The sequence below is a fragment of the Onishia niordana genome (assembly GCF_004798965.1).
Taxonomy (GTDB): domain Bacteria; phylum Pseudomonadota; class Gammaproteobacteria; order Pseudomonadales; family Halomonadaceae; genus Onishia; species Onishia niordana.
Map to the genome: position 1 here is coordinate 1 of NZ_SDSD01000011.1, position 111772 is coordinate 111772.

General features: G+C 61.3%; 96 protein-coding genes and 3 pseudogenes. 34 read left to right on the forward strand and 65 right to left on the reverse strand.

Annotation, left to right across the window (positions count from 1 at the left end; genetic code table 11):
- Nucleotides 1-97 precede the first annotated feature (97 nt).
- From ETC27_RS15915 to ETC27_RS15935, 5 genes are all read left to right on the forward strand, one after another.
- On the forward strand, nucleotides 98-916 hold the full coding sequence (locus ETC27_RS15915; RefSeq protein WP_136255955.1) for an abortive infection family protein: 819 nt from the start codon (nucleotides 98-100) through the stop codon (nucleotides 914-916).
- Nucleotides 917-1007: 91 nt separating this feature from the next.
- Nucleotides 1008-1403 (forward strand): hypothetical protein, encoded by a 396-nt coding sequence (locus ETC27_RS15920; RefSeq protein ID WP_136255956.1) that lies wholly within the window; start codon nucleotides 1008-1010, stop codon nucleotides 1401-1403.
- A 105-nt stretch (nucleotides 1404-1508) separates the two neighbouring features.
- Nucleotides 1509-2165: a hypothetical protein gene (locus tag ETC27_RS15925; protein ID WP_205742755.1), complete on the forward strand. Its 657-nt coding sequence runs from the start codon at nucleotides 1509-1511 to the stop codon at nucleotides 2163-2165.
- A gap of 238 nt (nucleotides 2166-2403) precedes the next feature.
- On the forward strand, nucleotides 2404-2886 hold the full coding sequence (locus tag ETC27_RS15930) for a hypothetical protein (RefSeq protein WP_136255957.1): 483 nt from the start codon (nucleotides 2404-2406) through the stop codon (nucleotides 2884-2886).
- Nucleotides 2887-2953: 67 nt separating this feature from the next.
- The gene (locus ETC27_RS15935) at nucleotides 2954-3265 is read left to right on the forward strand and encodes a hypothetical protein (RefSeq protein ID WP_136255958.1); all 312 of its coding nucleotides are present in this window, start codon (nucleotides 2954-2956) and stop codon (nucleotides 3263-3265) included.
- A 225-nt stretch (nucleotides 3266-3490) separates the two neighbouring features.
- Here ETC27_RS15935 and ETC27_RS15940 read toward each other — a convergent pair.
- The 6 genes and pseudogenes from ETC27_RS15940 to ETC27_RS15965 form a co-directional block, all read right to left on the reverse strand.
- Nucleotides 3491-3925 (reverse strand): annotated as a pseudogene (locus ETC27_RS15940) (Y-family DNA polymerase); the annotation flags it as partial.
- An 8-nt stretch (nucleotides 3926-3933) separates the two neighbouring features.
- Complete coding sequence (locus ETC27_RS15945; RefSeq protein WP_136255959.1) at nucleotides 3934-4374, reverse strand: LexA family protein; 441 nt, start codon at nucleotides 4372-4374, stop codon at nucleotides 3934-3936.
- 312 nt (nucleotides 4375-4686) lie between these two features.
- Nucleotides 4687-5538 carry an ABC transporter permease gene (locus ETC27_RS15950; RefSeq protein WP_136255960.1) on the reverse strand — a complete coding sequence of 284 codons (852 nt, stop codon included), beginning with the start codon at nucleotides 5536-5538 and terminating at the stop codon, nucleotides 4687-4689.
- A gap of 4 nt (nucleotides 5539-5542) precedes the next feature.
- On the reverse strand, nucleotides 5543-6796 hold the full coding sequence (locus ETC27_RS15955) for an ABC transporter permease (protein ID WP_136255961.1): 1254 nt from the start codon (nucleotides 6794-6796) through the stop codon (nucleotides 5543-5545).
- 131 nt (nucleotides 6797-6927) lie between these two features.
- Nucleotides 6928-8055: an ABC transporter substrate-binding protein gene (locus ETC27_RS15960; RefSeq protein ID WP_205742756.1), complete on the reverse strand. Its 1128-nt coding sequence runs from the start codon at nucleotides 8053-8055 to the stop codon at nucleotides 6928-6930.
- Between the two features lie 277 nt (nucleotides 8056-8332).
- On the reverse strand, nucleotides 8333-9469 hold the full coding sequence (locus ETC27_RS15965; protein WP_136255962.1) for an ABC transporter ATP-binding protein: 1137 nt from the start codon (nucleotides 9467-9469) through the stop codon (nucleotides 8333-8335).
- A 344-nt stretch (nucleotides 9470-9813) separates the two neighbouring features.
- Here ETC27_RS15965 and ETC27_RS15970 point away from each other — a divergent pair, with 344 nt between their 5' ends.
- Entirely contained in the window at nucleotides 9814-11094 is a 1281-nt protein-coding gene (locus tag ETC27_RS15970) for an MgtC/SapB family protein (RefSeq protein ID WP_136255963.1), read from the forward strand.
- 107 nt (nucleotides 11095-11201) lie between these two features.
- On the opposite strand, the gene ETC27_RS15975 is transcribed toward ETC27_RS15970, so the two are convergent.
- Nucleotides 11202-12062: a PA4780 family RIO1-like protein kinase gene (locus ETC27_RS15975; RefSeq protein WP_136255964.1), complete on the reverse strand. Its 861-nt coding sequence runs from the start codon at nucleotides 12060-12062 to the stop codon at nucleotides 11202-11204.
- Between the two features lie 227 nt (nucleotides 12063-12289).
- Nucleotides 12290-13357: an NAD(P)-dependent alcohol dehydrogenase gene (locus tag ETC27_RS15980; RefSeq protein WP_205742757.1), complete on the reverse strand. Its 1068-nt coding sequence runs from the start codon at nucleotides 13355-13357 to the stop codon at nucleotides 12290-12292.
- Nucleotides 13358-13659: 302 nt separating this feature from the next.
- On the opposite strand from ETC27_RS15980, the gene ETC27_RS15985 reads away from it, so the two are divergent.
- From ETC27_RS15985 to ETC27_RS15995, 3 genes are all read left to right on the forward strand, one after another.
- The gene (locus tag ETC27_RS15985) at nucleotides 13660-14634 is read left to right on the forward strand and encodes an AraC family transcriptional regulator (protein ID WP_136255966.1); all 975 of its coding nucleotides are present in this window, start codon (nucleotides 13660-13662) and stop codon (nucleotides 14632-14634) included.
- A 172-nt stretch (nucleotides 14635-14806) separates the two neighbouring features.
- Nucleotides 14807-15961 carry an AI-2E family transporter gene (locus tag ETC27_RS15990; RefSeq protein WP_136255967.1) on the forward strand — a complete coding sequence of 385 codons (1155 nt, stop codon included), beginning with the start codon at nucleotides 14807-14809 and terminating at the stop codon, nucleotides 15959-15961.
- Nucleotides 15962-16303: 342 nt separating this feature from the next.
- Nucleotides 16304-18976, forward strand: a complete 2673-nt coding sequence (locus ETC27_RS15995) for a bifunctional acetate--CoA ligase family protein/GNAT family N-acetyltransferase (RefSeq protein WP_136255968.1) — start codon at nucleotides 16304-16306, stop codon at nucleotides 18974-18976.
- Between the two features lie 150 nt (nucleotides 18977-19126).
- Here the strand turns inward: ETC27_RS15995 and ETC27_RS16000 are convergent, their stop codons facing one another.
- Both ETC27_RS16000 and dbpA read right to left on the reverse strand, forming a co-directional pair.
- A complete protein-coding gene (locus ETC27_RS16000) occupies nucleotides 19127-19417 on the reverse strand; it encodes a YrhK family protein (protein WP_136255969.1) in 291 nt (96 codons plus the stop codon).
- A gap of 39 nt (nucleotides 19418-19456) precedes the next feature.
- Nucleotides 19457-20848: an ATP-dependent RNA helicase DbpA gene (gene dbpA / locus ETC27_RS16005; RefSeq protein ID WP_136255970.1), complete on the reverse strand. Its 1392-nt coding sequence runs from the start codon at nucleotides 20846-20848 to the stop codon at nucleotides 19457-19459.
- A 167-nt stretch (nucleotides 20849-21015) separates the two neighbouring features.
- On the opposite strand from dbpA, the gene ETC27_RS16010 reads away from it, so the two are divergent.
- Nucleotides 21016-21732: a YebC/PmpR family DNA-binding transcriptional regulator gene (locus ETC27_RS16010; protein ID WP_136255971.1), complete on the forward strand. Its 717-nt coding sequence runs from the start codon at nucleotides 21016-21018 to the stop codon at nucleotides 21730-21732.
- A gap of 116 nt (nucleotides 21733-21848) precedes the next feature.
- Here ETC27_RS16010 and ETC27_RS16015 read toward each other — a convergent pair whose 3' ends face one another.
- From ETC27_RS16015 to ETC27_RS16025, 3 genes are all read right to left on the reverse strand, one after another.
- The gene (locus ETC27_RS16015; protein WP_136255972.1) at nucleotides 21849-23576 is read right to left on the reverse strand and encodes a LuxQ periplasmic sensor domain-containing protein; all 1728 of its coding nucleotides are present in this window, start codon (nucleotides 23574-23576) and stop codon (nucleotides 21849-21851) included.
- Nucleotides 23577-23643: 67 nt separating this feature from the next.
- Nucleotides 23644-24906, reverse strand: coding sequence for a substrate-binding domain-containing protein (locus ETC27_RS16020; protein ID WP_136255973.1), 1263 nt, complete (start codon nucleotides 24904-24906; stop codon nucleotides 23644-23646).
- Between the two features lie 289 nt (nucleotides 24907-25195).
- Complete coding sequence (locus ETC27_RS16025; RefSeq protein WP_136255974.1) at nucleotides 25196-25594, reverse strand: MAPEG family protein; 399 nt, start codon at nucleotides 25592-25594, stop codon at nucleotides 25196-25198.
- A 249-nt stretch (nucleotides 25595-25843) separates the two neighbouring features.
- On the opposite strand from ETC27_RS16025, the gene mltF reads away from it, so the two are divergent.
- On the forward strand, nucleotides 25844-27244 hold the full coding sequence (gene mltF, locus ETC27_RS16030; RefSeq protein ID WP_136255975.1) for a membrane-bound lytic murein transglycosylase MltF: 1401 nt from the start codon (nucleotides 25844-25846) through the stop codon (nucleotides 27242-27244).
- Between the two features lie 20 nt (nucleotides 27245-27264).
- Here the strand turns inward: mltF and ETC27_RS16035 are convergent, their stop codons facing one another.
- Both ETC27_RS16035 and ETC27_RS16040 read right to left on the reverse strand, forming a co-directional pair.
- Complete coding sequence (locus ETC27_RS16035; RefSeq protein WP_136255976.1) at nucleotides 27265-28245, reverse strand: malate dehydrogenase; 981 nt, start codon at nucleotides 28243-28245, stop codon at nucleotides 27265-27267.
- Between the two features lie 217 nt (nucleotides 28246-28462).
- Entirely contained in the window at nucleotides 28463-29467 is a 1005-nt protein-coding gene (locus ETC27_RS16040) for a zinc-binding alcohol dehydrogenase family protein (protein WP_136255977.1), read from the reverse strand.
- Between the two features lie 430 nt (nucleotides 29468-29897).
- Between ETC27_RS16040 and ETC27_RS16045 the strand changes: the two genes are divergently transcribed.
- Nucleotides 29898-30209 (forward strand): hypothetical protein, encoded by a 312-nt coding sequence (locus ETC27_RS16045; RefSeq protein WP_136255978.1) that lies wholly within the window; start codon nucleotides 29898-29900, stop codon nucleotides 30207-30209.
- Between the two features lie 172 nt (nucleotides 30210-30381).
- On the opposite strand, the gene ETC27_RS16050 is transcribed toward ETC27_RS16045, so the two are convergent.
- Nucleotides 30382-30729 (reverse strand): sugar ABC transporter ATPase, encoded by a 348-nt coding sequence (locus ETC27_RS16050; protein ID WP_136255979.1) that lies wholly within the window; start codon nucleotides 30727-30729, stop codon nucleotides 30382-30384.
- Nucleotides 30730-31253: 524 nt separating this feature from the next.
- Between ETC27_RS16050 and ETC27_RS16055 the strand changes: the two genes are divergently transcribed.
- The 3 genes from ETC27_RS16055 to ETC27_RS17350 all read left to right on the forward strand — a co-directional run bounded on the left by ETC27_RS16055 (nucleotide 31254) and on the right by ETC27_RS17350 (nucleotide 32646).
- Nucleotides 31254-31907 carry a hypothetical protein gene (locus tag ETC27_RS16055; RefSeq protein ID WP_136255980.1) on the forward strand — a complete coding sequence of 218 codons (654 nt, stop codon included), beginning with the start codon at nucleotides 31254-31256 and terminating at the stop codon, nucleotides 31905-31907.
- Between the two features lie 148 nt (nucleotides 31908-32055).
- Nucleotides 32056-32271 (forward strand): TIGR02450 family Trp-rich protein, encoded by a 216-nt coding sequence (locus tag ETC27_RS16060; protein WP_136255981.1) that lies wholly within the window; start codon nucleotides 32056-32058, stop codon nucleotides 32269-32271.
- A gap of 231 nt (nucleotides 32272-32502) precedes the next feature.
- The gene (locus ETC27_RS17350) at nucleotides 32503-32646 is read left to right on the forward strand and encodes a hypothetical protein (protein ID WP_168709081.1); all 144 of its coding nucleotides are present in this window, start codon (nucleotides 32503-32505) and stop codon (nucleotides 32644-32646) included.
- Nucleotides 32647-32754: 108 nt separating this feature from the next.
- Here ETC27_RS17350 and ETC27_RS16065 read toward each other — a convergent pair whose 3' ends face one another.
- The 5 genes from ETC27_RS16065 to ETC27_RS16085 all read right to left on the reverse strand — a co-directional run bounded on the left by ETC27_RS16065 (nucleotide 32755) and on the right by ETC27_RS16085 (nucleotide 37613).
- Nucleotides 32755-34008: a dicarboxylate/amino acid:cation symporter gene (locus tag ETC27_RS16065; RefSeq protein ID WP_136255982.1), complete on the reverse strand. Its 1254-nt coding sequence runs from the start codon at nucleotides 34006-34008 to the stop codon at nucleotides 32755-32757.
- 157 nt (nucleotides 34009-34165) lie between these two features.
- Complete coding sequence (yghU, locus tag ETC27_RS16070) at nucleotides 34166-35041, reverse strand: glutathione-dependent disulfide-bond oxidoreductase (RefSeq protein WP_136255983.1); 876 nt, start codon at nucleotides 35039-35041, stop codon at nucleotides 34166-34168.
- A 109-nt stretch (nucleotides 35042-35150) separates the two neighbouring features.
- Nucleotides 35151-36038 (reverse strand): putative RNA methyltransferase, encoded by an 888-nt coding sequence (locus tag ETC27_RS16075; RefSeq protein ID WP_136255984.1) that lies wholly within the window; start codon nucleotides 36036-36038, stop codon nucleotides 35151-35153.
- A 394-nt stretch (nucleotides 36039-36432) separates the two neighbouring features.
- Nucleotides 36433-36876, reverse strand: coding sequence for a DUF6789 family protein (locus ETC27_RS16080; RefSeq protein ID WP_136255985.1), 444 nt, complete (start codon nucleotides 36874-36876; stop codon nucleotides 36433-36435).
- A gap of 383 nt (nucleotides 36877-37259) precedes the next feature.
- Entirely contained in the window at nucleotides 37260-37613 is a 354-nt protein-coding gene (locus ETC27_RS16085) for a DOPA 4,5-dioxygenase family protein (protein ID WP_136255986.1), read from the reverse strand.
- 354 nt (nucleotides 37614-37967) lie between these two features.
- On the opposite strand from ETC27_RS16085, the gene ETC27_RS16090 reads away from it, so the two are divergent.
- Entirely contained in the window at nucleotides 37968-38420 is a 453-nt protein-coding gene (locus ETC27_RS16090; RefSeq protein WP_136255987.1) for a RidA family protein, read from the forward strand.
- Between the two features lie 129 nt (nucleotides 38421-38549).
- Nucleotides 38550-39311, forward strand: coding sequence for a dienelactone hydrolase family protein (locus tag ETC27_RS16095; protein ID WP_136255988.1), 762 nt, complete (start codon nucleotides 38550-38552; stop codon nucleotides 39309-39311).
- A gap of 62 nt (nucleotides 39312-39373) precedes the next feature.
- Here the strand turns inward: ETC27_RS16095 and ETC27_RS16100 are convergent, their stop codons facing one another.
- The 3 genes from ETC27_RS16100 to ETC27_RS16115 all read right to left on the reverse strand — a co-directional run bounded on the left by ETC27_RS16100 (nucleotide 39374) and on the right by ETC27_RS16115 (nucleotide 43131).
- Complete coding sequence (locus ETC27_RS16100) at nucleotides 39374-39847, reverse strand: hypothetical protein (protein ID WP_240724953.1); 474 nt, start codon at nucleotides 39845-39847, stop codon at nucleotides 39374-39376.
- A gap of 479 nt (nucleotides 39848-40326) precedes the next feature.
- On the reverse strand, nucleotides 40327-42087 hold the full coding sequence (locus ETC27_RS16110; protein WP_136255989.1) for a mechanosensitive ion channel family protein: 1761 nt from the start codon (nucleotides 42085-42087) through the stop codon (nucleotides 40327-40329).
- A 177-nt stretch (nucleotides 42088-42264) separates the two neighbouring features.
- Nucleotides 42265-43131, reverse strand: a complete 867-nt coding sequence (locus tag ETC27_RS16115) for a delta-class carbonic anhydrase (RefSeq protein ID WP_136255990.1) — start codon at nucleotides 43129-43131, stop codon at nucleotides 42265-42267.
- Nucleotides 43132-43494: 363 nt separating this feature from the next.
- Here ETC27_RS16115 and ETC27_RS17450 point away from each other — a divergent pair, with 363 nt between their 5' ends.
- Nucleotides 43495-45852: a putative bifunctional diguanylate cyclase/phosphodiesterase gene (locus tag ETC27_RS17450; protein ID WP_205742758.1), complete on the forward strand. Its 2358-nt coding sequence runs from the start codon at nucleotides 43495-43497 to the stop codon at nucleotides 45850-45852.
- A 1-nt stretch (nucleotide 45853) separates the two neighbouring features.
- Here ETC27_RS17450 and ETC27_RS16125 read toward each other — a convergent pair whose 3' ends face one another.
- From ETC27_RS16125 to bla, 3 genes are all read right to left on the reverse strand, one after another.
- Nucleotides 45854-46288 carry a type 2 periplasmic-binding domain-containing protein gene (locus tag ETC27_RS16125; protein WP_240724954.1) on the reverse strand — a complete coding sequence of 145 codons (435 nt, stop codon included), beginning with the start codon at nucleotides 46286-46288 and terminating at the stop codon, nucleotides 45854-45856.
- 10 nt (nucleotides 46289-46298) lie between these two features.
- Nucleotides 46299-47552, reverse strand: a complete 1254-nt coding sequence (locus tag ETC27_RS16130) for a porin (protein WP_136255991.1) — start codon at nucleotides 47550-47552, stop codon at nucleotides 46299-46301.
- Nucleotides 47553-48023: 471 nt separating this feature from the next.
- Nucleotides 48024-48893: a class A beta-lactamase gene (gene bla / locus ETC27_RS16135; RefSeq protein ID WP_205742759.1), complete on the reverse strand. Its 870-nt coding sequence runs from the start codon at nucleotides 48891-48893 to the stop codon at nucleotides 48024-48026.
- Nucleotides 48894-49203: 310 nt separating this feature from the next.
- Between bla and ETC27_RS16140 the strand changes: the two genes are divergently transcribed.
- Both ETC27_RS16140 and ETC27_RS18450 read left to right on the forward strand, forming a co-directional pair.
- Entirely contained in the window at nucleotides 49204-50094 is an 891-nt protein-coding gene (locus tag ETC27_RS16140; RefSeq protein WP_136255992.1) for a pseudouridine synthase, read from the forward strand.
- 202 nt (nucleotides 50095-50296) lie between these two features.
- Nucleotides 50297-50443: pseudogene (locus tag ETC27_RS18450) on the forward strand (IS30 family transposase); the annotation flags it as partial.
- A 30-nt stretch (nucleotides 50444-50473) separates the two neighbouring features.
- Here ETC27_RS18450 and ETC27_RS16150 read toward each other — a convergent pair.
- From ETC27_RS16150 to ETC27_RS16195, 10 genes are all read right to left on the reverse strand, one after another.
- Nucleotides 50474-51361 carry a GIY-YIG nuclease family protein gene (locus ETC27_RS16150; protein WP_136255993.1) on the reverse strand — a complete coding sequence of 296 codons (888 nt, stop codon included), beginning with the start codon at nucleotides 51359-51361 and terminating at the stop codon, nucleotides 50474-50476.
- Nucleotides 51362-51383: 22 nt separating this feature from the next.
- On the reverse strand, nucleotides 51384-54536 hold the full coding sequence (locus ETC27_RS16155) for a type I restriction endonuclease subunit R (protein WP_136255994.1): 3153 nt from the start codon (nucleotides 54534-54536) through the stop codon (nucleotides 51384-51386).
- Nucleotides 54533-55564: an SIR2 family protein gene (locus ETC27_RS16160; protein WP_136255995.1), complete on the reverse strand. Its 1032-nt coding sequence runs from the start codon at nucleotides 55562-55564 to the stop codon at nucleotides 54533-54535. The genes ETC27_RS16155 and ETC27_RS16160 overlap by 4 nt, the downstream gene beginning before the upstream one ends.
- 8 nt (nucleotides 55565-55572) lie before the next feature.
- Complete coding sequence (locus ETC27_RS16165; RefSeq protein WP_136255996.1) at nucleotides 55573-57030, reverse strand: restriction endonuclease subunit S; 1458 nt, start codon at nucleotides 57028-57030, stop codon at nucleotides 55573-55575.
- A complete protein-coding gene (locus ETC27_RS16170) occupies nucleotides 57020-58738 on the reverse strand; it encodes a class I SAM-dependent DNA methyltransferase (protein ID WP_136255997.1) in 1719 nt (572 codons plus the stop codon). The genes ETC27_RS16165 and ETC27_RS16170 overlap by 11 nt, the downstream gene beginning before the upstream one ends.
- 125 nt (nucleotides 58739-58863) lie before the next feature.
- Nucleotides 58864-60441, reverse strand: coding sequence for a glutamine-hydrolyzing GMP synthase (gene guaA, locus ETC27_RS16175; protein WP_136255998.1), 1578 nt, complete (start codon nucleotides 60439-60441; stop codon nucleotides 58864-58866).
- Between the two features lie 103 nt (nucleotides 60442-60544).
- Complete coding sequence (guaB, locus tag ETC27_RS16180; protein ID WP_136255999.1) at nucleotides 60545-62014, reverse strand: IMP dehydrogenase; 1470 nt, start codon at nucleotides 62012-62014, stop codon at nucleotides 60545-60547.
- A 247-nt stretch (nucleotides 62015-62261) separates the two neighbouring features.
- Nucleotides 62262-63320: an ABC transporter substrate-binding protein gene (locus ETC27_RS16185; protein WP_240724955.1), complete on the reverse strand. Its 1059-nt coding sequence runs from the start codon at nucleotides 63318-63320 to the stop codon at nucleotides 62262-62264.
- Nucleotides 63317-64768, reverse strand: coding sequence for a sensor histidine kinase (locus ETC27_RS16190; protein WP_136256000.1), 1452 nt, complete (start codon nucleotides 64766-64768; stop codon nucleotides 63317-63319). The genes ETC27_RS16185 and ETC27_RS16190 overlap by 4 nt, the downstream gene beginning before the upstream one ends.
- Nucleotides 64765-65469 (reverse strand): response regulator, encoded by a 705-nt coding sequence (locus ETC27_RS16195; protein ID WP_136256001.1) that lies wholly within the window; start codon nucleotides 65467-65469, stop codon nucleotides 64765-64767. The genes ETC27_RS16190 and ETC27_RS16195 overlap by 4 nt, the downstream gene beginning before the upstream one ends.
- Before the next feature lie 136 nt (nucleotides 65470-65605).
- On the opposite strand from ETC27_RS16195, the gene ETC27_RS16200 reads away from it, so the two are divergent.
- The 5 genes from ETC27_RS16200 (at nucleotide 65606) to xseA (ending at nucleotide 71200) form a co-directional block, all read left to right on the forward strand.
- Nucleotides 65606-66598 (forward strand): Bug family tripartite tricarboxylate transporter substrate binding protein, encoded by a 993-nt coding sequence (locus ETC27_RS16200; protein ID WP_136256002.1) that lies wholly within the window; start codon nucleotides 65606-65608, stop codon nucleotides 66596-66598.
- On the forward strand, nucleotides 66595-67044 hold the full coding sequence (locus ETC27_RS16205) for a tripartite tricarboxylate transporter TctB family protein (RefSeq protein ID WP_136256003.1): 450 nt from the start codon (nucleotides 66595-66597) through the stop codon (nucleotides 67042-67044). The genes ETC27_RS16200 and ETC27_RS16205 overlap by 4 nt, the downstream gene beginning before the upstream one ends.
- Nucleotides 67045-67056: 12 nt before the next feature.
- Nucleotides 67057-68571 (forward strand): tripartite tricarboxylate transporter permease, encoded by a 1515-nt coding sequence (locus ETC27_RS16210; protein ID WP_136256004.1) that lies wholly within the window; start codon nucleotides 67057-67059, stop codon nucleotides 68569-68571.
- Nucleotides 68572-68670: 99 nt separating this feature from the next.
- Complete coding sequence (locus tag ETC27_RS16215) at nucleotides 68671-69738, forward strand: AbrB family transcriptional regulator (protein ID WP_240724956.1); 1068 nt, start codon at nucleotides 68671-68673, stop codon at nucleotides 69736-69738.
- A gap of 94 nt (nucleotides 69739-69832) precedes the next feature.
- Nucleotides 69833-71200, forward strand: a complete 1368-nt coding sequence (gene xseA / locus ETC27_RS16220) for an exodeoxyribonuclease VII large subunit (RefSeq protein WP_136256006.1) — start codon at nucleotides 69833-69835, stop codon at nucleotides 71198-71200.
- Nucleotides 71201-71204: 4 nt separating this feature from the next.
- Here the strand turns inward: xseA and glrR are convergent, their stop codons facing one another.
- The 6 genes from glrR to ETC27_RS16250 form a co-directional block, all read right to left on the reverse strand.
- Nucleotides 71205-72599, reverse strand: a complete 1395-nt coding sequence (gene glrR / locus ETC27_RS16225) for a two-component system response regulator GlrR (RefSeq protein ID WP_276605709.1) — start codon at nucleotides 72597-72599, stop codon at nucleotides 71205-71207.
- A 56-nt stretch (nucleotides 72600-72655) separates the two neighbouring features.
- Nucleotides 72656-73213, reverse strand: a complete 558-nt coding sequence (locus ETC27_RS16230; protein ID WP_136256007.1) for a hypothetical protein — start codon at nucleotides 73211-73213, stop codon at nucleotides 72656-72658.
- A 3-nt stretch (nucleotides 73214-73216) separates the two neighbouring features.
- On the reverse strand, nucleotides 73217-74746 hold the full coding sequence (locus tag ETC27_RS16235; protein WP_136256008.1) for a sensor histidine kinase: 1530 nt from the start codon (nucleotides 74744-74746) through the stop codon (nucleotides 73217-73219).
- A gap of 884 nt (nucleotides 74747-75630) precedes the next feature.
- Entirely contained in the window at nucleotides 75631-76944 is a 1314-nt protein-coding gene (argA, locus tag ETC27_RS16240) for an amino-acid N-acetyltransferase (RefSeq protein ID WP_136256009.1), read from the reverse strand.
- Nucleotides 76945-77096: 152 nt separating this feature from the next.
- Nucleotides 77097-78362: an inorganic phosphate transporter gene (locus ETC27_RS16245; RefSeq protein ID WP_136256010.1), complete on the reverse strand. Its 1266-nt coding sequence runs from the start codon at nucleotides 78360-78362 to the stop codon at nucleotides 77097-77099.
- A gap of 122 nt (nucleotides 78363-78484) precedes the next feature.
- On the reverse strand, nucleotides 78485-79165 hold the full coding sequence (locus ETC27_RS16250) for a TIGR00153 family protein (protein WP_136256011.1): 681 nt from the start codon (nucleotides 79163-79165) through the stop codon (nucleotides 78485-78487).
- Nucleotides 79166-79268: 103 nt separating this feature from the next.
- On the opposite strand from ETC27_RS16250, the gene ETC27_RS16255 reads away from it, so the two are divergent.
- Nucleotides 79269-80138, forward strand: a complete 870-nt coding sequence (locus ETC27_RS16255) for a CYTH domain-containing protein (protein ID WP_136256012.1) — start codon at nucleotides 79269-79271, stop codon at nucleotides 80136-80138.
- Nucleotides 80139-80246: 108 nt separating this feature from the next.
- Nucleotides 80247-81290: an ion transporter gene (locus tag ETC27_RS16260; protein ID WP_136256013.1), complete on the forward strand. Its 1044-nt coding sequence runs from the start codon at nucleotides 80247-80249 to the stop codon at nucleotides 81288-81290.
- Nucleotides 81291-81324: 34 nt separating this feature from the next.
- Here ETC27_RS16260 and ETC27_RS16265 read toward each other — a convergent pair whose 3' ends face one another.
- Nucleotides 81325-81948, reverse strand: a complete 624-nt coding sequence (locus tag ETC27_RS16265) for an L-threonylcarbamoyladenylate synthase (RefSeq protein ID WP_136256014.1) — start codon at nucleotides 81946-81948, stop codon at nucleotides 81325-81327.
- Nucleotides 81949-81990: 42 nt separating this feature from the next.
- Entirely contained in the window at nucleotides 81991-82830 is an 840-nt protein-coding gene (locus ETC27_RS16270) for a PHP domain-containing protein (RefSeq protein WP_240724958.1), read from the reverse strand.
- Nucleotides 82831-83043: 213 nt separating this feature from the next.
- Here ETC27_RS16270 and ETC27_RS16275 point away from each other — a divergent pair, with 213 nt between their 5' ends.
- Both ETC27_RS16275 and mnmC read left to right on the forward strand, forming a co-directional pair.
- Nucleotides 83044-83343, forward strand: coding sequence for a YciI family protein (locus ETC27_RS16275; RefSeq protein ID WP_136256015.1), 300 nt, complete (start codon nucleotides 83044-83046; stop codon nucleotides 83341-83343).
- 196 nt (nucleotides 83344-83539) lie between these two features.
- Nucleotides 83540-85600 carry a bifunctional tRNA (5-methylaminomethyl-2-thiouridine)(34)-methyltransferase MnmC2/FAD-dependent 5-carboxymethylaminomethyl-2-thiouridine(34) oxidoreductase MnmC1 gene (mnmC, locus tag ETC27_RS16280; protein ID WP_136256016.1) on the forward strand — a complete coding sequence of 687 codons (2061 nt, stop codon included), beginning with the start codon at nucleotides 83540-83542 and terminating at the stop codon, nucleotides 85598-85600.
- On the opposite strand, the gene ETC27_RS16285 is transcribed toward mnmC, so the two are convergent.
- A complete protein-coding gene (locus ETC27_RS16285) occupies nucleotides 85601-86506 on the reverse strand; it encodes a LysR substrate-binding domain-containing protein (RefSeq protein WP_136256017.1) in 906 nt (301 codons plus the stop codon). It abuts the gene before it with no gap.
- A 109-nt stretch (nucleotides 86507-86615) separates the two neighbouring features.
- Between ETC27_RS16285 and ETC27_RS16290 the strand changes: the two genes are divergently transcribed.
- Nucleotides 86616-87758 (forward strand): TauD/TfdA family dioxygenase, encoded by a 1143-nt coding sequence (locus tag ETC27_RS16290; protein WP_136256018.1) that lies wholly within the window; start codon nucleotides 86616-86618, stop codon nucleotides 87756-87758.
- Nucleotides 87755-88342 (forward strand): HD domain-containing protein, encoded by a 588-nt coding sequence (locus ETC27_RS16295; RefSeq protein WP_136256019.1) that lies wholly within the window; start codon nucleotides 87755-87757, stop codon nucleotides 88340-88342. Before ETC27_RS16290 ends, ETC27_RS16295 begins: the two co-directional genes overlap by 4 nt.
- A gap of 103 nt (nucleotides 88343-88445) precedes the next feature.
- Here the strand turns inward: ETC27_RS16295 and ETC27_RS16300 are convergent, their stop codons facing one another.
- From ETC27_RS16300 to ccmA, 13 genes are all read right to left on the reverse strand, one after another.
- Complete coding sequence (locus ETC27_RS16300) at nucleotides 88446-88709, reverse strand: YheU family protein (protein WP_136256020.1); 264 nt, start codon at nucleotides 88707-88709, stop codon at nucleotides 88446-88448.
- Nucleotides 88706-90796, reverse strand: a complete 2091-nt coding sequence (gene ligA, locus ETC27_RS16305; protein ID WP_136256021.1) for an NAD-dependent DNA ligase LigA — start codon at nucleotides 90794-90796, stop codon at nucleotides 88706-88708. Before ligA ends, ETC27_RS16300 begins: the two co-directional genes overlap by 4 nt.
- Before the next feature lie 118 nt (nucleotides 90797-90914).
- Complete coding sequence (gene zipA / locus ETC27_RS16310; protein ID WP_136256022.1) at nucleotides 90915-92621, reverse strand: cell division protein ZipA; 1707 nt, start codon at nucleotides 92619-92621, stop codon at nucleotides 90915-90917.
- Between the two features lie 257 nt (nucleotides 92622-92878).
- A complete protein-coding gene (smc, locus tag ETC27_RS16315) occupies nucleotides 92879-96388 on the reverse strand; it encodes a chromosome segregation protein SMC (RefSeq protein ID WP_136256023.1) in 3510 nt (1169 codons plus the stop codon).
- Nucleotides 96389-96390: 2 nt separating this feature from the next.
- The gene (gene ccmI, locus ETC27_RS16320; RefSeq protein WP_136256024.1) at nucleotides 96391-97695 is read right to left on the reverse strand and encodes a c-type cytochrome biogenesis protein CcmI; all 1305 of its coding nucleotides are present in this window, start codon (nucleotides 97693-97695) and stop codon (nucleotides 96391-96393) included.
- Complete coding sequence (locus ETC27_RS16325) at nucleotides 97696-98274, reverse strand: cytochrome c-type biogenesis protein (RefSeq protein ID WP_136256025.1); 579 nt, start codon at nucleotides 98272-98274, stop codon at nucleotides 97696-97698.
- A complete protein-coding gene (locus tag ETC27_RS16330; RefSeq protein WP_136256026.1) occupies nucleotides 98265-98792 on the reverse strand; it encodes a DsbE family thiol:disulfide interchange protein in 528 nt (175 codons plus the stop codon). The genes ETC27_RS16325 and ETC27_RS16330 overlap by 10 nt, the downstream gene beginning before the upstream one ends.
- Nucleotides 98789-100810, reverse strand: a complete 2022-nt coding sequence (locus ETC27_RS16335) for a heme lyase CcmF/NrfE family subunit (protein ID WP_136256027.1) — start codon at nucleotides 100808-100810, stop codon at nucleotides 98789-98791. Before ETC27_RS16335 ends, ETC27_RS16330 begins: the two co-directional genes overlap by 4 nt.
- Nucleotides 100811-100822: 12 nt before the next feature.
- On the reverse strand, nucleotides 100823-101311 hold the full coding sequence (gene ccmE, locus ETC27_RS16340; protein ID WP_136256028.1) for a cytochrome c maturation protein CcmE: 489 nt from the start codon (nucleotides 101309-101311) through the stop codon (nucleotides 100823-100825).
- A complete protein-coding gene (gene ccmD, locus ETC27_RS16345; protein WP_136256029.1) occupies nucleotides 101301-101501 on the reverse strand; it encodes a heme exporter protein CcmD in 201 nt (66 codons plus the stop codon). The genes ccmE and ccmD overlap by 11 nt, the downstream gene beginning before the upstream one ends.
- Nucleotides 101501-102241 carry a heme ABC transporter permease gene (locus tag ETC27_RS16350; protein WP_136256030.1) on the reverse strand — a complete coding sequence of 247 codons (741 nt, stop codon included), beginning with the start codon at nucleotides 102239-102241 and terminating at the stop codon, nucleotides 101501-101503. The genes ccmD and ETC27_RS16350 overlap by 1 nt, the downstream gene beginning before the upstream one ends.
- Nucleotides 102242-102254: 13 nt before the next feature.
- On the reverse strand, nucleotides 102255-102986 hold the full coding sequence (ccmB, locus tag ETC27_RS16355) for a heme exporter protein CcmB (protein ID WP_136256031.1): 732 nt from the start codon (nucleotides 102984-102986) through the stop codon (nucleotides 102255-102257).
- On the reverse strand, nucleotides 102973-103617 hold the full coding sequence (ccmA, locus tag ETC27_RS16360) for a cytochrome c biogenesis heme-transporting ATPase CcmA (RefSeq protein WP_136256032.1): 645 nt from the start codon (nucleotides 103615-103617) through the stop codon (nucleotides 102973-102975). The genes ccmB and ccmA overlap by 14 nt, the downstream gene beginning before the upstream one ends.
- Nucleotides 103618-103850: 233 nt before the next feature.
- On the opposite strand from ccmA, the gene lexA reads away from it, so the two are divergent.
- Together lexA and ETC27_RS16370 are read left to right on the forward strand one after the other, a co-directional pair.
- The gene (gene lexA, locus ETC27_RS16365; RefSeq protein ID WP_136256033.1) at nucleotides 103851-104321 is read left to right on the forward strand and encodes a transcriptional repressor LexA; all 471 of its coding nucleotides are present in this window, start codon (nucleotides 103851-103853) and stop codon (nucleotides 104319-104321) included.
- Nucleotides 104321-104938 (forward strand): IMPACT family protein, encoded by a 618-nt coding sequence (locus tag ETC27_RS16370; RefSeq protein ID WP_136256034.1) that lies wholly within the window; start codon nucleotides 104321-104323, stop codon nucleotides 104936-104938. Before lexA ends, ETC27_RS16370 begins: the two co-directional genes overlap by 1 nt.
- 102 nt (nucleotides 104939-105040) lie before the next feature.
- Here the strand turns inward: ETC27_RS16370 and ETC27_RS16375 are convergent, their stop codons facing one another.
- The 3 genes from ETC27_RS16375 to ETC27_RS16385 all read right to left on the reverse strand — a co-directional run bounded on the left by ETC27_RS16375 (nucleotide 105041) and on the right by ETC27_RS16385 (nucleotide 108520).
- Nucleotides 105041-106363 carry a sodium ion-translocating decarboxylase subunit beta gene (locus ETC27_RS16375; protein ID WP_136256035.1) on the reverse strand — a complete coding sequence of 441 codons (1323 nt, stop codon included), beginning with the start codon at nucleotides 106361-106363 and terminating at the stop codon, nucleotides 105041-105043.
- 12 nt (nucleotides 106364-106375) lie between these two features.
- Complete coding sequence (gene oadA / locus ETC27_RS16380) at nucleotides 106376-108187, reverse strand: sodium-extruding oxaloacetate decarboxylase subunit alpha (protein ID WP_136256036.1); 1812 nt, start codon at nucleotides 108185-108187, stop codon at nucleotides 106376-106378.
- Between the two features lie 87 nt (nucleotides 108188-108274).
- A complete protein-coding gene (locus tag ETC27_RS16385; protein WP_136256037.1) occupies nucleotides 108275-108520 on the reverse strand; it encodes an OadG family protein in 246 nt (81 codons plus the stop codon).
- Between the two features lie 160 nt (nucleotides 108521-108680).
- Here ETC27_RS16385 and ETC27_RS16390 point away from each other — a divergent pair, with 160 nt between their 5' ends.
- Entirely contained in the window at nucleotides 108681-109670 is a 990-nt protein-coding gene (locus ETC27_RS16390) for a tRNA dihydrouridine synthase (RefSeq protein ID WP_136256048.1), read from the forward strand.
- Nucleotides 109671-109701: 31 nt separating this feature from the next.
- Here the strand turns inward: ETC27_RS16390 and ETC27_RS17740 are convergent, their stop codons facing one another.
- The 3 genes and pseudogenes from ETC27_RS17740 to ETC27_RS16400 form a co-directional block, all read right to left on the reverse strand.
- Entirely contained in the window at nucleotides 109702-109902 is a 201-nt protein-coding gene (locus ETC27_RS17740) for a hypothetical protein (protein WP_340162684.1), read from the reverse strand.
- Between the two features lie 17 nt (nucleotides 109903-109919).
- Nucleotides 109920-110393, reverse strand: a pseudogene (locus tag ETC27_RS16395) (5-oxoprolinase subunit C family protein).
- A gap of 48 nt (nucleotides 110394-110441) precedes the next feature.
- Complete coding sequence (locus tag ETC27_RS16400) at nucleotides 110442-111305, reverse strand: urea carboxylase-associated family protein (RefSeq protein WP_136256038.1); 864 nt, start codon at nucleotides 111303-111305, stop codon at nucleotides 110442-110444.
- Nucleotides 111306-111772: the final 467 nt, after the last annotated feature.

Below are 111772 nucleotides of genomic sequence, written 5' to 3' on the forward strand. Positions count from 1 at the left end.
TAGCAGCCTGATGGGCGGCTTAGTCCAACAGGCATTTATACGCCATGCTCCGCACGGCGAAGAAATGCTGAACAGTTAGGCCCATGGAGATCCGAGTTTGAGCGGTAATATTCCAAATTCTGTAATAGGGGCTGTGGCTTCGGTAATCGCTGGCCATTACTACAGTCACTCGAAGCTAGAAACGCTATTCATGGAAAGTGGTGCTCCCGGTGATGCGCCAGAAGGGAATTGCGAAAGAAAATGTAGTGAGTGGCTAAAGCGTTGCAACAATGCCCCAGAAGTAGATACCCTTGAGGTGCTTGGCAGGATTATTCAGGACTACATGGACCAAGAGTCGCCGGCATCGTTTTTTGACGATTCGCCTTCAAGAATCGCTGAGGGTCAGGAACGGATTAAAGCGGCTTTGGCGCAAAATCAGCTTTCGTATCGACTGAATGGCTACATTACTCAAGCTGGGTCGACCCCAATCTCTAAAACGTTAGAAGACTATCTGAAATCGGGCAATTTCTCGTCTATTGAAAAAGAATTTGAGAGGGCGGTAGAGCATATTCAAACTGACCCACACGCATCAGTCACTGCTGCCTGTTCGATAATTGAGTCGGCCCTGAAGTTTTATATAGAGCGTTTCAATTTGGTGGCACCAAATAAATTGAACGTTATGCCATTGTGGGCTGTGGTTCAGCCTCACCTAAGCTTGAACGCTGATGCCACGCTGGCCGCAGACCAGCACAAAGTGCTGAAAGGCATTTCCTCAATAATTGATGGGGTAGGGGCTTTCAGGTCACATATAGGCTCCGCCCATGGGCGAGGCTCCAGCCCGCCAAGCATCGTGGTTGCTGAGGCTCGGCTTGTGGTTAATGTTGCGCATACACTGGTGGTTTTTATTATGGAGGTGCTGCATGCCAAAAAAGCCTAACAATCGCAGGCACGGCGACGTCTTTTCCATTGCGGCTTCGCCTCCATTCCAAAGCCGCGCATGCTGCGGGCGTTAGTTGTTTGGAGAGTTAATGGATTCATTGGAGCAAAATCACGAAGAATGGGAGCGAATTCGCACCAGGGCTGACTCCCTCGCGAATGCAGTTTTCTTGATAGCCGGTGGTGCCCTATCAGTTTCAATCAGTGTCATGGTTTCCGCCAAGAAATCTGGCGTAGTGCCGGAAGCTGCCTCAAGCATTGCTACAACCGGTTGGTATTGCCTGCTGGCTGCGATCATTCTGTTCGTGACGCTTAAGATCCATATGATTGGTCAGGCCTTTCTTCTTCATGTGAAAACTGAGGCTGCCGACAAGCATAACCCTCTACTCAATGGGCTCGGTTGGTTCTGGGGGATCGGAGGGTTCGCAATGTTTGTATGGGGTTTAGTGCAACTGGTTCGAGCTGCTTCTATTGTCATCAGCAACTAACCAGTGCATTAAATACGTTCCAGGCCGATGGCCTCCACCGGACGCCCGAGTCGGGCGCCGTTTATGCACAAGCGTTAGGCCATCCATGGAAACGAGGTATTAGAGTTGATACAGAAACTATCGGTGAGATTTGACCAGCTTGAAACCGAGTTGCACGAGGTTGAGAAGACCAAGCACACTTCACACGGAGAGTTCGGCTCGTTTGACCATGTCGATCAAGAGCAATTCGATGCGTGGAAGATCAAAGCAAAGTCGCTTATCGGTAATTCATGTGGATCCGAAGGTGAGCATCTAGAAGCTTTCAGAAATGCAGCGCAACCTAAAAGCTTCGATTCCAGCTATAATGTGTTAAAACGTGTTAAACCGGTTTTTCTAGCAGCAAAAGACGACTTTCAAGGCGGTTTTCTGATCTCTGTCAAAAATCTTGTTCAAGCGGAATTGTTTGATTCAGAGCTGGACCAAGCGAGAGAGCTACTGACTTCAGGGTATAAAGGCCCTAGCGCAGTGGTTTCCGGTGTAGTGCTTGAGACCGCGCTCAGGGACTTATGTGTTCAAAACAACTTGTCGATCGGAAAAATCGACAAAATGAATGCTGATTTAGCTAAAGCAGGTTTATATAATCTTCTTCAGCAGAAAAGAATTACCGCAATGGCGGACATAAGGAATAAGGCAGCACATGGCGATTGGCAAGGTTTTACTGATGACGATGTAAGCACAATGATCAGAGACGTAGAGTCGTTCCTCGGGAAATATCTTGTCTAACAAGTCAATGTTGCCGGACATTTTTTCCGCCGCTCCAAAATTGCCGCAAATTTCAGCGTTAATATCAGCGAAGTATCAACGACCGCTTCTGGCCGTAAGCTCCACTTCAGGCTATGCTGATAGAGCTGGTGCAGGAGCTGACGGCACATTGCGGACCTCCCGGAAAATGCTGCCCGCACGCTCATCTTTCTATTTGTGCCGGCTATCTAATCACAGTTAAAAATACCAAGGTGTCTACATGCAGGAAGTATATGAGAGGGTGTTCGTAGCCGATGCGACGTTCTGCTTGACGGGCTCCAATGAAGTAGCGGTTGTCCATGCTTGCAAAAGCCCGTGTCATCAGCGAGCAGTGGGGTACACTGGCAAGCTTCCGAACTCGCATCCAAACTATTTGATCTTGGAGCGAGGTTCAGATCTGTATCTAAACATTATTGATCCACCAGTACCGCTCTTTATGCCAGCACTCTTTTCCAACTTTCTGGATTTTGCAAAGAAGCATTGGGATGATGGGAAAAAGCTGGTTATCCACTGCAACCAAGGTGAATCTCGAGCCCCGTCTCTAGCCTTGCTGTTCCTGGCCCGGGCGCTCACAGTTATCGACGACAGTTCCTATAGCTCTGCGCGTGGCGAGTTTCAAAAACTCTATTCTCGGTACCAGCCAGGCGAGGGGATTCAAACCTATTTCACTCAAAATTGGGCTCAGCTTGGTCAGGATTTTTAACAAGACGCAGCAGTTAGCTGCCGATGGCTGCCGCTGTGCTTCACGTTATAAAAACAAGGAGCGTTCGATGAATGATCAACTTTTGATGGTAGATCGGCTTGACGAACTAACTGGTCTCGCTTCTGAGGTCGACAATGGTTTCGAACGAGCAGCAATTTATGCTGCAACTCAAGCGATCAAAGCTGAATTCGATGCTATTGAGCACGATCCGAATGGTTACACCTTAGAAAAGCTATCTTCTGCATGTTGGAGCATTCGAGCAGCAGTCGGATATGACATCACGAATGACCATAGCGCTGATCAGCACGTTAGTTGGGCTCGCGGTCAACTATCTGTGCTCAGGGACTTAATTCAAGAAGGCAAGTTACAGAAGCAATAAGTGTTTAAGAAGCGGCACCACGGCGACCGTTTTTCCGCCGATTCGCGACTCCAAGCCGGCGTGTGTTCCAAGCGTTATATCAGCACTCACTGAAAGGCTGCTTCTGGCTGAGAGCAGTCCTCCCTGCCACGCTATCGGTAGGCAAAGTGAAATAAACCTCCACTTGCACCTGTAATAACGCTTTTACTTCAACATTTTAAACTACGCTTGACGTACTCTGTATAATGCCAGAGTGCGGGTGGGGGCCACCCCCACGCAGACCGGTATGCCGGTGAACTGGCGGACATTGCGGTAGAGGGTACGCGACAGGGCAAGCGTGGTGGCGGCATCGAAGCCGTCGAAGCGCACGAACATCTCATCGATGGAGTAAGGCTCGACGCCAGCCGAAAACTCCTCGAGTACCTCGCGTACCCGGGCCGACATATCGCCATACAGCTCGTAGTTCGACGAGAGCAGGTGGATGCGCCCCTGGTTGACCGACTGCTGCAACTGGAAGGCTGGCGTGCCCATCTCCACGCCCAGCGTTTTAAGCTCGCTGGAGCGGGCAATCACGCAGCCATCGTTGTTGGACATCACCCCCACGGGCACGCCTTCCAGGCGCGGCTGGAAGACCCGCTCGCAGCTCACGTAGAAGTTGTTGCAGTCGACCAGGCCGATCATCGGGTGGCTCATACCAGATACTCGTGAATCACCGAGCGCACCACGCCCCACACCTGGCAATCCAGATCCGTGACCGGGATCGGCGCATAGCGCTCGTTGCCGGAGCATAGGTAGGGCCGCTTGCCGAGGATCTCGTAGCGTTTGACGATCACCTCGCCATCCACCAGCGCCACCAGAATATGGCCGGGCTTGGCATTCACCGAACGATCGACCACCAGGGTGTCGCCATCCTGGATACCGAAGCCTTCCATGCTGTCGCCGGTCACGGTCATGAAGAAGGTCGCCGAGGGGCGCTTCACCAGCCGCTCATTAAGATCCAGCGTGCGGCCCACGTAGTCCTCCGCCGGTGAGGGGAAGCCAGATATGCCGGCGCGGATGGTGGTCTGCGGGTGGGGCAGGTCCTGCGCGGGCGGTGTCGCGTGTGCCTGGAATATCTCGCAAGCTCGCATGGCGGTGCCTCTTGTCGAATACTGTCTATCTATACAGTATTCGCCATAAGAGCCGTCTTAGGCAAACCCTAATGTGCTGGCCCGCGACTCCCACCCGCCACGCTCACTTACTACGCTCACTTACTACTCTCACTTACTACGCTCACTTACTACGCCCACCTACACGAAGAGGTGTTGAAAGCCCGGTACGGCGCACGCGGGGCGCTTGGCCACAGGCCATGCCGTTGAGAAAGAACGACGCCGAGCACAACCGCGTCGGCGTCCAAGGGAGGGATATATCACGGGCCCTGAATGCGACCCGTGGCGGTGGCATCAACCAGGGCTCATGCCGCGCAGCCGTTCGCTGCGCCGCCGCAGCATTTCAAGCGTTGCCAGCAGCAGCATCGACAGCAGCACCAGCATGGTTGCCACCGCGAGGATGGTCGGGCTGATCTGCTCGCGGATGCCCGACCACATCTGGATCGGCATGGTGCGCTGCTCGGGCCCGGCGATGAACAGCACCACCACCACCTCGTCGAAGGAGGTGATGAAGGCGAACAGCGCCCCCGACACCACCCCCGGCGTGACCAGCGGCAACACCACCTTGAAGAAGGTGCGGGTCGGGCTGGCGCCCAGGCTGTGCGCGGCCCGGATCAGGGTGGTATCGAAGCTGGAGAGCGTCGCCGTCACCGTGATCACCACGAAGGGAATGCCCAGCGCTGTGTGGGCGAGGATCACTCCCAGGTAGGTCTGGGCCAGCTGGATCTTCGAGAAGAAGAAGAACATCGCCGCCGCCGAGATGATCAGCGGCACGATCATCGGCGAGATCAGAAGCGCCATGATCAGCCCGCGGGCCGGCATGTGCCGGCTCGACAGGCCAAGCGCGGCAATGGTGCCGAGCACCGTGGCAAGCACCGTCGAGGAGATGCCGATGATGAAGCTGTTCTTGATCGAGTTCAGCCATTCACTCGAGGTGAAGAAGTCCTCATACCAGCGCAGCGAGTAGCCCGCCGGATCAAAGCTCAGCATCGCCTCCGAGAAGGTGAAGTACGGCTCGGCATTGAACGACAGCGGGATGATGATCAGCAGCGGGCCGACCAGGAACAAAAAGATCAGCGAACACAGCCCGAGAAAGACGTAGTGCCAGATGCGTTCGCCACGGGTGGCATAGGAAGGAATCGCCATCACATTACCCCAGTTTGACTTTGTCGACGCCGATCAGGCGGTTAAAGATCATGTAGAACACGATGACCACAAACAGCAGGATCGAGGCGATCGCCGCGGCCAGGCCCCAGTTCAGCGAGGTCTGCATGTGATAGGCGATGTAGTTGGTGATGAAGCGTCCCGACTGGCCACCCACCAGCGCCGGCGTGATGTAGTAGCCGATCGAGAGGATGAACACCAGGATGCCGCCAGCAGCAATGCCAGGAATGGTCAGCGGGAAATAGACGCGCCGAAACGACAGGAACGGCTTGCCGCCAAGGGACCGCGCGGCCCGCATGTAGCTTGGGGGAATCGTCTTCATCACCGAATACAGCGGCAGGATCATGAACGGCAGCAAGATATGCGTCATCGCCGTGATGGTGCCGGTCTTGTTGTAGATCATCTGCCATCGCATCTCGTCCGCGATCACCCCAAGCGCCACCATCACGTCGTTGAGTACCCCCTGAGACTGCAGGATGGCAATCCAGGTCGTGGTGCGCACCAGCAGCGAGGTCCAGAACGGCAGCAGCACCAGGATCATCAGCAGGTTGGCACGCCGCGCCGGCAGGTTGGCGAGCAGGAAGGCGATCGGATAGCCGAGCACCAGCGTCAGTAACGTGATCAACCCGCTCATCCAGAAGGTACGCCAGAACAGTGCCAGATGAATTTGCAGGTAATCAGGCACCTCGACGATTTCACCCGAGGGCGTGTACTGCATATCGACCGCTGCCAGGTAGTACGACAGGGTATAGGGTGCGGACTCACGCTCGATCAACTGCCAGGTATCGAGCTCGCCCCAGGCGTCGTTGGCGTCGATCAGCGCCGTCTTGTAGGGCGGCTCGATACGCGACAGACGACGGGCGGTGCCCATCACCGCCGAGCGCATGCCCGATTTTTCATAGTTCAGGCGGCTCGACACCAGGCCCAGGTTGCGCGCTTCCTGACCGGTCTTTAAGTCTTGCGCCAGCGCAGCGAAGACCGGCTCATCAGGCAAGCTCTCGCCGTCCCAGTTCTCGAGTGCCTCCACGGTATGTGGCAGGGCATTGGAGACTTCGGGGTTGTCGACGCTGCGCCAGAGCATGTCGAAGATCGGCATGACGAAGGCGATGATCAGGAAGGCCAGCAGCGGCGAGACCAGCAGCAGAGCCTTGATTTTCAGGCGGCGCGAGGCGCGGCGCAGACTGACTTTCAGCGGCACGCCGTCGGCGGTGGTCAGCGGAGCAGAGGGGGAATCAGACACGCGTGCCTCTCCATTCGGGTCACCGGTGAGTGGCTCACCGGCCGTTCGCCACCCCGCCTTGCATCACGGCAACCGCAACGCACAGGCGAGGCACGGGAAAGCAGAGCACCGCCCGAAGGCGGTGCTGAGTCTTACATGGCCAGCCAGGCGTCGAAGCGGCGGCTTAGCTCATCGATGTTGTCGGCCCAGAACTCGTCATTCTTGGGAATGGCGGTGGCAAAGTTGGGCGGGAAGGTCGGCATATGCGGGGTCATCTCGATGCCGGTATCAGCGTGGGTAGAGACCATACCCGAGGATGATTTACGCGCCGGGCCGTAGGAGATATAGCGGGCCTGATCGGCGAGACGCTGGGTATCGGTGGCGAAGTTGAGGTAGTCCTTGACCTTGTCGAGCTTGCCGGTCGGCACGACCCAACCATCGAGTTCGAAGACCTGGGCGTCCCAGATGATCTCGAAGGGCTGGCCTTCACTCATCATGGCGTTGAAGATGCGCCCGTTGTAGGCCGAGCCGAAGGCGACCTCCTGGTCCGCAAGCAGCTGGGGCGGCTGAGCACCTTCCTGCCACCAGATGACCTGATCCTTGATGGTATCGAGCTTGGCGAAGGCACGCTGCACGCCTTCATCGGTGGAGAGCACGTCATAGACATCTTCCGGCGCCACACCGTCGGCCACCAGGGCCCATTCGAGGTTGTTGATCGGCTTACGCATCAGGGTGCGCTTGCCCGGGAAGTTCTCCAGATCGAAGACATCGGCGATGGTGCTCGGCTGATTGTCCTCGGGGAACATCTCGGTGTTGAAGGCGACGATATTGGAATAGACGATCGAGGCAACGAAGCACTCATCCAGCGCGCCGTCGACGAAGTCTTCACTGGGCGGCGTGCCATCCGGCGCATCCGCCAACAGGGCATCGTGATCAAGCGGCTCAATCAGGCCCTCGGCACAGGCGATCAGGGCATCGGCAGGCAGCATGTCGACCAGGTCCCAGGTCACGTTGCCGGCCTGGGACTGGGCGCGTAGCCCGGCCAGCCCATTGGCGCTGCGATCGATGTTGACGATCTCATCGCCGGTCTTTTCCATCCAGGGCTCGTGGTAGGCCTGCTGCTGGCTATTACTGTAGGCCCCACCCCAGGAGACGATATTGAGGGTTTCCGCCTGAGCGCTGACCGCCGCGGCCAGAGCGCTGAGGCCGACCAGAGCCAACGAGGTGCGCTTGATTCGCACTGAACGACGACCGGCTACCTGCTTGATGACGTTGTACATGACAACTCTCCACTTATTGTTGTGCTTGGTTGTGTTGTGCTTGCTAGTACTTTCTTGTGTTGTGCTTTTCTGCGTAGTGCTTTTATGCGTTGTGCTGAGTTATGTCGAACGTGGTGTTACCTGGTTGAGCCATTGAGATACTGAGCGACGTGTCGCGCTACGCCATCTCGGGTGGCCAACCACCTCCCTGCGAGGAGAGAGTACGCCCTGCCCTTCTAGCCCCTATTTCGAATCTTGTTGAGTCCCCCTCTTTAAGTATGCTTTTTAGCACTCCTGCCTAGGCATCCAGCGCACGGCAGTCGGCGCTGCACCAGCCGACCTGAATATCCTGCCCCGGCCGCAGGCTGTGATGGCCGGAAGCATTGGGTGTCTTGAGAATGAATTCATCGCTGCCGCATACCGCCAGACGGGTGCGCAGGTGATCGCCCAGGTAAATCACTTCCTTGACGCGAGCGGTGAAAACGTTGTCGAAGCGCGCGGCGTCATCCTCGCCAAGGATCGAGACCCGCTCCGGACGTAGCGAAAGCGTCGTACGCGACCCCGGCCCATCGACGGCGACCGGCTTGGCCATCACCTTCTCGCCGCTGTCCAGGCGCACCGTGCAGGTCTCGCCCTGCTTCTCGGTGACTTCGCCGACCAGCCGATTGTTCTCGCCGATAAAGTAAGCCACGAAGGCGTTATCCGGCTCCTCGTAGAGGGTCTCGGGGCTTGCCAGCTGTTGCACCACGCCATCGTTGAACACCGCGATGCGATCCGACATGGTCAGCGCTTCGGTCTGATCGTGAGTCACGTAGATCATGGTCACGCCAAGGTCAGCGTGGATGCGCTTGATCTCGTACTGCATTTCCTCGCGAAGGTTCTTGTCCAATGCGCCCAGCGGCTCGTCCATCAGCACCAGGTCGGGCTCGAACACCAACGCCCGGGCCAGCGCCACACGCTGCTGCTGACCGCCGGAGAGCTGGGCGGGACGACGGTCGCCGAAGTCCCCGAGCTGCACCTTCTCGAGTGTCTGTTTGACCTTCTGCTTGATCTCATCCTTGGACAGGCCGCGCACTTCAAGGGGAAAGGCCAGATTCTCGGCAACGGTCATGTGCGGAAAGAGGGCATAGTTCTGGAACACCATGCCGATGCCGCGCTTGTGGGGCGGCAGGCCGTTGATCGGCGTATCCTTGAGCAGGATCTCGCCATGAGTAGGCGTCTCGAACCCTGCCATCATCATCAGACAGGTCGTCTTGCCCGAGCCGGACGGCCCCAGGAGGGTCACGAATTCGCCCCGACGTATATCGAGGTTGAAGCCCTTGACGACCAGTTCCACACCGTCATAGCTCTTCTGTACATCGATGAAACGGGCAAATAGCGATTCATCCTCGGACTCGGCCGGAGCACTGGTCGCTGCTGCGAGAGGTTGGGTCATGCCGGGTTCCTGTGCGTCGCCGTTGTTGTGATTGTCGTTATTTTATTGCAATGGTCATGACACGGCTGTGGAAGGCAACATCCAGAAAGCAGACGTCTCATACTTTTTCCACAGCTTGAATGAACAGTAGAGCGAACAGCTCTGCTAATTCAAGAACGGTCGGGACAACCAGCGTTGAAACGAAGCGATGCCGGTCGACATTATTTCTGTTAGTTACAATAGGTAACCGCACACCGTCCTGTGCCGATGTCAGCATGAGCCTCTCGGCCCCAATAGGCTTGGAAAGGCCATGCTGAAGCCAGAGGAAGGCTCAAGCGGTGGCGGGCAGGCAAGGAGGCGTGCCAATGGACGAGGTCACCCAACAGTTCCTAACCAGCCATCATCTGGCCATCCGTTTAGGGGTGGCTTTGCTGTTGGGGGCGCTGATCGGCCTGGAGCGCGGCTGGGACTCCCGCAATGAGGCCAAGGGCCAGCGCGTCGCCGGTATTCGCACCTTTGCTCTGGTGGGTCTGCTAGGCGGCGTCGCTGCCCTGCTTGCCGAGCGCCTCACCGTCTGGGCCTTTCCGGCGATTTTCATCGGGGTCACGGTCACCAGCCTGATTGCCTATCAGGCCCGGGTTCGCGAGGTGCCCAACTACGGCATCACCGGCCTGGTCGGCATGCTGCTGACCTTCTGCTATGGCGCCCTGGCGATGGCTGTCGATCCGGCCCTTGCCGCTGCGGCGGCCGTGATCACGGCGATGATTCTCGACAACAAGCACGAGATCCATGGCCTGCTGCACAAGCTGCAGCGCCATGAGCTGGATGCCGGCTTCAAGCTCTTGCTGATCACGGTGGTGATCCTGCCGTTGCTGCCCAATCAAGACCTGGGCCCGGGCGGCGTCATCAATCCCACCACCATCTGGTGGCTGGTGATCATGATCGCCACGATCTCTTTCGTCGGCTATTTCGCCATGCGCCTGGGCGGCACCCGTCGCGGCATTCTTATCACCAGCCTGTTTGCCGGGCTGAGCTCGTCCACTGCCCTGACCCTGCACTTCGCTCGTCTGTCGCAACGCTCGCCAGGGCTAGGCCCGTTGCTGGCCGCCGGCATCCTGATGGCCTGCGGCACCATGTTTCCGCGCATTCTGCTCTATTGCCTGGTGCTTTACCCGGCTCTGCTGCCGACGCTGGTCGTACCGGTAGTGGTCATGGCGACCCTACTGCTGCTGCCGGCGCTATGGCTGTGGCACACCCATCATGGCTGCGCCGACCTGGAGGAAAAGATTCCCGCCCAGAACCCGCTGGAACTCAGCGCGGCGTTGCTGTTCGGTGCCATGCTGACGGCGGTGATGCTGCTGGGTGAGTGGTTGAGCGAGTGGCTAGGTGATGCCGGCATCTATCTGCTGTCGGCGATCTCGGGCATTGCCGACGTGGGGGCCGCTACTCTGTCGTTGACGCGCATGGCCGAACAAGGCTTGGCGATCCCCACGGCGGTGATCGGCATCGTGCTGGCGGCCTCGGTCAACAACCTGGTCAAGGCGGGCATGGCAGGGCTCATCGGCACCCACCAGCTGGGCTGGCGGGTGGCAGGACCGATGATCATATCGCTGTTGGCGGGGCTCGCGGTGGCCTGGTTTATCTAGGCCATCCCCGCCAGAGAAGAGTGATGAGAAGAGTGATGAGAAGGGAATGATGAGGGTGAAGAGAAAGACGAGGAAAGCGGCCGTGCTTGTGGAGGCAAGCGTCGGGCTCAGCGGTCCTCATCGTCATCATCGGCGGCACGCTCGCGGCGGTCGCTTTCTTCCTCGATGACGTCATCGATCACCGCCATCAGGTCGTCGACATCGACCTGCTGGGTGTCGTGGACGAAGCGACCGGTCAATTGACTGTCAGGCGTCAGTTCGCCGGCTTCAAAGCGGGCCCATATCTCGTGGCCGTATTCGGTGTCGAGCAATGACGGCGCGAAACGGCCGAAATAGGCGCGCATGCGATCCACATCGCGGCGTAGCATCATCGCCGCGCTGTTGTTGCCGGCAGCGTCCACCGCCTGGGGCAGATCGATGATCACCGGCCCCGCCGCGTCGAGCAGCACGTTGAACTCCGACAGATCGCCGTGCACCAGGCCAGCACACAGCATGCGCACGACTTCACGGATCACCCGAGCGTGATAGGCAAGGGCCTCGTCCTCGCTCAATTCACAATCATCCAGGCGCGGCGCGGCATCCCCGTCGGCGTCGGCCACCAGCTCCATCAGCAACACGCCATCGATGAAGCCATGCGGCTCGGGCACCCGCACGCCAGCCGATGCCAGGCGATAGAGGGCATCAACTTCGGCGTTCAACCAGGCGGATTCCTGTTCCTGCTGGCCATAGCGGGTCTTCTTTGACATCGCACGGGCACGACGGGTGTTACGCACCTTGCGGCCTTCCTGGTACTGCACGGCCTGTTTGAAGCTACGCTGGCTCGCCTCCTTGAAGACCTTGGCACAGCGCAAGGTGTCGCCGCAGCGCACCACATAGACATTGGCTTCCTTGCCGCTCATTAGCTGACCTTCCACGGCATCGATCATGCCGTCCTCGACGAGCGGTTGCAGTCTCTTGGGTATCTTCATAACGCCTGGTCTGGGCCCTGCCTTGCCGGTTGCACGCCCACGAGTCAGGCGCTTTACGTATCATCGCATGATAAACGGGGCTAAGGGTAAACCAGCGCAGGCAAAATTCATCCTGGAAGCGCGCACCGCTCCCGACACCCGCAACGCACCGCCGCTTTCCCGCCCGACATGCAAACGCCCGCCCACGGCGAGGCCGAGGGCGGGCGCGAGGCTTGCAGAGACGCGGTTTAGGCCGCTGTATCATCCTTCAGCGTTGCCATGTCGATAACGAAGCGATACTTCACGTCGCCTTTCTGCATACGCTCAAACCCTTCGTTGATATTCTTGATATCGAGCATCTCGATATCACAGGTGATGTCGTGTTCGGCGCAGAAATCCAGCACTTCCTGGGTTTCTGCCATGCCGCCGATCAAGGAGCCGGCCAGCACACGGCGCTTCATCACCAGATTGCCCCCTACCAGCGCCGGATCCACTTCCTGGATCAGGCCGACCAGGATGTGCGTACCGTCGTACTTGAGCGTCCCGAGGTAAGGGTTGAGATCGTGGGGCACCGGCACGGTATCGAGCAGGAAATCGAAGTGCTCGGCGGCGGCCGCCATCTGCTCCTCGTCGCTTGAGACGATGACATGATCGGCGCCCTGCTTCTTGGCTTCGCCAACCTTGGCCTCTGAACGCGTGAACAGCGTGACTTCACAACCCATCGCCTTGGCGAACTTGAGGCCCATGTGGCCCAGGCCGCCCATGCCGATGACACCGACCTTGTCACCGGCCTTGACGCCGTAGTGGCGCAGCGGTGAATAGGTGGTGATGCCCGCACAGAGGAGCGGGGCTGCCACTGCCGGGTCCAGCTTGTCGGGAATCGAGACCACGAAGTGCTCGCTGACGACGACCGAATCGGAGTAGCCACCCTGGGTCATGGTGCCATCCTGGCGGTCCGGGCTGCCGTAGGTCATGGTCATGCCTTCCAGGCAGTACTGCTCCAGGTCGTCCTTGCAAGCGCTGCAATGGCGGCAGGAGTCGACCATGCAACCCACACCGACCACATCGCCGACCTTGTACTTGGTGACATCGCTGCCGACCGCGGTGACGCGACCCACGATCTCGTGACCCGGCACCAGCGGGTACTGACTCATGCCCCAGTCGTTACGGGCAAAGTGCAGATCCGAGTGGCAGACGCCGCAGTAGTCGATCTCGATGGACACATCGTCCGCGCGCGGCGTGCGACGCTCAAAGCTGAACGGCGCCAGGTCCGTGTCGGCTGAATGGGCGGCATAAGCGTTGGCTTGATGACTCATGGGTGACGCATCCTCCTGAGAGTTAGGCTTATATGCATGATGATATGCAGGCATTGTGCTCCTGTGACAGCGCCCATGCGACCAACGATCCTGCGCCATTTTTGCTCATTTCTACAAACCGCCTTGCCTTGAAGCGGGTTTTCTCGCCAAAAACTGCATGATTCGGTCATCATCTGGTCATCGCCGCAAGCGGTACTGCCGGGCTCGACGCCTCTGGCCGACCCTGCGCGTTCAGACCATGATGACGTAATCGAAAAGACCGACTCGATATCACCGACTCACCCTCACCGACAGGAACCCCCATGCCACTTTCTTCCCGCCTGTTGGCGCTGATCGAGCCGATGATCGACCGCGATGGCTATATGCCAAGCGCGATACCAGCCGTCTCGCTGATGGCCTGCCATCACGAGATACCGCGTACACCATTGATGTACGAACCGAGCCTGGTAATTGTCGTTCAGGGCCGCAAGATCGGCTATCTCGGCGACCGCGAAATCCACTACGATCCGGGACAGTATCTGGTGCAGACACTGCCGCTGCCCTTCGAGTGCGAGACCTTCGCCACCCCAGAAGAACCCTTGCTTGGGCTTTCCGTGCGTATCGACCCTGCGCTACTCAGTGAACTGGTCGCCGAGACAGGGCTTGAAACAGGGCTTGAAACAGGGCTTGAAACAGGGCTTGAGACAGGAACGGAAAGCGGACGTGGAAAAGCCAACGAGCCTCGCTTAAACGCCCGAGCGCCTTCAAATGACCCACTGCCGATGGCCTCAGTGGCAATGACCGCCAGCATGCAGGAAGCCGTGGTGCGACTGCTGCGCGCCCTGAACGATCCCCTGGATGCGAAGGTGATGGGGCAGGCCCGAGTACGCGAAGTGATTTTTGAGGCCCTCAAGGGCGAACAGGGGGCGGCACTGCGCGCACTGGTCAACCATCAAGGGCACTACTCACAGATCATTCAGGCGCTGACCCAGATGCATACCGACGTCGCCCAGACCACCTCGATTGAAGCGCTGGCGCGGGATGCCAACATGAGCGTTTCGTCGTTTCATCAGCACTTCAAGCAAGTGACCCGCGCCACACCGCTGCAATACCTGAAGCGCCTGAGGCTGATCAAGGCGCGACAGCTTTTGAGCCATGATGACCTGAACGTTAACCAGACCGCCGACGCCGTCGGCTATCGCAGCGTTGCCCAGTTCAGCCGCGACTACAAACGCACCTTCGGCCTGAGCCCCCTCAAGGATCGCCGCCACACCCGAAACTTGAACGATACTGGCTGATAGCCAACGGCAAGGCCGATGCAGAAACTCGCCGCAGATCTCCGCCGCTCGGACATTCCTTGCCAGATCGTCTAGCCAAAAAAGAGGCAACTCACTAGGCTAATCTTCCTCAGCGACGCATCTCCAACCATATTTGGCCCAAGCGCGACGCACCACTTTCCCGGGAGGCTCCATGACATCCGACCCCCACGATACTCCGAGTCCCGAGAAACAAGCCTCCACGACATGGCCGAACGCCATCCCCAAGTGGGTCGGGATCGGGCTGTTCATCTACCTGTCCATCTTTGCCCTCGGCTTCGCTCAGCTCTTCCTCGTTCCAGTGGTGCTGGCCTTCCTCCTCTCGATGGTGTTCAGTCCCATCCGACGCTTCATGAACCGGCGTGGCATCTCTCAGGGGTTGTCGGCGACCATCATCATATTCACCTTGCTCGCTGGTCTCGCCTCGATCGCCGGCGCCCTGGCCGTCCCGATCAGTGATTGGATCAACAATGCACCGCAGATCGAACGGAAAATAGAATTCAGAATGAACGAGGTATCGGGCCCCTTCAGCGGTTTTTTTGCCGCCAAGGAACAGCTCGACTCGATGACGAACCCGGACTCATCTGAGGTCCAAAAGGTAGAAGTACAAGACGGCAACCTTTCCAGCAAGGTCATGGCGCTCGTGCCGACCATCGTCACCCAATTCGTGTTCACACTGGTGCTGTTGCTCTTCCTGCTGGCGTCAGGCGACATGTTCTACGAAAAGATCGTGCACGTTATGCCAACGCTCCACGATAAGAGGCGCGCCATAAGCATTACCCGGGATATGGAACGCAAGCTGTCGCACTACCTGTTCACCATCACCATGATCAATGCCGGCCTGGGCGTGGCCATTGCGATAGCCATGTGGAGCTTGGGGATGCCGAGCCCGCTGATCTTCGGCATCTTCGCCTTCATCTTCAACTTTGTCCCCTACCTCGGCGCACTCGCCGGCATCATCATCGCCGCACTGGTGGCGCTGGTTTCATTCGACTGGCTAGGGTGGCCGCTGATCGTTGCGGGCACCTATTTCATCTTGACCACGCTGGAGGGGCAGCTCGTCACCCCTTACTTCGTTGGCAGAAACCTGAGGATCAACACGGTCGTCGTCTTTCTCACCATCTCGTTCTGGGCTTGGCTATGGTCGGTGGTGGGCATGATCGTCGCGGTGCCGTTGCTGGTGGCCATCAAGGCACTAAGCGAGCAAATCGATGGCCTGAAACCCCTCGGGCACTTTCTGTCAGAGCGCTACGCGGAACAGAGCCGCAGCAGTGATAACCAAGATCACAGCGATTCCGAGAGCGACTAACCTGCTCGTCGATATACCGCTCGGCTTCAGGGAAAGGGGGGCTCATCGAGCCCGCCGGGGCCGATCGCCCCTGCTCTCGTCCGGGTAGCCGTGGAAGCATCGATTGTATGGGTAGGGCTGCAACGCCATCCTCCGAAGGGGATGGCTTGGCAGTGACATGAACCTTCAAACCACATGAGGATATCCTGCTCTGGCTCGGCAGCCCGATCGAGGAACCCGCACGGCTCCTTGCCTAACGGCATGGCGCTGCCTTGACGCCGATCAGGTCACTGTCATCCAGCATCGCCTAGCATGAGGGTGCGTCTAGCGAAGGCCCAGCCCTGACCGCCAAAAGGAAATACCGTGTCGATTCGTAACCTTGATGCCCTGTTCACCCCCTCCTCCATCGCCTTGATCGGCGCCAGCAACCGCCCAGGCTCAGTGGGCGCGGTGCTTGCCAAGAATCTGTTCGAGGGGGGCTTCGGCGGGCCGGTGATGACCGTGAACCCCCACGAGACGGCGATCCGTTCGACCCTCAACTATCACTCGGTTGCCGAGCTGCCGATCGCCCCGGATCTTGCCGTGATCTGCACCCCGCCAAATACGGTGCCGGGGCTGGTCAAGGAGCTCGGTGAACGCGGCTGTCGCGCCGCGGTGGTAATCACCGCGGGCTTTGGCGAAGGGGATCATGCCGAGGGCCAGGCGCTCAAGCAGGCGGTGCTGGATGCGGCGCGGCCCTACCTGATGCGCATCGTCGGCCCCAACTGCCTGGGCATCATGTCGCCCCATGCTGGCATCAACGCGAGCTTCGCCCATGTCGCGCCGACGTCGGGCCATCTGGCCTTCGTCACCCAGTCCGGCGCCGTCGCCACCTCGGTACTCGACTGGGCAGAAAGCCGCGGCATCGGCTTTTCCCACATGGCGTCACTGGGTGCGATGAGCGATGTCGACTTCGGCGACATGCTCTATTACCTGGCGCTCGACCCGAATACCCACGCGATTCTTTTGTATGTCGAGGCGGTGAGCGAGGCGCGCAAATTCCTGTCGGCGGCGCGCATGGCCTCCCGCAACAAGCCGGTGGTGGTGGTCAAGGCCGGCCGCAGCGATGCCGGTGCCAAAGCGGCGATGTCGCATACCGGTGCGCTGGCCGGCGCCGATGCGGTCTACGACGCCGCCTTTCGCCGCGCGGGCATGCTAAGGGTCAAGACCCTCGACGAACTGTTCCAGGCCGTAGGGACCCTGGCCTCGGGCGTGAAGATCAAGGGCGACCGGCTGGCGGTACTGACCAACGGCGGTGGTATCGGCGTGCTGGCGGTGGATGAGCTTGCCGAGGGCAACGGCCGGCTGGCCGAGCTCTCCCCCGAGACACTCGCGCGCCTGGACGCTCGCTTGCCGGCCACCTGGTCCCACGGCAACCCGGTGGACATCCTCGGCGATGCCCCCGGCGAGCGTTATGTGGTGGCGCTGGAGGCGCTGATTGAGGCCAATGACGCCGATGCCATTCTGATCATCAACTGCCCGACCGCCGTGGCCGACAGCTACGAGGCCGCCCAGACGGTGATCAACACGCTGCATACCCGCCACCTGCCGGTACTCAGCTGTTGGCTTGGCGAGGCCGCCGGGGCCAAGGCACGCCAGCTCTTCGCCGACCGCCGCCTGCCCTTCTACGACACCCCCGAACAAGCGGTGCAGGCCTTCGCCCACCTGTGGCAGCACCAGCGAAACCATAAACTGCTGATGGAGACACCTCCAGCAGTGACAGACCTGCCCGAGGACGCGCCGGCCAAGGCCAACGCGATCATCGACACGGTACTCGCCGACGGCCGTGAAGTGCTTACCGAGCCCGAAGCCAGCGCCCTGCTGGCGGCCTTCAGCCTGCCGGTGGTACCCGCCCGTCAGGCCCAGAACGGCGACGAAGCCGCCGCCCTTGCTGCCGAGATGGGCTTTCCCGCGGTGGTGAAGATCCTCTCGAAAGACATCAGTCACAAATCGGATGCTGGCGGCGTGAAAACGGATCTGACATCGGCCGAGGCCGTTCGCCAGGCAAGCGACGACATGCTAGCGCGGATTCGCCAGTCGATGCCCGAGGCACGTATTGAAGGCGTCAACGTGCAGCCGATGATCCGCCGTCCCGGCGCGTTCGAGCTGATCCTCGGGGTCGCCGAGGACCCGATCTTTGGCCCGGTGATCCTGTTCGGCCAGGGCGGCACGGCGGTGGAAGTCATCGGCGACCGGGTGATCGGCCTGCCGCCCCTGAATCCCTTGCTGGCCCGGGAGATGATCGAGCGGACCCAGATAGCCCGGCTGCTCAAGGGCTACCGCGACCGCCCCGCCGTCGATATCGAAGCCATCGTGCTGGCGCTGGTCAAGCTGTCGCAGCTGGTCATCCGCCTGCCGCGGGTCGTGTCGCTGGACATCAACCCGTTACTGGCCGATTCAGGTGGGGTGATCGCCCTGGATGCGCGCGTGGTGGTGCGCGAGGCCAGCGAACCACGCGCCCCCATGACCATCCGCCCCTATCCACGGGAGCTTGCGCACGACATCGTCACTCAAGCGGGCCAACATTATCACCTGCGCCCGATTCGCCCCGAGGACGAGAATGCACTGGTGGAGATGCTCAAGCGCTCCGAACACCATGACGTGCGTCTGCGCTTCTTTGCCGCTATCCAGCGCTTCGATCATGCCTTCGCCGCGCGCCTGACCCAGCTCGATTACGACCGCGAGATGGCCTTCATCGCCCAACCGCAGGACGCCGAGAGCATGCTCGGTGCCGTGCACCTGATCGCCGACCCCGACCTGGAGCGGGCCGAATTCGCAGTGATGGTGAGAAGCGACAAGAAACACTCGGGACTTGGCTACTGCCTGATGCAGGCGATACTCGACCATGCACGCCGAATGGGCATCACCTGGGTCGAAGGGGAGGTCATGCTGGAGAACCAGGCCATGCGAGGCATGGCCAGAGAGCTCGGCTTCAAGGAACAGCCACTGGAAGAGGGAGCCGACTCGGTCGCCCTGTCATTGAAGCTCGACCATTAATTTCCCAGGCGCCCCCAGGACAATGTGTCAGGCAGCGACACTGAACCTGCCGGGGCGCCTCACTGACTATTCAAGCGTATTTTTCAATTACGGTTTTCAAGGCCGATTTTCAAGCACGGCCTAGGCCCAGCGTGGAAATGCTGGACACCCTCAGCCATCGCTGTGCATGTCGTCCCAGTGGTTGTCTGGCATGCGCTGCAGATGAAGGTGGCGGGCCAGGCGGATCGCCGGGCGTACCAGAAACTGGAAGCTGCCAATGATGAACATCCAGATCGCCAGGTGCTCCTGGGAGGGGTACAGGAACAGGACACTGCCGGCCAGGAACCACAGCGCGATCAGCACATCGTTGAAGATGCTCAGCGCCTCATAGCGCTGACGGATGATCAGCTCCTCGTGCCCCAGGTGAAGAGTGAGCGAGTTGTCGGGCTGTTGCTCGGCCATGCGGACTCCTGATAGCGGTGAGAATCAAAATTCGGGTGCTTAGTCGTTGACCCGCCGAGCGCGGAACGAGCGTCCCTTCAGCTTGCCGTTGGCAAGCTGCTCAAGGGCCGCCTTGGCCTGTTCGCGGCGAACGGCAACGAAGGTGCTGCGCTCAAGCACCTTGATCTTGCCTACCGCATCGCCCTTAAGGCCCCCTTCGCCGGTCAGGGCACCGAGGATATCGCCAGGACGCACCTTCTGCTTGCGGCCACCGTCGATCTGCAGCGTCACCATCGGTGCCGAGGCAGGCGCCTCGGTGAGCGCCTGACGTGGCGGCAGTTTCTCTGGCTCAAAGGTTTCGCCAAGCCGCTCGCCCAGCTTCTCCAGGCGAAAGGCTTCCCGCGGACCATAGAGCGTACAGGCCATGCCGCTACCCCCGGCCCGGCCAGTACGGCCGATGCGATGCACATGCACTTCGAGCTCACGGGCGATGCCATAGTTGAAGACTGCATCCAGGGCGTCGATATCCAGGCCACGGGCGGCCACATCGGTGGCGACCAGGATGGAGGCGCTCTGGTTGGCAAACAGCACCAGCGTACGATCCCGGTCGCGTTGCTCGAGATCGCCATGCAGCGCCAGGGCGCTGAAGCCGTGGTCGCAGAGCGCCTCGGCGACGTCGCGAGTCTCACGCTTGGTGTTGCAGAACACCACACTGGTGGCGGGGCGGTGAGTCAACAGCAACAACCGTAACGCCTCGAAACGCGCATCCTCGTCATCGACCCGGTAGAAGTGCTGACGAATGCTCGTGCTGTCATGGGTCGATTCCACCTCGACAGTGACCGGCTCGCGCATCAGCGACTCGGCGATCGGGCGAATGGCGTCGGTATAGGTGGCGCTGAACAGCAGCGTCTGGCGATCTTTGGGGGTGTCGCCGATGATCGCTTCCAGCGCGTCCTTGAAGCCCATGTCGAGCATGCGATCCGCTTCATCGAGCACCAGCGTCGAGAGGGCATCGAGCGTGAGCGTGCCCTTGCGCAGATGCTCCTCTACGCGCCCGGGAGTGCCGACGATCAAGTGAGCACCGTGCTCCAGCGAGCCGCGCTGCGGACCGAAGGGAGCCCCACCGCACAGGGTCAGCACCTTGACGTTGGGCAGGCCGCGGGCCAGGCGTCGCAGCTCACCGGCCACCTGATCGGCAAGTTCACGTGTCGGGCACAGCACCAGTCCCTGCACGTCCAGGCGCGCAACCGAGAGCCTGGACAGCAGGCAAAGGCCGAAAGCCGCGGTCTTGCCTGAACCGGTCTTGCCACGCCCGATCACGTCACGCCCTTCAAGCATCGGCGGCAGGCTCTGGGCCTGGATCGGCGTCATGGCGTGGTAGCCCAGCGCGTCGAGATTGGTCAGCAGCGCATCGGCTAACGGCAAGCGCGCAAAGGAGGTGGCATCAGACACGGTGGGCGGTCCTTGAAAGCGGAATAATAGCGAGCGGGCAGGATACCAGACCCTTGCCGTGATCGTCTGGAAACCAAGCCGCTTCTCGCAACAGGAAATACCCCTGTTACCGATTTCGGTTGTTCAGTAAGATTTCCGCTTCGACCACGACGCAACAGGATGACACGATGGGCAGGGCCTTCCAGAACCGCAAGGAATCCATGGCCAAGACGGCCGACGCGAAAACCAAGGTCTACAGCAAGTACGGCCGCGAGATTTACGTGGTCGCCAAGTCGGGTGGTACCGACCCCAGCAGCAACTTGTCGCTGCGCGGCCTGATCGAGCGTGCCAAGAAGGATCAGGTACCCTCGCACGTGATCGACAAGGCGCTGGACAAGGCCGCCGGCGCCGGTGGCGAGGACTTCGCCGCAGCCCGCTACGAAGGCTTCGGCCCGGCCAGCTGCATGATCATCGTCGAGTGCCTCACCGATAACCCCAACCGCACCTTCGGCGATGTTCGCAACGCCTTCAACAAGGGCAAGGGCAAGATCGGCACACCGGGCAGCGTCAGCCACATGTTCGACCACTGCGCGATCCTGCGTTTTGCGGCCGAGGACGAGGAAAGTGTGCTGGAGTCGCTGATGGAGGCCGATGTCGACGTGACCGATATCGAAAACGAAGACGGCCACATCACCGTTTTCGCGCCGCACACCGAGTATGCCAAGGCCAAGCAGGCACTGCTCGACGCTTATGGCGAGATCGAATTCGACGTCGATGACATTCAGTTCCTGCCCCAGACCCATACGCCGGTCGAGGGCGATGACGTGGCGCCGTTCGAGAAGCTGCTCGACATGCTCAACGATCTGGATGACGTGCAAAACATCTACCACAACGCCGAGCTTTAAACCGTTGGCGCCGGGCGTTGCGGCCCGGCGCTTTCTCCCGCTTTTTCGCCACCACTGTCGAGCTACACTCTTGAGCTATACTCTCGAGCTAACAGCGGCTAGCGAGATGGCAGCGGCTAGGTGAGCTCGCGAAACAGGATCACATAGCGCGTCCTGCCGTCGCGACTGACGCCGTGCGCTGTCATATGCACCTTGCACATCTGACCGTCACGTCGCTCAAACGCGCATTCCTTTTCCAGTCGCCGCCCCTGGTCAAGCAGGTCAATCAGGTCGGGCTTCATCATCAGGAACAGCCGCATGGCCGAGCCGGCCTGCTCTCTGGGGAAGCCACTCATCTCCACAAAGGCGCTGTTGGAAATCAATACCTGCTGGTGCTCATCAAGCACGATGGCTGCATCGCGCGTCTCGGCCAGTACTTCCTTGGCCAGGCCTAACTCCTCCACGGTCTGCTCCGTGTCGGTGATATCGGTGGCGATACCGCCGATCAGGTAAGGCTTGCCGTGATCATCGGTGATCGGGAACTTGCTAAAAAGAAAGCTTCTCTCCCCCGAGCGTGTCTTGAGGACCTGTCTGTATTTGACTGGCTCACCGCTGCGCAACACCTGATCATCCATCGTCAGTACATGCTCCATGCCTTCATTATCGAGCACTTCCCACATCGGACGTCCTACCAGCTGCTGCGGTGTCGTGTTCAACACCTTGGCATATTGCTGGTTAACCAGGCAGTAGTGGTGATCCAGGTCCTTGAGAAAGATCAGGTCGGGAGAGTGGTCGATGATCTCCTCCAGGTACCGGTCGCGTTCGTGGATGCGATACAGCATCTGCTCGAAGGCCCGCCCGACGCGGGTAAACTCCTCGAAACGCCCGCCGGTAAAAGGCTTGGGCGTGCCACCCTCCGGCACTTGCTCGGCATAGCGCGTCAGGTTACCCAGCGCACTGGCCGTCAATCGGTTGATCACGACCATCATGATGACGCCAAGCGCCACCACCATCAGCGTGGCGTAGCCCAGGTTGGTGATATAGGCATCACGCAGGGCGTCATAGCTATCGCTCGGCAGCATCGTGTAGACCCGATAGTCATCGCTTCTGCCGACCTTGAGCACATGCTCGCGCAGGATGCCCGCTGAGGTAATACGCACCTCATCGGCGGCCTTTAGCTCCTCGAGCTCCGGCAACGGGCTTTCACCGCGCTGCAGCGCATCAAGCGTTGTGCCCTCGTGTTTCAGTGCGATCACGCGCGCGCCGAACAGCGACTGCAGCTCGTTGAGTATCCAGAAGTTGTCGTTAAGCATGACGAAGGTATGCAGCCGGCCGACCACCTCGCCAAGTGTCGGCTCGACTACCGGCAGCGTCAGGCGCAGCAGACTGTAGTGCCGGCTTTCCGCATCACTACCAGTATCAGCATTCACCGTGACCCAATGCCCCAGCCAAGGCGCTTGCTGGCTGAGCGCCTCGAGCGGCAGTTCCAGGTTCAGCAAGCTGACATTGCGCACGGCATCGAATTCATCTTCGTGCTCGATCACCATGGCATCGATATAGCGGGAATAGCTGTCTCGCATCAGGCCCTGCATGGCCTCTTCCAGCAACCGGCTGTCATCAAGGGTCAGAGCCCGCTGCAGCGGTGCGGACTGACTGACTTCCTCGCTGTACTGACGAATGTTGCGGAAATGACTATCGACGATGCTGTCGAGCATTCGCTGATCGCGCGCAAAGGCTCTCTCTGCTTCCTGCTGCAGCGCGTTTTCCGCCCCCATATAGGCGGTCGTCAGCAGCGTAAGCGATACCCCCACCAGCATCACCAGCACCAATACCAGCAGGAGCCTCGAGAAGCGCCAGGTCCTCATTTGAGGACTCCGGGGTCAATACCTTCCTGATCATCGCGATTGATCACGCGACGGTTCGCATTCTTTTTCATATGCCACCTTCCCCTAGGTCATGATCACCTTCGAGGTCGCCACTACCCTCATCGCCGCTCTTTACATCACCCTCACCGCCACTCTTTTGTGCACTCTCATCGTCACTCTTTTGTGCACTCTCTTCTTCACTATCGGTGTCGAGGTCACTGAGCCGGAACGCCCGGCGCTCTAAATTTTCGAGGACACCCGGTGAAACCGAATGCTCGACCAGCTCGATATGCCCGGAAAAGACGTGCGGCACCTGCGACGGCGCCTGCATCAGATCCAGCTTGATGGCTTCGGCCATGGCAATACCACTGTCATCGTTCATCCGCATCACCGTCAGATCGAGCTCCCCTTGTTGAAGCGCGGCCAGTTCTGCCTTACCGCCTCCCCAACCGTTAATCAGCACATCCAGACGATCGGCTTCGCGAAGGGCACGCAGGGCGCCGAGGGCCGTATCTGTAGCGCTGGCAAAGATCATCTTGAGGTCCGGATGTTGCTTGAGTGCGACCTGCGTGGCTCGATAGGCCCTGCCGGCATCGGCATAAGTGTAGAAGGCCTCGACCTGCTCGATGCCCGGGTGCGCAGCAGCGGCCGCTTCGAAGGTGCCACCACGCATCTCGCTGACATACCCCTGCGCGGCGTAGAGCATCAGATACTTGCCATGGTAGTCGATGATTTCAAACATGCGTTCGGCAAGCAGCTTGGTGCCCTCTACATGATCAAAGCCCACATACAGGAAAGGCGGCGTTTGATGCCAATCCGCCAATGGCGTGGTGATATTCTGCAAGATCAAACGCGTTTGCTGCTTAGCCAGGATGCGCTCGATCATTCGGCGATGAGGCAGCGCGTCCAGTGTGAAAGCCAGGTAGTCCGGTTGCCACGCCAGAGCATCGGCAAGCTGCTGCTCTTGCAGGTCCAGGTCCTCTCCGGGGCGAGAGAAGAATGTCTTGACTTCAAAAGGAATATCCAACCGTTCCAGGCGACGGGCAAGTGCCATGTCATTTCGCCGCCAATACCCCGAGACCTGCTTGCCGGGGTAGACCACCGCAATGCGGAGGGCACGTTCGGGCGGCGTGGCCAATGGCTCAGCGGGCGCCTGAACCTGAGCCGAAAACTGCGTCATCAGTGCACGCTGTTCGGGGTGGCGATCCAGGTATTCGTCGATGAGCAGATACCCCTGCGTCGCCATACTGGGTGACGCCTCGACCGACAGGCAAACAAGGCCCAACATCAGTGCCGCAACCTGAGCGAGCTTTCTGCACCACACCCGCATTTACCCTCTCTCCCTATGCCACGGCTGCGTCTGCGCCTGGTGCATCATGTCCTCGCCTCGATCGCCTTCACCGCAATAGCACCCACTTCGGCAATGAATATTTGGCATGCGAACCTGCAAGATAGCGTCATGATGCCGCCTTATTAGATCAGGCGGCGATAGTACACGACAGAGATGAACGAAGGCAGAGATGGGCTAGGCGTAGAGTACAAAAACTGATGCCAGCGTCCGGCACTGGCATGTAAAAATCTCGCCCAGGCGTAAAAACAAGATCAGAGACCGCGACGGGTCAGCCCGACACCTGCACCGCCAAATAGACGATGTACAGACAACACAGGATACCGGCCACGAATACCCAAGAGCGCGACCAGGCAAAGTTGGCAATATAAAGCACGGCATGCAACAGCCGCAGCGCCAGGAACAGCAGCGCAACGCTACTCAGAGAGGCTAGCGGGACACCGGCAACGAAGGCGGTAAAAGTGACCACCGTAAAGATCAGCAAGGCTTCCCAGGCATTGGCCTGAGCTCCCTGCACCCGAGCCCCCACGCCGGTGAGAGCCGCCTGCTGGAGACGCGGGGTATTATTATCCAGATGACCGAACTGGCGTATCCGCAAGAAGGCCCCCAGCCAGGTCAGCAGAAATGGCAGCAGGGCAAGCGTCAGCAGTACATAGAGAATAACCGGCATCATGGCTCCCAAGCTTGTGTAGCGGATGTTGAATGAGCATACCGCACACGCCGACCTTCGCAGAATTACTGGGCACAGCGCCGGCCAGGAACACCTGATCGTATTCGTAAGCCCGATGGGAGTCGCGAGAAGCGGGCACATGCCGCGTTGATAAACCGTTGCGCTGATGCTGTTAGGGTAGGGCCTACATATCCAGGCACTCGCCGCATCCTGAACGTCGCCGCGAATGTCCTCGACTAAGGAAACCCCATGCACAGATCCTTGCAGGGAGTTCTGCTTGTGGCTGTCCTTTCCATGCTCGCAGGCTGTAGCGAGCCTTCAGCCCCGACTATTGCCGCGCCCGGTGAACGTGGCGTTCTCAAGGTGGCCACCCGTAATGGCGCGACCACCTACTATTTCAATCGGCATGAAGCACCCACCGGGCCCGAGTACGACATGGCGCGCAACTTCGCCGAGGCTCAGGGCTGGGAGATCGAATGGTCGCTCTTTGACTCCACCTCGGAGGTACTGGGTGCCCTGGCATCCGGGGACGTTCACATGGCCGCTGCCGGACTGACCCTGCTGCCCAGTCGGGATGAGCGCTTCATCAAAGGGCCCGCCCATACCGACATCGTCGAACAGCTGGTCTGTCATCGTGACATGCGCCCCCTGCCCCGCCAGATTGAAGATCTCGCCAACGTGGATATTCGCGTCACCGAGGGCTCTAGCTATTCACAGCAGCTCACGTCGCTGGTCAATGACCACACCGGCATCTCCTTCGAGGAGGACCCGCGCACCACCGAGGTGCTGCTGGAGGCAGTGGCCAACCAGACGCTAGATTGCACCGTTGCCGACTCCAACATCGTCAAGGTCGTGCGTCGCCACTTCCCGCATCTGGAAGTCGCCATGAACCTGACCGCCGGCAGCAACCTGGGCTGGTATCTGGCAAACGGCCAGCAAACGCTTGCCGACCAGTCGCAAGACTGGATGGCAAGCGAGGAGGGGGTCGCCACTATCGAGGCGGTGCATGAGCGCTACTACGCCTATATAGGCGAATTCGACTTCGTTGACCTGCGTGCGCTGAATCGTCGTATCGACAAGCGCCTGCCAAACTATCTGGATCTCTTCCTGGAGGCCGAGAATAACACCGGCATGCCGGCCGACCTGCTGGCCGCGCTGGCCTACCAAGAGTCCCATTGGGACCCCGCTGCCGTTTCCCCCACCGGCGTTCGCGGCATCATGATGCTGACCCGCAATACCGCCCATTCGCTTGGCGTGACCAACCGTCTGGACCCCGAGGCCGCCATTGATGGCGGCGCCCGCTATCTGGCCGACCGCCACGCACGATTGCCCGACGACATACCCGAACCAGACCGCACCTACCTGGCTCTCGCCAGTTACAACATCGGCCGCGGCCACGTTCTGGACGCGCGTCAACTGGCCCGCAAGCTGGGCAAGGATCCGGACTCCTGGGAAGACATGAAGGAGGTACTGCCGCTCAAGGCCGATAAGCGCTTCTACCCACAGACACGCTATGGCTACGCGCGCGGCTATGAGCCGGTGCATTACGTGCGGCGCATCCGCAACTACATGGATGTCATCTCGCCCGCTGTCGGGCCATTAAAGACCTCAGAGATTGCTCTGATACCGACAGCGGCAGAGAACGAATAAACTGGCTCGAGGAAACTGGCTCAAGGCAGCAGATGCGCGACCACGCTTCTCTCGTCAAGAAGCTCCTGTTCGGTCGCCGTCATGCGCTGGCGAGACATCTCATCAACCGACAACCCCTGAACGATCTCAAAGCGCCCGTTGGCGCAACGACAGGGAAAGGAGTAGAAGATGCCTTCTGCGATGCCATAACTGCCATCGGAGAAAACTGACATGCTCACCCACTCGTCCGGTGGCGTGCCAAGTACCCAATCGCGCATATGGTCGACAATGGCCTGCGCCGCCGACCCGGCACTGGACTTGCCGCGGGCCTTGATGACAGCGGCGCCACGCTGCTGCACCGCCGGCTCGAACTGTGCCGCGCGCCACTCTGGAGACGCCAGCTCAACTGCCGCCCGGTCGCCGACCAGGGCATGGCTGAGATCGGGATAGAGCGTCGCCGAGTGATTGCCCCAGACCGTCATGCGGCGAATCCGTGCCACAGCCTCGCCGGTGTGGCGAGCCAGCTGCGCCAGCGCCCTGTTGTGGTCCAGCCGGGTCATCGCCGTGACTTGATGCGCCGCTAACCGCGGCGCATTGCCCAAGACAATCAACGCGTTAGTGTTGGCCGGGTTGCCGACCACCACCACCCGCACGTCACGGCTTGCTACTGCCTCAAGGGCCTGCCCGTTAGCGACGAAGATTGCCGCATTATCTTCCAGCAGATCCTTGCGCTCCATACCAGGGCCACGGGGTTTGGCACCCACCAGCAACGCATAGTCCGCGCCAGCGAAGGCCCTCTCGGCGTTGTCATGCAGCGTGACCCCGGCCAATAACGGATAGGCAGCGTCCTCAAGCTCCATCGACACCCCTTCCAGCACCGAAAAGGTCTCGGGAATATCGAGCAGCTGCAAAATGACGGGCTGATCGTCACCCAGCATGTCGCCGGATGCAACGGAGAACAGCAAGCTATAAGCGACTTGGCCTGCCGCTCCCGTAACCGTGACACGAACTGGATCGTTCATGGCGAACCTCCTGAGGTCTCTGGCTCAAGCGCCAAGCCAGCCAAGGATCAGCTCGTCGCCTGGCCCTGTCTTACTTGCAACATAGCAGACCGGCAAAGATTCGCGTCCATCCAGCAACCCGGGCCAGATGCCAGACCATCCAGATTCAGCTCATTGATAACGGAACGGTTCCGGCTTCAGGCGTACTCGCCTCGAGCATGCCTTCGTTCCCGAGACGTCAGAACCCTGTCAGCACCAGCTTGCCCCGGCCCTTGCCGGACTCCAGCAGCGCATGGGCGCGTCGCAGGTTATCGGCATTGATGGGGCCAAATTCCTCGGCAAGGGTCGTTACCAACTCGCCTCGATCGACCATCTCGGCTACCCGTTCAAGCAGGTGGTGCTGTTTGATCATGTCTGTCGTCTGGAAGAGTGAGCGGGTAAACATGAATTCCCAATGCACCGATACGCTCTTGCGCTTGAACGGTTTGATATCGAGCGACACAGGATCATCGATCACCGCGAGCTTTCCCTGCGGGGCGATCAACTCGGCGATCTCGGCCAGGTGATCGTCGGTATGGGTCAGGCTCGCCACATACTCAACCGACTCAAGTCCCGTGGCTTTCATCTCTTCCACCAGTGACTGACGGTGATCGATAACGTGGTCGGCACCCAGCTCCTGCGCCCAGGCACGAGTCTCGGGCCGCGAGGCGGTCGCCACCACCGTCAGGTCGGTGAGCCGCTTGGCGAGCTGAATCATGATCGATCCCACGCCACCCGCGGCGCCGACGATCAGCAGTGAGCCTGCGTTTTCCTTGGGCACCTGCAAGCGATCAAAGAGCATTTCCCAGGCCGTGATCGTGGTCAGTGGTAGCGCCGCCGCCTCGGCAAAACCGAGCGATGTCGGCATTCTGGACACGATGCGCTCATCGACCTGGTGGAACTCGGCATTCGTGCCGCTGCGATCCACCGCACCGGCATACCAGACCTTGTCGCCAGGCTGGAACAGGGTTACCTCGTTGCCAACCGCCTCGACGATGCCGGCAGCATCCCAGCCCAGCACCTTATAATCACCGCCCTCAGGCGAGACGTTCTGGCGGATCTTGGTATCGACCGGGTTGACCGAAACGGCCTCGATTCGCACCAGCAGGTCGTGACCCTGGACCTCGGGGGTGGGCAGTTCGATGTCCTCGAGCGACTGGGCGGCTGTGACCGGCAGTGAGCGCTGATAACCAACGGCTTTCATGGTGCTTTCCTCTATCATCGAATGTCTTGGCGATCGATTATAGAGCTAGCATGGCCACTAACAAGTCGGCACATTCCTGTGAGGTAGTGGGCATTTACATTGCACTCGACAGCCGAGCCCGCCGCGATGCCTGACACCCAGAAGCCAGGCCCCGGACAAGCCGTTTGCGCTGCGCAACGCCGGCCAATAGAACGCTCGCCAGGCCGCCGCTTGCCAGAACACCGCTTGCTAGAACGCATAGCGCGGTAAAGCCTGGAAGAAAGTGCTCGCTCACCATTAAGGGCATGCCACTAACGTCCCGGCATTAAAACGCAGCGCTCATAGCACTGGATCAACCCATAAAACCCTGTATGCTGATCGGGCACTATCGTCAGTCAACGGAGTAGGCATCACGATCGATCATTCTTACCAAGCCAGCACGGAGATTCTCATGAAGGTATATCGACCTGAATGGCAGTGCACGTTTAACGTAAACGAAGGCGCGGAAGAAAAAGCCAGTTGGCGGGAACGCATCGCTTGGAGTATCAGGGCGCTAGCCAACAGGTTGGATGGTGGCGGACGTACGATCCAGATTGACTGCAATATGACCCCTCGTGTGAGCCAGGAAGATATTGATGTTTGCCTGGGCAAAGGCTTCGAAGTGACCCATAGCCTGCTCACCCAGCTTGCACACCAAGCTGCCTGCGAGGATGTCATGCGTGACGCCAAAGCAGAGCTTTACGAAGAAAACGTTCAGCACTAACAGACAAGCGTGGCGATAACGTTGCCTCCCGGCACGTTAAAGGCGCTGAATTCGCCAGAAAATAGACGAATTCACGCACCACAAACGTCTGAAGCCAAGCGTTGGAACGCTAGATGATAGACCGCTGCCGCACCCCATTCAGTCAAACTGGATGGGGTGTTCTCATGTAAGGCTATCGCTCCTCCATGGGGCGTCGTACTCGACCATCGACCAGCAATGTCTTCTGGCCACCGCTGACCCGATAGGTCACCGTCGAGCGCTCATCGACACGCCCATAAGAGACCCCGTTCAGGGTCAACCGCCCATCATCGATCTCGACGTGGTCAGTGTTCACGTCAATCACCGCGTTGGAGCCCGAGACCACCGCCTCAACGCTGCCGCCTGAAGCCGTGCTCATGCTTGAGACAGATACCGCACTATCTCCCTGCATATTGACACTGTTGGCCGCAGAAACCGGCTCACCACTCCCCGCCCAGAGCGCGGGCAGAGCCAACAACATCGCCATACGCCAGAATTTCATCGCATTACCCTCTTTTACCGGCATGACTTTCCCATCACATCGTTTCCGGGTGGGAAAGAGCGAGGCCCCACGAAAGGCCAGTGACTGCCAACACTCACCCTACTGTGACGGCGCACCAGTCTCTGACTAGTCATTCAAGACGAGCATGCGGTCGCGTTCCACCTCCAGAGCGCGATACAGGGCAAGAGGCTGAGGAAAACCAGCGCCACGTACGACTCGCCACCAGCCGCATGCCCCGTCAGCGCATTGGCGCCGGGAGATCAGGGCGGGAGCTATCGGGTGTGGTAAATGAGCGCACCAGGCCCCTGGCAGTTGATCCGCATCAGACGGAAGAGCAACATTCTTCATCAAAGCCCCGCTCATGCCCGCCGTCTGCGATACATTTCTCGAGCGTCGCTCAACTACATGATTGTCGGCTCAAATGACATCAGGCCGACTGTTGAAAGGATCAGTGACGAGAGACAGTAGCAAGAACAGACAGAGCGCACCGCCTTGATGAGCCAACCTAGAAGGAGCCAAGTGACGTGCTGAGTATTCTGATCTTTTTCCTGATTTATGCCGGCGTTTCCATCGCCGTTTATCAGCTCTATGACATCTACCATAGCCAGAACTTCGCCGACGAAGAAAAGCGCGCTCGCGCCGGTAAGCAGGAGCTTGAAGACCTGGCACTAAAGGCAAAGGCGTACCGGGAAACGGGCGCATCTGCTGGTTTCGTGAAAGGGGTTAACGCCTTCTTCGGCAGCGGTTTCGATCCCCGGGTTGCGCTGGCTGCCTTCTCCCAAAGTGACGAGCTTCCCAACGTGGAACCGCTGCTGCGTCGCAAGAGCAACATCATCTGCAACGGCAAGATCCGTATTCGCCATGCCTTTGGCTTAAAGACCCGCCCGCCCACGAAAGACACGCGGGGCATGGCGATCGCCGTCATCATCATCAACTGTCTGCTGGCACTCTTCCTCGGAGGCCTGAGTGTTTATTCCATCGGCTACGACGTTCCGGCCGCCTGGATGAATGATGAAGCGACGCTGATGCTATTGATCTATGCCTTGATCCTCTTCACCCACCTGATTGCCAAGCTCGACAACTACATGAATGACCTCTATCAGATCGGCAAGCTTAATCGGCTTTTTCCTTCCCAACCGCTTGGCCAACCGGCACCGCACGCCGAACATTCGGCATAAGGCCATGTCTCACGAGTGAGTGTTACCCCCTCGCCGTAGGCCGTCACAAGCGGTGACCCCGGAACGCACATCGCCCCCGAGGCTCTGATCTCCGGGGGCGTTTTTCATGCCGCTGCCAAGCGCATTTCAGTAAAGGAGTGAGACACCCATGCACGCCATCAACCCCAACAAGCTGCATCACAGCAAGTGGACGGCCGTTGCGCCTGAGCACAAGGAAAAACACTTCATGGTTACCAAGCTTGTGCGCGACGAGGAGGAAAACGTGGTGCAGGTAGTGCTGGAAGCGGTGCTCACCCATCGAGAATTCACCCTGCCCTGGCAAGCGCTCAAGGATGAAGCGACATGGCGGATGGGCTGGAAGTAAGCAGTGTCGGTTCTTGACAGGGTGCGCCGCTTGGCATCATACAGAGAGGGAGATGGCGCTCTAGTGGCTCACCCCTTAGCCGGGTACAGAGAGCTGCCTGTCGATTCAACGAAGCGTAAAGACCACCAACCTCAGAAGGAGGCAGCGAGCAAGGGGGTACGCATGACCCACGCTCACTGAGCGGCCCCACTCTCTCGCTCAAGGCGATGAGGGAGCTCGCGACAAGCTCAGATGAAAAAGAAGATAGGCATGGCGATCGCCAACTGGCTGCGCAAGCCGGAGAACCGAGAGAAGGTCAAACAGACCGCCAACAAATGGATAGACAAGAACAAGAAGCGCGACAACGACTCAGGCCCGAAGCAGCCTGACCGGTAACACAATGCCGAGAAACCGCGCGTGTTCACTCTGATGTGTCGCATTGCGCCACGTCAGCATCGGGCTGACGTGACGCATCCTAGGAAGACATGCTTAAGCCCTGAGGCATTAAGCGCTTTCTGCTTGCGACACGCCCTGCGGATCAACCCGCTCGTCTTCGCTACGATCGATGATCGAGGTGCCGACCAAATCCCCCGTGACGTTGAGCGCGGTGCAGCCCATGCCGACCAGCGCATCAATTGAGGCCAGCAGCGCCACCGTTTCGATCGGCAGCCCCACCTGGGCAAAGACCGTCGCGATCATCACGATGCCGGCACCGGGCACTCCGGCGGTACCGATCGAGGTCAAGGTGCCGATCAGCACGATCTGGACCATGCTGACCAGATCCAGCGGCGCCCCGATCACATTGGCCGCGAAGACCGCCGAGATGGCGATGCGGATCGCCGCCCCATCCATGTTGATGGTCGCACCCAACGGCAGACTGAAACCATAAAGGCTCTGCGAAATGCCCAGTCGACGAGCGGCATTCAGCGTCAGTGGCAGCGTGCCCGAGCTACTCTGGGTCGCGAAGGCCGTCGCCATCGGTGTGCGTGCCTCGCGGAAGAACGCCCTTAGTCGCACGCCGAACAGCTTCATCAGCACGCCGTAGATCACCACCTGAACCGCCAGCGCGATATACAGCACCGCGACCATGTCACCAAGCGACAGCAGCGTCTCCATGCCCTGCTCGCCTACTGTCTTGGCGACGATCGCGAACACGCCAATCGGCACGTAATGCAGCACCCCCGACATCACCTTGAGGGTCACCTCGTTCAGCGCCTCGATGACGCCATAAAGCCGCTCGCCAAGCGCTGAATGGCTGTCTGAGTTACGCAGCATCAACAGCGCGATGCCGAACACCACCGCCGTGAAGATGATGCCCAGCAGGTTGCCCTCGACGAACGCCGAGACGATGTTGTCTGGCACCACGCTCAACAGGACGTTGGCGATGCCCGGGTTGTCCGGCACGCTGACCTGTGCGCTTTCATCCAGCGTCATGCCGGTACCTGGGGCAAAGATCGTCGCCACAGCGAGGCCGACCACAATCGCCAGCGCCGAGCTCACCACGTAATAGCCAAATAACTTGCGACCCAGGCGCCCGGTGCTGCCGAGTGGCGCCTGATTGATACCGACCATCAGCGTGAACAGCACGATCGGCACGATCAGGAACTTCAAAAGCCGCAGCAGTAGCTCGCCGAACGGGGCCAGCCAGTTCGCCGCCTCCTGACCACCCAGCAACCCGACGGCTACGCCGAGCACAAGCGCGATGCTGACGCGCAGAATCAGCGACGCCTCCATGTAGCGGCGTAATAGTGCTTTCATGACGTTTCTCCCTTCACAACCTTGCTCCCGGCCCATAAGTGGCCATGATGCCCGGCCAACCAAAGGACAGCGCCCACGAGAGAGTCCTCATGGGCGCTGAATGATCAAAAGATGGCCCAACCACCCGCACGAACAGCGTGGCCGGGGTGATTAACCCTTAGTTCTGGTTGTCTAGCTTGTCCTGGGTCTTAAGCTCGAAGTCGCTGGCATCGTGGCGTTCGTGGAGCTGCATCTCTAGCTCGCCAAAGGTGCGATTGACCATGCGACCGCGAGTGACCGCCGGGCGCTCATCGATCTGTTTCGCCCAGCGCAGCACGTGGGTGTATTCCTGCACCTGCAGGAACTCGGCGGCATCATAGAGCCGACCCAGCACCAGTTGACCGTACCAGGCCCAGTTGGCGATATCGGCGATGGTGTATTCATCCCCGGCCAGGTACTTAGACTCCGCTAGGCGGCGGTCGAGCACGTCGAGCTGACGCTTGGTCTCCATCGCGTAGCGGTTGATCGGATACTCGAGTTTCTCCGGCGCATAGGCGTAGAAGTGACCGAAACCGCCGCCCAGGAAGGGCGCGCTGCCCATCTGCCAGAACAGCCAGTTCAGTGCCTCGGTGCGAACCGCCAGGCTATCCGGGAGAAACTCGCCGAAGCGCTCGGCAAGATAAAGCAGGATAGCGCCGGATTCGAAGACCCGCGTCGCAGGCGTGGTGCTGTGATCCAGCAGCGCCGGGATCTTCGAGTTCGGGTTGATCTCCACGAAACCGCTGCCGAACTGATCGCCCTCCCCGATGCGGATCAGCCAGGCGTCGTACTCAGCATCCTTGTAGCCCAGCGCCAGCAGCTCCTCGAACATCACCGTGGCCTTCACACCATTGGGCGTGCCCATGGAGTAGAGCTGGAACGGATGATTACCGACCGGCAGCTCCTTGTCATGGGTGGGGCCGGCGATGGGGCGGTTGGTGCTGGCGAAGGTGCCGCCGCTGGCCTTTTCCCAGGTCCAGACCTTCGGGGGAACGTACTCGTTGCCTTGGCTCATGAAGCTCTCCTGTAGGGGTATATAGCTACCTACCAAGATGGGGGCAGGTTAGCGTGCTATCAACCTGCAAAAGACGATCGCTTGCGATTATATTGTGCACAAACCTACTTTAGTCCCCGTTCTCGCGAACCCAGCGCGTCACCCGCACATCCACCGTCATGGTCAATGATGCCAGCGCCGCGGCTTTCTCGCGGCCCTCGGCGCTGGCGCGATAAAGGTGCGGGGTCATGGCCAGCAGGTCGGCGATGGGCTCGGCGCCCTCCAGCGCGATGGTGTAGCGCAGCGTCTCGCCGGGCCGCCGGGTGAAGCCCTCGGGCACGGCGGCCTCGTCCTCGCGAGGTGGTTTGAGGCTCGGGTAGATGACCTCGCGCAGCTCGCGCAGATGATCCGGCCCCGCCTCGACCATGATCAGCACGCCGCCAGGTTTCAGTACCCGCGCAAATTCCGGGTAGACAGGGAAGCCGAACATGCACAGCACCCGATCGAGCGTGCCCGGCTGCATGGGCAGGTTGGCGTTGCTGCCCACCACCCAGCTCGCCTCGACACCGGCCTGCTTGCCCTGCCTGGCGGCGGCGAGCACCGCCCACTTGGAGATATCCACCCCCAGCAACGAGAGCGCTTGCGCCTCTTGCGCCGTCTCACCCCAGGCCCTGGCCAGCTCGCGCAGGTAATAGCCCTCGCCACAGCCGGCATCCAGGACGCTCAGGGGGGACTCGGCAGGCGCCTCGCCTGGCACTTGCGTGAGCGCCGCCTGGCTGACGGCATCGGCGATCGGCTGATAGTGGCCGGCATTCAGGAAGCGCTGACGCGCCGCTACCATCTCCTTGCTGTCGCCGGGGTCCTGGGAGCGCTTGTTCTGCACCGGCAATAGGTTCACGTACCCCTGTTTGGCGATATCGAAGCTGTGGCCGACACCGCAGCGCCAGCTGTTGCCGCTCCGGTGAAGCACATCGCCGTCCAGTGGGCAGGCCAGCGCCTGAAAGGGGGTGGTGTTCATAGATCGTCTCATCGCCCGTCATGCATCCTCGGCGCGCTCGACTCGCGAGCGCTCGTGGCGCGCAGTATACCCTCTCGAAGCAGGAGAGCCGCCACCTGGGCGGGGTATCGATTGGCCAGCAACGCCTCGACCAGATCGCCAAGGCTCGCCACTCAACGGGCGTGCGTTGACCGCAGCCCATCAGCAGTACGGCTTTGGGGGCTTCCTGGGGCAGGTCGGCGAATTCGAGCTAACAAAGCAATGACCACTGGTGGGCCAGATCGCCGAGGCGCGATCGAGACGCAGCGGCCCGCCTTTCACTTCACGCTGAGCACCGGCGTCACGCCTTAGCCCGACCGATGCGAACGGCCGAGCAGCGATGTCGACGTTGGCCTGCAGTGCCACGCTTCCGTGGCTAGACCACGTCCTTCCCCCAGCCATAGACGGCCCCGATCACCGCACCGAAAACGAGGTGGGCAAACAGCATGGAGAGCGGTGCCACCAGTCCCAGGCCGAGGCCGAAGAAGCCGGAGCCCGCCAGGGGAAAAACCGTGAGCATCACCACCAGCCAGCTGGCAACGCCGAACTCCAGGCCCCGCCGGGTCGGTGTACGGCCGGGCAGGTGGGGCACCAGTAGCGCGAACAGCAGGCCCCAGACCACCGTCCCCACCACGAAATGGATGCTCCAGGCCAGCACCAGGCTATCCGGCGTGCTGAGCAGGTCCTGAGCGGCCAGGTTCATGACTTCGATGGGGTTGTACCAAGGGATGATGCCCGCCGCCAGGCGCAGCACCAGAATCAACGAGATGACGAGAGTGGCCGTGAACCCGGCCATCACCCCGAGTAACGCGCGAGCCATAATGGCATCCTCCCGTCTACCAATGTGACTTTCAGTGTAGCTACGATATGGGATACGGGAAGCGCAGCGCCGTAGCCATGCAGCGTGGCTTAAAAGCTGGCGGCCTCAAAAATACCGCCCTTTGCATCCACGACAGCGGCGGCCGATAGCGACTATCCGCTACCCAGACTTGACCGCGTCGGGTCGGCTTCCAACACCCTCTTCAGCTTCATCGATTTTTGGGTGCCCATAGCGCTTCAATCACATAATAGTTAAAGAAAAAGGACGGCGTTTCTTCGCCATTCTCCACTTTAAAGCGTTTATAGCGCTTTAAAGTAAAATTTAATAAAGAGGTTCGGGCTAGACGCGAAGCGACACAACACCAAGCGTTGTTAAGCCCACTGTCAGGCGCTAAGCCCCTTCAGGTCTATGTCTATGCTGTCCCCCAGCCAATAGGCATATTTCGTATGATCGTCTATATCGTTACCCGTCAGGCCGTGAACGAGCACACTTAGCCCGCCCCTATATTCATCCAACCAAGGAATGAACGCATCGAAGACTTTGTGGCTAAAGGTAATCTGGCAACTCCACTTGGTGTGGGGGCCAACCAGTTTCTGATGAACGCGACCGACTTTTAGCCCGAATGTCTCTCCGGCTTCTTTACAAAGATCAGAAGCAAACGCCACGGTCTCCTGATCAAAATACACATGAGCGTGGTATCCCTTGTGTATATTGACCGGCCTCTTGGGGCTCTCCATAAAGCACTCCTTCGCAATGGATTTGTTTTATAAAGCAGCAGCTTAAAACAGAAGCGCTACGCTATCAGCACCCAAGAGCCAGCGGCCGCGCACTGGCCCGCCGATGGGCGTACCCCGCTTGATCGCCCGCAGCCTGAACGGGTCAGCACAGCGCATGCTCTCCGATTCCGACGCCTAGGCGTGTCACTCGTGTGGTAATAGCAGCAGCATCCTTGGGGGGCAACCTCGGTGTTGAGGCCTCGCTCGTGTACATCGTCGGCCTGCGACGAGAGACGACCGGCGCCATGCCTGGAACATCGCCGGCACCTGACATGTCACAAGGGGTCACGGCCACACGACACGGAGGACGGCCAGATGCCAACGTTTCACAACGATTCAAACCTGCCCAACCCCACCTTCCCCGGCAGCCACGTGGCGCTCGATGAGAACTACGTCCACCTATCGGGCCTCACCGCGGCGGATATCCAGGGCGGCGATGCCATGCTCGGCGATGTCGCCGAGGAGACCCGTTGGGTGATGCGCCGCCTCATGCATATCCTCGAACAGGTGGACTGCCGGATGGAGGACGCGGTGCGCATCGATGTACACCTCACTGACCTGGACCGGGTTGATGAGATGAATGCGGCATACGCGGAATTCTTCACGGCGCCGGACTATCCGGCCCGCACCTGCACAGAGACACCCAGGCTGCTCGACGGCGCCAACGTGGAGATCACCCTAGTGGCGCGCCGCCCGGCCGAGTCCGGGTCAGCGACTGACTCGACTGCGGATTCACTCTCAAGCGATAGCGTGAAGCGCGGCGGCTGACTACCGGGCGGGGAGTCACGTAGTATCATCCGTAGACTGGTGAAGCTGTCGTCGAGGCCGGACAGAAGCCGGCGCGATGGAGAGCCAAACCTCCTGCATCCTCCGTCATCGATACTCCGGAGCCTCTTCATGTCTCGTGCTATCGAAATCCCCGCTGCCGACGGCACCATCGACGCCCATGTGTTCACGCCAGAAAACGCAGAGGGCCCGCTTCCGGCCGTGGTGCTGCTCACCGATATCGGCGGCCTGCGTCCCTGCTATCACGAGAAGGCACAGCGGATCGCCGACAACGGCTATGCCGTGTTGATGCCCAACGTCTATTACCGCGATGCAGTAGGCACCATCGTGCCGGCGGACAAATCCTTTCGCGACCCGGACGTGCGCCCAACCCTGATCGAGTACGCCACCCGCCTGACACCCCAGGCACAGGTGCGCGATTGTGCCGCCCTTCTGAGCGGCATCGATAACGAGGCCGAGTTCGCAAACGGCAAGATAGGCGTGGTCGGCTACTGCATGACCGGTGCCTTCGCGCTGCGCATGGCAGCCGAATACCCCGACCGCGTGGCCGCCGCGGCCGGTTTCCACTCGGCCAAGCTGGCGGAAGAAGGCGACGAGGGCAGCCCCGTTCATCTGGTCAAAAGCATCGAGGCGCGCGTCTATTTCGGCCACGCCGACCAGGACGAGCTACTGCCCCCCGAGCAGATCGCCCACATGGACGAAGCACTGGCCGCCGCCGGCGTGCACTTCACTACCGAGCTCTACAAGGGCGCCGCCCACGGCTTCACCGCCAAGGATGCCCCCTCCTACGACGCGACTGCCGACGCCCTGCATCACAAGCGCCTGGCCACGCTACTGGAAGAAACGCTGCTGGAAGAAACGCTGTCACGGTAAATCTCCTCGTACTATCAGCGGCCCTACTGTATGGGGCCGTTCTTTACGCCCCCTACCCTCATTCAGCGCCAGCCCCGCATTCTGGCGGCCAAGTACGGCGCCAATCCCGTAACAGCCAGCACCACAGGCCAGATATTGCCTCCCTTGAAGGAATAGGGTTCCAGCATTATCGCCCATGACTTGCCCTGCCAGAGCCCGAACGAAAACTCGAACACCAGCGTCAGTACAAGCCAACCGAAGCCCACCACCCAGTATTGGGCCGGGGCCATTGGCTGAAGCCAGGGCAGAGACAGATAAGCCACAGCGAGAATCAACACCGACAACAGCACCCCACTGAACAGCAGTGCAGCGGGAGTACCCAGTAGGGGCATCAGAACCGACTCACGCAGCAGGCCATTTGCAACGGCCAGAACGAGAATGGCACCCCAGAGAACGAGTGCTTTGCGTGCAAGGGTTGTGGTCATGATCTCGGCAACAGTCATCCAGGCTCTTTCAATCCACGTGAATACGATCATTTCGCGTAAGAAATCGCCCATCAACGCTCAGCCCCCAGGCAAGCCAGCCCGCCGCCGGGAACCGTGCCAGCCAAACCAGCAGCAACACAGGCAGAAAGACTTGGGTAAGCATCACGACCCAGGACATCCCATTACCTCCCATGTGAGTCGTCATCATTGAAGGGATAACGCTTGAGAGAATAGTCGAGGGGTTGGATTACCGGGCTGTTAGTTTCTCGCATGACGTCGCGAAGCCGACACGGGAAAGGCCACTGTCCGCTGCGGGCCCTGATGCGGTGTCGGGCCCGACAACAGGTTGATGTCACGGCGCCCTCCTTCACTGCACGATAGCCTGTACAGCTCAGCAGGGCGTCACTTCAAGGCTGCTATATAGCACCAAAAACCGCACACATTACCTTTGCCAGTAGGCCCGCGGATGTCTTTATCTAAGTTTGGCAAGCCACAGAATTAACGGCTCTCTGTTGCTCAGGTTGCGACCCATTTAATGATGGTTGGAGCCATCAGCGAGGCTGGCTGCGGTGGTTGTCGTTGTCATTGCCGTTATTGTTGCCGTCGCCGTTGCCGTTGTCGGGAACAGGCTCGGGCTTGTCGTCGCCCTCGATATCGTGACGGCTGATGACCATCGCCGATCTCGGCCACCACTCCGGGTGGTTATCCCGAATGAAGGCCATCATCTTCTCCCTCAGGTTCATCTCCGCGGTCCAACCGTGGAAGGGGTCCGAGGTCATGAGGTAGCAGGCAAACGTCTGAACCATCTCGGTTTGCCCCGTCACATAACACGACAGTTTGTGGTGCTCGATGACGTTGTCTTCTTCTTTCGCGTACTCCATGAATTTTTCTCTCAGACACTCGATATCAGCGCTGAGGTGCAGGGGGATTTCCAGGCTTCTGTACTCTTTCGTGCTCTTGACCGACAGGTTTTCGAAGGGCCTGGAAATGAAGTAAGTCACCGGCACGATCAAACGTCGCTCGTTCCAGGCACGCAGGCGGATGAAGGTATAAAAGATCCCCTCCACATAGCACCATTCATTCTCGAACATCACCAGATCGCCGATGCGAATGGACTTGGCAAGCGACAACTGAAACGAGGAGATGATATTGCCAAGCACGGCTTGGCCCGCGATACCCACCAGCACCGTCAACACACTGGCTGATGCCAGCAGGGACAGCCCGAGCGTCTCGAAGAGCTGGATCTGGCTGAGGACATAGATGGTGACCGCAGAAACCGTGACCAGGATGATAATTCGACGCAAGGCATAGAGCGTCGTCAGGAATCTACGCTCATCCTTGGGTTTGGTGTCATCGATTTGTCCGGTCAGACGTCGAATCATCTTCAGCATTAGAGTATCGACGAGGCGAATCGCCACCGTACCGGCTCCCCAGGCCAGTATGGCGATCAGCAGCACCCGGAAGGAGGTGGTGGCCACGGCCGAGAACGAGACCACATAGTTGAGCAGCACCTGGGTGATCAGCGACATGGCAATGAGCGCCAGGGGTACCCTGATGCGGCTGACGAAGATGCTGGGCGTTCCTTTCGGTAACAGGCGAGTCGCCACCCCGGCCAGGACGAAGATGCCGTACCCCACCAACCCCACGGTCATGAGGAACACCGGAATGGCGATCCACTCCCAAATCTTGAGCACCCCGAACGAGGCCTTGAAGCGCTTCGGGATATAGGCTTCGACCCAGGAGGGGCCGTATCGCTCATAGAGCACAGGGACTGATGACACGCTCTCCGGCATGACCAGCCACACCGCTTCCTTGTCGCCGACCCGATACCGGCCCAGGCGAATGTCATAGGTTTCGCCATGAGTCTTCAGCGATGCCAGCTTAAGGTTGCGACGCGGCTTGCCGGCCTGGGAGTTCTGCCCCGATACGTCCTCAATGGCAGCATCCTGCCGCCCGGAGAGATCTGACACCTGAAGCAACTCGCCACGCTTGAGGATCTCGGCCAACCGTCGGGCCAACTGGGCCCCCTGCTGCTGCTGCTCCGCGGGTTCCAGCTGGGAAAGGTTGAGAACATGGGCCGCTGCCGCGAACTCCCCTTTGTCGGTTAACGCCTGAAAACTTCTGATCGCTTGACGTGGTGTTATGCGCTGGACCGCCTCAGGGGGGTCACCCAGTCCCGCATTTAGCGAATCGACGACGAACCAGCGCGTCTCCTCGCTCCCTTCGCTTGAGGATTGTGCTAGCGCCACGCTTGATAACGTGAACACCGCCGCCGCCACCAGACACAGCTGCCAAAAGCTCTTTTTCTTCATGCGCGCTATTACCTGTTCAATAGGAGGCTCAACCATGCCAGCGGACCGCCAAGCGCTCACTCTCAGCTAACACCGTTCTAACGCTTGGCTCACCGTCGATGTAAAAACTCTCTTGGATGGAAGAGCTGTCTCAACATGCCCGGCAAAGCGGTGCACCGGCAATGATCGTTCGTGCAGCTATCGTGAAAGCTCCGACAGCAGGTCCGGGTTAACCACCAGGTTCCTCACCCCGTGCGCATGATCTTCATCGAACACATTGCCGGTACACCACTGCCCCACAGAACGAATATTCACCTTGGCGACCTCAGGACGAACGCGCCAGGTGACCTGAAAGGGCGACCCGCTTTGATTATAAGCAGGCCCCGTCGTTGAGCCCGCATATTGCACAGGCTCGCCGGTATTGGTGGGGATATTCAGCGCTTGATGACGGCCGTCTTTCACTCCGTGCTCGGTCAACTCGCCGAAATCCAGCGCGTCGTTGTCGTTGACCAACGCATACACCTGCGTCTCTACGCGCAACTGAGGGTTCTTACTGGCTTCATTCAGGCAGGCCCCCAGCGTCGGCCCCGGCTCGACCCGAGCCGTTGAGTACACATAATGCACTTCAATCGTGTCACCAGGCCTGAGGTTGCCATGCTCGCTTGGACATACCTCATTGGTGACAGGCCTCAACTCTGCCTCACTCACGTGGCCAGAATACCGATAGCCACTATGATAGCCCTGCCCATCACCATTGCCCGCGTATTCGGTAAATTCCCCACCCTTGTGCTCGGCATTCTTGTGAAAGTGTATGTTGCAAAGATTCATCGCCGAGGCGGGAGGAGCGGCGCTGAAGACCACTGGGTTATTGCCGGCGCTTGAATCAATGTCACGAGGTGACTGTGGGCCAACCCCTTCTCCATCGGTGTTCTTCTCCAGCATGTCACGCTGGTGCGCGATGACGCGATCAGCCACATCGGCAGCAATGACCGGCGTGTCCTCGGCGCTCACGCAGACAGGCAAAAGGGGTAGCGTCACGAACACCGCGAGTATATTGCGCTTCATTGCATCTCTTTCAGGTTATTGAGTGATCGCGAATATTACCTTGGTTGCCGGGCTTCATGTCGACTCTGTGGGGAATCCCCCACCTTGCCAGGACCGCTCCCGAGTTAGCCTGAGCCGGCGAGCGTCTGGCAAAAAAAAAGCCTGCCATTAGGAGCAGGCTTTCTTTCAAAACGAATGAACGGTGGCGCCAAGGCCAAGCGCTGTAGTCTAAACGTCACCGCTCGAGCGATCGGGGTGAATCCGGATGCCAGCCCTACAGCAAAGGTAACCCCTGCCGATATACAGGTGGTGCCACGTCGAAGTTCATGGACAAGCCACACTGCGCAGCCGTCGCGTATGCTACAAAATACCGTGGAAAGGGGAATGCCCCAAAAGATGTCAACTATCACCGGGGAAACCACCGGCACTCCATCGCGACATGGCATTCATCGCGTCAGCGAACCGCACCTCTTGTTTCCGTTATTGGCCATCGTCATGTCCAGCATCATTTGGCTGACGACGTACAATCTCATCAATATCGAACGTCAATCTGCCGAGAAGGCCACCATCACCACTGTCAAGGAGCTGACCGAAACCTATGAGGCCCAGGTGGTCAGGGTGCTGCGGGAGATCGACCAAGAGCTGAAACTGATTCGATTTACCTATGGGCAACTCGATGGCCCCAATGTGCTCAAGACACTGGAGCGCCATGATTTGCTGCCGCCTGCCTTTCTGTTTACGGTCAGCATCCTCGATTCCCAAGGTAGCGTGCTCGCCGACACAGGGGCTCTGACAGACGAGATCGACCCGCTGGCACTGACGGATAAACACCGTCAGGGAGATGACTTGAGAATTACCCCGCCAGTACAAGACCCTGACTCGGGTGAGCGGACACTGGTATTCAGTCGCGCGCTCAAAGATGCCGAAGGGAGTTTTGACGGCGTAGTCGCCATTGAAGTGGGGGCTGCTTTTTTTGTCAGTGGCTATGAGCCATCAAAGCTCGGGGACGCTGGGTTACTCGGAATGATAGGGACCGACGGCATTGTCAGAGCCTGGCGCAGCGGGAGTTCTCTTTCCGCCGGAAATCCGCTGGATTACTCAAGCCTGGTGACCGATGCTGGAGCCACCGACACCTCCGTCAGCCTTACCCGTTTGCCGTTGGATGATATCACCCGCTATATCGGCGCCCGGAAACTGTTTGGGTTCCCTCTCGCGGTCGTGGTGGGACTGTCCAGGGATGAGCAAATGATGGCGGCCAACCATCGCGCCAGGGCCTACGCACTGCGAGCCCTTGCCGGTAATGTCGTCCTGTTGTTGGTTCTGGCCGTACTATGGCGGATGAGCCACAAGCTTTTGCAGAGCCATCGCCGGGAAGTCGATGCACGAATCGCACATGCCAGACAGGTTGAATACCTCGCCTTCCATGACAGCTTGACCGGACTTCCAAACCGAAGCCTGTTCACGCAGCTATTACAGCAGAGCATCAGCCAAGCGCAACGCTATCATCACAAACTGGCCGTGCTATTTCTGGATCTTGACCGTTTCAAGGCAATTAACGACACCCTCGGACATGAGGCCGGTGACACCTTGCTAAAGGACGTGGCCGATCGGCTCAGAAACTGCGTCAGGGAAAGCGACACCGTGTCACGCCTGGGTGGCGACGAGTTTGTGGTGCTCTTGCCGGAGCTGACGGATGAGAGCCATTGCGCCAACGTCGCACAAAAAATGGTCAACGCAGTCGCCCTGCCCTTTCACCTCTGTGACCAGGAGTTCCGGGTTACGGTCAGTATTGGTATCAGTTGCTACCCCGAAGACGGCGAAGATCAGGAAACTTTGACCAAACACGCCGACGTCGCCATGTATCACGCCAAGGAAAATGGCAAGAATAATTATCAGGTTTACTCCGAACAACTGCATGCCGAATCCCTCCAGCGCCAAACCCTGGAGTCGAGTATGGAACACGCCCTGGGCCGAGGGGAGTTTCAGTTGCACTACCAGGCGAAACGCGACGTGCAGACTAACCGGGTGACCGGCATGGAGACGCTGTTGCGGTGGCACCACCCGGACCTGGGCGTGATAGCGCCCATGCAGTTTCTCCCCCTGGCCGAGGAGACCGGCTTCATTAACGCCATCGGCAAATGGGTGATTAAAACCGCGTGCGCGCAAAATGTCGCCTGGCAGAATCAAGGCTTCCCGCCACTAAGCATCGCCATCAACCTGACGGAAAGTCAGTTTCTCGACCCCAATCTACCGATGGATATCCAGGTAGCATTGAATGAAACCGGTATGGCCGCCCACCTGCTCGAAGTGGAAATTACTGAAAGCCTCCTGATGCAGGGCGTTCCCAAGGCCCTCGAGATCATGAACAACCTGAAGGATATCGGCGTCCATATTGCGATTGACGATTTCGGGGTCGGTTATTCGTCACTGGCAATGCTCCGGCAATTCCCTCTGGATACCATCAAAATCGACCGGGCTTTTATTCGAAACCTGACTGACGTACCCGCCAACCGAACATTGGCGGAGGCCATCGTCACCGTCGGGCAAAACCTTGGATTAACCGTAGTGGCGCAAGGGGTAGAAACCAGTGAACAGGCCGATTTCCTGCGTGGCCGCGCCTATGATGAGTTCCAGGGTTTCTATTTTAATGAGCCAGTCACTGCTGAAGCATTCACTGAAATCCTAAAACGACAGATGCAGAGTATAAACGGCGAAACGACCGGCACGTCTCCTTCCGACTAGGCTATTCGACGCTCACAATCTTGACGCGATCGTCTACCAAACTATTGTCCAGATAACCGATGGCATTGGGGTTCTGCGCTAACCATTGCTTGACCGCATTGCCATCATCCACCGCTTTCGGCGGCTGGCCACGACCGGTAAAAATCATCTTTGACCAGTAAGCCTTGAGTTGGGCGGGTGACTTGCCGGCAAATTCCGAATAAAACATGACACGGCTCTGAGCACCTTCACGCAGATCAACAGGTTGGGCCGGCGCTCCCCCGGGGAAAGAGCCAGACTTACCGAGAAAAATATTCGTCAGCTCAATACGGCTAATTGAGTCAATCGGGTTATCGGCCGACACCACCGCAACCACTTCTGCCTCCGTGGCCTCGGCATTCAGTTGTAAAGCCAGTGCCGCGATTGCCATCAGTGGGATTGTTACGAAACGACGCATGTTTCCCACCTTAGAAGACAAAGTTGATTGATGCGCTGAAGAGATCAACGTCACCGCCGGGTTCAAAGTCCGGCTGGAGGTTGCCGAAGGTGCCAGGAGAACCATCGTCGCGGTCGATGAACTCATACTGCGCTTTGAAAGCGACATTGGGCATGAAATCCCAGCGCAAGCCGAGGGTGATCGTTCTCTGCTCGGGTCCGTTGCCCAGGATATCGTTGAGGGCGGCATTGAGACCGGCGCCTGCTCCCGCCTGTGATGGCGGTAGCGAGGACAACGTCAGGCCGGGATCGGAGGTCGCGCCATGATGATTCATTCTGGCATACGTTACATAGGGTGTGAGCGCCCCAAACCGATAACCGCTACTGAGGTACCAGGCATCGTTCTTCCCGAACACACTATTATAATCGATAGAGCCCCACTCACCGGTGATGAACCACTGGCCAGGATCGTAACTGGCGCCGATGCTGACCACTTCCGCATGACCACCGTCGGGGTCGTAACGGTTCGCGATGGCATCCCCCTCCGGGCCAAATTGTCGAAAGCCGTCAAACAGCGGGTTAACCGCTCCGATAGTCAAATGCGGCCGAAGGTAGCTGATACGCAAGGTTGTTGCGCCATATTCCGTGGTACTCGTCGCCGAAAAGATATCCTCAGCTTTGGTTTCACTTCCACCAAGTCGATCCGGCAAACCCTGTTCCACACTTCCGTACGCCACAGACAGTTTCTGCACGATGCCGCCAAACTGCATGCGATATTGGGCGTCAACACCGTCGTTATGGGTCACCGGTACCAGGCTGTACAGTTCCGTTGGCGGCCTTACCCAAGGGTAGGTGAAAGCAACGTTGCGCGTGTCGGCATATAGAAAGGTCGCTTGTACGATGCGGCCGACCCGCACGCTGAAATCCGGCGTAAACTGGTACTTGAGATTGGCCCATTCGGCGGAAACATCATGACTGTTGTCGTAACGCTGCTTGGCGAGCAATTGCACGACTCCAGACAGTTTCGGCGTAAAATCAGCAGACACCTGGAGGCCGGCTAGACTGTCGACATCGGCGCTCCAGGAGCGCGAATATCCAGGACCATCGGGCTGGAAAGGATCCACGACATAATCGGCCTCATCTTCGCTGGAGTGAGCGACACCCAGCGTGCCGAAACCGTTGATTCGCAAGGATGGAGTGTCACCCTCGGTCGCAGCCACCACACCACCACTGCATACGCCGGTAAGCAAGGAAAGCACAAGGCGGGCATACAACCGTCTCGTCATCAGGGCACTCCTGGTATTTTTTGTCGAATAGGGCGGAGTGTAGATGGGCAACTCTGTTATATCAATCGTCTATAATACAGTATTTATGTCGCGCGCAGAAAAATGACCGACATCATGTGCCGCCCAAAAACCCACAAGGCCTCCTGCCATTAATATTCTTCATTACCCTTTCTAGCCTTATTTCTCATCTCGGTTATTCAACAACATTCATAACTTTCTTCCACCGCCATTTATTCGAAAAAGACGACAAACAGCCACGAAGGACTACATAAAACCTGGCATAGAAATTCAAAGGGAAACCGGAATAGCCGTGTCTAAAAGACGTATTTTTATTCCCACTCAATCGCCGCGGTCGCTTCTTCTACGCCGCCAGCAAGTTCACGTAGCCCTGTCTGGCGATATGGAAACCATATCTGGCATCACAGGGCCAAATGTTGCCGCGATGGTTTAGAACATCGCCGGGGGGCGACATTATACGCGGGCGGCCAATCGTCCGACGGTGGCGATGGCTTCGTCGCGCTGCTGCCCGGTCGCACCGGGCATCTTGGTATAGGCGACGGCGATCACCGCGCCGCGGTCGCCCGGCCAGCCGATGCCGATATCGCTGGCGTTGCCCACGCCGTTAGTGCCGGTCTTCTCGCCGACCAGCCACGACGACGGCATGCCCGCACGCAGCCGGGCGTCGCCGACCTTGCCCTCGATCATCCACGCCGCGAGCTGGTGCCGGGAGGACGGCGTCAGGGCATCGCCCAGCAGCAGGGTACGCAGGGTCGCCATCATGGCCAGCGGAGTCGTGGTGTCGCGCTCGTCGCCCTCATGGTCGTGGGTATTCAGATCGGGCTCGACGCGGTCCAGCCGAGTGGTGTCGTCACCGATGGCGCGCAGAAAGGCAGTGACCGCCTTGGGACCGCCGACGCTGTCGATCAGCGCGTTCGCCGCCGCGTTGTCGCTCCAGGCCACCGCCGCTTGGCACAGTTCGGCAACGGTCAGGCCGGGCTCGCCCAGCCGCTTCTCGGTGATCGGCGTCCAGCCGACGAGATCGCCCTTCTCGACCACGATGCGGCGATCCAGCGTCTCGCTGCCTTCGTCCACGCGGGCCAGCACCGCCGCGGCGATGAAGAACTTGCCGGTGCTGTTGAACAGGAAGCGCTCGTCGCCGCGATGGCTCGCCACCGCGCCGGTGGTCACGTTCATCAGCGCCACTCCCACGCGGTCGTCAGTCGCGCGCTCCAGTTCCGCCAACCGCTGGTCGAGGTCGGAGGTGGCAGCGGAAGTGGTCGAGGCCGAGGTGGCGGCGAACGCCGGCTGGCCCGCGGCGAGCATGGCACCGGCGGCGGTCATGGTCCCGAGGACCTGGCGGCGTGAGAGGGTCGGCATGGAGGGAGGCACGTCAGGGCTCCTGAGCAAGATAAGCGGAATCGGATAGAGAAGAATAGCCGTACGCGCAGGCGCGAGGCAAAAAAGAACCCGCCGGTGGGCGGGTTCTGGGAGGATTCATCATAGGGCGGCAAGGGCGTTCCGCTCGAGCCCCGCTGCCAGCAGATTGGCCGCATCACTCAGCCCTATCATGCCTCTAGCCCGACATGGATTCTTCTCTCGGTTACACTAGCGCGACCGCCTCCCAGCCCCTTCCCGATCTGTGATGCATTCCATGTCCATTTCCGCACGCCCTTCGAAGCTGAGCCTGCCTCAGGTCAATCCCGGTGTGTCGACGGTGCTGGAGTATCTGCTGCTCAAGTTTCCGGCCATCGGTGAGGCGACATGGCGTGAGCGCATGGCCGCCGGCAAGGTGCATCGCGATGACGGCTCCTGGATTACGCCGGCGTCGCCCTTCAAGCCACATCTACGCGTGTTCTATTACCGCGAAGTGGCAAGCGAGCCGAGCATTCCCTTCGCAGAGCAGACTGTCTATCGAGATGAGCACATTCTGGTGGCCTACAAACCGCACTTTCTGCCCGTCACGCCCGGCGGGCGCTACGTGAACGAGTGTCTGCAACAGCGCCTGCGCAAAAGCACGGGAATCGAGGCGCTGCAGGCGGTGCACCGCCTGGATAGGGTCACGGCGGGACTGGTGCTTTGCTCCATCAATCCCGAGACCCGCTCGCTGTATCACCAGCTGTTCAAGTCACGACATATCCACAAGACCTATCAGGCCATCGCCGAGATAGATCGCGATAAGTCATTGGTGGGTCAGCAGTGGGACGTGAAGAACCGCATCGAGCAAAGCGAGCAGCGCTTTCGCATGCGGGTCAGCGAGGGCGACGCCAACAGCCATTCGGTGATTCGCTGCGTGCAGCAGGCCGAAACGCAGGCGCTGTTCGAATTACACCCCGTCAGCGGGCGCCGCCACCAGCTGCGCCTGCACATGCAGTCACTCGGCTGGCCGATCCTGAATGACCGCTACTACCCGGTGCTGCAACCGCTCTCGCCGGATGACTACACGCGCCCCTTGCAGCTGCTCTCCAAGAGCTTCGAATTCATTGATCCCGTGACCAATGAGCCCAGGCGCATTGAATACGATGGCGACCTGGAGCTTAAGTAGCGCGGCGCCCACACTCCCCTTTCCTTTGCTCCCCGCAGCGCGTCTCGAGCCGGACTACCATGCTCATCTCGGCTATTGCATGTTGCGCTGAACGACGCCGGACTGTTCGCACTAGGGGAGCTTCCCGCCGGTAGCTCACACTCACACGAAAAAGCCCTTCCGGGCTGATGGCCAGAAGGGCTTTTTTGCACACGCGGCGCTCATTTCATTCTACAACCAGGAAGAACTCGACGCGATTGCGGACTCACTCAACACGCGACCGCGCAAGACACTGGATTGACGCACGCCACTAGAAGTGTATGCCGAGGTACTCAAGAAATCGGTCGCCGGTACCGGCACCCTTCAATAGCGTTGCACTTGGAACGTGAGACTGCCGTTTCTATAGCTTTTCTAACCGCTCTTCCTGAATCGCCTTCAATGTTTTGCCGCTGGCATCCCTCCAGGCAATTCGCCCGTTTGAGGCGCCGCCCACCAGAACACCGGCGGCGGTCGAAGGAGAGGAAAAACGGAAATCCTGGGTAAAGACCAGCTTATCCTTTTGCGGCGACAGCACGCCGCGATCTTTCAGCAGCTGGCGCTGCTCGCGCATGTACTCATGGATAGAAACCGTCTCTTCGGTACGCGCCAATGAGCCCTTGAGTACCACAAAGCCTCCCATAACTTCTCTACCACTCCCGTTCGCGCCTCGCTCGTTAAGGTAAAGCGTCAACGGCGGCTCTACCGGTTCAGCCGATGAAACATCGGTTTGGCTACTCGCCGACTCGAACGCATCGATCCCGAGTAGCGGAAAGATCACCAGCATCTCGGCCAGAAACCACTCGGCATCCGCACGATCCGCTTCATTCAACGGAGGTGGCGCGGGATAAGCCGTATTCTCTACCGCCCACTGATTGGCCTCCTTCGCCAAGCCTAGCAAGCGAGCTTCCAGATAGCGCACGTTGGCCTTGTTCAAGCCCTCGTTGGTGCTGGTAAAGGCGATGGCCCGCGTCCAGAACTCCTTGCCCGCCACGTGCTGCTTGATCCGCTCGCCGAGCGCATCGGCCTCGCCGATATAGAGTTTGGCCGCGCCGTCGTCCGTTTGCCCCGTGAGCACATAGACGCCCGGCTGAGCCATCTCGCTTCGTTTAAGCGCCCCTTCGAGCTGGGTGCGGTTGGCCACCACCGCCCGGCCTGTCCAATTGGACTTCTCCACAATGCGCAGGCCCTCGGGCGTGCCGTCGGCGAGGAAGATGCGAATGGAGGTCGGGCGGCCCTGCGGCGATGTCATACAAACTCCAAAACGGTGATGATCAGGATGACCATTGATTCGACAGAAGCTCCGCCTGCCTGAGAATCAGCTCAATGACTTCCGGCGACTTGTCAGGCGGGTACTTGTAGCGCTGCAGCGTTCGGCGAACCAGAATGCGCAGCTTGGCGCGCACGCTTTCGCGCACCTGCCAATCGACGGTAGTCGAGCCGCGCAGCTTGTTGGTGACTTCAACCGCCAGTGCCCGCAACTTATCGTCACCCAGCTCTCGTACCGCGCTTTCGTTGGTGATCAAGGCGTCGTAAAAAGCGATCTCGTCGGGGCTCAAGCCCAGCGCCTCGTCGCGTTCCATATCGGCCTTGAACTGCTTGGCCATGGCGATCAGCTCTTCGATCACCTGCGCCGTTTCGATGCCGCGGTTGTTGTACTTGCGCAACGTCTCCTGCAAGCGATCAGAGTACTTTTTCTCCTGCACGGCGTTAGTGCGCGTTTTGGCCTTGATGTCGTCCTTGAGCAGTTTCTCCAGCAGCTCGACGGCCAGGTTGCGATGCGGCATCTGGCGTACGTCTTCGAGAAACTCATCGGAGAGCATGCCAATGTTGGGCTTGTCGAGCCCGCAGAGCGCGAACACATCCGTCACATCGTCGGCCACCACGGCGTTATCGAGGATCTGCTTGAGCGCGGAGTTTTTCTGCTCTTCGCTCAATGAGCGGTTCGTGCTGGTGTGTTTGACCAGTGCCGCCTTGATCGCCGAGAGAAACGCGATCTCCTTGTGCAGCGCTTTTGCTTCATCCAGCGTACTGCACAGCGAATACGCCTTGTTGAGTTGCAGCACGGTATCGAGAAAGCGCTGCTTGCCCTTGTCCAGGCTCAGAATATAGTTGGCCGCTGGCGGCAGCAGTTTGTGCGGCGCCTCTTCAAAACCGCTGTAGTCGAAGCCATCGCGGTTGGGGCCGCTGGCAAACATGCCATGGATAACATCGAGCTTTTCTTCCAGCACCGCGAAGGCTTCCTCGGCGCTGTAGGTAGGCTGGCCCTTGCCGCGGGAGTCGGTGTAGGTCTTGAGGGCGTTTTTCAGCTCGTTGGCGATGCCGATGTAGTCCACCACCAGTCCGCCGGGCTTGTCCTTGAACACCCGGTTCACCCGGGCGATGGCCTGCATCAGGTTGTGCCCTTTCATGGGCTTATCGACGTACATGGTGTGGCAGCACGGCGCGTCGAAGCCGGTCAGCCACATATCGCGGACGATCACCAGCTTGAGCGGGTCCGCCGGGTTCTTGAAGCGCGTCTCTAGCCGCTTCTTGGTCTTCTTGTTGTAGATGTGGGGCGTCAGCAACGCACTGTCGGCGGCCGAGCCGGTCATGATGACCTTGATTGCGCCTTTTTCCGGGTCGTCGTCGTGCCACTCGGGGCGCAGGTTGATGATCTCATTGTAGAGCTGCGCGCAGATGCTGCGGCTCATGGCGACGATCATCGCCTTGCCCTCAATCGCCTGATTGCGTGTCTCGAAGTGCTCGACAAGGTCCGACGCGATGCGTTTGAGCCGCGGCTCAGTGCCCATCAACTTTTCCAGACGGCTCCACTCGCCCTTGGTGCGCTCCCGCGCGCCGGTATCTTCCTCGTCCTCGATGACCTCGTCGACCTGCTCGGAGAGCTGGTGGATTTCCTCGCGGTTGATGTCGAGCCGGGCCAGGCGCGATTCGTAGAAGATCGGCACGGTGGCACCATCGTCGACGGCGTCCTGAATGTCGTAGATGGAAACGTAATCGCCAAAAACAGCGCGGGTGTCCTTGTCTTCATTGGCAATCGGTGTGCCAGTAAAGCCGATAAAGGACGCGTTGGGCAGGGCGTCGCGCATGTGCTTAGCAAAACCGAACTGGTAGGAGCCATCCTGCTTGAGGGTGGCTTTCAAGCCGTACTGGCTGCGGTGAGCCTCATCCGAGATCACTACGATGTTGTGGCGGTCATTAAGAACTGGGTGGCCGCTCTCGCCGTCCAGCAAAGCAAATCTCTGAACAGTGGTGAAGAGGATGCCGCCGGATTCGCGCTCGGCGAGCTTTTGGCGCAGGCTCTCGCGGCCCTCGGCCTGTACCGGGTCCTGCTTGAGCAGATCGCGAGCGCTGCTGAAGGTGCCGAATAGTTGACCATCGAGATCAATACGATCGGTCACCACGACCAGCGTCGGGTTGTGCATCGCCGGTTGCTGCAACAGCTTGCCCGCGTAGCAGACCATTGAAATACTCTTGCCCGAGCCCTGGGTATGCCATATAACCCCAGCTTTCTTACTGCCGGGTTTGACCTCGTCGCCATAAGTCGCGCGTTTCTCGCCCAAGCCCGCCGCAGGTTCCTCGGCAGCAATCACTGTCGCCTTCACCGCCTCGCGTACGGCGTGGAACTGGTGATACCCGGCGATCTTCTTGATCACCCGCTCGGCGTCGGTCTCGAACAGCACGAAGTAGCGCAGATAATCCAAAAACAGTTCGCGGTCGAAAAAGCCTCGCACCAGGGTTTCGAGCTGCCACTCCAGCAGCGGTTTGTCGTCTTCATTCTTGATGGTGCGCCACGGCATGAAGCGCTCTTGATCTGCAGTTAATGAACCGACCCGTGCGGTGTAGCCATCGCTGATCACCAGCGCTTCGTTGGTGACGAACAGATCGGAAATTTCCTTCTTGTAGGTCTGTAGCTGGTTGAAGGCGCCGGTGATATCCGCAGTTTCGCTGCCAGGGCTTTTCAGCTCGATCACCGCCAACGGTAAGCCGTTGACAAAACAGACGATATCCGGCCGACGGGGCTGCTTGCTGCCCTGAATCGTGAACTGATTGATGGCACGGAAGCGGTTGGCTTTGAGGCGCTCGAAATCGATCAGAAAGGCGTGGTCGTAAATGACCTCGTCATCGCGTTTGTACTGCACCGGTACGCCGTCGAGCAGCCACTGGTGGAAGGCGCGGTTACTGAGCACGAGGTCAGGGCTTTGCGGTTTACTGACCTGTCCCACGGCCTGCTGAACGGCGTCATCCGGTAGCTGCGGGTTAAGCCGGGTGATGGCCTTCTCGAGATCGGCGCGGAGCAGCACCTGCTGATAATCGTCGCGCTCGGGCGCGGCGCCATCGTGGGCGATATCCGGCCCGTGGCAGGTCTCCCAACCAGTGTCATCAAACCACTCGAGACACAGCTGCTCCAGTTGATCTTCAGTCATGCTTCGCTCCCATCAGCAAGCTTTTCTAGCAAAGCATCCAGGCATTCATCATGGTCATCGATATACCAGATTACATGGATGTTGCATGCAGCCAATTCCTTACTGCGCTTAACCCTATTTTCCGGGTTTTCGAGTGGCAAAAATGCATAATGCCTAGGAGAATTCTCTTGGCCTTTTCGCTCGACTATATTTTTCAGGCAATCCAGCGTCCTATCCACTGTCAAACTACACCCTAAAAAAAGAAGTGTCCTGGTGGACAAGGCCTCAATAACCTTCTCAAGCTCCCCTTCGTCCCTGTAACAATCATCGTACTCAGACTTAGTAAGCACACGAGACTTAAGCTTGTTAGCCTTACCATGCAGCTTAACCAATACTTTTTCACCTTCGCCTAACAGCTTAGGCAACTCTTGCCCTTCGCTAGCCAAAAGCTTTTCATCAAAAGGACCCGAGGGACTTTTCTTATAAACCCTGTCTAACACATTATCGAAATTTGTTGTTATGACAGCAGAGTTAAACACATAAGGCAACTTTCTGACACAGCCTTCCACATCTCTCAAAACACCAAAAGAACTTTCTACCCTTTCTGAAAAACCAGCCGGGGATAGATCATCATTTAGCAGCTCCGCAACTTCCTCAAACTCCCCCCCTTCAATCAGGCTATCGAACAGATCTTTTTCAAGCTCGGTATCTTTATACACTTCTTTCAAGAAGTCGGTCCATCCAGGATAACCCGAAGGCATTGACATTCCGGCCCCTACAAAAGGTGTTACCGCCCCCCTATCATAAATCTCCTTAAGCCTTTTAAAACGATCTCTATTACTAAAAAGATCTAATATTTCATCAGCTTTTGAAATATTTTCCTCACTTTTTTGTCCGCACCACCCTGCAAAAGCGTCCTCATAAGCAGTAGGATCATAGTTTTTCAAAATATAGCTCGGAAAAAAGACTATACCTGCAATAATTATTTCACCCGCCTCACCTTTCTCATAAGTCAGCTCTGAATCAAAAAGGGCTCTCAAATAATCCATACCCCCCCCTAAAGAACAGAGCAGGCTAATTTGCCTGAAAAGAGTTTAGGGAGAAGAACATCTCTTGTTTCTGCTAGCGCTTTGTTTTGATCACCATGGTTTTTGGCAAGTCTCAAATATGAACTAGCTGTGAAATCAAACTTCTCAACTATTGATGAGGGATAAATCAACCATTTCATGCTTGACAAAGACTTGGTATCGGCTCTTTGTCTACCGCTCGTTCCTGTCATGGACTGTATGGCAGCTGAACGGAAGTTCCCATCGCGCGCTATAAAGTAACCTAGTGATTTTGGATAACATCCTGTAGGCCGCAAAACGATGTACTCGGTTGACCCCCAGCCCGTTTCACCTTCTTCAAGAAAATCAACAAATGCAGTTTTACCATTTTCGAGGCAAGGTGTAATTCGAGCAAGCAGGGTGTCTCCGTTTATAAATTTTGTGCCACTCCCCATTTCACGCTGCACGATTTCTTCTGCAAGATGCCCTGAAGTTGGTACATTTTTCATATCCAGATAAGGCGCGAGTGCTCCTTTCCGAAGAGTTCGACGAGGGTTAAAATCTATAAGGTCGGATAAGCTACCTGTTTCCCACCCCTCCGGAATCTCCCCCAACTCACTCGACTGCATCGCCGAGGGAAACAGCGCGGCGGTTTCATACAGCTCCTGATAGCGCTCGGGATCTACCGCGCGCAGGGCATCGAGCTGCCCCGTCGTCTTGCCGGCAATCGCCTGCATTGCGGCACGGTTCATGGTCGTTTCCAGATCGCCTACCGCGGGCGGCTCGTCCAGCTCAGTGGCGTAGCAGACGGGGGATGCCGGCTCGTTCTCCGGCTGGAGCGCCTGCCAGCGCTCACGCGCTGCGATCTTGGCCTTGACCGGCTCGAAATCGACAAACCAGCTTTTGAAGAGGGCCTGGGCCATCTGCTCGAGGGTTTGGTTGATTTGGTGGTTGAGAGTGACCTTTTCCTCGACTGCTTCAAGCACTGCCACCAAATTTTCCCTAGCCGGAGTTAACTTAGGAACAGGGTATGAAAGAAAGTCCTCCCTACTTAAAGAGAGATTGGTTGTCCCCATAGCTCTAGCACGACAGTAGGCTTTGTATTGAGGAGAACGAAGAACCCAGTAGAGGTAGTTTTTTGGCGCGTCATTTTCTTTGAAAACCAGCTTTACCGTATCTTGAGTCATGCGCCCTAAGGAGATTCTGTCGGGAACGCGTGCGACAGAGCCTAGGAGGTCTCCAGACTGGGTAACGTCCTTTAGAGACACATAAATGTCGCCTGGATAAACAAGAAGCTTTTCCGAAGTATGGCCGCCGTAAGTTCTTAATTTATCATCACGAAAACCTCCCTCCCGTGCGATAGACGCAAGCCCCAAAAGATACGGCCCAGGCTGATCAAGAAGGGCACTTTTGTATGTATTTCCACGCTGAAGAGTCACAAAGTCATCAATACATTGATCAGATGTCATAACCCAGCCCCCCAAGATTACGCTTAATCTCCCTTTCCAGCCGATCGCTTTCCTCGAACTGATCTTTCAATTGCGCTGTCAGCCGCGCCATCTTGTCGGCAAAGGGTTCTTCGTCCTCTTTCTGTGCAGCACTCCCCACGTAGCGCCCCGGGGTGAGCACGAAGTCGTGCTTTTCAATCGCGGCGAGATCTTTTGAGGCACAGACGCCGGGCACGTCTTCAAAGGCGTCGGTGCGCTGCCAGGTATGGAAGGTGTCGCTGATTTTGGCGATGTCCTCACTCGTGAAATCGCGCAGCACCCGGTCGCGCATATAGCCCTGCTGGCGGGCATCGATAAACAGCACCTCACCTCGACGCTTACGCTTTTCGACCCCGTTGGGCGAGAGGCCACCGGATTTATCCTTGGTTAAAAACCAGATACAGGCGGGAATCTGGGTGTTGGTGAAGAGCTGGCCCGGCAGGGCGACGATGCATTCGACCAGATCTTCTTCAACCAGACGGCGGCGAATTTCGCCCTCGCCGCCGCTGTTGGAGCTCATCGAGCCGTTGGCTAGCAGCAGCGCCATGCTGCCCGCGGGGGCGAGGTGGTGAAGCATATGCTGCAGCCAAGCGAAGTTGGCGTTGCCTTTGGGCGGGGTGCCGTGCTGCCAGCGCACGTCCTCGGCCAGCGATTCGTGCCACCAGTCCTTGACGTTGAACGGCGGGTTGGCCATCACGAAGTCGGCACGCAGGTCCGGGTGCTGGTCATCAAGGAAGCTGTCGGCGTTTTTCTTGCCGAAGTTGAAGTCGATGCCACGAATGGCCATGTTCATCGCCGCCAGCCGCCAGGTGGTGGGGTTGGACTCCTGCCCGTAGATGGAAACGTGCTTTTTCTGTTCGGCGGGGTCGTAGTGGTGCTCGCGGGCGTGCTCTTCGATGAACTTGTCCGACGAGACAAAAAAGCCGCCCGAGCCCATCGCCGGGTCGTACACCCGGCCCTTGTAGGGTTCCAGCATCTCGACGATCAGCGATACGATGCACTTGGGCGTGTAGTACTGCCCGCCCTGCTTGCCTTCTGCCAGGGCAAACTGACCGAGGAAGTACTCGTAAACGTGGCCGAGAATATCCTTGCTGCGCAGATTGAGCGGCTCGCCGTCGAGGGTCGGCTGGGTAAAGGAGGTGTCCGAGAAGGAGTTGATCAGCCCGATCAGCTTGTCGTTATCGACCTGAAAGCGGCTGATGCCTTCCAGCACGCCCTTGAGCTTGTCGTTGCTCTTTTCGATGGCTTCCAAGGCATTGTCAATCAGCCAGCCGACCGAGCGCAGGCGCACGTCTTCGCCCTTGCTGTTCTGCCAAAGCACCGAGCCGGTGGGCAGTGCCGCGCTCTCTTTCAGCGTGTTCCAGCGCGCCTCTTTGGGTACCCAGAACACGTTGGCCTCGCGGTAGTAGTCGAGGATCTCCAGCTCATCATTGAGTGCCTGCTCATACTCGGCGTCGCTGTCGTAGTCCTCGCGCGGTAGGTAGTAGATGTTGTCGTCGGCCTCATTCTTGAAAAGCTCAAGCAGCTCGCGCTGGCGCTCCTCGAACGCGTCGGAGACGTATTTCAAAAAGATCAGCCCCAGCACCACGTGCTTATAGTTGGCGGCATCGAGGTTGTTGCGTAACTTGTCGGCGGCTTGCCAGAGCTTGTCTTCAAGCGCTTTCAAAAATTGCTGTTCGGTACTTTGCATTCATGACTCACTTGAATTAAATCATTGGATTATGCTAATTCAGCCACGCGCTGGGTGTCATTGTTACCACTCAGAAAAAACCCGCCTTCCGGCGGGTTTCTGAGTCTCTGGAAGCAGGAGGCTGATCACTCCCACTCAATCGTCGCGGGGGGCTTGCTGCTCACGTCGTAGGTCACGCGGGAGACGCCTTCCAGCTCGTTGATGATGCGGTTGGAGACTTTCTCCAGCAACTCATACGGCAGGTGCGCCCAGCGGGCGGTCATGAAGTCGATGGTCTCGACGGCGCGCAGGGCGATCACCCACTCGTAGCGGCGACCGTCGCCGACCACGCCGACGGACTTCACCGGCAGGAAGACGGCAAACGCCTGGCTGGTCTTTTGATACCAGCCGGCGTTGTGCAGCTCCTGGATGAAGATGGCATCGGCCTCGCGCAGGATGTCGGCGTATTCCTTCTTCACTTCGCCGAGAATGCGCACGCCAAGGCCCGGCCCCGGGAAGGGGTGACGGTAGACCATGTCGTAGGGCAGGCCGAGCTCGACGCCTAGCTTGCGCACTTCATCCTTGAACAGCTCACGCAGCGGCTCGACGAGCTTGAGCTTCATGGTCTCGGGCAGGCCACCGACGTTGTGGTGCGACTTGATCACATGCGCCTTGCCGGTCTTGCTGGCGGCGGATTCGATCACGTCCGGGTAGATGGTGCCCTGGGCCAGGTAATCGACGCCTTCGATCTTGCCGGCCTCGCTGTCGAAGACATCGATGAAGGTGTTGCCGATGATCTTACGCTTGGCTTCCGGATCGTTGACGCCCTCGAGCTTGCTGAGGAACTGATCTTCGGCATCGACGCGGATCACCTTAACGCCCATGTGCTGGCCGAAGGTTTCCATTACCTGGTCGCCTTCCGCCTTGCGCAGCAGGCCATTGTCGACGAACACACAGGTCAGCTGGTCACCGATGGCCTTGTGCAGCAAGGCGGCGACCACGGAGGAGTCGACGCCGCCGGAGAGGCCGAGCAGCACGTGGCTGTCGCCGACCTGCTCGCGCACACGGGCGACCTGGTCTTCGATGATCTGCGCCGGGGTCCAGAGGCGCTCGGACTGGCAGATATCCAGCACGAAGTGCTCGAGGATGCGCTGGCCCTGCAGGGTGTGCGTCACCTCGGGGTGGAACTGCACACCGAAGAAGCGCTTCTCTTCCCAGCTCATGGCGGCGATCGGGCAGCTTGGGGTGGAGGCGGTCACGGTGAAGGTGTCCGGCACTTCGGCGACCTTGTCGCCGTGGCTCATCCACACGTCGAGCAGGCGCTTGCCGCTGTCGTGGTCGATGTGATCCGAGATGTTCTTGAACAGCGCGGTCTCGGCATCGAGGCGAATCTGGGCGTAGCCGAATTCGCGCTGATTGGAGCCGGCGACCTTGCCGCCGAGCTGCTCGGCCATGGTCTGCATGCCATAGCAGATGCCGAGCACCGGCAGGCCCATCTCGAACACGCACTGGGGCGCGCGCGGCGAGCCAAGCTCGGTAACGGACTCCGGGCCACCGGCGAGGATGATGCCGTTGGGGTTGTACTCGCGGATCTCATCTTCGGTAATGTCGAAGGCGCGCACTTCCGAGTACACCCCGATCTCGCGCACGCGGCGGGCGATCAGCTGGGTGTACTGGGAGCCGAAGTCGAGGATCAGGATCTTGTGGGCGTGAATATCGGTCATGAAGAAAACATCTCTGTGAGGCCGCAAGCCGGTCCAAAAGCTAGCCAGTCCAAAAACACAAGCGGCGGGGATAAGCCCCGCCGCCGTCTAGCGCATGCTGTGATCAGCCAGCCCGGTAGTTCGGGGCTTCCTTGGTGATCTGCACATCGTGCACGTGAGATTCGGTGATCCCCGCGCCGGTGATCTTCACGAACTCCGGCTTGGTACGCATCTCTTCGATGGTGTGGCAGCCGGTGTAGCCCATGGAGGCGCGCAGACCGCCCATCATCTGGTGAACGATGGCGCTCATCTGGCCCTTGTAGGGCACGCGGCCTTCAATGCCTTCCGGCACCAGCTTCTCGACACCTTCATCCTTGCTCTGGAAGTAGCGATCCGAGGAGCCCTGGGTCTGGGACATGGCGCCCATGGAGCCCATGCCGCGGTAGGCCTTGTAGGTACGGCCCTGGAAAAGCTCGACTTCACCCGGCGATTCTTCGGTACCGGCCAGCATGCTGCCGATCATCACGGTGCTGGCACCGGCGACGATGGCCTTGGCGATATCGCCAGAGAAGCGCACGCCGCCATCGGCGATCAGCGGGATGTTGTAGGGCTCGAGCGCTTCAGACACGTTGGCCACTGCGGTGATCTGCAGCACGCCGACGCCTGTGACAACGCGGGTGGTGCAGATGGAGCCGGGGCCGATACCGACCTTGACGGCGTCCGCGCCGGCTTCGGCCAGGGCGACCGCGGCATCGGCGGTGGCGATGTTACCGCCGATCACCTGTACCTCGGGGAAGTGTTCCTTGACCCAGCGCACGCGCTCGATGACGCCCTTGGAGTGGCCGTGAGCGGTATCGACGACCAGTACGTCGACGCCAGCCTCGACCAGCGCGGCGATGCGATCCGGGGTCTCCGGGCCGGTACCGACGGCGGCACCCACCAGCAGGCGACCGTCGCTGTCTTTGGCGGCACTCGGGTAGGTGCGCGCCTTCTCGATATCGCGCACGGTGACCAGGCCCTGCAGGTGGAACTCGTCATCGACGATCAGGATCTTCTCGATGCGGTTTTCCTGCAGCTTGGTCTTGATCTCGCTCAACGGGGTGCCGACCGGGACCGTTACCAGCTTCTCGCGAGGCGTCATGATCGCCTCGACGCTGTCGCTGTGGTCCGGCTGGAAGCGCATGTCACGGCCCGTGACGATACCCACCAGTGCTTCACCCTCGACCACTGGGAAGCCGGAATAGCCATGCTCTTGGGCCATCGCCAGCAGATCGGTAAGCTTGGCCTTGGGGCCAACGGTCACCGGGTCTTTGACGATCACACTTTCGTGCTTCTTGACCTTGCGCACTTCGGCGGCCTGGCCAGCGATGGTCATGCTCTTGTGGATGATGCCGATACCGCCTTCCTGCGCCATGGCGATTGCCAGGCGAGCCTCGGTCACGGTATCCATGGCGGAAGAACAAAGTGGGATGTTCAGTTCGAGATTGCGGGTCAGGCGTGACTTGAGGCTGACGTCCTTGGGGAGGACATCCGAGTAGCCGGGAACGAGTAATACGTCATCGAACGTAAGAGCTTCTTGCGCCATACGTAACATATCGGCAACACCCAATGTTGAGCAGATGGAGGATGTGGTGAGGGGAAATTAATCAGCCATTATAACGCCGAGCCCTACCCTCCATCAATCCAAGTGATGCCGGAAAGCCTGCTCCCCGGCTGAAATCACGCCAGGCTAATACACTGCTTTCTTACCTCATCTGCTTACGGCGTCTTGCCTCACCGCGCTGATGACATCGGCGAATTCGCCAACACCTTGCCTGGCACGCCGGATTTCAGGGCGTTGCTCATGGCTCACTGGACACCTTCCGTGAGCGCTCGAACTCGCGACGCCAGCGCGCCAGGAAGGCCTTACGCCGCTGAGGGTCTACGAAGGCCAGCAGGGAGGCATTGAGGGGAATCGGGTAGAGCTGCTCACCCACCTGGTCACGCAGCCGGGCCGCCGTGTAGGGACCGACAACGTCCGGACGCACGCTGAATAGCGGGGTCTGCCCGGCCAGCACGCGCTGGCCTTCCCGCCCAAGCAGGAAATCAACAAAGGTTGCGGCGGCACCTGGATGAGGAGCGTCGCGGTGGATGAAGGCCATGCGCATCATCACCAGCGAATAATCCTGCGGCACCTGCACGATCACCTCGGGGTGCTCCTGTGCCCACACCATCGCGTAGGACCCCAGCAGGTTGTAGCCGAGCCAGTAACGCCCGTCGCTCAGTCCCTCGAGCATGGACCGGGTATTGGCTTCCAGACTGGCATTCACCCGTCCCATGCCGGCGACCAGATCCCAGAAGCGCGGCGTATAGCGAGCATCCTGCTGGAACAGCGTGTAGCCGACGCCGCTCTTCAGCGGCGAGTAGGTGGTGACCTTTCCTCTTAGCTGCGTCTGCTCGGTGGTCAGTAGGGTATGCAGGTCGGCATGGGTCTGGGGCGGCATCATGTGCTTCGACAGATCAAGCCGGTAGGCCATGACGATCGGCTCGAAGGTGAAGCCGAAGACTTCATCACGCCACTTGGCCCAAGCCGGCCAGCTCCGCGCCGCCGGAGAATCCAGCCGCTGCGCGTAGCCCTCGTTGACGCGGGCCATTTGCCAGGGCATCGCCGAGCTAATGACCACGTCCGGCGCGGGATCGGCCTCGCTGACCAGCGCATCGACGGTGAGCGTCGAGCGGTCATGGAATTCCAGATCGATCTCGGGATGCGCGCGGCGAAAGGCCTCGAGCAGGGGCGCGACGACGTCATGATCAAGCGCCGCCTCCACCACCAGCGGCGTCACCTGGGCGCGAGCGGATATGGTCAGCGCGCAGAGCGGCAGTAGCAGCATCCAAGCGAAACGACGGCGGAGCGGGATCATGGCGGGGCCTCTCTCGTGGCGTCCGGGTCATCAAGGCGGGTAGCGTTCTGGTCACACTGGTGGTCAACAAGAGGCAAGTGCAGCGTCACGATCAGGCCGTGGGGACTGCGCTCGCTCAACGACAGCCGCCCGCCCAGCCGGCGGGCGATGGAATCGACGATGGCAAGCCCCAGTCCGGAGCCATCGGTATCCTGCCGGCCGCCGCGCTCGAAGGGCTGCAACAGCCGCTCGCGGGCCTCAAAGGGCACGCCGGGGCCATCATCCTCGACGTATAGGCTCACTGTCTCGCGCTGCTGGCAAAGCCCCAGGGTGATCTCGCTGCCTGCCTTGGTGTAGCGCAGGGCATTATCGATCAGGTTGCCCAAAAGCTCACGAATCGCCCAGCCCTCGGCGCGCACCCATAGCGGCCCGACGGGTAGCTCGGCGAGACCCAGGTCATGGTCACGTGCCACCTCACGGCCGGCCCAGTCGAGTACGCTCTCTCGCAGCACGGCGACGATATCCAGTGGGGCGACCTTCCCCTCTTCACCGATATGACGCAGCCGGGCCAGGCTCAATAGCTGGCTCGCCAGGCGGCTGGTACGGTCGGCCCCGTCGTGTACCGCCAGCAGCGCGGCCTGCCAGTCGGCGGGGTCTTGGCTCTTGAGCGCCAGCTCACTGGTGCTCTTGAGACCAGCCAATGGCGTCTTGAGCTGGTGGCTGGCATCGGCGGTGAAGCGCAGCAGTGCCTCGCGGCTGTGGCGCTGGCGGGCGAAAAGGTGATCCAGCGTCTGCGCCAGTTCGCGCATTTCCTCCGGCACCCGGGCGTCCAGCGGGCCCATGTCGTCGGCATTCCGGTGACGCAGCTGGCGGCGCAGCCGACGCATGGGGCCCAGCGCCACCCGAAGCGCCATCGCCATCAGGATGCCCGCCAGCAGCACCATGGCCAGGAAGCGGGAAAGGGTGCGCTCGAAGAGCTCATCGCCGAGCGCCTGGCGTCCGACTCGGGTATGCCCCACCCAGACCTGCACCGGCTCCTGGGACACCCAGCCCGCCGAGTCATACTCGCGGCCGTAGAGCCTCCAGGAGGTGCCATCGAAATCGGTCGTCAGGGCCGAGGGGGCGTCGGCCACCCGCGCGCGCCATTCAGGCTGGAGGGTGAACGGCATGTTGGTGGAGACCGCCTCGCCGTAGGCATCAAGCACCGCGTAGAAGACCCGCTCCTGGTGACGAGTCGCCAGGATCTGCAGCGCTGCCGCCGGCACCTCCACCAGCGGTTCGCCAGCCTGCCACTGCACCGCCTCGGCGATGGTCAGCGCGGCGGCCTCGAGCTGGCTGTCGAAGGCGCGCTCGGCGGCCCGATGAGTGCTCACCCAGGCCTCGAGCATCAACAGCGCCCCGAGCCCTGTCACGGTCGACAGTAGCCACACCGCCAGGCGCCGCTTGAGCGAGCCGGTTACCTCGATCACGCCGTCTCGTCCTCCGGCCCCTCCGCCCGCCCTGGTTCTCGATCCTCTTCCAGGCGATAGCCGAGGCCACGAAAGGTGCGGATCTTCAGGCCGCTGTTTTGCAGCCGCTTGCGCAGCCGGCTGACATAGACCTCGAGGGCATTGGAGCCGACATCATCGAAACCGAACAGGCGTCGTTCGAGGGTCTCCCGCGGGGCAATGCTGCCGGCATGCAGCAAGAGCCCCTCCAGCAGAAGCAGCTCACGGCGTGGCAGCGCCAGGGGCGTGTCGTCCAGGGTGGCGGTGCCGCTCGTCGGATCAAAGGAAAGCGTCGAGAAACGCAGCCGGTTATCACTGCGTTGCTGGCTGCGACGCAGCAGGGCGCGCACCCGGGCCTCGAGCTCGGCGAGCGAGAACGGCTTGGCCAGGTAATCATCGGCGCCGAGATCAAGCCCGCTGACTCGATCATCGACACCATCGCGAGCGGTGAGAATCAGCACCGGCGTGGTGTCGCCCCGGTCACGCAAGGACGCCAATAAATCCAGGCCCTCGCCATCGGGCAGGCCAAGGTCGAGCAAGATCAAATCGAAGCGATCATGGGCCAGCGCGGCCTGAGCTTCAGCGTAGGTGCAGAACATATCGACCGTATTACCCAGTGGCTGAAGAGCGTGTTCCAGAGAGCGGGCAATCAACGGATCGTCTTCGATGACCAGCAAGCGCATACGACCAATGTCTCAGGGAATAAGAGCGAAGGTGACAGGTTGATGAAAGGTGGTAGGCCTAGCATCGCTCTGGCCATCACCGATGGATGGCCGGCGGGAATTCCCGCTGCTTATAACAAGAGAACAGGAGTTCGTCATGAAGATCAACCCAACCCTTCGCCGCGCCTCTGGCCTTGCCGTGATCGGCAGTGCATTGCTTATTGGCCAGGCTCACGCTCAGACGATCCCGGAATCCACCGAGTGCATCGCGCCAGCCAAGCCCGGCGGTGGCTACGACCTGACATGCCGCCTCGCTGCCAATGGCCTGCAGGATACCAACCTGATCAGCAAGCCGATGATGGTCAGCTACATGCCCGGCGGCATTGGCGCGGTGGCTTATAACCATGTCAACGGCGTTCGCACCGATGACCCTGGCCTGATCGTTGCCGCCAGCACCGGTGCCGCCGTCAACCTGGCGCTTGGCAAGTTTGGCCAATACGACGCTGATGAGGTTCGCTGGCTTGGCGCGCTCGGCGTCGACTATGGCGCTATCGTCGTCAGTGCCGATGCACCTTGGGAAAACCTCGAGGAGCTGATGGCCGACCTCAAGGACAACCCGGGTGAGATCGCCTTCGGCGCTGGCGGAACGGTGGGTAGCCAGGACTGGATGAAGGCGGCATTGATCGCCAAGTCCGGTGACATGTCGCCGAAGGATCTTCGCTACGTGGCCTTCGAAGGGGGCGGCGAGGCTTTGGCGGCATTGCTCGGTGATCACATTCAGGTGTTCACCGGCGACCTCTCGGAACTCAAGTCTCAGCTAGAAGGCGGCAAGATCCGCGTGCTGGCGTCACTTTCCGAGGAGCGGATGGGTGGTCCCTACGCCGACATCCCCACCGCAGCCGAGCAGGGCTACGACGTGGAATGGCCGATCTGGCGTGGCTATTACATGGGCCCGGACGTCAGTGATGAAGCGTACCAGGCCTGGATCGAGCGCATGCAGGAACTGGCAGAAGACCCTGTCTTTGCCGAACTGCGTGAGGCGCGCGGTCTGTTCCCGATGTCACGCTTCGGTGACGACTTCGACACCTACGTCAAAGAACAGGTCACCGAATTCAAAGGACTGGCCGAAGAAGTGGGTCTAACGCAATGAGAATCGCCGCCGACCGAGTACTGGGTGTCGCCCTGATCGGTCTGGCGGCGTTTATCGCCGTCCAGGCCCTTCAGCTGGAAATACCTTTTAGCTATGAGCCCGTCGGCCCCAAGGCATTCCCTTTGGGGCTGTCGATTCTACTGACCTTACTCTCGCTGGTCATGATCTTCAGGCCCGGCGACAACGGCAGCTGGCCGCACAAGGCGCTGGGGCTCCGGCTGTTACTGGTGCTGGCGTTGCTGCTGGTCTATGCCGTCTTGTTCAGACAGTTGGGGTTCATCGTCTCATCACTGCTGGTGGTAACCGTCTTGGCGCGACTGTTTGATGCGACCTGGGGAAAGGCACTGATCACCGGCGTTGTCATGTCGATTGTCGGCTACTTTCTGTTCACCGCCGCCCTCGGCATCAGTCTGCCTTCTGGCTACTTGTTCGCCAGCTTCATCTAAAGGATCGCTGAGATGTTCGATTTCCTGATCGACGGCTTCGGAGTTGCGCTAACTCCTCTCAACCTGGGCTTGGCCTTTTTTGGCGCCCTGCTGGGCACCCTGTTTGGGGCCTTGCCGGGTATTGGCCCGATCAACGGCATCGCCATTCTAATGCCGTTGGCCTACACCCTCGGCTTGCCGGCGGAGTCATCACTGATCCTGCTGGCCGCTGTCTACACCGGTGCCGAATACGGCGGGCGCATGTCGAGTATCCTGCTCAATGTACCCGGTGATGCCGGTGCGGTCATGACCACCCTGGATGGCTACCCACTGGCACAGAAAGGGCTCGCTGGCCCCGCTCTGGGCCTTTCGGCCATCAGCTCATTCATTGGCGCGACCATTGCCATTATTGGCCTGACACTCTTTGCGCCGCTGCTGGCAGAAATCGCGGTGATGTTCGGCCCGGCAGAATTTTTTGCGCTCATGATTTTCGCTTTCTCCTCCATGTCGGTGATGATGGGCAAAGATCCCATCAAGACCGCCATTGGCGCGGTACTCGGCGTGCTGATTGCCACCGTGGGCATCGATTCCGGCAGCGGCGTGTTGCGCTATACCTTCGGTTTGCCCGAGCTCTACGACGGCATCGACTTCGTGGTGATGATCATTGGGCTGTTTGCCATCAGCGAAATTCTGCTGATGCTTGAGCATGCCCACCGCTCGGAGGACGACGGCAAGCTACCGCCACTGGGTCGTGTATTTGTCTCCCTCAAGGAAGTTATCGCGTGTAAAGGTGCTATTGGCCGTTCGGGATTGCTCGGCTTTATCATTGGCGTTCTCCCCGGCACCGGCGCGTCGGTAGCGGGCGCCGTCTCCTATACGACCGAGAAGCGCCTTTCCGACAAGGACAACACCTTTGGCAAGGGCGACATGCGCGGTTTGGCAGCGCCAGAATCGGCCAATAACGCGGCTGCAGTTGGCTCCTTCGTGCCCATGCTGACGCTTGGCATTCCCGGCTCTGGCACCACGGCCGTCTTACTCGGCGCGCTGATGCTCTACAACATCACGCCGGGACCGATGATGTTCACCGAACGTCCCGAGGTGGCCGGTGGCCTGATCGCCTCGCTTTACATCGGTAACGTGGTACTGCTGATGCTCAACCTGCCGCTGGCTGGCGTCTTTGCTCGCGTGCTGACCATTCCGCGCTGGGTACTGGTGCCCGCCATTGCTATCCTGGCGTTCGTCGGCGTCTACCAATTGCACTCCGATCTGTTTGCCATCTACCTGATGCTGATCATCGGCGTGTTTGGTTACCTGCTGCGCAAGCTGGGGTTCTCCCTGGCGCCCGTTATTCTTGGCTACGTGCTGGGTGGCTTGATGGAGCAGAACCTTCGCCGCGCGCTGTCTATTAGCGGGGGCGATGTCGGCATCCTATGGCAGTCCGGTATTTCACTGGGGCTGTGGATAGCCGCTGCCTTACTGCTGGTGCTGCCTTGGCTAGTGCCCAAGCTGTTGTCCAAAAAATCGCGCGAGGAAGCCCAGCAGGACTGAGTCATTACGGATCGTCATCATCCTGGGCCATCGCTCGCGTTTCATCGGGCCTCGCTTATCCCGGCGGGGCCCGACACCATGACAGGAGGTCATCGACGCTTGAACACCCCCCTCTCCTCCCGTTTCACCGCCCTTGCCCGCTTTCTGCCCACCCTTTTCCTGGGGCTTGCCGGCGGCGCTATCGCCTTCCGATTAAACCTGCCACTGCCCTGGCTGCTGGGTGCCATGATCGCCACCACCATCACAAGCCTCGGCGGGGCACGGCTGCGCTCACCCGGGCGCGGGCGCAAGGGCGTGCTGGTGGTGATCGGGGTCATGCTGGGCTCGGCCTTTCATCAGGGGCTCAAGATCGATGTCGCCGCCTGGAGCGCGAGCCTCGCCATCATGCTGCTGGCAACGGCCGTCATGATGGCATTCTCGGTGTGGTTCTCGCGGCGCGTCGCCGGCTATTCGCTGGAAACGTCTCTCTATGCGGGGGTGCCTGGCGGCGTATCGACGGTAACCCTGATGGCGCTGGAATCCGGTGCCGATCTGCGGGTGGTCGGCATGACGCATGCGGTGCGCATCCTGATCCTGCTGCTGGCCATCCCGCTGGCGCTGCCGCTATTTGGCCATGTCAGCATGCCGGAGAATCGCACCGATATCGCTCACTGGCTGTGGCTGCCGGATGCGATGGATGCCGCCTGGCTCGTCGCCGCGGGGCTGGCCGGCGCCTGGCTGGGCAAGCGGCTGCGGCTGCCCAGCGCCCTGCTGTTCGGCCCGGCGCTGGCCTCAGCCGCGCTGCACCTTTCCGGGATAAGCGATGCCTCGGTGCCCCCTACGCTGATCGCGCTGGCCCAGGTGCTGATCGGCGTCTCGGTGGGGGTGCGCTTTACCGGCACCTCGCTGACCTCGGTCGGCTACAGCCTGGCGATGGGGATTATTCAGGCGCTGGGACTGGTGGTGATCGCAAGCCTCGCCGCCTGGGGCGCACAGCTTTTGACCGGCACCTCGATTGCCGCGGCACTGCTCGCCTACATGCCCGGCGGCGCCCCGGAGCTGAGCCTAGTGGCGCTGTCGCTGGGCATCGACCCGGCCTTCGTCACCGCCCACCACCTGCTGCGCATCAGCCTGCTGGTGCTCTGCCTGCCGCTGCTACTGAGTATCGGGCGCCGGCTGAGCGCCTGATGCTGAATTTCAGCTGATTAGCTCGTGACGAGTCAGGGCCAAGGGCCGGCAGCATGTTAGGCTGAACGGCGTTTCGATCAAGGATGCCGCCGCCATGAATCAGGCCGATACCCCGACCTTTTCAGTCAGCGAACTCAACCGCCGCGCCCGGCTTATGCTGGAGCGCGACTTCGGAGACTGCTGGGTCGAGGGCGAGCTTTCCGGTGTGTCGCGGCCAGCCTCGGGGCACGTCTACTTCACGCTGAAGGACGACCGGGCCCAGTTGAAGTGCGCGCTCTTTCGCAACCGCGCTCGCTTCGTGGCCACCCCGCTCAAGGACGGTGATCGCGTACGCCTGCGCGGCAAGGTGTCGATCTTCGAGCCCCGCGGGGATTACCAGATGATCGTCGAGGCGGTGCAGCCCGCCGGCCAGGGCGAACTGCTGGCCGCCTTCGAGCGTTTGAAGCACCAGCTCGATGCACAAGGGGTGTTTGCCAATGCACGGCCGCTGCCGAGCCCGCCGCGTCATCTGCTGGTGCTGACCTCACCGACCGGCGCGGCGATTCGCGATGTGTTGGCGGTGCTCGCCGCACGCTGGCCACTTTCGCGCGTCACCGTGCTGCCGGTGCCGGTGCAGGGCAAGGAGGCCGCGCCGGCGATGATCCGTGCCCTGGCGCTTGCCAACCGCGACAGGCGCTTCGAGGCGAATCGTGACGCCATCCTGGTGACCCGCGGCGGCGGCAGCCTCGAGGATCTCTGGGCCTTCAACGACGAGCACCTGGCCCGGGCGATCTTCCATTCCCGGCTGCCGGTGCTGTCGGCAGTGGGCCACGAGACCGATGTCACGCTTGCCGACTTCGCCGCCGATGGCCGGGCCCCGACCCCCTCGGCAGCCGCGGAGCGGCTGGTACCCGACCAGGCGGCGCTGCGTCAGCGGCTCGACAACGCCCTTTCTCGCCTCGCTCGCGCCCAGCGCAGCCGCTTGGATGCCGACACCCAGCGCCTTGATCATCTCCGCGCTCGGCTGCGGCATCCCGGTGAGCGGCTCGCTCAGCAGCGGGCGCATCTTGGCCAGCTAGAGACTCGCCTTGAGCGCGCCATGCAGACACGGCTTGTCGTGGCCCGCACCCGCGAGCGCCACGCCACCGCCCGCCTTACTGCCTTTGACCCTCGCCAGCAGCTGCACAATGCCCGCCAGCGACTCGTTCAGGCCGACAGCCGCTTGCAGGCAAGCCTACCCCGAAGGCTCGCGGAACAGCGCCAGCGACTCGCGTCGCTTGCCCGGGAACTGCAGGCGGTCAGCCCACTTTCGGTACTCGGGCGCGGCTATGCGATTCTTTCTGATGATGAAGGCCGGGTGATTCGGCGCAGTCAGGATACCCAGCCGGGTCAGCAACTCACCGCCAGGCTGGGGGAAGGCCGGCTCAAGGTAGAGGTGAAGCGGCGCTTCAAGGCAGCCCCCAAAACGCCCGGAGAGGCATAGCCCCTCAGTCTTCTTGCTTGGCCACGGCCTTGAAACTGCTCGGCTCGAGGTCATGACGCCCCAGCAGCTTGTAGAAGTCGGTGCGGTTGCGTCCGGCGATGCGCGCGGCCTGGGTGACGTTGCCATCGGTGATCTTCAGCACCTTGATCAGATACCCCCGTTCAAAGTCCGCCCGGGCATCATTGAATGACGGCAGCGCATTCTCCTCGGCGACCAACGCCTGGGAGACCATGGCCTCGGGAATGATCGGCGAACTCGTCAGCGCCACGCACTGCTCGACCACATTGACCAGTTGGCGGACATTGCCCGGCCAGGCCGACGCCGCCAGCAGGTTGAGCGCCTCGGCGGAGAAGCCTTTGACGAAAGGCTTGTGGCGCGCCGCAGCCTGAGTGACCAAATGCTTGGCCAACAGCGGCACGTCTTCAGCGCGTTCCTTGAGCGGCGGCAAACGCAGGTTGACCACATTGAGGCGGTAGTAGAGATCCTCGCGGAAATCGCCTTCCTGCATGGCCTGATCCAGGTCGCGGTGAGTCGCCGAGATGATGCGCACATCGACGGGAATGGAAGCCGTCGAGCCCAGCGGTCGAACCTGGCGCTCCTGTAATACCCGCAGCAGTTTCACCTGCAGCGCCAGGGGCATGTCGCCGATTTCATCGAGGAACAGGCTGCCCCCCTCGGCGGCCTGGAAGAGACCTTCGTACTGGGTGATCGCGCCGGTGAAGGCGCCCTTGGCGTGGCCGAAAAGCTCGCTCTCCAACAACTGCTCGGGCAGCGCTCCACAGTTGATGGCGATGAACGGTTTACCGGATCGGGGGCTGGCGTTATGCAGCGCGCGCGCCAGCAGCTCCTTGCCCGAGCCCGAGGGGCCACTGACCAGCACGCTGACATCGGCACCGGCGACCATTCGCGCTTGATCGAGGATGCGCTCCATCTGCGGGCTGCGAGTGATGATCGCCGACCGCCAGGCGTCATCGCTGTCACCGGCGGCAGGTGCCTGAAGCAGAGCCTCGTCGATCGCCGTGAACAGCTCGTCGCGGTCGACGGGCTTGGTCAAGAAGCTGAACACCCCCTGGCGGGTGGCATTGACCGCCTCGGGGATCGAGCCATGGGCGGTGAGGATGATCACCGGCAGCCCCGGCGCCTGACGCTGGATCTCCTGAAACAGCGCCAGGCCGTCCATCTCGTCCATGCGCAGGTCCGAAAGCACCAGATCCGGGCGTTCAATGGCCAGACGGTCCAGGGCCATACGGCCACTATCCGCCGTGGTGACACGAAAGCCGCGGCTTTCCAGGCGCATGCCCAATAGCCTCAGCAGGCTGGCATCGTCATCGACCAGCAGGATATGCGCGATGGATTTTCCGCCCTTCAGGGCGCCGGTCAGTTGCGCAGCATCTTTCACGATGATGTCCTTTCTTTATCAGACGAAGCCTGGACAGGCACCCTGTTCAGCGCGTTTCAGGGAGACTGTTGTCTCAGGTTCATGCTTTTCTCAATATCGCTCAGGGCGTCGAGTTTGTTCGTCAGCTCCTCGAGCTTGTCGGCCTGGTCGGCGTTCTCGGCGGCCAGCGCCTGACTTTTCTGGCGTTGCTCTGCCAGCCGCCCGGCCAGGGAGCGGCGGCCCTCGAGTTCGTTAAGCCAGTAGCGCAGCAGCGGCTCCAGCTCTTCCGGGGCCTTGGAAATATCGGCCTTATAAAGTTCTGAGGCCTGGTTCCACTCGTTCTCATTCCCCCAGGCAAGCACCACGGCACGGACCAACCGCTCGTGGGTGTCGTTGCCGTCGAGGAGGGCCAGCTGGCGGTCGCGCCACTCGCGGTCGCCACGCTGCGACTCGAGGCCGAAGGCCACCCAGGCCTCGACCTGACAGCTGCTGACGGTGAGGCTCGGCCACTTGCTCTGGCAATCGGCCGGCAGCTCCGACACCGTCGGCTCAAGGGAAAAGGGCTTATCCGGCAGCCACTGGCAACCTGCCAGCAGAGAGATGGCGACCAGCCCCATCAGGGTGCGATACAGCATCGTTCATGAATTCCTTGCGTCTGCGTCTGCGTCTGCCGCGAGACGTGGCGGCGACGCTATTCTCGTCGTGTCTTGCTGTTGGCTATCCAGGGCATCCTGCTTGGTCAGCGACTGCCAGGGCAGCGTCAGGCGGAAACACACCGCCAGGCGCGGGTCGTCGATCAACTCGAGATGCCCCTGTTGGGCCTTGGCACAGTCGGCAGCCACCGACAGGCCTATTCCGGAGCCCTTGAGCGGCCCCTTGCGGCGAGCGTGGCCTTGATAAAAGGGGTCGAAGAGCTGCTCGCGATCCTCGGCACTGATCGCATCGCCGCTGTTGGCGACCTCCAGCAGCAGTACGTCGCCACGTTGCTGGACACGTAGCTCAAGCAGTCCGCCATCTTCACCGTAGGCGATGGCATTGGACAGCAGATTATCGACAACGCGCCCGGTGGCGGTGCGATCGGCCTGCCAGTCGAGCGGCCGGTCGCGCCACTTGAGCTGCATGCCCTTGGCATCCAGAGCCAGCTGGTGCTTCGCCAGTAACTCTTTGATCAGCGTCGCGACATCGAAATGCTCAACGCTAATCTCGGCATGGTGCTGAAGCAAATTATAGTCGAGCAGCTGTTCGATGAGGCGCTGAAGCTCCTCTCCACTGCCCTCGATAAGATCCAGAATCTCGTGCTGTCGCGCCGTCAGCTCGCCTGCCACGCCATCGGAAAGCAGGGCGGTGCCTTCCCGAACGCTTGCCAGTGGCGTCTTGAGCTCATGAGACATATGTCGAAGGAACTGGCGCTTCTGGGCCTCGAGCTCACCAAGACGCGTCGACAGCCAGTCTAGCCGCTCATCAAGACGCACCAGCTCCGCGGGCCCCTGTACGCCCTTCGACGGCTCGGGGTGACCGTTGCTGCCAAGGCTCAATATATGCCGCTCTAGCTGGCGGATCGGGCGAATGATCAGCCAGGTAAATAACAGCATCAACACCAGACTGGCCGAGACCAGTGCGGCGGTCTGCAACCACAGGCGGGTCTGCACGCCACCCGCCTGTCCGCGAATGCGTTCAATCCGCGCATCGATATGCTGGTTGGTGGCCTTGCGCACGGCCTCGGTGCGCTCGGCAAAAGGCACAAAGTCATCTAGCCGGGAGGTGATCTCGGGCACCGGGGCTTCAAGCAGGCTCTTGAGACTATCGATACGCTCGGCCAATGCCTTGACGTCGGGGTTGTCGGGCAACAGCAACCGCTGGCGCGCCAGCATCGTTTCGAACTCGTTGGCTCGCTGGGTATAAATCTCACGCAGGCCAGGCTCTTCGAGCACCGCGAACTGGCGAGCGCTACGCTCCATCTCTACGGCAAGCGATGACAACGCCCGGGCGCGACGTGTTTCCTCAACTGCCTGACGGGCGCTGTCGTCGGCGAGCCGGGTCAATTCGGAAAGGGCCTGACCTGCATGAAACATCAATACGCCCAGCGGCAGCATCACCACTAGAAAAGCCAGCAGCACCAGTTGTAGCAGGGAACGTGGGCGCCAACGGCGCGAGACCTGAGTGGTCATGACAAGTGTTCTTTGCAGAAGGAGTTGAGACGCTGTCATGGAGCTTACCACTGCAGGATACCAGAATTGCCGGAAACGGCCGTGACCTTTCACGGGTCAAGGGCGTGATCGGGTGCATGGGTCTGGCTTAGTACATGATCTTGGCTTCGATATACCGCGCCATGCTAATCAACAGGCAAAAAAAAGAGGCCGGCAGAGCCGGCCCAATACGCAGGGAACTTAAGGGTGAAACAATGTCGGGGGCAGGCGCGTCTGGCCGGACTGTTCAACATTATTTCTGGGCCGAAGCCCCGAAGTCACACGGCAGCATCGTCACTCGCCAGAAGCTGGCTGCCGTGCGTAGGGACGCATCCCCACTTCGTTTTGGTGGCAGCGCCGCTTGAGCGTCGCCGCCGAATTCAGCCCCGAAGGGCGAGGCATCCTTGCCGAGAGCATCCTTGCCCGTAGCGGTACCTTTCCATGCCTGTCGGCGGTACCCGTCTCATCGCTACATCAGTCACACATCGCGTGGAGCAGACGCGGACCGACCCGATCGGGTGACATACACAGGGTAGTAAATGTGCCCTGTCAGGCCGGTCAGGAAACGGTTCGAGCCGTAATGAACCGAGTCCCTTGCTTGCTCACTGAATACATAGCGAGGAGCGTGCCAAAAACTTTAATACTCCTTGATTATCAATACGTTAAAAATATCAACATGTGCCAACTTAGCGAATGAGCGTCACAATATGCCAATAAAGCCACGACAGCCGGCGCTTTCTGTCTGCAATCGGAGACGCCTTACCGGCCATCCATCAAAAGCTATTAAAAATCAAGTGATTATCATGTATCGGTTTGGCGACATGACAAGCGTTTCTGCTACATCAGGCAACGCATGGCACTGGCCATCAGCCCAGATGCTTGAGGAGGATCTTTGACTTACGGGCATGGTTGTAGGCATCCCGCTTGAGGATCGGCAGAGCATCGATCTCGGCAAGCCCGAAACCCTGCTCGATAAACCAGTGCGCCGTATGGGTCGTCAGTGCGAACATCGCGGTAAGTCCCCGGCGCCGGGCACGGCGCTCGACGTCGGCCAGCAGCCGTTCGCCGCGATTGCCGCCGCGATAATCGCCATGCACCGCCACGCAGGCCAGTTCGCCCATCTGGGCGTCGGGGAACTCATGCAGGGCGGCGCAGCCGATGATCATGCCGTCACGCTCGATTACCAGGTAGTCATCGATCTCGTGTTCCAGACGCTCTCGGGAGCGCGGCACCAACATGCCTCGCCGCTCGAGGGGTTCGAGCAGCTCGAGCAGGCCGCCGACGTCGCCCAGTTCAGCATCGCGTAGCTGTTCGTAGCGATGCTGGGTGATCATGGTGCCAACACCATCGCGGGTAAACAGCTCGCCAAGCAGCGCATCGTCGTCATGCCAGGACAGCAAGTGCGTACGGGCCACCCCATGGCGGGCGGCCGCACAGGCCGCCGCCAGGTGGCGCGACAGTTCGCTGCCGGGTTCCGCCGCTTGCATCAACGGCTCCGCCTGGGCCGGCGTCAGCTGGCGCTGCAAGGCGCCGCTTTCGTCATGCAGCCCCTCGGCCTCGCCCAGCAGCACCAGCTTGTCGGCGCCAAGCGCCACGGCGGCCTGCTGAGCGACTTCGGCGGCGTCCAGGTCGAAGACTTCGCCGGTACTCGAGAACCCAAGCGGCGGCAGCACCACCAACGAGCCCTGATCGAGCAGCGCATCGATCGCCTCCGCACGCACCCGACGCACCTCGCCGCTGCGGGCGAAGTCGAGGCCGTTGCGTACCCCTAATGGCTTGGCCATCACCAGGTTGCCGGAGACCGCGGTCAGTTCGATTCCGTGCAGTGGCGTATTGGGCAGCCCAAGCGACAGCCGGGCTTCGAACCATAACCGCTGCTCGGCAGCAATGCGCTCGACCCTCGCCATGATGGCGTCTTCGGCTACCCAGCGGCCTTCCTCGCGACGCGGGGTAATGCCCTCCTCCGCAAGCACCGCACTGACCTGGGGGCGAATGCCGAACACCAGCACCAGCCTGACACCCAGGGTATGCAGCAGCGCCAGGTCCTGAATCAGCGACTCGCTATGACCCGCCGCCATCGCCTCGCCTTCGATCAGCACCACGAAGGTTCGCCCACGGTGGGCGTTGATGTAAGGCGATGACTGACGAAACCAATCGACGAAGGGAAAGCGCGTATTCAAGGGCCGCACTCCGGCAGCAGGAAAGTGGAATCGGGCAGCGTGCCCACGATGCTCTGACTATACCAGAGGGCGAAAAAAGGCGGCACCGCCTGCGCGATGCCGCCTTACTACGACTGCCAAGCGCTCTAAGCGCGTGGAATGTACTGCCTTGCTTAGCCGAACATACCCTTGAACATGAAAAAGAACATGATCGCCAGGAAGGCGCCGGCCGGCAGAGTGATCAGCCAGGACATGACGATGGTGCCGATCACGCGCAGGTTGAGCGCCGCCATGCCGCGGGCCAGGCCCACGCCGAGTACCGCACCGACCAGGGTCTGCGTGGTCGAGATCGGCAGGCCGGTACCCGAGGCCAGCACCACAGTGGTCGCAGCGGCCAGGGTAGCGGCGAAGCCGCGGCTCGGCGTCAACTCGGTAATGCCGGTGCCGACGGTGGCGATGACCTTGTGGCCGTAGGTCACCAGGCCGACCACGATACCGCCACCGCCCAGTACCAGCACCCACCAGGGCACCATCGAAGCACCGTCGACGTCGCCGTGGCTGTACACCACGCTGATCACCGCGGCCAGCGGGCCGACGGCGTTGGCGACGTCGTTGGAGCCATGGGCGAAGGCCATGGCACAGGCGGTGAACAGCATCAACACCGCGAAGACGCGCTCCACACCGCCGAAACCAAAGGCGTCATCCTCACTGCGGTTGCGGCTGACGCGACGCTCGAGGAGGCCCCCCAGCGCCATCACGGCCAGGCCGACAATGACCGCGTAGAACAGGCTCACGCCGAAGCTCAGATCGAGACCGATGTGCTTGAGCCCCTTGGTCAGGGTCACCATGGCGACAATGAAGCCGACCAGGAAGATGTACATCGGCACATAGCGCTTGGCGGCCGCGAAGGGATCACGGTTCTCAAATATCAGGTGCTGAACCGATTTGAACAGCATGAAGGCGATCGAGCCCGACATCAGCGGTGACACCACCCAGCTGGCGGCGATCTGACCGACCTTGCCCCAGCCGATGGCTTCGAGACCGAGGCCGGCCATGGCGAAGCCGACGATGGCACCGACGATGGAATGGGTGGTCGAGACCGGCCAGCCACGCATTGACGCGATCAACAGCCAGGTACCGGCGGCCAGCAAGGATGCCAGCATGCCGTAGACCAGCAGCTGGGGGTCATCCTGCAGCAGGGTGGGGTCGATGATGCCCTTGCGGATGGTTTCGGTGACCTGACCGCCGGCGAGCCAGGCCCCCAGAAACTCGAAGATCACGGCGATGAAGATCGCCTGCTTGATGGTGATGGCTCGCGAGCCAACCGAGGTGCCCATGGCGTTGGCGACATCATTGGCACCCACGCCCCAGGCCATGAAGAAGCCGAAGACACAGGCCAGAATAATGAAAATGTCGCCGTACTGCGCAATGATCGACATAAAAACTACATCCTTAGGGATGACTGTAATTCCGCCTAGACACGCCTCGATGCGCCTATCCTTGGCGAGTGCATCACGTGGCACTCACGGTGGTCTTGGGGCGGAGAGTTCGAGGTAGTGAATTAGCGAGCGGTCAGCACCTGCAGACGGCTACCCACGCGTTCGGCACCGTCGGAAAGCTCGCCGACCCAGTCGATGATCTTGTAGAGGAACATCACATCGACCGGCGGCAGCTCGCTCTCGAGCTGGAACAGTTGGCGACGAACAGCGACCTGCTGGTCGTCGGCCTTGTGCTCAAGCACATGCAGCTCACGGATCAGGTTCTGCATGACATCGGCGACGTTGCTGCCAAAGCCGGATTCGAGCAGATCCTTGAGTTCTTCGAGCGCCTTGCGAGCTTGAGACACGGCGGCCACCGAGGTCCGCAGGTAATCGCGCATCATCGGCGCCAGTGGTTCGGGCACCTGCATCTGGCGGCCGAGCATGATGCCGGTGATATCGCGAGCCTTGTTGGCAATCTTGTCCTGCACGCTGATCAGGTCCAGCAGGTCGGAGCGCGAGACCGGCAGGAACATGGTATTGGGCAGGTTGAGGCGCAGCTCGGTCTTGAGGGCATCGGCCTCGTGTTCAAGGTTGGTGATGGCGCCGCGATGACGCTCTGCCGCCTTCCAGTCACCGCTCAGGGTGGCCTCGAAGAACGCAAGCAGCTCATCGGCACACTCACTGACCTTGACGATATGCGCCAGCAGCGGCTGGAAGGGCGAGCGACCGAAGATCGCTGAGAACGGATTAGATGTCACCATAATAGGTAAGCGATTCGCGTTGGAAATGGCGGGGACATTATAGTGATGGCACCGACTGACGTCATAAAGAATTCATCAATTTGTCATTAAGGAAGCTTCGGTCATGAGCCAGGAAATCGAATTAAAGCTCGCCCTGCCCCCACTAGGCCCCGAGCAGCTTCGCCGCCATCCTCTTCTGGCAGCGCTTCCGGCCGAAGACCGCACGCTCGCCAACACCTACTACGACACGCCTGATGGCGCTCTGGAGACGGCCCGGGTGGCACTGCGTATCCGCGATACCGGCAATGGCCGGGTACAGACCCTGAAGACAACCGGCAGCGGCCAGGGCGGGCTCTCGGTGCGTGGCGAATGGGAATGGCCCATCGATGATGACCGCCTGGATCTTGAGGGACTCACGTCATTGGCCCCAATGCAGGCACTCGGCGACGAGGTGCTCGCCGCCCTGGCGCCACGCTTCACCACCGACTTCGCCCGCCGCACCTGGGTCGTTGAGCTCGAGAATGGCCGCATCGAGGTGGCGCTGGATGATGGCGAGGTGCGCGCGGGCGGACGCCGAGCGACGATTCGTGAGCTGGAACTGGAACTCAAGGATGGCGACCCCGCGGCCCTGTGGACGCTGGCCGACACCTTCGCCACCTCGGTACCGTTGCGCCCCGCCACCGCCAGCAAGGCCGCCCGCGGCGCAGCCCTCGGCGACGCCTGCTGGCCGCTCCCCGCCGCCGTCGACGACCCGGTCGCGCTTTACGAACGCGCCATCCTTGCACTGGACGCCCTGGCCGATAGCCAGGAGGAGCATTTCATGGACGAGGCGCGTCAGTCGCTGGACCGACTGATCGCACTAGGCGATGATCGCCTGGCGGCCCCGGCGAGAACGCTGCGCGAGGCACTGGGCCGTCAATCGGCGAATGGCGATTGGCTCGACGCCGAGTTCGGGCAAGCGTCGCTGGCGATAGCTCGCGCGCTCTACGCCTGAGCATTGGTTCGCACGACCCTCACATCCACACGAACACGACGCCCGTATTGGCCGTAGATTGCCCGGACAGTGGATGCCCGCACTCACACCCAAGGATCGGGAGGTCCCGTGTTCCCTACGCTTAAACCGGCCGGTGAAGGCCTGCGCACTCGAATTTTCGAGGTCGTATTCGAGTCGGATACCCGGCTGGCCAAGGGCTTCGATATTGCCCTGATCGTGCTGATCCTGGCTAGCGTCGGGGTGGTACTGCTCGACAGCGTCCCAGCTTATCAAGCTGACTATGGCAGGCTATTCAATCTAATGGAGTGGGGTTTCACCGGGCTCTTCACGCTGGAACTCGCGGTACGCCTTTATTGCCTGGATCGCCCGACCCGCTACCTGAAAAGCTTCTACGGCATCATCGATGTGTTGGCGATTTTGCCTACCTGGCTGGTGCTGTTGCTGCCCGGGGCGCATTCGCTGGTGGTGATCAGGCTGCTGCGAGTCCTGCGTATCTTCAGGGTACTCAGGCTGATGCAGTTCGTCGGTGAGGGCCGGCTACTGATCGAAGCACTTAAACGCAGCTCGCATCAGATTCTGCTGTTCCTGTTCACGGTGTTCATGCTGGTGACCATCTTCGGCTCGCTGGTCTACATGATCGAGCCGCCAGAGGCGGGCTTCACCAGCATTCCCGTCTCCATCTACTGGGGCATCGTCACCCTGACCACGGTCGGCTATGGCGATATCACCCCGACCACCCCACTGGGTCAGTTCATCTCGATGACGGTGATGCTGATGGGCTATTCGATCATCGCCATCCCCACCGGGGTATTTTCTGCCGAGGTGATACGCTCGATCCGCGCCGATCGCTATTCAGACGAGGCCTGCCCCGGCTGTGGCTACGACCGCCACGAAGCGAGGGCAAAATATTGCCTGAAGTGCGGCACCTGGCTGGACGAGCAGACCGAGGACCCGCGAAAGGCGGAGCAACGTGAAGAAGCACAGCGGCAAGAATCCAGCCGCCAGGCGCAGCAGGCGGAAGACGCGAGGGAAAAAGCGGAACAGTCACGAAACGCGCGCGACGCGCAACGGGAGCAACAGAGAAAAGGCGGGAACGACAACTCGAATAACGGCTCAGACGATGAGTCAGGTAATGAGCAGGACGACGCCTGAGCCCCACTGGCCAAGGCGCCGTCGCAGGGTAGGCTCAGCCCCTGAATGGCGCCAGATTGCCACGTCCTTCGCGCAGGATGACCGGTGGCAGATCGCGTAGATCAATCACACTGGTCGGCTCTAGGTGGCAGGCGCCACCATCGATGACCAGATCGAGGTGAGCGCCGAAACGCTCGCGGATTTCCTCGGCATCGGTCATCGGCAGTTCCTCACCCACCGGGATCAGCGTCACGCTCATCAGCGGCTCACCGAGCGCCTTGAGCAGCGCATGGGTGATGCGGTGATCCGGCACTCGCACCCCGATCGAGCGGCGCTTGGGATGCAAAAGCAAGCGTGGCACTTCGTTCGTGGCATTGAGGATAAAGGTGTAGGCACCCGGCGTATGTGTCTTGAGCAGCCTGAATTCCGCATTATCGACCTTGGCATAGGTGCCGATCTCGGACAGATCGGAACACACCAGGGTGAAGTTGTGCTTGTCATTCAGCGAGCGTAGCCACTTGATCTTCTCGATGGCTTTCTTGTCGCCCAGATGACAGCCCAGCGCATAGCCGGAATCGGTGGGATAGGCCACTACGCCGCCTTTGCGGATGATCTCGGTCGCCTGATCGATCAGGCGCTTCTGGGGGTTCTCGGGATGCAGCTGGAAGAATTGCGTCATGCTCGCTCCTGCGTTGCTTGATCCATCATGGAAAATCGCGGGTCAGGCCGCCCGATCGAGGATCGCCGCCAAACGGGGATGCTGCCAGATGGGCCTGAGTGCCGTGCGCGGCACCGCGCTCATGCTACCCGGCGCTACCGGCCCACCGGGAAAGTGAAAGTCACTGCCAAGCGAGCCGAAGAGACCCCGCTCGTCTAGCTGGCGAGCAAGGTCTCGCGTCACATCCGCGTTCTGGAAGCCGCTGACCAACTCGCAGGCCTCGCCGCCGGCAGCGGTGAAGGCATCCAGTAACAGGCCACGCTTGCGCCGGGTCAGGCCGTAGCGCAGCGGATGCGCCAGCACCGCCACACCACCGGCATCCACGATCCACTCGACCACTTCGGATAGATACGGCCAGCCGGCTTTGACGTCTCCCCGCTTGCCGCTGCCCAGGTACTTCTTGAAGGCTGTGCCCATGTCCTTGACCAGGCCATCGGCGACCATCGCCCGGGCGAAATCCGGGCGCCCCAGCGGGCGCTCGCTGCCGGCCTGAGCGCGCGCCTTGGCCAGGGCGTCATCAAGCCCCAGTTTTTCCATGCGCCGGGCGATCTCTTCACCGCGGGCAATCCGCGCGCGCGCCTGAGACGCGAGACCCGCCACCAGGCTTCCCTGAGCGCCCTCTGGCAGCAAACCCACCACATGAATGTTCAGCCCCTGCCATTGAGACGACAGTTCGAGCCCAGGCAGTAGCGTGATGCCCAGCGTCGCCGCGGCGTCTTGCGCCTCGGCGACACCATCCAGGGTGTCATGATCGGTGAGCGATACCCGCGAGAGGCCACGCTCACGGCACAACTTCATCAGCGCGGCGGGCGAGAGGGCGCCATCCGACGCGGTGGAGTGCATATGCAGATCGATGCCCGGCGCCTCGTCGAAGGCACTATCGGCCTGAGGGGTAGATGCATCAGCGGTAGCGGGGGGCACGTGAGTCTCGTTCATCAGCATGACGCCGGCAGGCGTCTTTGTCAGAATAGGCTTCATATGGTGCGCGCCGCGCCGGTTGCGGTCAATTTCAGGTGCGACGGCGCCTTCCTGTCTCACTCAGCGAAGGAAACTGCGATGCTCTACGCCATCATCAGTGAAGATGTGAATAACAGCCTCGAATGGCGCATGGCCGCCCGCCCGGACCACCTGGCCCGCCTCGAGAAGCTACGCGACGAAGGTCGCCTGGTGCTCGCTGGCCCGCACCCGGCCGTCGATGCCGAGAACCCGGGCGACGCCGGCTTCAGCGGCAGCCTGGTGGTTGCCGAGTTCGATGATCTGGAGAGCGCTCAGGCCTGGGCCGACGCCGACCCCTACGTGATCGCCGGCGTCTACGCCAAGGTGACCGTGAAGCCATTCAAGAAGGTGCTGCCCTGAGCCGCACGTGAGCAGCGCCTGATCCTGCCCGCCGGAAGACGTTTTCCCCAGACAGGTTTTCCACAGCCAGTTTTACACCGTGGCTGTGGAAAAGCTTGTTGAAAGTCCGCGGATGCCTTGCCATAAGCCAGCCAAGACGCCCATTCGGTGAAACTGGTTATTTTTTGATCAATCTTGATGCTTTTCGGAGCCCGCCTTGAGTGCCGCCGACGACCGCCCTGCGCCCCTGCCTCCCCTGGCTGCCCTCGAGGTTGCTCGCCTCGATTGGCCACGCGACGACACCGACAGCGAGGCGCCCCACTCCAGCGCCTTCGATGATGTCTACTTCTCGCGCCACGACGGTCGCGCCGAGACCGAGCACGTCTTCATCAATGCCAACCGCCTGCCCGAACGGTTGGCGGCCTGGCAGGAGCCGCGGCCCTTCGTGATCGGCGAGACAGGCTTTGGCACCGGGCTCAATATGCTGTGTGCCTGGGCCGCCTTCGAGCGTCATGCTCCACCCAAGGCGCGGCTGCACCTGGTGTCCACCGAGCGCTTCCCGATGACCCGAGACGATCTGGCCAGGGCCCTGGCCGGCTGGCCCGATTTTCACGACAAGGCCGCCAGCCTCATCGGCCAATGGCCGGCGCCGGTCTCAGGCGTCCACCGGCTGCGTCTCGATGAGCGTGTGACCCTGGACCTGCACTTCGGCGACAGCGCCGAGCGACTGGGCCAGCTCGATGGCAAGGTCGATGCCTGGTTTCTGGATGGCTTCGCGCCGTCCAAGAACCCAGAGATGTGGCAACCTGAGCTTTTCACCGCCATGGCCCGCGCCAGCCGCCCGGGCGCCACCTTCGCGACCTTCACCTGCGCCGGTGTGGTCAAGCGCGGCCTCAAGGCCGCCGGCTTTGCCTGGCGCAAGGTGCAGGGCCACGGTCGCAAGCGCGAGATGCTCGCCGGCGAGATTGCCACAGCGCCCCAGCATGACCCGCGCCCGACGACCCCGTGGTTCACGCCGCCCACCGCGGCACCCGCCCGGCATGTGGCGGTGATTGGCGCCGGCCTTGCCGGCACCACGGTCGCCGAGGCCCTGGCGAGGCGCGGCGTGGCCGTGACCCTGATCGAGCGCGAGGCGCCGGGGGCCGGCGGCTCGGGTAATCGTCAGGGCGCGCTCTATGTGAAGCTTGCCGCCGAGACCAACTCGCAGAGCCGCGTCTATCTCTCGGGGCTCATGTACAGCCGGCGCTGGCTTTCGCTGCTGGACCCCGACCACTCGCTGTGGGACGACTGCGGCGTGCTGCAACTGGCGACCGGCGAGCGTGAGGCCAGGCGCCAGGCGCGCTTCCTGGCCAACCATCCTCTGCCCAATGACGTGGTAGAGGGGGTGGGTGCCGAAACGGCCTCGACGCGTGCAGGGCTGGCCATCGACTCACCGGGCCTCGACTACTCAGGCGCCGGCTGGGTGCGCCCCGATCTCCTGTGCGCCCGCCTCGCCGCGACACCCGGCATTCGCCTGCAGCATGGCGACGTCACCGAGCTCACGCAGCTGGGCCCGGATCAAGACGGCTGGACGCTGACGCTGGCCGATGGCGAGACAATCGATGCCGATCAGGTGGTGGTGGCCACGGCGGCGCTCGCCAACCGCTTCACCCAGACCGAGGCGCTGCCGCTGCAGCCGATTCGTGGCCAGGTCAGCGCCCTGCGTCTGCCCGAGGGAATTGATGTGCCGACGCTCTCGCGGGTGGTCTGCGCCGGTGGCTATGTGCCCCCGGCAACAGACGGTGTACTGAGTTTTGGCGCCACCTTCGCGCCCCATGACACCGACACGGCACCGCGTGACGCCGACCATGCGGCCAATATCGCCGAACTGGAGGCGAGCCTGCCGAGCCTGGTCCAGGCGCTGCGCGATGCCCTGCAGAAGGCCGGCGCCGACCTGACGCCTGAGTACCTCACGGGGCGGGTAGCGGTGCGCGCCGCGAGCCCCGACAAGACGCCTTACGCGGGCCCGGTGCCGGACGCCGCAAAGTGGCGCGAGCGCTATGCGGTGCTTGCCAAGGATGCCAAGCGCGTCCCGGACGTCTCCGGCCCCCATCATGCGGGGCTGTGGATCAGCGCCGCCCACGGTTCCCGGGGGCTCGCCAGCGCGCCGCTCTGCGCCGAGGTGATCGCCTCACGGATCTGCGACGAACCACTGCCGGTGGAGCGGGCGCTGGCCGATCACCTGCATCCGGGACGGCGACTGATCAGCGACCTGATCAAGAGCCAGACACACAGCTGATCAGGGCTCGCGGCGCTCGATCTCCAAGGTCACCCAGCGAATGATCTCGCCGATCAGGGCGCTGTGGGCATAGCGGGTGCGCAGGACATAGCCATGGCTCTCGCGGCGAATCGGCGGGGCCAGCGGTATCAGGCTACCGTCCTCGATCGCCTCCTCGACCAGCAGATCCCAGCCCAGGGCGATGCCCTTGCCGGCCTGGGCCGCATTGATCAGCAGCGGATAGTTGTTGTAGCGGAACACGACCCCCTGCTCCTCATAGGACACACCGGCCAGGGCACTCCACTCCCGCCAGTCGAGCCAGCGCGAATTACGCTCGTCCATGTGCAAAAGCGGCAGCGCTGACCAGCGGGCAGGGGCATCCCCTACCGCGAGCCCATGCGCGGCGGCGAAGGCGGGGCTACAGACCGGAAACACCTCCTCCGGCGTGAAGCGATCGCCCGGCTCGCTCTCGCGATCACAATGGATGGCGATGTCGGCCAGATGATCCTGATCGTCCCGATCGACGGCGAGCACCTCGATATCCACCTGGGGGAAAGCCGCCTCGAGCCGCGAGAGCCTGGGCAGCAGCCACAGGTGGGCGAAACCGAAGTTGGCGGCGATCAGCACCCGCGGGCGCGTGGCGCGCGCCCGGGCCTTGAGCGAGCGGGTGGCGCTGTCGATGCGGCCGAGCGCGGGCGCGACCTCGTCGTAGTAGCGCAATGCCTCTCGGGTGGGGACGAGGCCCCCGCCGCCGCGCTCGAAGAGCACCAGCCCCACCTGCCCCTCGAGGCCACGGATGCGCTGGGAAATCGCCGGCTGGGTGGCGCCGAGTGCCTTGGCCGCGGCGGTCAGCGAGCCCAGACGAATGGCGGTCTCAAAGGCGATGAGTGCCTTGAGGCTGGGCAGTGCGTCGTCGGTGTCGGCCATAAGGTAACTCTATGGGAGGCATAAGGTGGGCGCGCCTTCCTGGCGTCAGGCCGATGCGTAGAATCCCGGCCAATACATTCCGTCAGGACCCAAGAGGATGTCAGACCCCATGTTTCACGTCCAAGAATCCCCCGCCAAGGTCGTCGCCACGGATTCCGCTGGCACCCACACCGAGCTGCCGGCCCTGTGGCTGCGCGAGCGCTGCCAGGAGCCGGAGAGCCTGGACGGCCCCACCCAGCAGCGCCTGTTCAACCCGCATCAGCTCGACGATGACCTGACACTCATCGGTGCCGAGCGGATCGGCGACCACCAGGCCCGCCTGACCTTCAGCGACGGCCACACCGGCCACTATGACCTGCGCCACTTCGCCGACGACTTCGATGATGGCGATGGCCTGCCTACCCCGCGGCCCTGGACCAGCGACATCGATTTCGCCTGCATCACAAGGGACTGGCAGACGCTCGCCGAGCCCGACGCCTTCCGCGAGGCCCTCGAGACCTACCTGCGCCACGGGGTGATCATTCTCCAGAACGTGCCGACCGACGGCGGCCACCTGGTCGAGGTGGGCGAGACCTTCGGCCATGTGCGCTCGACCAACTTCGGCACGTACTTCGAGGTCTGCTCACGCCCCGACTCCAACGACCTAGCCTATCGCAGCGTGCCCCTGGCCCCGCACACCGACAATCCCTATCGCGATCCGGTGCCCGGCATCCAGCTGTTGCATTGTCTGACCAACGAGACCACCGGCGGCCTCTCGACGCTGGTCGACAGCCTGGCCGTCGCCGAGCAGCTGCGCGCCGAGGACCCAGAGGGCTATCACCTGCTGGCCAGCGTGCCGGTGCGCTTTCGCTTCATCGACGACGGGGTCGAGCTGATCGAACGCCGGCCGATGATCCACCTCGACGCCATGGGCCGGATGGACGGCGTGCACTACAGCCCGCGCCTGGACTATCTGCCACTGATGGACGAGGCCAGCACCCGTGCCTTCCAGCGGGCCCGACGCCGCCTCGGCGAGCTGTTCTCTCATCCGGACTACGAGATCCAGTTCCCGCTGGGCGATGGCGAGCTGATGATGTTCGACAACAACCGGGTCCTGCATGGCCGCACCGCCTACGATCAAAACGAAGGCTTCCGCCACCTGCAGGGCTGCTACATCGACCGGGACGGCCCCACCGGCCATTATCGGGCACTCGCCAAGCAGGCACAGACCGATCGCGCCACCGCCACAACCGAGAGCGAGACTGCCGCATGAATACCGTAGCGTTCACCCAGATGAAGGATGGCACCCGAGAGGAGTACCAGCTGCTCGGCGAGCTCGAGGAGCGCTTCGTCGAGGCGCTGCCCGAACGCATCCTCGAGGCACTGAAGGCCCTGGAGAACACCCTCTCGGGCTACCGAGTCTCGCGCCTCGAGCACGTGCTGCAGTCCGCCACCCGCGCCGAGGACGACGGCGAAGACGAGGAAATGATCGTGGCGGCGCTGATCCACGACCTCGGCGACGACCTGGCGCCCCACAACCATTCCCAGTATGCCGCCTCGATCATCCGCCCCTACGTGCGGGCCGAGGTGACCTGGATCATCGAGCACCACGGGCTCTTCCAGAACTACTACTACATCCACCACTTCGGAGGCGACCCGCTGGAGCGCGACCGCTACCAGGATCACCCCTGGTACCAGCGCTGCGTCGACTTCTGCGAGCGCTGGGATCAGGCCTCCTTCGATCCAGACTACCCGACCCGGCCGCTTGAGCACTTCGCGCCCATGGTGCACCGCATCTTCAGCCGCCAGGCCTTCGACCCGGCCTATGTCGGCGACGAAAGCGCCCGTCACCTCTGAGGGACTGACAGGCGCCCGGATCGATGCTGGTCATCGTCTCGTGAAAACGGCCCCGCTCAGCGGGGCCGTTGGCGTTTGCCTTGTCGTGGCGTGACCCGGCCCATCAATCCTCTTCGTCGTCGGCAAGCTCTCGGCCAAAGGCGCGCCACTGGGCAAGCGTCATCACCTCGGTCAGCTCGGTCTGCAGGTCATGGGCGATCAGCAGCTCGCCTTGCTCGAGCTGGCGCTTGAGCTCGCCGGTCCAGCCGGCCATGCCGTCTCCGGTATCGGTGGTGTCATAGCCCTGGCGGGTGACAAAGGCCTCGAGCAGGGCGTCGAGGGTCTCGCCGGGCAGCATGCGATAGGGGACTTCCACGAAACGGCTCATTGCGTCTCCTCTTGATGGTCAGCGTCGCTTTCAGCGCCCATGGATTCGCCGCGCTCCCAGGCCTCCAGGCGGCTCAGGAACTCGGCCTCGTCGATCACCGGCACACCGAGATCCGTCGCCTTGGCAAGCTTGCTGCCGGCGGCCTCACCGGCCACCAGGCAGGCCGTCTTCTTCGACACGCTGCCGGCGACCTTGGCGCCCAGCGCCTGCAGGCGCGCCTTGCCCTGGTCGCGGGTCAGCTGCTCGAGGGTGCCGGTCAGCACCCAGGTCTCGCCGGCCAGCGGCTGCGGCCGCTCGACCACGGCTTCCTCCTGCCAGGTGAGCCCCTGAGCGATCAGCGCGTCGATGGTCTCCCGATTGTGGAGCTGGCGAAAGAAGGTATGCAGATGGGCGGCGACGATAGGCCCCACGTCATCCACGGCTTCAAGATCCGCCTGATCGGCGGCCATCAAGGCGTCGAGGGTGCCGAAGTGGCGCGCCAGGTTGTTGGCGGTGGCCTCGCCGACCTCGCGAATGCCGAGCGCATAGATGAAGCGCGGTAGCGTCGTCTGCTTGGCCTTCTCCAGCGCCGCGACCAGGTTGGCCGCCGACTTCTCGCCCATCCGCGGCAGGCCGGCCAGATCAGCGGCGATCAGGGTAAAGAGATCCGCCGGGGTCTTCACCCAGTCGCGCTCGACCAGAGCATCGATCAGCTTCACGCCTAGCCCTTCGATATCCAGGGCACGGCGGCTGGCGAAGTGCTTCAGGGCCTCCTTGCGCTGGGCCGGGCAGTAGAGCCCACCGGAGCAGCGCGCCACGGCCTCGCCTTCCAGCCGCTCGATCTGCGAGTCACATACCGGGCAGCAGCCGGGGAAGACGATCTCGCGGGCATCTGCGGGCCGATCTTCCTCGATCACCCTCACCACCTGCGGAATAACGTCACCGGCGCGGCGAATGCTGACCCGATCACCGATCTTCACGCCCAAACGCGCGATCTCATCCTGGTTATGCAACGTGGCATTGGACACGGTGACGCCGGCCACCGAGACCGGCGCCAGCCGTGCGACAGGCGTGATGGCGCCGGTCCGCCCGACCTGGAACTCGACATCCTCGAGGGTGGTGAGCTGCTCCTGGGCGGGAAACTTGAAGGCGATCGCCCAGCGCGGTGCCCGGGCCACGAAGCCCAGCTCGCGCTGTGCTCGCAGGTCATCGACCTTGATCACCACGCCGTCGATATCATAACCAAGCCCGTCGCGCTTCTCGCCGAGACGTCGGCAGTAGTCGATGATGCCTTTAGCCCCCTCGACGACTTCAAGCTCGGCGCTGACGCGAAACCCCCAATCACGCAGCAAGGCCATCTGCTGACTATGGGTGGGCGTAGCGATATCGGCCAAGCTGACCGTTCCCTGGACGAGTTGATAGGCGCTGAATTCCAGGGGCCTTTTGTCGGTGATGCGCGGATCGAGCTGGCGCAGGCTGCCGGCGGCGGCGTTGCGGGGGTTGGCGAACACCTTGGTGCCTTCCTCCCGAGCCTTGTCATTCATGGCCTCGAAGTCGGCGTGACGCATGGTGACCTCGCCACGTACCTCGAGGCGGTCCGGCCATTCCTTGCCCCGCAGCCTGAGCGGGATCGATTTCAGTGTCTTGAGATTGGAGGTGATGCCCTCGCCGGTGCGGCCGTCGCCCCGCGTCACACCACGGGTCAGTTCACCATTCTCAAAGACCAGCGACACGGCGGCGCCATCGAGCTTGGGCTCACAGCAGAAAGACAGAGACTCGGGAGTGACCTCCAGCCGACCGGCGACCCGGCGCACGAAATCGGCTAGTTCATCCTCGTCGAAGGCGTTGTTGAGCGACAGCATGGGGACATCATGCGTCACCTCGGGAAAGCCATCGGCCGGGGCGGCGCCTACGCGCTGGGTCGGCGAATCCGGGGTCACTAACGCCGGGTACTCGGCCTCGATCTCCTGCAGGCGGCGCAGCTTGAGATCGTAGTCCGCGTCGGTCAGCTGCGGCTCGTCGAGCACGTAGTAGCGGTAGTTGGCATCATCGAGGGCGGCGCGCAGCTGGGCCACCTCATCGCGGATCTTGGTATCAGGCTGGCTCATGAAGGGGCGGCATCACGTCTGGTAAGCAAACAGACATTGTAGCGGCGGCGGGTCCCAAACAACACATGGGCTCCCGAGGGAGCCCATGTGGAGGGTCGTACTAGCAAAGGATAGCGATTCAGTTGGCCTGGGTACGGTGCAGCCGGTGACGGCGGTCAAATTCTTGCACCCGCTCGCGGGCGAAGCCGACGGTCTGCGCGGTCATCACGCTGTGGTTCTCGTCCTTCAGCTCACCGCCCAGATGGCGCACGACGACCATGGCCGTTTCCACCATGGCCTCAAAGGCCGCCGAGCCATCGTGCGCGCCCGGCAGCGGCATCAGAAAGCTGATACCCGGCGTGGTGAAGTCATCACCGTCAGCGATCGGGAAGGTTCCCGGCTTGATCACGTTGACCATCGAGAACTGGAGTTCACTGTGCGGATCCTGCGTCTCAAAGCGATGGAAAATCTGCATATCGCGGCAATAGCGCAGGCCACAGACCAACATCAGGTCCAATAGGGCAGTACCGGAGAAACCGTCCTCATCACGAGACATCACACTGATGACAACGATTTCCTCGGCATTCCCCAGGGTCTCACGGGGGTGATCGACCTTAACGCTGGTGCGCAGCGCCTGCTCGATCGTCGGATCCATGGGGTCGCCATTGTCCATCGAGGCCGTCGTCTCTTCCGCATACTCAGGCGCATAAGTTTCTTCATAACGCGCGTACTCTTGCGCGTCACCGGGGCGGGCCTCTGACGAGTGCGCGCCGTGACGAGTTTGCGGGGCGCTAGGCGATGAGAACAACGGATCACCGGCATCACTCTGCGCATCCGACGCGCGGCGGGCCTCGGCCTCCCGCTCGGCTTTTTCCTGCTGCTGGCGGCTGGCCTCGCGGGCCTTGCGCTCGGCCTTCTGCCGCTCGCGCTCCAGCTTGTCCTTCTTGCGCTGCTCCTTACGGCTGGCCATCTTCTGCTGGAGAGAAGACCCCAAGCGTTGCACCGAGCCGCCGACCTTGGCTGATCGTTCACGCAACGAGTCAGAGACGCCATCGAAGTCGACTATCCGATAGCGCTCATCATCGTGATAGCCCTCATGGTCCGCCGGATCGGCGGCCAGCCCGGAGAGGGCATCGTCGTAAGAGAGTGTGTCGTCATGACGTGCGTCTTGCGACTCTGCCTCGAGATTGGCATGAGCGCTCTCTTTATCAGCCAAAGCTTTATCGGCTCGCGCGGAGGTCACCGCTTCATCTTCCGCCTGCTCGTCAACCTGCGCGGGCCGAGTCATCGGTGGGCGCTCATCGGATGGCGCCTGGCGCGTTTCGGCGTGGGGGGCACCGTGAGGTTCCTGGCCATGTTCAAAAGAACGTTCAAAAGAATGCTCAAAAGAACGTTCAGAGGAACGCTCAGCCCCGGCGGGCGACTCGAAGGCGGGCGCTGACGCCGCCCTGGTGGTACTCGGCGCAGCTGTGTCGAGGTCGGCTTGCCGCGAAGGAGTCTCGGCCCGAGAGCGCGCTTCGTCGGACTGGTTCTCCTCACGCCATTTGGCCAGCACGCGGGAGGGTCCCGGGTGCTCCTGGCGCTGGAGCTTGGGTTTCGAGCGCACCTCATAGGCGGCGGGTTTGACCACCCGCGCGCCCCCATTGGGCAGCTCACTGCGCACTTCGGCGTCCCGAGCTTCCTGCTCAGGGTCGGTGTCTGACCCCGACGCTGCATCGGTCGATGAAGCATCGACCTGATCCAGGCGGGGGACGCGACGCTGACGCTGCAAGCGACGTACACCATCGATCACGATGATGGTCACCAGCGCCAATCCCAGGATGATCAGCCACTCTCTAAGTTCCATGAGTCGTCTTGCCTGTCTGCTAGGGGCACCATGCCGGAAAGATTAATAGCCATTAGCATAGCGCGATTACCAAAAAAAGGGCCATGTCTTTTTTGATTGTCAAGCAGCATTCATTGCATGACAGCATGTCGAATGGCCTGCGTAATCACCCTACGTATGCGCTCACCGACACCGTTCTTATCAGCCATCTTGTTACCCGCTTTGGCGATCAGGTGCAAGCGTCGCATTTCACCGACTCTCGCCAGGCGCTGCCTGCTTCAGGCTTCGGCAAGCACCGCCGCTTCCTCGACACCCACCGATACCAGACGCGAAACCCCGGGCTCCTGCATGGTCACCCCCATTAAACGTTCACCGGCTTCCATGGCGATTTTGTTGTGGGTGATATAGATGAACTGAACGGTCGCGGACATTTCCTTAACCAGGTTGGCATAGCGCCCCACGTTGGCATCATCCAGAGGGGCATCGACCTCATCCAGCATACAGAATGGGGCGGGGTTGAGCTGGAAGATGGCAAATACCAGCGATAGCGCAGTCAGGGCCTTTTCGCCCCCCGAGAGCAGATGAATGGTGCTGTTCTTCTTGCCCGGAGGTCTTGCCATGATGGCGACACCGGTCTCCAGCAAATCCTCGCCCGTGAGGGTCAACCATGCGGTTCCACCACCGAAGACTTTGGGAAAAAGCGTCTGTAGACCGGCATCGACCCGATCGAAGGTATCCTTGAAACGGGTACGGGTCTCCTGATCGATCTTGCGAATGGCCCGATCCAGGGTCTCCAGCGCCTCGGTCAGTTCGGCGTGCTGGGCCTCGAGATAGTCGCGCCGTTCGGCCTGCTGGTCGTATTCCTCGATGGCGGCGAGGTTGATGGCGCCGAGTCGGCGAATCTTGTCGCCTAGACCGTCGAGGCGCTCACGCCAGGCGGATTCGGTGGCATTGGGGTCGAGGTGTTCGGCCAATGCATCGGCGTCATGATTGAGCTCGGCAAGCTGCTCGTCCTGTGCGTCGGCCTTCAAGGCCAGTGCCTGAACCTGCATGCGCGCTTCCTGCAGGCGCTCGCGAATGCCCTCCAGGTTCCTCTCATGCTGCTGGCGAGCCAGTTCGTCCTCACGTAGCTGCTCGGTGAACTCGGCCGTCTTGTCGCGACAGGCCGTCAGGGCCCGCTCATCGCGATCGCGCTGGTGCAACAGCTCCTCAAGGCGCTCACGATTCTCCTCGTCGGGCTCGCGCAGCATCTCGAGATTTTCCTCGAGTTCGGCGCACTTCTCTTCGAGCCTCGCCCGGGACTCCTCGGCCCGCCCCTGCTGCTGACCAAGACCGGCGCGTTCGGTGGTCAGGCGCTGATGATCCAGTGCCAGCTGCTGGGCACGCTGGGCAAGCGGCCGCTGGCGGGTGCGCAGGGAGGCGAGTCGTTCCTGCGCCTCGCGGCGGGCACGTTCCAGTTGCTCGCGCTCGGCGCTATCGTCTGCCAGTTGCGCCATTGCCGCCTGCCATGCTTCCCGCGCTTCCTCCAGTGCCAAAGCCCGCTCTTCGCGCTGCTCCTCGAGACGCCCAAGCTCCTCATCGATCTCACGGGCGCGCGCTTCCTGATGCTCGAGTCGTGTGGCGAGATTGGATTCGGCGAGGGTCCACTGCTGGTGGCGCTCCTGCTGCTCCGCCTCGTCGCGCCGACATTGCTCGAGGTTCGCTTCGATCTCCTGATCACGGGCCTCGAGGGTGGCCAGCTGCTCATCAAGGGTGGAGAGCGTGGTTTCGACCTCGTCCAGTTCCGCGGCCACCTCGTCCCGGCGACGGCGGCTGGTCAGCAGACTGTCGCTGCCCTGGGCCTCGCCGCGTCGACGCACAAAGCCCGGACCAACCCAAAGGCCAGCCGGGGTCACCAGGCTTTCACCCGGCAAAAGACTTTCAACGCGCGCCCAGGCCTCTTGTTCGTCAGCGGCGCAGTGGATCCCCGTGAGCAACAGCGCCGCGGCGCCAGCGCCCTCTACCTTGGCGGCCAGCCCTTCTGCGGCGCTTCTGAGCTCGAGCGAGCCATCCAGCAGCGCCAGATCACCGAGCGCCTCGGTATTGGCGTCAGCATCCACTGCCTGCCGGGCGTGCGCCAGATCGACGAGGCGCGTATTGAGCCAGGGGGCGAGAATCCAGCCCACGACCGCTTCCCAATCGGCGTCGACCGACAGCCGCTCGCCGAGACGGGGGGCGGCGTTGAGCCCGTGCCTGGCCAGATGCGCTTCCAGTGCCTCGTCGTGGTCGGCAAGCGCCGCCTCAATCAAGGCATCCAGCGAGGCCAGCTCGCCCTGCAAGCGGTTACGCCGCTGGCGTTCAGCTTCCCGTTTCGCCTCGGCGTCGCGGCGCTCGTCACGGTTCTGCTGACGGTGGTCCAGGGTCTGCTGGCGCTTGTCTTCCAGGGCCTCGCGCTCAAGCTCCGCCTCGGCCAGGCGCTCGGCATATTCGGCGCGCTGCTCACGAAGTGCCGAGGCATCGGGAAGCTCCGCTTGCTGCTGGCGACGGCGCTGCACATCGGCGGCCAGCGACTCCACGCCCTGCTCGAGGTTACGCACCCGGTCCTGGGCACGCTCGGCCTCGTGGCTTGACTGCTGATGGCGCTCGTTGAAGGCATCGAAGCGCTCGCTATGCTCGGTGTTGGCGGCCTCGGCTTCCTCGAGGGCCTCCTCGAGCTGCGCCAGTTCCTCGGCGACCTCTTCCTGTTCGGGGCCCAGGGTCTCGAGACGCTCATCCAGGGCCGCAAGGCGCTCCCCGTCGCTTTCGTTCACACGGTCCAGGTCGGCAAGTTCGGCGCGGGCGCTGTCGAGGTCCCGCGTCAGTTGCTGCTCGCGAGTGCGCGCATGCTCGAGGCTCTGCTCGAGGCGGGCGATGGCGGTGGTGGTCTCGTAGAAGCGGGCCTGATGGCCCTCGAGCTCCTCGGCGAGGCGGTCATGCTCGCTTCTCGCCTGCTCGAGGCGCGTCTCGCACTGGCGGGCACCCAACACCTCACGCTCGACCCCGGTCTCGAGTTCACGGACCCGCCCCTCTTGCTCGGTCTGCTCGGCACGCAGCGCGCGACCGCGCAGCAGCGCCAACTCACCCTTGAGGCGATATTCCTCCTGCTTGAGGGTCTGGTAGCGCTTGGCGGCATCGGCCTGGCGCTTCAGGCGCTCGAGCTGCTTGTCGAGTTCCTCGCGGATGTCGTCGAGGCGCTCCAGATTCTCCTGGGTGCGCCGCATGCGGTTCTCGGTCTCGCGACGACGCTCCTTGTACTTGGAGATGCCGGCAGCTTCCTCGAGGGTCGAACGCAGCTCCTCGGGGCGCGCCTCGACCAGCCGCGAGATCATGCCCTGGCCGATGATGGCGTAGGAGCGCGGGCCCAGGCCGGTGCCCATGAACAGATCAGAGATATCGCGGCGCCGGCACTTCTGGCCGTTGAAGAAGTAACTGGACTGGCTATCGCGGGTGACCACACGTTTGACGGCGATCTCGGCGTACTGGGCATAGGCGCCGCCCATGCTGCCATCGCGGTTATCGAACAACAGCTCGATGGAGGCCTGGCCGACCGGCTTGCGCCCGGTCGAGCCATTGAAGATGACATCGGTCATCGACTCGCCGCGCAGGGTCTTGGCCGAGGACTCGCCCATGACCCAGCGCACGGCATCGATGACGTTGGACTTGCCGCAGCCATTGGGACCGACGATGGCGGTCATGTTGCTGTCGAAGGGCACGGTGACCGGGTCGACGAACGACTTGAAGCCGACCAGCTTGATGGACTTGAGCTGCATGATTATTCGCCGGTCTCGCTGCTGCCCGCCTCGATCACTCGGTCAATGATCACCGCGACCGGGGCGTTCTCGCCGTCAACCGGCACGGCCTGATGCTCGCCGACCAGGTCGCCGGGCTGGGGCTTAGCCTGGCCGCTCGTCGAGACCCGTACCACCAGGCGCGCCTCGTCTACCTGCGAGAGCCTGGCCATGGGACTCATGGCATCATTGTCATCGAGGCGCACGGTGAAGGGCAGGTCGCCGACAGTGGCACGCACGATCGCCAGCGGCGGACGCTCGCCGGCCACATCACGGGCCACCACGAAGACGCTGGCATCGGGGCCGACACGCTCGGCGAGCCCCTCATCCAGGCTCACCTTCACGCGGATGCCGGGACCGGCACCGGCGATCTGGCTATCGCTTGCCTGACTATCGCTTGCCTGACTATCACTGGCCTCGCTATCGGCTGCCTGACCCAGCCGTGACTGCGCCACGGCGATCCCCTGACGCAGCGACTCGGCGGCGGCAGGATTGTTGAAGCCGGCCACGGCACGACGCCAGTAATCGATGGCCTCTTCATAGCGGCCATGATCGAAGGCATCGATGCCCAGCATGCCGAGAATGGTCGGCTCGCGCGGGTCCTTGTCGAGGGTCTCGTCGACCAGCGACTGCACCTTGTCGGTCAGGGTACGGTTGGCGGCGAAGAACTGGATCTGTGCCAGCTGCGCAAGCAGCGATGGCTGACGGCCTTCCAACGCGATAAGCCGCTCAAGTGCGTCGATGGCCTTCACCGACTGGCCGCGGTCCCGATAAAGCGGGAAAAGTGCGGCCCATACATTGGGATTCTCGGGCTGACGGGCGGCCTCCTCTTCCAGACGATCGATCATCATCGCAGGCGAACCCTGGGGGCTCTGTCGCACGTCCTGCTGCGCGCCATAGAGCGCCAGGTCGCCGGTTGCGCCCTGCTGGCCATACCAGACGAAGGCCACCACGGTCACCAGCACCATGGTGATCGGCACCATCAGTCGGCCGGCGCCCGCCGCCTTGAGCGGGCGCTTGGCCTGGGCCTCGGTATCCTCGAGCAGGCTGCGCTCAAGCTCCAGGCGGTCCTCGTCGAAGCGGGCATCACTGAGTTCACCGCGCTCGCGAGCGGCCTCCAGTGACTCAAGGCGACGATGATAGATCGCCAGGTTCTGCTCGACGTTGCGATCAGCCTCCTCGTAGACGCGCTGGTCCTTGGCGAGGGCGCTGGCACGGCGCAAGGGAAGCGCCAGCAGCCATAGCGCCGGCAGCAGCAGCACGGCCAGGGCGAGCCAGAGTAGGGTCATTCAGTGATCTCCCGATGCATCAGAGTGTCGATTGATCAGGGCGTCCAGTCGCGCGCGCTCCTCCGCCGAGAGGGCGCGTGCCGAGGCACGCCGACGCCGTCGCACGATCAATGCCACCAGCACGCCGCCGAGCAGCACCAGCGCGGCGGGCAGCCCCCACAGCAGCAGGGTGCGATCCTCGAGGCGCGGATTGTAGAGCACATAGTCGCCGAAGCGTGCGACCATGAAATCCTGGATCTCGCGATCGCTGCGGCCTTCGCGCAGCAGCGTTGCGACCCGTTCGCGCATGTCCTTGGCGACCGGCGAGTCGGAATCGCCGATCGCCTGGTTCTCACACTTCGGGCAGCGCAGGCCATCGGTCAATGAGCGATAGCGCTCGGCGGTCACCGGCGAGTCGAAATCGCGCACCTCGACCGCGGCCTGGGCCTGGTTAGCGGCAAGCCCTGCCAGCAGCGAAAGCGTTAGTGACAACAGTACTGAGAAAAGTACTGAGAAAAGCACTGAAAACAGCAGCGACACTCGCAGCGTGGCGGTGCCATGTCGGCTGAAAGCCGGCAATCCGAGCCGTCTTATTGCCATTTTCGCACCTCCGGCATGATGGTCTCGGTGACATCTTCTGGCGTGATGTAGCCGGTGTGGTGATAACGGATCACCCCATTCGCATCGACCAGGAAGGTCTCCGGTGCGCCATAGACGCCGAGTTCGAAGCCAAGCTCGCCTTCGGGGTCGAAGAGATTGACCTCGAAGGGATTGCCAAACTCTTCGAGAAAGGCGCGTCCCTTCTCGCGGCTGTCCTTGTAATCGACGCCGACCAGCCGCACGCCACGATCCGCAAGATCAAGAAGCTGTGGCATCTCCTGCTTGCAAGTGGGACACCATTCGCCCCAGACGTTGACCAGCGTGACCTCGCCTTTGAACAGCGAGGCGTCATAACTCGCCTCGGGGTTCTCGAGGCTAGAGAGCGAGAAGGCCGGAAAATCCCGGGCCAGCAACGCCGAATCCCGCGCCGAGGGGTCCAGAGACAGGCCACGATACAGAAGCCCTGCCAAGCCAATGAAGACCAGCAGCGGAATGACCAGCAATAGACGACGCTTCATGCGCTTGCCTCCCGTGGCGCACTCAAGTGTGCGGCACCTTGATCCCCAGAAGACTGACCGCTGCGCGCCTTGACCCGCCGGCGATAGCGACGGTCGACAACCGCCACCAGTCCGCCGGCGGCCATCAGCAGCGCCCCCAGCCACAGCCAGCGTACGAAGGGCTTGTACTGAATGCGCAGTGCCCAGGACCCATCGCCCAGTTCCTCACCCATCGCCACATAAAGGTCTCGCAACAGCCCGGGACGCAGGGCCACCTGGGTCATCGGCATGCCACGGGCGATATACAGGCGCTTCTCGGGGTGCATGGTGAAGAGACGCTCCTCACCGCCACGGCTCACCGCAATGGTCGCGGTATCGGCCATGTAGTTGGGGCCACGCTGCTGACCCAGTTCGGTCAGGGTGAAGTCATAGCCTGCCACCGAGGCGCTTTCGCCCACAGCAAGGCGCACGTTGCGCTCGACGTTGTAGTTCGAGACCACGGTGACACCGACGATGGTCACCGCAAGTCCCAGATGGCCGAGCACCATGCCCCAGTAGGCCGGTGACAGGCGCTTTAAGGCCGCGACAGGCGAGCCGGAGCGACGCGATTTGTCGATGAGATCACGTACCAGCGGCAGCACCACCCACAGCGCCGCGACCAGGCCAAGCGACACCCAGAGGTTCCACTCACCGCCATAGACGAGTGGCGCCAGCAGGCCGATCGTGAGCGCCAGCGCGCCGGAAAGCGCCAGGCGGCGTGCCATTTCGCGGCCCGGCATGGCCTTCCAGCGCGACAGCGGCCCAAGGCCCATGAACACGCACAGGATCACGGTCAGTGGCACGAAGAGCGCATTGAAGTACGGCGGGCCGACGCTGATCTTGCCCAGGTCCATGGCATCCAGCACCAGCGGGTAGAGGGTGCCGAGCAGCACGGTGACGGTCATGATCACCAGCAAGATGTTGTTGACCAGAAGCAAAGCATCCCGCGACAACCAGCTGAAGCTCACCGCATGGCTGACGCGAGGCGCGCGCAGGGCGAACACGAACAGCGACGCCCCCACGGTGATGCCTAGCAGGGCGAGGATGAACATGCCTCGCGAGGGGTCGTTGGCGAAGGCATGCACCGAGGTCAGGACGCCGGAGCGGACCAGGAAGGTACCGAGCAGTGACAGCGAGAAGGTGGTGATGGCCAGCAGCACCGTCCAGCTCTTGAAGGAGCCGCGCTTTTCGGTGACCGCAAGCGAGTGGATCAGTGCGGTGCCGGCAAGCCACGGCAGCAGGGAGGCGTTCTCGACCGGGTCCCAGAACCACCAGCCGCCCCAGCCAAGCTCGTAATAAGCCCACCAGCTGCCCAGCGCGATGCCGACGGTCAGGAAGGCCCAGGCTACGTTAGTCCAGGGGCGTGCCCACCGCGTCCAGGCGGCATCGAGCCGACCGCCCAGCAAGGCGGCGATGGCAAAGGCAAAAACCACCGAGAAGCCCACGTAGCCCATGTAGAGCATCGGCGGATGGATGATCAGGCCAAAGTCCTGCAATAGCGGGTTCAGGTCGGCGCCATCCTGGGGCGGCGTCGGCAGCAGCCGCGTGAAGGGGTTCGACGTTACCAACACGAAGGTCAGAAAACCGGCGCTAACGAGGCCCATGACACCCAGCACGCGTGCCAGCATGTCGCTTGGCAGGTCACGGGAGAAACAGCTGGCCGCAAACCCCCAGGCGCCGAGCATGAGGCTCCAAAGCAGTACCGACCCCTCGTGATTGCCCCAGACGGCACTGGCCTTGTAGTACCACGGCAGCAGTGAATTGGAATTGTTGGCGACATTGGCGACGCTGAAGTCATCCAGCAGGTAGCTTGCGGTCAGGCAGGCGTAGGCGACCAGCAGGAAGAACAGCTGCCCCGCCGCCATGGGCCGAGCGAAGGCCATCCAAAGCGGGCGACGCGTCGCCGCCCCGGCCAGCGGCACCACCGCCTGTACCAAGGCCATCAGCAGGGCCAGGACCAACGCGAAGTGGCCGAGTTCGGGAATCATCTCAATCAGCATGGCAACTCCGGATCAGTAGGTAGCGCCGCCCGCGCTCTCGGTGTTCTTGGCGGCGTCACCGTAGTCGGCGGGGGAATAGCCGGCGGCTTCCAGGGCATCGGCAACCTCGCTGGGCATGTAGTTCTCATCGTGCTTGGCGAGCACCTCGCTTGCCATCAGGTGGCCCTTGCCATCGAGTTGCCCGACCACCACCACGCCCTGCCCCTCGCGGAAGAGGTCAGGCAGGATGCCGCTGTAGCGCACCTCGAGATCCTCGACGTAATCGGTGATCACGAAACCGACGTCCAGGCTCTCGGGGTCGCGGGCCACGCTGCCTTCCTTGACCATGCCGCCGGCACGCAGGGTGCGCTGCACCGGCGCCTCGCCGGCGGCGATCTGTACCGGGCTGAAGAACAGATTGATGTTGCTGCGCAGGGCATACAGGGTCAGGCCGATCGCCATGGCGGAAAGCGTCACCAGCCCGAGAATGATAAAGAGCTTCTGCTTGCGTTTAGGATGCATTGTGGTCGGCCCTCGGGGTGGTGGTGTCGCGGCGTACTCGGCGCTGGATATCACGCAGCAGGCGATGATGCTCCGCCCGGGCATGAACCACGCTGCCCACCATCGCGAGGGCGGCAACCGCCCAGGCGGACCATACATAGGCGCCATGGCCGCCCATGGCGAAGAAGGCGTCGAGGGAGTCGAAGGCCATCAGGCATCTCCAGCAGCGAGTTCACGCACCCAGTGCTTGCCGGCCTCGCGGCGCAAGATCTCATTGCGGGTACGCATCAGGGTGATGGCGATGAAGAAGGCATAGAAGCCCAGCACCATCAGCAGCAGTGGCCACCACATTTCGACCGGCATCGAGGGCCGCGAGGCGATCGAGAAGGTCGCCGGCTGGTGCAGGGTGTACCACCAGTCGACGGAATACTTGATCACCGGGATATTGATCACACCGACCATGGACAGCACCGAGGCGGCCCGGGCCCCGCTGTCACGGCTGGTAAAGGCGCCGCGCAGGGCGATCACCCCCACATACAGGAACAATAGGATCAGCATCGAGGTCAGGCGGGCGTCCCAGATCCACCAGGTCCCCCAGGTCGGCATGCCCCACACCGAGCCGGTGAACAACGCCACGAAGGTCATGGCCGCGCCCAGTGGCGCCATCACCGCGGCGGCCATATCGGCCACCTTGATCTTCCAGACCATGAACACCAGTGCCGCCACCGCCATGGAAACGAAGATCGACTGGGCGAGAAAGGCCGCCGGCACATGCACATAGATGATGCGAAAGCTGTCGCCCTGCTGGTAGTCCGCGGGGGCAAATGCCAGCCCCCAGATACTGCCGACAAGGATCAGCGCCACCGCCAGGAACCAGCACCAGGGCAAGAGCCTGGCGCTGATGCCGTAGAACCACTTGGGAGATCCGAACTTATGAATGAACGCCCACATACCCTGAGATTCCTTAACCGTTGATACTGATGCGCAGCGAGGCGGCGATGGCAAAGGGTGCCATCATCAGCGCCGCGCAGCACAGGGCGCCAAGAATCGCCAGATGCGGCCCCACCGGGTCGCCGATAATCGCCGCCTGGACGGCACCGGTGCCGAAGATCAGCACCGGAATGTTCAGCGGCAGCACCAGCAACGAGAGCAGCACGCCGCCCCGAGACAGCCCCACTGTCAGGGCCGCACCGATGGCGCCAATCAGGCTCAAACTGACACTGCCCAGCGCCAATGACAAAGACAGCACCAGATAGCTCTCCGCCGGCAGCGCCAGCAACAGCCCAAGCAGCGGCGCCATCAGCGCCAGTGGCAAGCCGGTCATCAGCCAGTGCACGCAGACCTTGCCCAGCACCAGCGCCGGCAGCGGCTGAGGCGCCAGCAGTAGCTGTTCCAGGCAGCCATCCTCGTAGTCGGCGCGAAACAGCGCCTCAAGTGACAGCAGCGTCGCCAGCAAGGCGGCTACCCACAAAAGACCCGGCGCAATGGTCGCCAGCAGCGCTGGCTGCGGCGAGATCCCCAGCGGGAACAGGGTAATCACCAGCGCGAAGAAGGCCAGCGGGTTCATGATATCGCTGCGTCGGCGTGCGGCGAGCGTCAGGTCGCGTTTGAGGGTGGCTGCCATTGCGACCCCCAGGCCACCCGAGGGTTCCACCGGCTCAACGCCGCGCAGGCTTTCCGTGTCAGAGCTGGGCATGCTCACCTCCTCCCCCGAGCCTGATGCGCCGCAAGGTCCCCTGAGCCGCCAGATCATGATGGGTGGTCAGCAGCACACTGCCGCCCCGCGCAACATGGTCATGCAGGCGCTGCTCCAGCGCCATGACACCGGCCTTGTCGATGGCGGTGAAGGGCTCGTCGAGCACCCATAGCGGGCGCGGCGTTAGCTCCAGGCGTGCCAGTGCCACCCGGCGCTGCTGCCCCGCCGACAGCTGGGCGACCGGCAGATCCTCGAAGCCGGCCAAGCCGACCTCGCGAAGCGCCGCCAGGCGCGCCGCCTCACTCCCCGTCTCGCCAGCCAGTGCCTGATACCAGGCGAGGTTCTCAAGCGCCGTCAATGCGGTCTTGATGCCGGTGGCGTGCCCCAGATAAACAAGATTGGACAGGAAGGCGTCGCGCACGCGGGAAAGCGGTGCATCACCCCAGTAAAGGTCGCCCTCATAATCGCCGAGCTGCCCCGAGAGAATCTTCAACAGCGTGGTCTTGCCACTGCCGTTGGGCCCCTCGATGCGTACCAGCTCGCCGGGGCCGATTGCCAGGTCAAGGTCACGAAACAGCATGCGTCCGTCGCGTTCACAGCTCAGGTTTCGCGCTTGCAGGCGAGCAGTCACGAGGGGTCTCCAAGGGTCAACAATCCGCTCGGCACTGTACACGGTACGGCCTTTTCTCGCCAGCAAAGGCCTTGCGGCAGCGGGTCGCACCGGCCAGTCTCGACGCGGTTTTACAGGGATTCCCTTGTCAGTTTCGCTGCCCTTGCTATGATGCAGAAGCATCGACGAAAACACTGTAAATAATAACAGCTTCTGAGCCCACAGCTCGCCCCGCCGCGCAAGGGAGAAAGATCATGCCGCACACCGCACCGCATTATCTGCACCGCCTGCCCAACCTGCCCTTAAGCAATGCCTGGGAAGAGATCACCGCCAGCGACATGATCGAGGTAGAACTGCTCGGCAAGGTTGCCGCCGGCCTGCCCATCGAGGCCTGCCCCGAGCAATCCAGCGTTCTTATTCCCTCTCGTATGGTGCGGCGCAATACCTACGCGCTCAAGGTATGTGGCGATTCGATGATCGACTGTAATATCTTCGACGGCGATGTGATCATCATCGAGCGCCAGGAGAGTGCCGAAAACGGCGAGACGGCCGTGGTGATGATCAATGATCAGGAGGTGACCCTGAAGAAGCTCTATATCGAGAAGTCGGGTGTACGCCTCCAGCCGGCCAATGAAACCATGGCGCCGATCTTTCTCAAGAACGATGATATCCAGGTGCTGGGCCTGGTGATGGGTGTCGTGCGACAGTCGGCTCAGGCGGCCTGATGCGATACCCGATTCCCGATCTGGCGAGTGGCGACTGGCGTGAAACCGAATTCGAGGTCGAAAAGAGCCGCTTTTTGACCTGGACCAGCCATGCCCCCGATGCCGCAAGCTTCGAAGCGCTACTGACCGAGGCGCGCGTTCGTCACCCCAACGCCAGCCATCATTGCAGCGCTTTCATTGCCGGCCCGCCCGGCGAGCAGCAGGCCATCGGCTTCTCGGATGACGGTGAGCCTGGTGGCACCGCCGGACGCCCCATGTTTCAGGTGCTCGAGGGGGCGGGCATGGGCCAGGTGGGCTGCGTGGTCATTCGCTACTTCGGCGGCACCAAACTTGGCACCGGCGGCCTGGCCAGGGCCTACGCCAAGGCTGTGGCGCAGGCCATCGAGACGCTGCCGACTCGCGACTTCACCGAGCGCACCCCTCTGCGCATGAAGCTCGGCTTCGCCGGCGAAGCCGAGGCCCGGGCCTGGCTCACCGACCAGGGCATCCCCGTCGAGCAGGCTGATTACGGCGCCGATGGCGTGGTGCTGACCGTCGGCTGGCCCGCGGATCGAAAAGCGGATTTAAGCGCTCTGGACAGTCGCCTCAAGGGACAGCTCGAACACCTCACCGACTGACGCGATACAGGCGCATCACTCCTGCCTTTCAGCCCCCAGACAACAAAACGGCGCCCCGTGGGGCGCCGTTCTTGTTACTGGCCACAGTGCAGCCTGTAGGTCTCACCCCAGGTACTTGATCATCACGCCGGCGGCGACCGCCGAACCGATCACACCGGCCACGTTCGGGCCCATGGCATGCATGAGCAGGAAGTTGTGGGGGTTGTACTCCAGGCCGACCTTGTTCGACACCCGCGCGGCCATCGGCACGGCCGAGACGCCGGCCGAACCAATCAACGGGTTGATCTCCATCTTGCTGACCGTGTTCATCAGCTTGGCCATCAGCACACCACAGGCGGTACCGATCGCGAAGGCGACGATACCCAGGCTCAGAATGCCCAGGGTCTCGACGGTCAAGAAGCGATCGGCGACCAGCTTGGAGCCTACCGACAGGCCGAGGAAGATGGTCACAATGTTGATCAAGGCATTCTGAGCGGTATCCGAGAGGCGCTCGACGACGCCGCACTCGCGCATCAGGTTGCCGAAGCAGAACATGCCCAGCAGCGGCGCGGCATCCGGCAGGAACAGCACCACCAGAATCAGCAGCACCAGCGGGAAGCAGATCTTCTCGAGCTTCGACACCGGACGCAGCTGCGTCATGACGATCTTACGTTCCTTCTCGCTGGTCAGCAGGCGCATGATCGGCGGCTGGATCAGCGGCACCAGTGCCATGTAGGAATAGGAGGCCACGGCGATCGCCCCGAGCAACTCGGGCGCCAGAATGCTCGACACATAGATCGAGGTCGGCCCGTCGGCGCCACCGATGATGCCGATAGCGGCCGCCTGCTGGAGCGAGAAGTCCATCCAGCCAAGCGAGGTCATGCCCACGGCCCCGATCAGGGTCGCGAAGATGCCGAATTGCGCCGCTGCGCCCAGGAATAGCGTGCGCGGGTTGGCGAGCAGCGGACCGAAATCGGTCATTGCCCCCACGCCCATGAAGATCACCAGCGGCGCGATGCCCGAGGCAATGGCCACGCTGTAGAAGTTGTAGAGCATGCCGTTGGCGAAGCCTTCGTCGCCCGCCACGTCCTCGGCGGCCCGTATCAGGTTGGGCGCGGTATCACCGTGCACCACCTCGGCGATGGCATGGCGCGAGGCCTCCACCGTCATGCCGGGATCGAGGCTCATGCCCAGGGCCTCAGCCATGCGCGCCAGCACCTCGGGGCTCGCCAGATGTGCCGCCTGCTCGGCGGCGGACAAGGCAAGCCCGGCCTCGGGAATATTGGCGAGAATGCCCCCGAAGCCGATCGGCACCAGCAACAGCGGCTCGAACTTCTTGTGGATCGCCAGGTAGAGCAGCAGCAGGCCGATGACGATCATCGCCGCTTGCCCCAGGCCCAGGTTGTAGAGACCCGAGCCGTACCAGAGAGTCAGCAGTTTATCCATGAATCCGAGCCCTTACAGGACGACCAGCGTATCACCCACGGATACGCTGTCGCCTTCTTTGACATTGACTGCAGAGACGCTACCGGCGCTCGCCGCGCGGATTTCGGTCTCCATCTTCATGGCCTCCAGAATGATCACTATCTCACCCTCGGCGACCTGGTCGCCCGGCTTGACGTTGACCTTGAAGATGTTGCCCGCAAGCGGTGCGCTGATGGTCTCGCCGCTGGACTGGGCCGGTGCGGCTGGCGCGGCGGCCTGTTCGGCATCCCCCTTGGCCTGCACCTGGCCGATCTCGCCACCCTCGGAGACCTCGACCACATACTGCTTACCGTTGACGGTAATGGTGTAGGTCTCGGGGCCGGCAGCGGGCACCGAGGTGCCTCCCGCTTTTGCCGGCACGCCGGCAGACTGAGCCTCTGGCGCTTCGGGCGCGGGCTCGAAGGCCTCGGGGTTATCGCGGTTCTTGAGAAACTTGAGCCCGATCTGCGGGAAGAGTGCATAGGTCAGCACGTCGTCGATGCGCCGCTCGCCCTCTTCAAGGCGAATTCCCTCTTCCTTGGCCTTGGACTCGAGCTCCTTGGTCAAGCGATCGATCTCGGGCTCCAGGCGATCGGCAGGCCGACAGGTAATCGGCTCCTTGCCTTCCAGCACTCGCGCCTGCAGTTCCTTGTTAAAGGCCGAGGGCGCAGCGCCATACTCTCCCCTGAGCAGCGCCTGGACCTCCTTGGAGATCGACTTGTAGCGCTCGCCCATCATCACGTTCATCACCGCCTGGGTGCCAACGATCTGCGAGGTGGGGGTGACCAACGGAATGAAGCCCAGGTCCTCGCGCACCTTGGGGATCTCGCCGAGCACGTCATCCAGCTTGTCGCCGGCGCCCTGCTCCTTGAGCTGGCCTTCCATGTTAGTGAGCATGCCACCGGGCACCTGGGCGATCAGGATCCGCGAATCGATGCCCTTCAGCGAGCCCTCGAAGGCGGCATATTTCTTGCGCACCTCGCGGAAGTAGGCCGCGATGTCCTCGAGCAACTCGAGATCCAGGCCCGTGTCGCGGTCGGTGTCCTTGAGCATCGCCACCACGGATTCGGTGGGGCTGTGGCCGTAGGTCATCGACATCGAAGAGATGGCGGTGTCGATATTGTCGATGCCGGCTTCGACGGCCTTGAGTGCCGTTGCCGTGGACATGCCGGTGGTGGCATGACACTGCATGTGAATGGGGATCGACAGTTCCTTCTTGAGCTTGGAGACCAGCTCATAGGCGGTATAGGGGGCCAGCAGCCCCGCCATGTCCTTGATCGCCAGAGAGTCGGCGCCCATGTCAGCGATCTGCTTGGCGAGTTCGACCCAACCATCGACGGTATGCACTGGGCTGACCGTGTAGGAGATGGTGCCTTGCGCATGACCGTCGTTGGCGCGAACGGCCTTGATCGCCCGCTCGAGGTTACGCGGATCGTTCATGGCATCGAAGACACGGAAGACATCGACGCCGTTAGTGCGAGCGCGCTCGACGAACTTGTCGACCACATCGTCGGCGTAGTGGCGGTAGCCCAGCAGGTTCTGGCCACGCAACAGCATCTGCTGCGGCGTGTTGGGCATCGCTTCCTTCAGGGCACGAATGCGTGCCCAGGGGTCCTCACCCAGATAACGGATACAGGAATCGAAGGTGGCTCCCCCCCAGGATTCCAAGGACCAGAAACCGACCCGATCGAGTTTCTCGGCGATCGGCAGCATGTCATCAAGGCGCATGCGCGTAGCGAACAGTGACTGGTGCGCGTCACGCAGCACCACATCGGTGATGCCCAGTGGGCGTCGAGTCTCACTCATTAGGGTTTATCCTTATTCGATAATTCTGGCTGGCTGACAGACGGCGGTGTTCACGCCCGAAAGCAATGTCGCGTGGCAGCGGTCCAACTAGCGGTGATGACGCTGACGGTACCGGTGCACGGCGGTGCTGATGACCACCATCAGGTCATCGTCCTGGGCGGCAGGCGCTGGCGCCCGAGGTGCGGCCTCAGGCTTGGCCGGCACCGGCGCCCAGCGAGAGACCAGTTTCGACATCCCGGTGGTAGCGATGACCAGCACCGTCAGGAAGACGAAGACAAAGCCCATGCCGAATACCATCAGCATCAAGCCTTCGTTCATTAGCGAATCTTGCATCTTGAGCTCCCCTTGCTCGGTCGCGCCCAACCACGACTGGCCTGGGCATACTATTCAACTGGTACAATAACCTGCCTGAACCTACCAATAATGCAATGACACCATGGTTGAGCAGAACGTAGTTAATTTACTACATGAAGGCCGTATCGGCCTAGCGCCCATGGAGGGCGTCATCGATGTCCATACCCGCGCGCTACTCACCGAGCACCCAGGCTTCGACTGGACGGTGACCGAGTTCGTGCGCGTGGTTGACGCGCGCTTGCCGCCGCGCGTCTTCTACAAGCACTGTCCGGAGCTCGCCGGGGACCGCGTCGTCACCCCCCACGGCATCCCGGTGCACCTGCAGCTACTCGGTTCGGACCCTGAGGCCCTTGCCGCCAATGCGCGTCAGGCCTTACGTCTTGGCGCCGTGAGCATCGATCTCAACTTTGGCTGCCCCGCCAAGACGGTCAATCGTCACGACGGCGGCGCCTCACTGCTGCGCGACCCTCACCGACTCGAGCGAGCCGTGTCCGCCGTCCATCAAGCCGTCGACGGCGCCGTACCGGTGACCGCCAAGATACGCCTGGGTTTCTCGGACCGCTTGAAGGCGCTGGATTGCTCGCTGGCCGCCGAACGCGCCGGTGCCACCTCCCTGGTAGTACATGCCCGTACCCGCGATGAGGGCTATCGCCCACCGGCGCACTGGGAGTGGATCGGCCGCATCCGCCATGCCCTGCGCATCCCGGTAATCGCCAATGGCGACATCTGGACGCTGGAAGACTACTGGAAAGCGCGCACGCTTTCCGGTTGCCCCGATGTCATGCTTGGCCGTGGCGCACTAGCGGACCCCTATCTGGCCCCGCGTATCCGCCACTGGCAAGGGACCAACGAGCGGCTGCCGGCCACCGAATGGGCGGCACGCGCCGAGATCCTCTGCACTTACGCTGCATTGCAGCGTAGCACACTCCCAGAGCGCGTCGTGGTCTCGCTGCTAAAACAATGGCTCAACCATATGCGTAGCCGGGATTCTGAGGCCGCACGCCGCTTTCAGGCACTGCGCCGCGAGACACGCCTGGATCCCTTCCTGGCAGGGCTTGCCGCCGGCACTCCACGGGAAGCATCGAGCCTCGCTTCAGTCAGACAGCCAACAGCGGCACTGGCGACCTGACGCCACTCGACAAGCGTCAGGGCTTCACACTTCACTCAACAAAGGCGGCAAGGAAGCGCCGGTAGGCATCCTGCGCGGCCCCCATGGCGACCGGCGCGAGATGCACAGTCTGGCCAGGCTGACACTGGGCAAGCCGCGCGCAGGCCAGCGGCATGAGGGTGCCAAGCCTTGGGTAGCCGTCAACGGTCTGACGATCGTTGAGTAGCGCGATGGGCTGGCCATCCGACTGCACCTGTAAAGCCCCCAGCTCTATACCCTCCGAGATCTGCCACCTAGCCGGCACTCGAGCCTGGGACCGGTGAGTCGCACGCCCATGCGATCGGCGCGGGCATCGACCCGCCACTCGTCGTGAAAGGCACGGAAGAGGCTGGCGCCAGTGAAATCGGCAATCTGCGCGCCGGGAATCAACTCGAGTGTCGCCGGCGCCATATAATCAAGGCACTACCGCTCGGGCACTGTTCTCCCCTCGCCGGTGGCGATGGCATCAACGACATCGGTATCGACACGCAGCGTCTCGCCCTCGGCCATCGGCTTGCCCTCGCCGGTGTGGCCGCCCAATCCCTCGCGAGTCACGCACGCAAGACTGCCAAGGACCGGCTCATCACGAAAGCCGCCGGCAACGGCCAGATAGGCGCGCACCCCCGCCTTGGGCGAATCGAAGGCCAGCCGCGCCCCCTTGTGCAGCGTGAACGCCTGCCAGGGGGCAAGAGAGATCGCATTCAGATCAGCGCCTGCCGGTCGAGATCAGCAGCCGCCATCAGACGCTCGAGCTCAGGACCCACGCTTAATGTCGGTCCAATCGACGGATGGCGCCTTTCGTCCGTGTTGTCCGCGGTAGGGGGCGGGGCGAGGCGATGTCCAGTCAGCGAGCAGTCTCTCCGCGACCGCATACACCTCAACACCCAGGGGGTGACAGGTCGTCAGTGGATCACGAGCATCTGGGCCCCACAGATCGACCGACAAGTCACCGCCGGGACAACAGGAAAGAGCGCACAGCAGGTCAATCTCGGCAAAGAATTCAAGATAATCCCCCTGCCGTGCCGGGCTTGCCTTCATGAAGTACTGGTCATCCTCGTTAAGGCCGGTGCACTGGAAGACGTTGAGCACGTCGTGCACATCAAACTCTGTCAGCCCCCAGGGCTCGATGGCCCTGACCAGGTTCGAATGACAGTGAAAGTCGAAGTCCTCGCCGGTCAGCAGTCGATTGACGTAGGGGTCGCAGCGCGTACCGAGCAAGTCGTGGACGCGGCCACCCTGCGCATCGACGCCATAGTCTGCGAGCGTGTCATCAATGATGGTGGCCATAGGCCGAAGGTAAGGCAAGGTCGACCACAGCCGGTCGTAGGTACTGATATGGGCGCGCTGTAGCTGACGGGTACGAGAGGCCCACATTCGCTCGCGGGGATTATGCAGGTGCCACATGTTGAAATCGCCTACCTGAGCGCCTTCGGTCACCTTGATGCGAAAGATATGACCGGCCGGCACCTCCCACGCCAGGCCATCACGCATCGGCACGGTATGAGTCGCCACCAGTCGGCGTTCAGATTGAGCGGCACTCAGCCCACTATAGAAGGCCTTGTCTACATCAAGTAGTGACCCTTCGCTTGCCTGATAGGCTGCAGGCACCTTGGACATGAAACTCTCCTCGCGCCGAGAGGCGCCTTGGATCTGAGGGACGGCGCGACATGAGGCTCACGCCTTCTGTCAGCGGCGCGCGCTCAATACTCTCCGACGCATCACACATGCCGCTAATAACAGGATGCACTCTTTGCACAGACGATGGACACCACCGAATCCGCGCGACCAGAGACGCTATATCCTGAAGCGTAACGTATGGCGCACTCGCCGACAGCTGAGTGCTTAAGATTGAAGACGCTTGATGTCTTTTGAGGCCTTAAAGCAGGTGGGTAAGACGAGAAGCGACATACATTGAGGAAGGGCTGGGGAATGTCAGGGGGCAAGGTCAGCCAAAAGCGTACTTTTCTACCGACATAAAAAAACCCCGGCCTGTGAGGGCCGGGGTTTTTTCAGTGTAAGTGCCTGACGATGACCTACTCTCGCATGGAGAGACTCCACACTACCATCGGCGCTAAGCGGTTTCA

Coding starts and splice junctions, on each gene's coding strand:
- ETC27_RS15920 (WP_136255956.1), top strand. CDS start 1,008: ATGGATTCATTGGAGCAAAATCACGAAGAATGGGAGCGAATTCGCACC.
- ETC27_RS15930 (WP_136255957.1), top strand. CDS start 2,404: ATGCAGGAAGTATATGAGAGGGTGTTCGTAGCCGATGCGACGTTCTGC.
- ETC27_RS15935 (WP_136255958.1), top strand. CDS start 2,954: ATGAATGATCAACTTTTGATGGTAGATCGGCTTGACGAACTAACTGGT.
- ETC27_RS15945 (WP_136255959.1), bottom strand. CDS start 4,374: ATGCGAGCTTGCGAGATATTCCAGGCACACGCGACACCGCCCGCGCAG.
- ETC27_RS15950 (WP_136255960.1), bottom strand. CDS start 5,538: ATGGCGATTCCTTCCTATGCCACCCGTGGCGAACGCATCTGGCACTAC.
- ETC27_RS15960 (WP_205742756.1), bottom strand. CDS start 8,055: ATGTACAACGTCATCAAGCAGGTAGCCGGTCGTCGTTCAGTGCGAATC.
- ETC27_RS15965 (WP_136255962.1), bottom strand. CDS start 9,469: ATGACCCAACCTCTCGCAGCAGCGACCAGTGCTCCGGCCGAGTCCGAG.
- ETC27_RS15970 (WP_136255963.1), top strand. CDS start 9,814: ATGGACGAGGTCACCCAACAGTTCCTAACCAGCCATCATCTGGCCATC.
- ETC27_RS15975 (WP_136255964.1), bottom strand. CDS start 12,062: ATGAAGATACCCAAGAGACTGCAACCGCTCGTCGAGGACGGCATGATC.
- ETC27_RS15980 (WP_205742757.1), bottom strand. CDS start 13,357: ATGAGTCATCAAGCCAACGCTTATGCCGCCCATTCAGCCGACACGGAC.
- ETC27_RS15985 (WP_136255966.1), top strand. CDS start 13,660: ATGCCACTTTCTTCCCGCCTGTTGGCGCTGATCGAGCCGATGATCGAC.
- ETC27_RS15990 (WP_136255967.1), top strand. CDS start 14,807: ATGACATCCGACCCCCACGATACTCCGAGTCCCGAGAAACAAGCCTCC.
- ETC27_RS16000 (WP_136255969.1), bottom strand. CDS start 19,417: ATGGCCGAGCAACAGCCCGACAACTCGCTCACTCTTCACCTGGGGCAC.
- ETC27_RS16010 (WP_136255971.1), top strand. CDS start 21,016: ATGGGCAGGGCCTTCCAGAACCGCAAGGAATCCATGGCCAAGACGGCC.
- ETC27_RS16015 (WP_136255972.1), bottom strand. CDS start 23,576: ATGAGGACCTGGCGCTTCTCGAGGCTCCTGCTGGTATTGGTGCTGGTG.
- ETC27_RS16020 (WP_136255973.1), bottom strand. CDS start 24,906: ATGCGGGTGTGGTGCAGAAAGCTCGCTCAGGTTGCGGCACTGATGTTG.
- ETC27_RS16025 (WP_136255974.1), bottom strand. CDS start 25,594: ATGCCGGTTATTCTCTATGTACTGCTGACGCTTGCCCTGCTGCCATTT.
- mltF (WP_136255975.1), top strand. CDS start 25,844: ATGCACAGATCCTTGCAGGGAGTTCTGCTTGTGGCTGTCCTTTCCATG.
- ETC27_RS16035 (WP_136255976.1), bottom strand. CDS start 28,245: ATGAACGATCCAGTTCGTGTCACGGTTACGGGAGCGGCAGGCCAAGTC.
- ETC27_RS16040 (WP_136255977.1), bottom strand. CDS start 29,467: ATGAAAGCCGTTGGTTATCAGCGCTCACTGCCGGTCACAGCCGCCCAG.
- ETC27_RS16045 (WP_136255978.1), top strand. CDS start 29,898: ATGAAGGTATATCGACCTGAATGGCAGTGCACGTTTAACGTAAACGAA.
- ETC27_RS16050 (WP_136255979.1), bottom strand. CDS start 30,729: ATGAAATTCTGGCGTATGGCGATGTTGTTGGCTCTGCCCGCGCTCTGG.
- ETC27_RS16060 (WP_136255981.1), top strand. CDS start 32,056: ATGCACGCCATCAACCCCAACAAGCTGCATCACAGCAAGTGGACGGCC.
- ETC27_RS17350 (WP_168709081.1), top strand. CDS start 32,503: ATGAAAAAGAAGATAGGCATGGCGATCGCCAACTGGCTGCGCAAGCCG.
- ETC27_RS16065 (WP_136255982.1), bottom strand. CDS start 34,008: ATGAAAGCACTATTACGCCGCTACATGGAGGCGTCGCTGATTCTGCGC.
- yghU (WP_136255983.1), bottom strand. CDS start 35,041: ATGAGCCAAGGCAACGAGTACGTTCCCCCGAAGGTCTGGACCTGGGAA.
- ETC27_RS16075 (WP_136255984.1), bottom strand. CDS start 36,038: ATGAACACCACCCCCTTTCAGGCGCTGGCCTGCCCACTGGACGGCGAT.
- ETC27_RS16080 (WP_136255985.1), bottom strand. CDS start 36,876: ATGGCTCGCGCGTTACTCGGGGTGATGGCCGGGTTCACGGCCACTCTC.
- ETC27_RS16085 (WP_136255986.1), bottom strand. CDS start 37,613: ATGGAGAGCCCCAAGAGGCCGGTCAATATACACAAGGGATACCACGCT.
- ETC27_RS16090 (WP_136255987.1), top strand. CDS start 37,968: ATGCCAACGTTTCACAACGATTCAAACCTGCCCAACCCCACCTTCCCC.
- ETC27_RS16095 (WP_136255988.1), top strand. CDS start 38,550: ATGTCTCGTGCTATCGAAATCCCCGCTGCCGACGGCACCATCGACGCC.
- ETC27_RS16100 (WP_240724953.1), bottom strand. CDS start 39,847: ATGGGCGATTTCTTACGCGAAATGATCGTATTCACGTGGATTGAAAGA.
- ETC27_RS16110 (WP_136255989.1), bottom strand. CDS start 42,087: ATGAAGAAAAAGAGCTTTTGGCAGCTGTGTCTGGTGGCGGCGGCGGTG.
- ETC27_RS16115 (WP_136255990.1), bottom strand. CDS start 43,131: ATGAAGCGCAATATACTCGCGGTGTTCGTGACGCTACCCCTTTTGCCT.
- ETC27_RS17450 (WP_205742758.1), top strand. CDS start 43,495: ATGCCCCAAAAGATGTCAACTATCACCGGGGAAACCACCGGCACTCCA.
- ETC27_RS16125 (WP_240724954.1), bottom strand. CDS start 46,288: ATGCGTCGTTTCGTAACAATCCCACTGATGGCAATCGCGGCACTGGCT.
- ETC27_RS16130 (WP_136255991.1), bottom strand. CDS start 47,552: ATGACGAGACGGTTGTATGCCCGCCTTGTGCTTTCCTTGCTTACCGGC.
- bla (WP_205742759.1), bottom strand. CDS start 48,893: ATGACCGCCGCCGGTGCCATGCTCGCCGCGGGCCAGCCGGCGTTCGCC.
- ETC27_RS16140 (WP_136255992.1), top strand. CDS start 49,204: ATGTCCATTTCCGCACGCCCTTCGAAGCTGAGCCTGCCTCAGGTCAAT.
- ETC27_RS16150 (WP_136255993.1), bottom strand. CDS start 51,361: ATGACATCGCCGCAGGGCCGCCCGACCTCCATTCGCATCTTCCTCGCC.
- ETC27_RS16155 (WP_136255994.1), bottom strand. CDS start 54,536: ATGACTGAAGATCAACTGGAGCAGCTGTGTCTCGAGTGGTTTGATGAC.
- ETC27_RS16160 (WP_136255995.1), bottom strand. CDS start 55,564: ATGGATTATTTGAGAGCCCTTTTTGATTCAGAGCTGACTTATGAGAAA.
- ETC27_RS16165 (WP_136255996.1), bottom strand. CDS start 57,030: ATGACATCTGATCAATGTATTGATGACTTTGTGACTCTTCAGCGTGGA.
- ETC27_RS16170 (WP_136255997.1), bottom strand. CDS start 58,738: ATGCAAAGTACCGAACAGCAATTTTTGAAAGCGCTTGAAGACAAGCTC.
- guaA (WP_136255998.1), bottom strand. CDS start 60,441: ATGACCGATATTCACGCCCACAAGATCCTGATCCTCGACTTCGGCTCC.
- guaB (WP_136255999.1), bottom strand. CDS start 62,014: ATGTTACGTATGGCGCAAGAAGCTCTTACGTTCGATGACGTATTACTC.
- ETC27_RS16185 (WP_240724955.1), bottom strand. CDS start 63,320: ATGATCCCGCTCCGCCGTCGTTTCGCTTGGATGCTGCTACTGCCGCTC.
- ETC27_RS16195 (WP_136256001.1), bottom strand. CDS start 65,469: ATGCGCTTGCTGGTCATCGAAGACGATCCGTTGATTGCCCGCTCTCTG.
- ETC27_RS16200 (WP_136256002.1), top strand. CDS start 65,606: ATGAAGATCAACCCAACCCTTCGCCGCGCCTCTGGCCTTGCCGTGATC.
- ETC27_RS16205 (WP_136256003.1), top strand. CDS start 66,595: ATGAGAATCGCCGCCGACCGAGTACTGGGTGTCGCCCTGATCGGTCTG.
- ETC27_RS16210 (WP_136256004.1), top strand. CDS start 67,057: ATGTTCGATTTCCTGATCGACGGCTTCGGAGTTGCGCTAACTCCTCTC.
- xseA (WP_136256006.1), top strand. CDS start 69,833: ATGAATCAGGCCGATACCCCGACCTTTTCAGTCAGCGAACTCAACCGC.
- ETC27_RS16230 (WP_136256007.1), bottom strand. CDS start 73,213: ATGCTGTATCGCACCCTGATGGGGCTGGTCGCCATCTCTCTGCTGGCA.
- ETC27_RS16235 (WP_136256008.1), bottom strand. CDS start 74,746: ATGACCACTCAGGTCTCGCGCCGTTGGCGCCCACGTTCCCTGCTACAA.
- ETC27_RS16245 (WP_136256010.1), bottom strand. CDS start 78,362: ATGTCGATCATTGCGCAGTACGGCGACATTTTCATTATTCTGGCCTGT.
- ETC27_RS16250 (WP_136256011.1), bottom strand. CDS start 79,165: ATGGTGACATCTAATCCGTTCTCAGCGATCTTCGGTCGCTCGCCCTTC.
- ETC27_RS16255 (WP_136256012.1), top strand. CDS start 79,269: ATGAGCCAGGAAATCGAATTAAAGCTCGCCCTGCCCCCACTAGGCCCC.
- ETC27_RS16265 (WP_136256014.1), bottom strand. CDS start 81,948: ATGACGCAATTCTTCCAGCTGCATCCCGAGAACCCCCAGAAGCGCCTG.
- ETC27_RS16270 (WP_240724958.1), bottom strand. CDS start 82,830: ATGCACTCCACCGCGTCGGATGGCGCCCTCTCGCCCGCCGCGCTGATG.
- ETC27_RS16275 (WP_136256015.1), top strand. CDS start 83,044: ATGCTCTACGCCATCATCAGTGAAGATGTGAATAACAGCCTCGAATGG.
- ETC27_RS16285 (WP_136256017.1), bottom strand. CDS start 86,506: ATGGCCGACACCGACGACGCACTGCCCAGCCTCAAGGCACTCATCGCC.
- ETC27_RS16290 (WP_136256018.1), top strand. CDS start 86,616: ATGTTTCACGTCCAAGAATCCCCCGCCAAGGTCGTCGCCACGGATTCC.
- ETC27_RS16295 (WP_136256019.1), top strand. CDS start 87,755: ATGAATACCGTAGCGTTCACCCAGATGAAGGATGGCACCCGAGAGGAG.
- ETC27_RS16300 (WP_136256020.1), bottom strand. CDS start 88,709: ATGAGCCGTTTCGTGGAAGTCCCCTATCGCATGCTGCCCGGCGAGACC.
- ligA (WP_136256021.1), bottom strand. CDS start 90,796: ATGAGCCAGCCTGATACCAAGATCCGCGATGAGGTGGCCCAGCTGCGC.
- zipA (WP_136256022.1), bottom strand. CDS start 92,621: ATGGAACTTAGAGAGTGGCTGATCATCCTGGGATTGGCGCTGGTGACC.
- smc (WP_136256023.1), bottom strand. CDS start 96,388: ATGCAGCTCAAGTCCATCAAGCTGGTCGGCTTCAAGTCGTTCGTCGAC.
- ccmI (WP_136256024.1), bottom strand. CDS start 97,695: ATGACCCTACTCTGGCTCGCCCTGGCCGTGCTGCTGCTGCCGGCGCTA.
- ETC27_RS16325 (WP_136256025.1), bottom strand. CDS start 98,274: ATGGCAATAAGACGGCTCGGATTGCCGGCTTTCAGCCGACATGGCACC.
- ETC27_RS16330 (WP_136256026.1), bottom strand. CDS start 98,792: ATGAAGCGTCGTCTATTGCTGGTCATTCCGCTGCTGGTCTTCATTGGC.
- ETC27_RS16335 (WP_136256027.1), bottom strand. CDS start 100,810: ATGCTGATTGAGATGATTCCCGAACTCGGCCACTTCGCGTTGGTCCTG.
- ccmE (WP_136256028.1), bottom strand. CDS start 101,311: ATGCATCCTAAACGCAAGCAGAAGCTCTTTATCATTCTCGGGCTGGTG.
- ccmD (WP_136256029.1), bottom strand. CDS start 101,501: ATGGCCTTCGACTCCCTCGACGCCTTCTTCGCCATGGGCGGCCATGGC.
- ETC27_RS16350 (WP_136256030.1), bottom strand. CDS start 102,241: ATGTGGGCGTTCATTCATAAGTTCGGATCTCCCAAGTGGTTCTACGGC.
- ccmB (WP_136256031.1), bottom strand. CDS start 102,986: ATGCCCAGCTCTGACACGGAAAGCCTGCGCGGCGTTGAGCCGGTGGAA.
- lexA (WP_136256033.1), top strand. CDS start 103,851: ATGCCGCACACCGCACCGCATTATCTGCACCGCCTGCCCAACCTGCCC.
- ETC27_RS16370 (WP_136256034.1), top strand. CDS start 104,321: ATGCGATACCCGATTCCCGATCTGGCGAGTGGCGACTGGCGTGAAACC.
- ETC27_RS16375 (WP_136256035.1), bottom strand. CDS start 106,363: ATGGATAAACTGCTGACTCTCTGGTACGGCTCGGGTCTCTACAACCTG.
- oadA (WP_136256036.1), bottom strand. CDS start 108,187: ATGAGTGAGACTCGACGCCCACTGGGCATCACCGATGTGGTGCTGCGT.
- ETC27_RS16385 (WP_136256037.1), bottom strand. CDS start 108,520: ATGCAAGATTCGCTAATGAACGAAGGCTTGATGCTGATGGTATTCGGC.
- ETC27_RS16390 (WP_136256048.1), top strand. CDS start 108,681: ATGGAGGGCGTCATCGATGTCCATACCCGCGCGCTACTCACCGAGCAC.
- ETC27_RS16400 (WP_136256038.1), bottom strand. CDS start 111,305: ATGTCCAAGGTGCCTGCAGCCTATCAGGCAAGCGAAGGGTCACTACTT.